Source organism: Arcicella sp. (genome assembly GCF_964672035.1).
The window spans coordinates 1-114,666 of sequence record NZ_CBABQS010000004.1; the positions used below are offsets into that span (position 1 = coordinate 1).

Annotated in this window: 101 protein-coding genes, 1 tRNA gene and 1 pseudogene; 44 read left to right on the forward strand and 59 right to left on the reverse strand. The window is 35.3% G+C overall.

Features of this window, described 5'->3' with window-relative positions; all coding sequences use genetic code 11:
• On the forward strand, positions 1–960 hold a 960-nt coding region (locus tag AC1W31_RS01765), incomplete at its 5' end, for a WD40/YVTN/BNR-like repeat-containing protein (protein WP_481732676.1).
• A gap of 60 nt (positions 961–1,020) precedes the next feature.
• Here AC1W31_RS01765 and leuB read toward each other — a convergent pair.
• The 5 genes from leuB to leuC form a co-directional block, all read right to left on the reverse strand.
• Positions 1,021–2,094 carry a 3-isopropylmalate dehydrogenase gene (gene leuB / locus AC1W31_RS01770; protein ID WP_481732677.1) on the reverse strand — a complete coding sequence of 358 codons (1,074 nt, stop codon included), beginning with the start codon at positions 2,092–2,094 and terminating at the stop codon, positions 1,021–1,023.
• An 8-nt stretch (positions 2,095–2,102) separates the two neighbouring features.
• Positions 2,103–3,614, reverse strand: a complete 1,512-nt coding sequence (locus tag AC1W31_RS01775; protein WP_481732678.1) for an alpha-isopropylmalate synthase regulatory domain-containing protein — start codon at positions 3,612–3,614, stop codon at positions 2,103–2,105.
• Positions 3,615–3,754: 140 nt separating this feature from the next.
• Positions 3,755–4,351 carry a 3-isopropylmalate dehydratase small subunit gene (gene leuD / locus AC1W31_RS01780; protein WP_481732679.1) on the reverse strand — a complete coding sequence of 199 codons (597 nt, stop codon included), beginning with the start codon at positions 4,349–4,351 and terminating at the stop codon, positions 3,755–3,757.
• An 11-nt stretch (positions 4,352–4,362) separates the two neighbouring features.
• Positions 4,363–4,884 carry a BUD32 family EKC/KEOPS complex subunit gene (locus AC1W31_RS01785; protein WP_481732680.1) on the reverse strand — a complete coding sequence of 174 codons (522 nt, stop codon included), beginning with the start codon at positions 4,882–4,884 and terminating at the stop codon, positions 4,363–4,365.
• Positions 4,885–4,897: 13 nt separating this feature from the next.
• Positions 4,898–6,295, reverse strand: a complete 1,398-nt coding sequence (gene leuC / locus AC1W31_RS01790) for a 3-isopropylmalate dehydratase large subunit (protein ID WP_481732681.1) — start codon at positions 6,293–6,295, stop codon at positions 4,898–4,900.
• A 294-nt stretch (positions 6,296–6,589) separates the two neighbouring features.
• Between leuC and AC1W31_RS01795 the strand changes: the two genes are divergently transcribed.
• Complete coding sequence (locus tag AC1W31_RS01795) at positions 6,590–7,666, forward strand: alpha/beta hydrolase (RefSeq protein WP_481732682.1); 1,077 nt, start codon at positions 6,590–6,592, stop codon at positions 7,664–7,666.
• Positions 7,667–7,817: 151 nt separating this feature from the next.
• On the forward strand, positions 7,818–9,317 hold the full coding sequence (crtD, locus tag AC1W31_RS01800; RefSeq protein ID WP_481732683.1) for a 1-hydroxycarotenoid 3,4-desaturase CrtD: 1,500 nt from the start codon (positions 7,818–7,820) through the stop codon (positions 9,315–9,317).
• A 123-nt stretch (positions 9,318–9,440) separates the two neighbouring features.
• Here the strand turns inward: crtD and AC1W31_RS01805 are convergent, their stop codons facing one another.
• From AC1W31_RS01805 to AC1W31_RS01830, 6 genes are all read right to left on the reverse strand, one after another.
• A complete protein-coding gene (locus tag AC1W31_RS01805) occupies positions 9,441–11,549 on the reverse strand; it encodes an outer membrane protein assembly factor BamB family protein (RefSeq protein WP_481732684.1) in 2,109 nt (702 codons plus the stop codon).
• Positions 11,550–11,699: 150 nt separating this feature from the next.
• The gene (locus AC1W31_RS01810; RefSeq protein WP_481732685.1) at positions 11,700–12,626 is read right to left on the reverse strand and encodes a sulfite exporter TauE/SafE family protein; all 927 of its coding nucleotides are present in this window, start codon (positions 12,624–12,626) and stop codon (positions 11,700–11,702) included.
• A gap of 144 nt (positions 12,627–12,770) precedes the next feature.
• Positions 12,771–15,416, reverse strand: a complete 2,646-nt coding sequence (locus AC1W31_RS01815) for a peptidase associated/transthyretin-like domain-containing protein (RefSeq protein ID WP_481732686.1) — start codon at positions 15,414–15,416, stop codon at positions 12,771–12,773.
• Between the two features lie 8 nt (positions 15,417–15,424).
• Positions 15,425–16,231, reverse strand: a complete 807-nt coding sequence (locus tag AC1W31_RS01820; RefSeq protein WP_481732687.1) for a GLPGLI family protein — start codon at positions 16,229–16,231, stop codon at positions 15,425–15,427.
• Between the two features lie 89 nt (positions 16,232–16,320).
• Entirely contained in the window at positions 16,321–16,581 is a 261-nt protein-coding gene (locus tag AC1W31_RS01825) for a hypothetical protein (protein ID WP_481732688.1), read from the reverse strand.
• Between the two features lie 172 nt (positions 16,582–16,753).
• Positions 16,754–17,386, reverse strand: coding sequence for a response regulator (locus tag AC1W31_RS01830; protein ID WP_481732689.1), 633 nt, complete (start codon positions 17,384–17,386; stop codon positions 16,754–16,756).
• A gap of 310 nt (positions 17,387–17,696) precedes the next feature.
• On the opposite strand from AC1W31_RS01830, the gene AC1W31_RS01835 reads away from it, so the two are divergent.
• Both AC1W31_RS01835 and AC1W31_RS01840 read left to right on the forward strand, forming a co-directional pair.
• Positions 17,697–20,642, forward strand: a complete 2,946-nt coding sequence (locus tag AC1W31_RS01835; protein WP_481732690.1) for a M16 family metallopeptidase — start codon at positions 17,697–17,699, stop codon at positions 20,640–20,642.
• A 306-nt stretch (positions 20,643–20,948) separates the two neighbouring features.
• Positions 20,949–21,527 carry an NAD(P)H-dependent oxidoreductase gene (locus tag AC1W31_RS01840; RefSeq protein ID WP_481732691.1) on the forward strand — a complete coding sequence of 193 codons (579 nt, stop codon included), beginning with the start codon at positions 20,949–20,951 and terminating at the stop codon, positions 21,525–21,527.
• A 69-nt stretch (positions 21,528–21,596) separates the two neighbouring features.
• On the opposite strand, the gene AC1W31_RS01845 is transcribed toward AC1W31_RS01840, so the two are convergent.
• The 10 genes from AC1W31_RS01845 to AC1W31_RS01890 form a co-directional block, all read right to left on the reverse strand.
• Positions 21,597–22,301 (reverse strand): sulfite oxidase-like oxidoreductase, encoded by a 705-nt coding sequence (locus AC1W31_RS01845; RefSeq protein WP_481732692.1) that lies wholly within the window; start codon positions 22,299–22,301, stop codon positions 21,597–21,599.
• A 21-nt stretch (positions 22,302–22,322) separates the two neighbouring features.
• Positions 22,323–23,126 carry a DUF1835 domain-containing protein gene (locus AC1W31_RS01850; protein ID WP_481732693.1) on the reverse strand — a complete coding sequence of 268 codons (804 nt, stop codon included), beginning with the start codon at positions 23,124–23,126 and terminating at the stop codon, positions 22,323–22,325.
• Between the two features lie 11 nt (positions 23,127–23,137).
• Positions 23,138–23,506, reverse strand: a complete 369-nt coding sequence (locus tag AC1W31_RS01855; protein ID WP_481732694.1) for a VOC family protein — start codon at positions 23,504–23,506, stop codon at positions 23,138–23,140.
• Positions 23,507–23,624: 118 nt separating this feature from the next.
• Complete coding sequence (locus AC1W31_RS01860) at positions 23,625–24,617, reverse strand: aspartate-semialdehyde dehydrogenase (protein WP_481732695.1); 993 nt, start codon at positions 24,615–24,617, stop codon at positions 23,625–23,627.
• A 39-nt stretch (positions 24,618–24,656) separates the two neighbouring features.
• On the reverse strand, positions 24,657–25,064 hold the full coding sequence (locus tag AC1W31_RS01865) for a hypothetical protein (RefSeq protein WP_481732696.1): 408 nt from the start codon (positions 25,062–25,064) through the stop codon (positions 24,657–24,659).
• 205 nt (positions 25,065–25,269) lie between these two features.
• On the reverse strand, positions 25,270–25,863 hold the full coding sequence (locus AC1W31_RS01870; protein WP_481732697.1) for a 5-formyltetrahydrofolate cyclo-ligase: 594 nt from the start codon (positions 25,861–25,863) through the stop codon (positions 25,270–25,272).
• Positions 25,864–25,885: 22 nt separating this feature from the next.
• The gene (locus AC1W31_RS01875) at positions 25,886–27,268 is read right to left on the reverse strand and encodes a sensor histidine kinase (protein ID WP_481732698.1); all 1,383 of its coding nucleotides are present in this window, start codon (positions 27,266–27,268) and stop codon (positions 25,886–25,888) included.
• Positions 27,265–27,411 carry a hypothetical protein gene (locus AC1W31_RS01880; RefSeq protein WP_481732699.1) on the reverse strand — a complete coding sequence of 49 codons (147 nt, stop codon included), beginning with the start codon at positions 27,409–27,411 and terminating at the stop codon, positions 27,265–27,267. Before AC1W31_RS01880 ends, AC1W31_RS01875 begins: the two co-directional genes overlap by 4 nt.
• A gap of 53 nt (positions 27,412–27,464) precedes the next feature.
• Complete coding sequence (locus AC1W31_RS01885) at positions 27,465–28,820, reverse strand: sigma-54-dependent transcriptional regulator (protein WP_481732700.1); 1,356 nt, start codon at positions 28,818–28,820, stop codon at positions 27,465–27,467.
• A gap of 73 nt (positions 28,821–28,893) precedes the next feature.
• Positions 28,894–31,833, reverse strand: coding sequence for a DEAD/DEAH box helicase (locus AC1W31_RS01890; protein ID WP_481732701.1), 2,940 nt, complete (start codon positions 31,831–31,833; stop codon positions 28,894–28,896).
• Between the two features lie 405 nt (positions 31,834–32,238).
• Between AC1W31_RS01890 and AC1W31_RS01895 the strand changes: the two genes are divergently transcribed.
• The 3 genes from AC1W31_RS01895 (at position 32,239) to AC1W31_RS01905 (ending at position 33,025) form a co-directional block, all read left to right on the forward strand.
• Entirely contained in the window at positions 32,239–32,463 is a 225-nt protein-coding gene (locus AC1W31_RS01895; RefSeq protein ID WP_481732702.1) for a hypothetical protein, read from the forward strand.
• A gap of 118 nt (positions 32,464–32,581) precedes the next feature.
• Positions 32,582–32,731 (forward strand): hypothetical protein, encoded by a 150-nt coding sequence (locus AC1W31_RS01900; protein ID WP_481732703.1) that lies wholly within the window; start codon positions 32,582–32,584, stop codon positions 32,729–32,731.
• Positions 32,732–32,737: 6 nt separating this feature from the next.
• Positions 32,738–33,025, forward strand: a complete 288-nt coding sequence (locus AC1W31_RS01905) for a hypothetical protein (protein ID WP_481732704.1) — start codon at positions 32,738–32,740, stop codon at positions 33,023–33,025.
• 127 nt (positions 33,026–33,152) lie between these two features.
• Here the strand turns inward: AC1W31_RS01905 and AC1W31_RS01910 are convergent, their stop codons facing one another.
• Positions 33,153–35,096 carry a KUP/HAK/KT family potassium transporter gene (locus AC1W31_RS01910; RefSeq protein ID WP_481732705.1) on the reverse strand — a complete coding sequence of 648 codons (1,944 nt, stop codon included), beginning with the start codon at positions 35,094–35,096 and terminating at the stop codon, positions 33,153–33,155.
• Between the two features lie 155 nt (positions 35,097–35,251).
• Positions 35,252–36,466, reverse strand: coding sequence for an NADH-quinone oxidoreductase subunit D (locus AC1W31_RS01915; RefSeq protein ID WP_481732706.1), 1,215 nt, complete (start codon positions 36,464–36,466; stop codon positions 35,252–35,254).
• Positions 36,467–36,511: 45 nt separating this feature from the next.
• Between AC1W31_RS01915 and AC1W31_RS01920 the strand changes: the two genes are divergently transcribed.
• Positions 36,512–38,398 (forward strand): ABC-F family ATP-binding cassette domain-containing protein, encoded by a 1,887-nt coding sequence (locus AC1W31_RS01920; RefSeq protein WP_481732707.1) that lies wholly within the window; start codon positions 36,512–36,514, stop codon positions 38,396–38,398.
• Between the two features lie 103 nt (positions 38,399–38,501).
• Here AC1W31_RS01920 and AC1W31_RS01925 read toward each other — a convergent pair whose 3' ends face one another.
• The gene (locus AC1W31_RS01925; protein ID WP_481732708.1) at positions 38,502–38,936 is read right to left on the reverse strand and encodes a Dabb family protein; all 435 of its coding nucleotides are present in this window, start codon (positions 38,934–38,936) and stop codon (positions 38,502–38,504) included.
• A gap of 30 nt (positions 38,937–38,966) precedes the next feature.
• Positions 38,967–41,117: a ComEC/Rec2 family competence protein gene (locus tag AC1W31_RS01930; protein WP_481732709.1), complete on the reverse strand. Its 2,151-nt coding sequence runs from the start codon at positions 41,115–41,117 to the stop codon at positions 38,967–38,969.
• A gap of 91 nt (positions 41,118–41,208) precedes the next feature.
• Between AC1W31_RS01930 and AC1W31_RS01935 the strand changes: the two genes are divergently transcribed.
• The 3 genes and pseudogenes from AC1W31_RS01935 to AC1W31_RS01945 all read left to right on the forward strand — a co-directional run.
• Complete coding sequence (locus AC1W31_RS01935) at positions 41,209–45,123, forward strand: DEAD/DEAH box helicase (protein ID WP_481732710.1); 3,915 nt, start codon at positions 41,209–41,211, stop codon at positions 45,121–45,123.
• 366 nt (positions 45,124–45,489) lie between these two features.
• Complete coding sequence (lon, locus tag AC1W31_RS01940; protein WP_481732711.1) at positions 45,490–47,976, forward strand: endopeptidase La; 2,487 nt, start codon at positions 45,490–45,492, stop codon at positions 47,974–47,976.
• A gap of 174 nt (positions 47,977–48,150) precedes the next feature.
• Positions 48,151–48,294, forward strand: a pseudogene (locus tag AC1W31_RS01945) (transposase); the annotation flags it as partial.
• A gap of 207 nt (positions 48,295–48,501) precedes the next feature.
• Here AC1W31_RS01945 and AC1W31_RS01950 read toward each other — a convergent pair.
• From AC1W31_RS01950 to AC1W31_RS01960, 3 genes are all read right to left on the reverse strand, one after another.
• Complete coding sequence (locus tag AC1W31_RS01950) at positions 48,502–49,563, reverse strand: NAD-dependent epimerase/dehydratase family protein (protein WP_481732712.1); 1,062 nt, start codon at positions 49,561–49,563, stop codon at positions 48,502–48,504.
• A 141-nt stretch (positions 49,564–49,704) separates the two neighbouring features.
• On the reverse strand, positions 49,705–50,214 hold the full coding sequence (locus AC1W31_RS01955) for a CvpA family protein (RefSeq protein WP_481732713.1): 510 nt from the start codon (positions 50,212–50,214) through the stop codon (positions 49,705–49,707).
• An 88-nt stretch (positions 50,215–50,302) separates the two neighbouring features.
• Positions 50,303–50,755, reverse strand: a complete 453-nt coding sequence (locus AC1W31_RS01960) for a GatB/YqeY domain-containing protein (protein ID WP_481732714.1) — start codon at positions 50,753–50,755, stop codon at positions 50,303–50,305.
• Positions 50,756–50,943: 188 nt separating this feature from the next.
• On the opposite strand from AC1W31_RS01960, the gene AC1W31_RS01965 reads away from it, so the two are divergent.
• Both AC1W31_RS01965 and pbpC read left to right on the forward strand, forming a co-directional pair.
• Complete coding sequence (locus tag AC1W31_RS01965; protein ID WP_481732715.1) at positions 50,944–51,666, forward strand: pyridoxine 5'-phosphate synthase; 723 nt, start codon at positions 50,944–50,946, stop codon at positions 51,664–51,666.
• Positions 51,667–51,685: 19 nt separating this feature from the next.
• Entirely contained in the window at positions 51,686–54,034 is a 2,349-nt protein-coding gene (gene pbpC / locus AC1W31_RS01970) for a penicillin-binding protein 1C (protein WP_481732716.1), read from the forward strand.
• 12 nt (positions 54,035–54,046) lie between these two features.
• Here the strand turns inward: pbpC and AC1W31_RS01975 are convergent, their stop codons facing one another.
• The 9 genes from AC1W31_RS01975 to tgt form a co-directional block, all read right to left on the reverse strand.
• Complete coding sequence (locus tag AC1W31_RS01975; RefSeq protein ID WP_481732717.1) at positions 54,047–56,176, reverse strand: bi-domain-containing oxidoreductase; 2,130 nt, start codon at positions 56,174–56,176, stop codon at positions 54,047–54,049.
• A gap of 153 nt (positions 56,177–56,329) precedes the next feature.
• A complete protein-coding gene (gene wecB, locus AC1W31_RS01980; protein ID WP_481732718.1) occupies positions 56,330–57,433 on the reverse strand; it encodes a non-hydrolyzing UDP-N-acetylglucosamine 2-epimerase in 1,104 nt (367 codons plus the stop codon).
• A gap of 6 nt (positions 57,434–57,439) precedes the next feature.
• Complete coding sequence (locus AC1W31_RS01985) at positions 57,440–59,269, reverse strand: glycosyltransferase (protein ID WP_481732719.1); 1,830 nt, start codon at positions 59,267–59,269, stop codon at positions 57,440–57,442.
• Complete coding sequence (locus AC1W31_RS01990; protein WP_481732720.1) at positions 59,262–60,404, reverse strand: glycosyltransferase; 1,143 nt, start codon at positions 60,402–60,404, stop codon at positions 59,262–59,264. Before AC1W31_RS01990 ends, AC1W31_RS01985 begins: the two co-directional genes overlap by 8 nt.
• Complete coding sequence (locus AC1W31_RS01995) at positions 60,401–61,693, reverse strand: oligosaccharide repeat unit polymerase (protein WP_481732721.1); 1,293 nt, start codon at positions 61,691–61,693, stop codon at positions 60,401–60,403. The genes AC1W31_RS01990 and AC1W31_RS01995 overlap by 4 nt, the downstream gene beginning before the upstream one ends.
• A gap of 91 nt (positions 61,694–61,784) precedes the next feature.
• Positions 61,785–63,089 carry an oligosaccharide flippase family protein gene (locus tag AC1W31_RS02000; protein ID WP_481732722.1) on the reverse strand — a complete coding sequence of 435 codons (1,305 nt, stop codon included), beginning with the start codon at positions 63,087–63,089 and terminating at the stop codon, positions 61,785–61,787.
• Between the two features lie 12 nt (positions 63,090–63,101).
• Positions 63,102–64,187 (reverse strand): Wzz/FepE/Etk N-terminal domain-containing protein, encoded by a 1,086-nt coding sequence (locus tag AC1W31_RS02005; protein ID WP_481732723.1) that lies wholly within the window; start codon positions 64,185–64,187, stop codon positions 63,102–63,104.
• Positions 64,188–64,197: 10 nt separating this feature from the next.
• Entirely contained in the window at positions 64,198–66,627 is a 2,430-nt protein-coding gene (locus tag AC1W31_RS02010) for an SLBB domain-containing protein (RefSeq protein WP_481732724.1), read from the reverse strand.
• Between the two features lie 92 nt (positions 66,628–66,719).
• Entirely contained in the window at positions 66,720–67,853 is a 1,134-nt protein-coding gene (tgt, locus tag AC1W31_RS02015; protein ID WP_481732725.1) for a tRNA guanosine(34) transglycosylase Tgt, read from the reverse strand.
• Positions 67,854–68,085: 232 nt separating this feature from the next.
• Between tgt and AC1W31_RS02020 the strand changes: the two genes are divergently transcribed.
• The 16 genes from AC1W31_RS02020 to AC1W31_RS02095 all read left to right on the forward strand — a co-directional run bounded on the left by AC1W31_RS02020 (position 68,086) and on the right by AC1W31_RS02095 (position 84,232).
• Complete coding sequence (locus AC1W31_RS02020; protein ID WP_481732726.1) at positions 68,086–69,207, forward strand: glycosyltransferase; 1,122 nt, start codon at positions 68,086–68,088, stop codon at positions 69,205–69,207.
• Between the two features lie 56 nt (positions 69,208–69,263).
• Positions 69,264–69,896, forward strand: coding sequence for a 16S rRNA (guanine(527)-N(7))-methyltransferase RsmG (gene rsmG, locus AC1W31_RS02025; RefSeq protein WP_481732727.1), 633 nt, complete (start codon positions 69,264–69,266; stop codon positions 69,894–69,896).
• A gap of 119 nt (positions 69,897–70,015) precedes the next feature.
• Positions 70,016–70,089, forward strand: a tRNA-Asn gene (locus AC1W31_RS02030).
• 177 nt (positions 70,090–70,266) lie between these two features.
• Positions 70,267–71,493, forward strand: a complete 1,227-nt coding sequence (locus AC1W31_RS02035) for a site-specific integrase (protein ID WP_481732728.1) — start codon at positions 70,267–70,269, stop codon at positions 71,491–71,493.
• Positions 71,490–72,395, forward strand: a complete 906-nt coding sequence (locus AC1W31_RS02040; protein ID WP_481732729.1) for a hypothetical protein — start codon at positions 71,490–71,492, stop codon at positions 72,393–72,395. The genes AC1W31_RS02035 and AC1W31_RS02040 overlap by 4 nt, the downstream gene beginning before the upstream one ends.
• Positions 72,396–72,478: 83 nt before the next feature.
• Positions 72,479–72,784, forward strand: coding sequence for a helix-turn-helix domain-containing protein (locus tag AC1W31_RS02045; protein ID WP_481732730.1), 306 nt, complete (start codon positions 72,479–72,481; stop codon positions 72,782–72,784).
• Between the two features lie 131 nt (positions 72,785–72,915).
• On the forward strand, positions 72,916–75,594 hold the full coding sequence (locus AC1W31_RS02050) for a BT4734/BF3469 family protein (RefSeq protein WP_481732731.1): 2,679 nt from the start codon (positions 72,916–72,918) through the stop codon (positions 75,592–75,594).
• Between the two features lie 256 nt (positions 75,595–75,850).
• Entirely contained in the window at positions 75,851–76,192 is a 342-nt protein-coding gene (locus tag AC1W31_RS02055) for a hypothetical protein (RefSeq protein WP_481732732.1), read from the forward strand.
• Positions 76,192–76,902, forward strand: coding sequence for a nucleotide-binding protein (locus AC1W31_RS02060; RefSeq protein WP_481732733.1), 711 nt, complete (start codon positions 76,192–76,194; stop codon positions 76,900–76,902). The genes AC1W31_RS02055 and AC1W31_RS02060 overlap by 1 nt, the downstream gene beginning before the upstream one ends.
• On the forward strand, positions 76,886–77,398 hold the full coding sequence (locus tag AC1W31_RS02065; RefSeq protein WP_481732734.1) for a hypothetical protein: 513 nt from the start codon (positions 76,886–76,888) through the stop codon (positions 77,396–77,398). Before AC1W31_RS02060 ends, AC1W31_RS02065 begins: the two co-directional genes overlap by 17 nt.
• A gap of 205 nt (positions 77,399–77,603) precedes the next feature.
• Entirely contained in the window at positions 77,604–78,167 is a 564-nt protein-coding gene (locus AC1W31_RS02070; RefSeq protein WP_481732735.1) for a hypothetical protein, read from the forward strand.
• Positions 78,164–79,141, forward strand: a complete 978-nt coding sequence (locus AC1W31_RS02075; RefSeq protein ID WP_481732736.1) for a relaxase/mobilization nuclease domain-containing protein — start codon at positions 78,164–78,166, stop codon at positions 79,139–79,141. The genes AC1W31_RS02070 and AC1W31_RS02075 overlap by 4 nt, the downstream gene beginning before the upstream one ends.
• 228 nt (positions 79,142–79,369) lie before the next feature.
• Positions 79,370–80,317 carry a hypothetical protein gene (locus tag AC1W31_RS02080; RefSeq protein ID WP_481732737.1) on the forward strand — a complete coding sequence of 316 codons (948 nt, stop codon included), beginning with the start codon at positions 79,370–79,372 and terminating at the stop codon, positions 80,315–80,317.
• 3 nt (positions 80,318–80,320) lie between these two features.
• A complete protein-coding gene (locus AC1W31_RS02085; protein ID WP_481732738.1) occupies positions 80,321–82,453 on the forward strand; it encodes a protein kinase domain-containing protein in 2,133 nt (710 codons plus the stop codon).
• Positions 82,454–82,706: 253 nt separating this feature from the next.
• The gene (locus AC1W31_RS02090) at positions 82,707–83,306 is read left to right on the forward strand and encodes a hypothetical protein (protein ID WP_481732739.1); all 600 of its coding nucleotides are present in this window, start codon (positions 82,707–82,709) and stop codon (positions 83,304–83,306) included.
• A 236-nt stretch (positions 83,307–83,542) separates the two neighbouring features.
• Positions 83,543–84,232 (forward strand): hypothetical protein, encoded by a 690-nt coding sequence (locus tag AC1W31_RS02095; RefSeq protein ID WP_481732740.1) that lies wholly within the window; start codon positions 83,543–83,545, stop codon positions 84,230–84,232.
• A gap of 82 nt (positions 84,233–84,314) precedes the next feature.
• Here AC1W31_RS02095 and AC1W31_RS02100 read toward each other — a convergent pair whose 3' ends face one another.
• Positions 84,315–84,527 carry a hypothetical protein gene (locus AC1W31_RS02100; protein WP_481732741.1) on the reverse strand — a complete coding sequence of 71 codons (213 nt, stop codon included), beginning with the start codon at positions 84,525–84,527 and terminating at the stop codon, positions 84,315–84,317.
• Between the two features lie 147 nt (positions 84,528–84,674).
• Here AC1W31_RS02100 and AC1W31_RS02105 point away from each other — a divergent pair, with 147 nt between their 5' ends.
• From AC1W31_RS02105 to AC1W31_RS02135, 7 genes are all read left to right on the forward strand, one after another.
• On the forward strand, positions 84,675–85,322 hold the full coding sequence (locus tag AC1W31_RS02105) for a hypothetical protein (protein WP_481732742.1): 648 nt from the start codon (positions 84,675–84,677) through the stop codon (positions 85,320–85,322).
• Between the two features lie 5 nt (positions 85,323–85,327).
• Positions 85,328–86,029 carry a hypothetical protein gene (locus AC1W31_RS02110; RefSeq protein ID WP_481732743.1) on the forward strand — a complete coding sequence of 234 codons (702 nt, stop codon included), beginning with the start codon at positions 85,328–85,330 and terminating at the stop codon, positions 86,027–86,029.
• A gap of 2 nt (positions 86,030–86,031) precedes the next feature.
• The gene (locus tag AC1W31_RS02115; RefSeq protein WP_481732744.1) at positions 86,032–87,192 is read left to right on the forward strand and encodes a phospholipase D-like domain-containing protein; all 1,161 of its coding nucleotides are present in this window, start codon (positions 86,032–86,034) and stop codon (positions 87,190–87,192) included.
• Positions 87,193–87,333: 141 nt separating this feature from the next.
• Positions 87,334–87,642, forward strand: coding sequence for a hypothetical protein (locus AC1W31_RS02120; protein WP_481732745.1), 309 nt, complete (start codon positions 87,334–87,336; stop codon positions 87,640–87,642).
• 75 nt (positions 87,643–87,717) lie between these two features.
• A complete protein-coding gene (locus AC1W31_RS02125; protein WP_481732746.1) occupies positions 87,718–88,050 on the forward strand; it encodes a type II toxin-antitoxin system RelE/ParE family toxin in 333 nt (110 codons plus the stop codon).
• Between the two features lie 70 nt (positions 88,051–88,120).
• The gene (locus AC1W31_RS02130; RefSeq protein ID WP_481732747.1) at positions 88,121–89,218 is read left to right on the forward strand and encodes a HigA family addiction module antitoxin; all 1,098 of its coding nucleotides are present in this window, start codon (positions 88,121–88,123) and stop codon (positions 89,216–89,218) included.
• A gap of 42 nt (positions 89,219–89,260) precedes the next feature.
• Positions 89,261–90,310: an endonuclease/exonuclease/phosphatase family protein gene (locus AC1W31_RS02135; protein WP_481732748.1), complete on the forward strand. Its 1,050-nt coding sequence runs from the start codon at positions 89,261–89,263 to the stop codon at positions 90,308–90,310.
• Positions 90,311–90,463: 153 nt separating this feature from the next.
• On the opposite strand, the gene AC1W31_RS02140 is transcribed toward AC1W31_RS02135, so the two are convergent.
• Complete coding sequence (locus AC1W31_RS02140; protein WP_481732749.1) at positions 90,464–90,706, reverse strand: hypothetical protein; 243 nt, start codon at positions 90,704–90,706, stop codon at positions 90,464–90,466.
• Between the two features lie 348 nt (positions 90,707–91,054).
• Here AC1W31_RS02140 and AC1W31_RS02145 point away from each other — a divergent pair, with 348 nt between their 5' ends.
• Together AC1W31_RS02145 and AC1W31_RS02150 are read left to right on the forward strand one after the other, a co-directional pair.
• Complete coding sequence (locus AC1W31_RS02145) at positions 91,055–91,663, forward strand: DUF6088 family protein (protein WP_481732750.1); 609 nt, start codon at positions 91,055–91,057, stop codon at positions 91,661–91,663.
• Positions 91,664–92,674 (forward strand): nucleotidyl transferase AbiEii/AbiGii toxin family protein, encoded by a 1,011-nt coding sequence (locus AC1W31_RS02150; RefSeq protein WP_481732751.1) that lies wholly within the window; start codon positions 91,664–91,666, stop codon positions 92,672–92,674.
• A 264-nt stretch (positions 92,675–92,938) separates the two neighbouring features.
• On the opposite strand, the gene AC1W31_RS02155 is transcribed toward AC1W31_RS02150, so the two are convergent.
• Positions 92,939–93,202, reverse strand: coding sequence for a hypothetical protein (locus tag AC1W31_RS02155; RefSeq protein ID WP_481732752.1), 264 nt, complete (start codon positions 93,200–93,202; stop codon positions 92,939–92,941).
• 215 nt (positions 93,203–93,417) lie between these two features.
• On the opposite strand from AC1W31_RS02155, the gene AC1W31_RS02160 reads away from it, so the two are divergent.
• A complete protein-coding gene (locus AC1W31_RS02160) occupies positions 93,418–93,561 on the forward strand; it encodes a hypothetical protein (RefSeq protein WP_481732753.1) in 144 nt (47 codons plus the stop codon).
• Here the strand turns inward: AC1W31_RS02160 and AC1W31_RS02165 are convergent.
• From AC1W31_RS02165 to AC1W31_RS02225, 13 genes are all read right to left on the reverse strand, one after another.
• Entirely contained in the window at positions 93,547–94,170 is a 624-nt protein-coding gene (locus tag AC1W31_RS02165; RefSeq protein ID WP_481732754.1) for a hypothetical protein, read from the reverse strand. The two genes, AC1W31_RS02160 and AC1W31_RS02165, sit on opposite strands and share 15 nt — an antisense overlap.
• A gap of 117 nt (positions 94,171–94,287) precedes the next feature.
• Positions 94,288–94,758, reverse strand: a complete 471-nt coding sequence (locus AC1W31_RS02170) for a hypothetical protein (RefSeq protein ID WP_481732755.1) — start codon at positions 94,756–94,758, stop codon at positions 94,288–94,290.
• 12 nt (positions 94,759–94,770) lie between these two features.
• A complete protein-coding gene (locus AC1W31_RS02175; RefSeq protein ID WP_481732756.1) occupies positions 94,771–95,433 on the reverse strand; it encodes a hypothetical protein in 663 nt (220 codons plus the stop codon).
• 27 nt (positions 95,434–95,460) lie between these two features.
• On the reverse strand, positions 95,461–96,096 hold the full coding sequence (locus AC1W31_RS02180; protein ID WP_481732757.1) for a hypothetical protein: 636 nt from the start codon (positions 96,094–96,096) through the stop codon (positions 95,461–95,463).
• A 217-nt stretch (positions 96,097–96,313) separates the two neighbouring features.
• On the reverse strand, positions 96,314–96,964 hold the full coding sequence (locus tag AC1W31_RS02185; protein WP_481732758.1) for a hypothetical protein: 651 nt from the start codon (positions 96,962–96,964) through the stop codon (positions 96,314–96,316).
• 78 nt (positions 96,965–97,042) lie between these two features.
• Positions 97,043–97,333 (reverse strand): hypothetical protein, encoded by a 291-nt coding sequence (locus tag AC1W31_RS02190; RefSeq protein ID WP_481732759.1) that lies wholly within the window; start codon positions 97,331–97,333, stop codon positions 97,043–97,045.
• Positions 97,334–97,703: 370 nt separating this feature from the next.
• Positions 97,704–100,520, reverse strand: a complete 2,817-nt coding sequence (locus AC1W31_RS02195) for a hypothetical protein (protein WP_481732760.1) — start codon at positions 100,518–100,520, stop codon at positions 97,704–97,706.
• Between the two features lie 110 nt (positions 100,521–100,630).
• On the reverse strand, positions 100,631–100,819 hold the full coding sequence (locus tag AC1W31_RS02200) for a hypothetical protein (protein ID WP_481732761.1): 189 nt from the start codon (positions 100,817–100,819) through the stop codon (positions 100,631–100,633).
• Between the two features lie 71 nt (positions 100,820–100,890).
• Positions 100,891–101,253 (reverse strand): hypothetical protein, encoded by a 363-nt coding sequence (locus tag AC1W31_RS02205; protein WP_481732762.1) that lies wholly within the window; start codon positions 101,251–101,253, stop codon positions 100,891–100,893.
• A gap of 48 nt (positions 101,254–101,301) precedes the next feature.
• Positions 101,302–101,499, reverse strand: a complete 198-nt coding sequence (locus tag AC1W31_RS02210; protein WP_481732763.1) for a hypothetical protein — start codon at positions 101,497–101,499, stop codon at positions 101,302–101,304.
• Positions 101,500–101,549: 50 nt separating this feature from the next.
• A complete protein-coding gene (locus AC1W31_RS02215; RefSeq protein WP_481732764.1) occupies positions 101,550–101,777 on the reverse strand; it encodes a hypothetical protein in 228 nt (75 codons plus the stop codon).
• A 29-nt stretch (positions 101,778–101,806) separates the two neighbouring features.
• Complete coding sequence (locus AC1W31_RS02220; protein ID WP_481732765.1) at positions 101,807–103,030, reverse strand: tyrosine-type recombinase/integrase; 1,224 nt, start codon at positions 103,028–103,030, stop codon at positions 101,807–101,809.
• Positions 103,031–103,195: 165 nt separating this feature from the next.
• The gene (locus AC1W31_RS02225; protein ID WP_481732766.1) at positions 103,196–103,435 is read right to left on the reverse strand and encodes a hypothetical protein; all 240 of its coding nucleotides are present in this window, start codon (positions 103,433–103,435) and stop codon (positions 103,196–103,198) included.
• Positions 103,436–103,552: 117 nt separating this feature from the next.
• Here AC1W31_RS02225 and AC1W31_RS02230 point away from each other — a divergent pair, with 117 nt between their 5' ends.
• The 3 genes from AC1W31_RS02230 to AC1W31_RS02240 all read left to right on the forward strand — a co-directional run bounded on the left by AC1W31_RS02230 (position 103,553) and on the right by AC1W31_RS02240 (position 107,637).
• Complete coding sequence (locus AC1W31_RS02230; protein ID WP_481732767.1) at positions 103,553–104,260, forward strand: helix-turn-helix domain-containing protein; 708 nt, start codon at positions 103,553–103,555, stop codon at positions 104,258–104,260.
• Positions 104,257–104,409 carry a hypothetical protein gene (locus AC1W31_RS02235; protein WP_481732768.1) on the forward strand — a complete coding sequence of 51 codons (153 nt, stop codon included), beginning with the start codon at positions 104,257–104,259 and terminating at the stop codon, positions 104,407–104,409. Before AC1W31_RS02230 ends, AC1W31_RS02235 begins: the two co-directional genes overlap by 4 nt.
• Positions 104,410–104,691: 282 nt before the next feature.
• Entirely contained in the window at positions 104,692–107,637 is a 2,946-nt protein-coding gene (locus AC1W31_RS02240) for an alpha/beta fold hydrolase (protein WP_481732769.1), read from the forward strand.
• A 1,081-nt stretch (positions 107,638–108,718) separates the two neighbouring features.
• Here the strand turns inward: AC1W31_RS02240 and AC1W31_RS02245 are convergent.
• The 6 genes from AC1W31_RS02245 to AC1W31_RS02270 all read right to left on the reverse strand — a co-directional run bounded on the left by AC1W31_RS02245 (position 108,719) and on the right by AC1W31_RS02270 (position 113,543).
• On the reverse strand, positions 108,719–109,609 hold the full coding sequence (locus AC1W31_RS02245; RefSeq protein WP_481732770.1) for a toprim domain-containing protein: 891 nt from the start codon (positions 109,607–109,609) through the stop codon (positions 108,719–108,721).
• Between the two features lie 379 nt (positions 109,610–109,988).
• Positions 109,989–111,323 (reverse strand): VapE domain-containing protein, encoded by a 1,335-nt coding sequence (locus tag AC1W31_RS02250; protein WP_481732771.1) that lies wholly within the window; start codon positions 111,321–111,323, stop codon positions 109,989–109,991.
• 98 nt (positions 111,324–111,421) lie between these two features.
• Positions 111,422–111,598, reverse strand: coding sequence for a hypothetical protein (locus AC1W31_RS02255; RefSeq protein ID WP_481732772.1), 177 nt, complete (start codon positions 111,596–111,598; stop codon positions 111,422–111,424).
• Between the two features lie 46 nt (positions 111,599–111,644).
• The gene (locus AC1W31_RS02260; RefSeq protein ID WP_481732773.1) at positions 111,645–111,842 is read right to left on the reverse strand and encodes a hypothetical protein; all 198 of its coding nucleotides are present in this window, start codon (positions 111,840–111,842) and stop codon (positions 111,645–111,647) included.
• Positions 111,843–111,891: 49 nt separating this feature from the next.
• Entirely contained in the window at positions 111,892–113,127 is a 1,236-nt protein-coding gene (locus AC1W31_RS02265) for a site-specific integrase (protein WP_481732774.1), read from the reverse strand.
• Positions 113,128–113,300: 173 nt separating this feature from the next.
• Entirely contained in the window at positions 113,301–113,543 is a 243-nt protein-coding gene (locus AC1W31_RS02270) for a hypothetical protein (protein WP_481732775.1), read from the reverse strand.
• Positions 113,544–113,681: 138 nt separating this feature from the next.
• Between AC1W31_RS02270 and AC1W31_RS02275 the strand changes: the two genes are divergently transcribed.
• Positions 113,682–114,338 (forward strand): helix-turn-helix domain-containing protein, encoded by a 657-nt coding sequence (locus tag AC1W31_RS02275; RefSeq protein ID WP_481732776.1) that lies wholly within the window; start codon positions 113,682–113,684, stop codon positions 114,336–114,338.
• The last annotated feature ends 328 nt before the right edge of the window (positions 114,339–114,666 follow it).

Consider the following 114,666-nt stretch of genomic DNA (forward strand, 5'->3'; position numbering starts at 1 on the left):
GGCTACACGTGGACGAAGATTTCGGACGGTTTACCTCAAAATTTTTGGGTGAGTCGAGTGAATGCTTCTAATCACAACGAAGGAACTGTTTATGTATCGTTGAATGGGTATAGAGACGACCATTTTGTGGCTTACGTGTATCGTTCGGATGACTACGGACAGACGTGGCAGAAATTAGGCGAAGATCTTCCAACTGAAGCCGTAAATGTGGTAAAAGAAGATCCTAAAAATCCAAATTTGCTTTATGTCGGCACGGATCACAGTTTGTATATTTCCTTGAACAAAGGAAAATCATTCATGCGTATGTCGGGTGATATGCCCGCTACGCCCGTACATGATTTAATTGTCCATCCACGTGATAATGAGTTAGTTGTGGGTACGCATGGACGTTCGATTTACATTGCTGACGTGAGTTTAATTCAACAATTAGCGGATTCTTTGGTGGATAAAAATTTGCATTTATTCACGATGAAACCGATTAATTTAAATCCACGTTGGGGTAGAGTTGATGCGTCAAAAAAATATAACGAACCTGAAAAAAGAGAATACTTAATTCCTTATTTCACCAAAGCTTCGGGCAAAACGAAGGTGAGTATTTCAACTGATAAAGGCTTGATTATGAAAGAATTAACGGACGATAATGAAGCAGGAATTAACTATGCCATTTGGGATTATACCATCAGTCCAGCGGTGGTAAAAGATTACGAAAAACATTTAAACGATACCAAGAAAAAAGACGATAAAGTCATTGTTTTAGAAGAAAGCGAAGACAAGCAATTTTACATTAAAGCGGGTAAATACAAAGTAGTTTTCGAGACAAATGGTACAAAATTAGAGCAATCTTTTGAAATAAAAACCCCCGAAAGACGCTCACGAAGAATGGCAGTTCCATCGGCAATTTCTTCACCTGGGGAATTTGAGGAATGGTATGAAGAGAGTGGGTTTGAAGGGAAGAAGTAAAAACCAAAAATGGCTGATGAAATAAAATTTATCAGCCATTTTTGTATAAAATTCAAAGAATTACAAACGCTTCAAAATCTCTTCACCAATTGCATCTGTTCCCAAAATCATCTCTTTTGGGGTATCTTTCGTAGCAATATCTCCCGTACGGAAACCTGCTTTCAAGACTGAATCAATAGCGGCAATTACTGCTTCTGATTCTTCTTTCATGCCAAAAGCGATGTCTAATAACAAGGCTGCTGACAATACTGATGCCATTGGATTTGCAATGCCTTTTCCAGCAATATCATGTCCAGAACCGTGTATTGGCTCATAAACGCCCGTTCCATCACCGATAGAAGCGGATGCTAACATTCCCATCGAACCTGCAATTTGACTTGCTTCATCCGTAAGAATATCACCAAAAAGATTCCCTGTAACCACTACATCAAATTGTTTTGGGTCTTTGATTAACATCATCGCACATGAATCCACAAACTGATGCGTAACTTGTACTTCTGGATAATCTTTGGCTACTTCCAAAACAGTTTCTCTCCATAAACGGCTCGATTCCAATACGTTAGCTTTATCAACCGACATCAATTTTTTCCCACGAGTCATGGCTGCATCGAAGGCTTTGCGGGCAATACGTTCTACTTCGTATTTGCTATAAATCATCGTATCATAAGCCGTATTTCCATCTTCGATTCTTTCTCTTTTTCCGAAATAAACATCGCCCGTTAATTCACGGAAGAAAAGTATATCTGCACCTTTCAAAATTTCTGGCTTGATAGAAGAAGCTTCTAACAATTCGTCAAATAATTTGATTGGGCGAAGATTGGCGTATAAACCCAATTCTTTACGCATTTTCAAGAGTCCTTGTTCTGGACGTACTTTGGCGTGTGGGTCGTTGTCGTATTTGATATGCCCAACCGCTCCAAAAAGGATAGCATCCGAAGCACGCATTTTTACGAGTGTTTCTTCTGGAAGAGGGTCGCCCGTTGCTTCGATGGCAACATGACCGATAAGCGCTTCGTCATACGTAAATTCATGACCGAATTTCTCAGCGATTTTCTCTAAAACTTTTTTACCAACGGCAGTAACTTCTTGCCCAATTCCGTCCCCTGGGACTACTAATATGTGTTTTTTTGACATTATTTTAATTATAATAAATTCAACATTTTTTGCGTTGCTTGAATGGCCGAAACCGTTTGGTCAGAATCTAATCCTCTGGTTTTTAAATCTTTACCGTTTAATTTCCAAGTAATGATCGTCTCACAAAGGGCATCCGTTTTTCCTCCTGGTGGAATTCTTACGGCATAATCGGTCAATTGTGGTAATTCAATTCCTTTTTTGAGGTAAATCTTTTTCAGCGCATTCATAAAAGCATCATACTGACCATCACCTTGAGCGCTTTCTTCAAAAATTTCTTTGCCAATTTGTACTTGTAAAGTGGTAGAAGGTTTTAAATTTTTAGAATGAGTCAACACATAATTTACCACAACAACTTTTTCCTCGATGGTGTTACTATCCAAAACATCCGAAATAATGTATGGCAAATCTTCACGAGTTACGGATTCTTTTCTATCGCCTAATTCGATGATTCTTTGCGTAACTTTTTTCAAATCTGCATCTGCTAATTTGATGCCTAATTCTTGCAAATTCTTCTCAATATTGGCTTTCCCCGACATTTTTCCCAACGCATATTGGCGTAATCTGCCAAAACGTTCAGGCATCAAATCGTTGAAATAAAGATTTTTTTTACTGTCGCCATCTGCATGAATTCCTGCCGTTTGCGTGAACACATTTTCACCAACTACAGGCTTATTCACTGGGATTCTAAAACCTGAAAAAGTCTCTACTAATTTACTGACCGAATACAAAGATTTCTCCACGACCGTTGTAGTTACTTCGGGCATAAAATCATTCATGACCGCAATGGTACTTGCCAAAGGAGCATTTCCTGCCCGTTCTCCCATACCATTTACGGTTAGGTGAAGCCCGTGTACGCCCGCTTTGATTGCCTCCATAACATTGGCGACGCTCAGATCATAATCGTTATGCGCATGAAAATCGAAGTGCGTTTCGGGGTAGCGTTTTACAATTTTATCCAAAAACTCAAAGGTTTCTCGGGGAGTCAAAACGCCCAAAGTATCAGGCAAAAGCACCCTTTCAATGGGCTGCTTGGTCAGAAAATCCAAGTATTGGAAAACGTATTCGGGTGAATTTCGCATTCCGTTACTCCAGTCTTCCAAATAAACATTGCATTTTATGCCCTTTGAAATAGCTAAACTGATGACTTTTTCGATTTCGGAAAAATGCTGTTCTGCCGTTTTTTTGAGTTGGTGAGTTAAGTGATTTAATGAACCTTTGGTCAATAAATTCATCACTTTTGCTCCTGCTTCAAGCATCCAATTTATCGAAGTTTCTCCGTCCACAAAAGTTAAGACTTCAATTTTCTCTAAGCAATCGTGTTCCGAAGCCCATTTCGTAATTTTCTTAACTGCCTCAAATTCACCGTCAGAAACCCTTGCAGAAGCAATTTCTATCCTATCGACTATCACTTCTTTCAAAAGCAGTTGAGCAATAGTCAATTTTTCAGAAGCCGAGAAAGACACACCGCTGGTTTGTTCACCATCACGGAGGGTCGTGTCCATTATTTCTATATGTCGCATATTTTAGCTGTGAGCCGTGAGCCGTGAGCTATGAGCTATGAGCCGTGAGCTATGAGCAGTCAGTTGTAAGATTTATTTTCCTTATAACTCAAAACCCGAAACTTACTGCTCATAGCTCATAGCTTATAGCTCATAACCTCTTAATAAAGACTTTTCTCTGCAAATATTACAATTTCACCTTTCATGCTTTGAAGATAATCAATATCATCGAAGCCATTAATCATGTTATTTTTCTTATACCCGTTAATGTCGAAAGATTCTTTTTCGCCCGTTGCTGCAATTGTAACCGTTTGTTCTGGAAGATTTACTTCAATAATTGCTTTAGCATCCGCTTCAATTGCCAAGAAGATTTTATCCAAAAATTCTGGCGAAACCGTTACGGGTAAAATGCCGATATTCAAGGAGTTACCTTTGAAAATATCCGCAAAGAAGCTTGAAATTACACAACGGAAACCGTAATCATAAATCGCCCAAGCGGCGTGTTCACGGCTTGAACCCGAACCGAAGTTACGACCACCCACAAGGATTGCTCCGCTGTAAGTTGGGTTGTTCAATACGAAATCTTGTTTAGGAGAATTGTCGTTATTATAACGCCAATCTCTGAATAAATTATCGCCAAAACCCTCACGTGTTGTTGCTTTCAAGAAGCGTGCAGGGATAATTTGGTCGGTGTCCACGTTCTCGATAGGCATCGGAACAGCGGTGGACGAAAGTATGGTGAATTTATCGTATGCCATTTTTTGTTGTTTTATCTATTCAAAAAATACGTTTTAAATAGTGCTAATTCTTTTAGTTCGTTTTCTATGTATGCTTGAAAAAACTTTTCTCCTACTTGGTGTTGTAAAATAGATACACCCGCATCAATCAGTCTAATTCCTTGTTGCGTTAGCATGATGTTATCAAATTTATCTCCCGAAATATTAGAAGGACGTTTCAAATCATTATGAACGAACCCTTTTTGATGTAACTCCTTTAATTGGTTTTCAAAAACATCAAACCAAATTTCTCGCATCTCAACTTCATACGCTCGATAATCCAATGGAATAATGCGTTCCATTACCAGCATATTGGCATCAATCGCTTCATTATATTCCAATCGTTCAAACTTTACCAATAAATCATTTATGGCATTGGCAAATTTCATTTTCTCCGCTTCTGAACCAATATCAGAACGAGTATCATTGGTAAAGAGCTTACCAACCTCCGTATCTGACAATACAATGACGGTATTATTTGCTCCGTAAGACAATTTTCGAGGATATGTTGCCATGATTAATTACGGATTATAAAAACTGTCTCGGGTCAGTAACTACTCCCGTCACCGCCGCAGCCGCTGCAACCAATGGAGAAGCCAAAAGCGTTCTTGCTCCTGGACCTTGACGACCTTCAAAATTTCTGTTTGAGGTTGAAACGGCATATTTTCCCGCAGGAACTTTGTCGTCATTCATCGCCAAACAAGCCGAACAACCTGGCTGACGAAGTTCAAAACCTGACTCTATCAAAATATCCAGAATACCTTCTTCTTTAATCTGAGATTCTACGATGTGTGAACCTGGCACCAACCAAGCCGTTACGTTGTCCGCTTTTTTACGCCCTTTCACAATAGATGCAAAAGCACGGAAATCTTCGATTCGGCCATTGGTACAACTTCCCAAGAAAACATAATCAATTTTCTTTCCGATGATTTGCTCATTTTCAGCAAAACCCATGTAACCTAATGATTTTTTGTAACTCGCTTCACCATCAATTACATCGCCTGACATAGGAATATTCTGTGAAATTCCCGTGCCTAAACCTGGGTTTGTTCCGTAGGTAATTTGTGGTTCGATATCGGCTGCATTGTAAGTATATTCTTTATCAAATATAGCGCCTTCGTCCGTTTTAAGCGTTTTCCAGTACGCCAAAGCTCTGTCCCAAACTTCACCTTTTGGCGTTTGCTCACGTCCTTCTAAGTAATTAAAAGTGGTTTCATCTGGGGCAATCATTCCACCTCTGGCACCCATTTCGATTGACATATTACAAACCGTCATGCGTCCTTCCATCGACATATTCTCGAACACATCACCCGCATATTCTACGAAATAACCCGTTGCACCTGCCGCAGAAAGTTGAGCAATGATGTATAAAGTGACGTCTTTTGGCAATACCCCTTTACCCAATTGTCCATTCACGTTCACACGCATTTTCATGGGTTTTGGTTGCATAATGCACTGCGAAGAAAGCACCATTTCCACCTCAGAAGTACCAATTCCGAAGGCAATTGCTCCGAATGCTCCGTGCGTAGAAGTGTGCGAATCACCGCATACAATGGTCATACCTGGAAGCGTAATACCATTTTCTGGCCCAACTACGTGAACAATACCGTTTTTGGCGTGTCCCAATCCCCAGTGCGAAATACCGTGTTTGGTGGTATTGGTTTCCAATTGCTGCAATTGATTGGCAGAAAGTGGATCTTGAACGGGTAAATGTTGATTAATAGTGGGCGTATTGTGGTCGGCAGTGGCGAAAGTACGCTTGGCATACATCACATCAATCCCACGACTTTCAAGACCCAAGAAAGCAACAGGACTTGTTACTTCGTGGATAAAGTGGCGGTCAATCAGAAAAACATCTGGACCATCTTCGATTTTACGAACAACGTGTGCATCCCACACTTTGTCGAATAAGGTTTGTTTACTCATATTTTTTGTTTTTTTATTCTATTTGTTATTTTACCACAACCACTGAAGCATCGTAAAATGTCAGTTTCTCTTTGGCATAGTTTTTGGAATTAAATACGTAAGTATTTTACTCTACAAAATTGCAAATTATTTTTCACCTTAATATACCGCCAAACGCCCAAACAATAGCGTTTTTAGTCCAAATGTATTCTCAAGCCTAAAACCTTATGACTCAAAAATGAGTTTTAACGAAAACAGGTTATATACAAAAGAATATTCCGTAAATTTGCAGACTTTAATAACCACTTCACATGAATGAGTAAGAATATATTGTATTTTGAATTAACCACGCCAGTTGAAGATGATAGGCCTGTTTATTTGTCGGGTAATTTCAACGCTTGGTTGCCAGAAAGAGAGGAACTTCGATTAAGTAAGATAGAAGAGGGAAAATACGCTTTAAAATTACCTGATACTATAAAACTGCCCGATACATTTGAGTATAAATACACCAAAGGAGGCTGGAATCAAGTAGAATTAGATGAATTCGGCAATGGGATTCCCAACCGCATCGCCAAAATCAAAAATGGTGTTTATCAAGATTTTGTGCCGCATTGGCGATTAGATGGTGAAAATCTTTCTGAAAATCTTATGCCCGAAATTCGTTTGATTTCTGATGAATTTGAAATGCCTCAACTGGGCAAAAAGCGAGCTGTTTATATTCTTTTGCCTCATAATTACGAAACTTCCACCAAAAATTATCCCGTTATTTATCTGCAAGATGCCCAAAATCTATTTGGCAATGGTTCTGAATTTGGCAATTGGGGCATTGATAAACAATTAGCCGTTTTGTCGGCTCGTGAACATGGGGATGTGATTGTGGTGGCTATTTCACACGGGGGCGAAGAGCGTTTTCAAGAATATTCACCGTATAATAATCCAAAATTAGGCAAAGGGCAAGGTCGTAAATACGCTCAGTTTTTGGCGAAGACTTTGAAACCTTACATTGATAAAAATTTCAGAACAAAACCAGAACGTGAATTCACGGGCATTGGTGGAAGTTCTTTGGGCGGCTTAATCAGTATTTATGCGGGTTTGATGTTTCCAGAAGCGTTTGGTCGCTTGATGATTTTTTCTCCGTCGTTATGGATTTCTCCTAATATTTACTTCGATGCCATTGATTTTCTCTCGCATTTACCCACACGTATCTACGTATATGCAGGCGGAAAGGAGAGTAATTTAATGATTCCAAATGTTGAAAAATTAAAACAAACCTTTGAACGTCAAGGCGTTAAAAAAACAATCATTAATCTGTCCCTCGACCCAGATGGTAAACACAGCGAAGACCAATGGGGCAAAGAATTTCCGAAGGCAATGGAGTGGTTGTTTTATTAACAGCCTTGAGCCATGAGGTTTTGATACTTTTGATTTTAAGGAAGGCTTCTCTTAAAGCGAAGCCTTCCTTTTTAGTAAAACAATAATTCCAAAGACCAAGTTACTATTTTATAGAATCAGCGTAAAAAACTCAAAGTTTATAGCTAATAAAATGAAAAAAGTCGCCATCATCGGGGCAGGTATTGCGGGTATTGCTTCTGCCATTCGTTTGGCTCATAAAGGTCTTGATGTTTCGGTATTCGAGGCGAATGCTTATGCGGGTGGAAAATTGAGCAGTTTTGAAATGAATGGCTACCGTTTTGATGCTGGACCCTCTTTATTTACCCTTCCCAAATTAGTAACTGAATTATTTGAATTAGTGGGCAAAAAACCTGCTGATTTCTTTGAATATGAACAATTAGACGAAGTTTGTCGTTATTTTTGGGAAGATCAAACACGACTGACCGCTTGGGCTGAACCTCAAAAATTTGCCGAAGAAGTAGAAAAAATCACGGGCGAACCTGCCGAAAAAATCACCCAATTCCTTAAAGATTCAGCCTTTAAATATGAGGTTTTGGATGGATTATTCCTCCAAGATTCTCTACATAAATTATCCACTTGGACTTCCAAAAAGGCTTTGAAAGGATATTTAAATCTGCCAAAATTAGGTATTTTTGGAACAATGAACGAAGCGAACCAAAGACTATTCAAGAATCCTAAAATCGTACAACTTTTCAATCGCTACGCAACTTATAACGGCTCTGATCCTTACCAAACGCCTGCAACTTTAAATATTATTCCTCATTTGGAGTATAATATTGGTGCCTTTTTTCCAAAAAAAGGCATGGTATCTATTACAAATTCTTTGGTGAAATTAGCTGAAAGTTTAGGTATTACATTTTATTTTGAGACGAAGGTTGAGGAGATTGTTGTGGAAAATGGAAAGGTAAAAGGGGTAAAGTTAAGAAGTAATGAAGACAATAGTAATGGAGAAAATACGCTCGACCTCATACCTTGCGAAGCCGTAGTTTCAAATATGGATGTTACCCATACTTACCGAAAACTTTTACCCAATGAAAAACACCCAAATTTTCTCTTAAATCAGCCTAAATCAAGCTCTGGGGTTATTTTTTATTGGGGAATTAAAAAGCAGTTTCCTGAATTAGACTTGCATAATATTCTGTTTAGCAATAATTATCCAGAAGAATTTAGGACGATGTTCGAGCAAAAAACCATTTATAAAGACCCAACGATTTACATCAATATTACCTCAAAACACAAAACTGATGATGCTCCAGAAGACTGTGAAAATTGGTTTGTACTCATAAACGCCCCTGCCAACGAAGGACAAAATTGGGATGAAATCATTGCCCAAACCAAAGAAAATGTGTTGAAAAAAGTCAGTAGAATTTTAGGACAAAACATAGCCGAATTGATTGAATGTGAGGAAATTCTCGACCCTCGAACGATTGAATCCAAAACTTCCTCGGCTCAAGGTGCATTATACGGAAATTCGTCTAATAATCGTTTTGCCGCATTTTTGAGACATGCTAATTTTTCATCCAAAATTAAGCATTTGTATTTCGTAGGCGGTAGCGTTCACCCAGGCGGAGGAATTCCTTTGGCGCTTTCTTCGGCAAAGATTATGAATGATAATTTTAAGGAATTGTAAATTATAAGATTAGACCACAGATAAACCCGCAATAGAATTGGGATTGAGCGGATTTACACGGATGAAAATTTAAAAAAAATCCGTGTAAATCCGTATAATCCCTTAAATCCGTGATCTAATCATTTAAGGCAAAGCAAAAGCTACATATTGATTTCCCTTTTTAGTCCCTAATTTAGTGCCTCCGCAAGCAACAACGACGTATTGTTTTCCATTAATTTGATAGGTTGAAGGCGTAGCAAATCCTGCGGCGGGAAGCGTTGTTTCCCATAAAATTTTACCCGTCTTTTTATCAAAAACTCTAAATTTCCCATCTTTTGTGGCGGCAATGAATAATAGTCCACTTGCCGTTACAACGGCACCACCATAATTTTCAGTACCCGTATTATTGATGCCTTTTGCCTTCAATGATTGTTCTTCACCAAAAGGAACTTTCCAGAGAAATTCGCCCGTATTTAAGTCGATGGCATTGAGTGTTCCCCACGGTGGAGCAATAGCGGGTAAGCCTTTGCTATCCAAAAATTTGTTGTATCCTGTGCTTGCGTAGGGTAAACTGGGTACTTTCGTTTTTATCTCCCCTCCTACTTCTTTCTTTTCTTCTCCCAATAAAAAACTCAAAAGCGCTTGTTTTTCATTGGCGTTTAAGGTCGTAAAACCTGGCATCATTCCCTTACCGTTCGTGATAATTTGAGTTATATAGGCTTTATCTCGCCTCGTGCCAATGTCAACCAAAGATGGATATCCACTTTTAGCATTTCCTTTTCTATCATTTCCGTGACAAACCGTACAAGTGGTTGTATAAACTTTTTCACCTAGAGGCAAATGTGCAAGTGCATCTTCCTTGGGCGTATCTTTCATTGTCAGAATCCAAGCCATTTCATTGCAATTGACATACATAATTCCTTCCTTGTCCACGGCTGCTCCGCCCCATTCTGGCCCACCATCGAAACCTGGTAATATTACCGTTCCTTGTTTACTTGGTGGGGCAAATAATCCTTTTTTGTACGTCTTTAATTGAGCGATTAATTCTTCCCGATTTTCTGCATAAGGACTGATATCTTTTTCAGTAAGTTGAAAGGCTTGACGTGCCATCGGAGCGGGTTTGGTTGGTACTGGTTGTGTTGCCCACGATTGCTCTCCTGCAAGCATTGATTTGGGAGCTGCAACTTCATTAATGGGAAAGATAGGCTTTCCCGTAACTCTATCAAAAACAAACACGTATCCTTGCTTTGTTACTTGTGCCACCGCATCAATTAGTTTTCCATTTCGTTTAATCGTTACTAAATTTGGGGGTGCCGGATGATCTCTATCCCAAATGTCGTGATGTGTTGTTTGATAATGCCAAAGTCGTTTTCCCGTACGAGCATCTAAGGCTAAAAGGCAGTCCGAAAACAGGTTTTTACCCTTCCGATTTCCACCATAAAAATCATAAGCCGCCGAACCCGTTGGAGCGAATAAAATACCTCTTTTTCTATCAATTGCCATACCTGCCCAGTTATTGACTGCTCCGATTCCGTCATTTTTGTAGGCATTTTTCGGAAAAGTTTCGTAACCAAATTCGTTTGGATAAGGAATTGTATGAAAAGTCCACGCTAACTTTCCCGTCTTCACATTGAACGCTCGAATATCCCCGGGTGCAGCATCCGCTCCTTCCGAAAGTCGGAGGGGCATAATGATTAAATCTTCGTAAATTGTGCCTGGCGTATTGGAAATAATGAATTTATTTTTCGCAATATCAGGCAATCCTGTATGCAAATCAACTTTTCCTCCATCTCCAAAACTTTCAATCAGTTTTCCTGTTTTGGCATTTAGAGCGTATAAAAATGGACCAACGGTGTATAAAATTCGCTTATCGTTTCCCTCAGCCCAAAATGCAACGCCCCGACTTGTACTGTGCCAAGTGTTCAGTGGGTCGCCAAAACACCAAATTTCTTTTCCCGTGCTGGCATCCAGAGCAAATGCTCTCACTGCGGAAGTTACCCCGTATAATATTCCTTCAACAATAATTGGATTTACCTGCATTTGACCCGTATCTGGAGCGGCATACGACCAAGCAATTTTGAGGCTTTTAACGTTTTCTGGCGTTATTTGGGTTAGACTTGAATAGTGATTACGGTCCGGGCCACCTAAATATTCTGCCCAATCTTCCGAAGTATTTTCATGGTTAGATATCAATTGAAAAGCGGAAAATATAATCGCTGATATTAGCAAAAAAGGAAGTAATAGACGTTTCATAAATTATGAATTGGGAATTTATTTTTAAACATGACAAGTTAAGCGTTTGTTGTTTATTTACTAACCTTTACTTTCCTTTTTATGCCTACTACTAAACAATAAAAGGTCAGCAATAATGCTAACCTTTTATTAAAATCACCACAAAAAAAATTACTTTAGTAGTCCTAAAATAATAGGAATCAATGTTTTAAGACTGAGTGCGATTATCAAAATACCAACCACAATTGTCATCGTTTTTCTTGGCACTTTATTCACAAAAAATGCGGCAAATGGGGCGGCAACTACTCCCCCAACGATTAATCCCGCAATGACTTGCCATCCATTAATTCCTTGAAAAAGTAAGAAAGTAATTCCACTCGCAAATGAGACGGCAAACTCTGCGGCATTAACCGAACCGATGGTATATCTTGGGTCACGTCCACGTCCGATGAGGGTAGAAGTTACGATGGGTCCCCAACCTCCGCCACCAACGGCATCCATGAATCCCCCAAAAATGGCTAAAACACCTAAGTTTTTGGTTTTCTTTTTAACGTTATTATTTCGTAATCCTTTAATAATAATCATCACGGCTAATACAATCATGTAAGCCGCAATGAAAGGTTTGATGACTTTTCCATCAATCACATCCGCCAAAAGATAAGCTCCTATTACTGAGCCAATTACGCCTGGAACGAGCAAATAAGTAACCAATCTTTTATTAATATTTTTGAATTTATAATGAGATATTGCCGATGCTCCCGTCGTGAACATTTCCGCTACGTGAACCCCTGTACTACTGATAGCGGGAGGAACACCCACTGAAATCAAAAAAGAGGTTGAAGTTGCTCCGTAGCCCATTCCCAAAGTACCATCCACTAATTGTGCAAAAACACCAATGGTTAAATAGATAAAAAAGTCTTGATTAATGCCTGCCACTAATTTTTCAACTGAAAATAAGGCGTAGTAATTATAAACCAAAATACTGGCAAGGCCTACCAATAAGATTACAGGAATACCAAACCAAAGCCATTTGGATGAGTAAATACTATTTTTATTTGAACTCACAGGGATTGCTTGTGAAGGAGATTCTACGTTCATTCTAATAATTAAATTGATGTTAATATGTTGATTGGAGGGTAAATTTTCTACAAATGTAATAGTTCTGTTTAGTCTATCAAATAAATAGACTAAATTATTTTTAATAATTTGAGTAAGTTGCCAAAATGCTAAGGAGAGGGAAATTTAAAAAGTAAAATTCAATTTTGCCAAAAACTGTCTTGGGCGAAGTCTAAAATCAGTGGAAAGAAAACTATTATCCGAAAAACTTAAAGTCCGAAAAGTTTTTTCATCGGTTAAATTTTGCAGAAATAAACTTAAATCAATATTGCTATTTTTGAAATGGTAATTTGTAGAACAATCCATTAGTAAATATCGCTGAGTCTGATTTTGCCCGTCTTCAATTTGATATTTATTTACTTCAATTCCGAAAGTCAAGTTTTTGGAAGGAAGGAAATCAATCTTCGTTTTTAAGTCTATTTGCTGAAAATTATTTTGAGAATTTTGCGTTTCCGTTTTTACTGAATTAGATGAATTCATGGCGTTGACATCAAATTGTAATCTAAGCCATTTTCGTGGATTTGAATTGATATTGAATGAGGTAATATTACTCTTAATTTCAATTTTTGCAGACTGATTATTGGCAAATAACCGTACGGATTGTCTTATTTCATAACTATTATTAATGGTGAATTTAGTTTTTATACTGTGCAAATACTTACTAACCTGTAAGAAACCATTTATATTTTGAGTGATATTATCAGAGGCAATCTTAACTTGTTTAATATAAATCCCATCATATGTTTGTTGTCTTAAAATATTGCTCTGAGATTCTCCCAAGCCAACAACAGCATCTAAAAACCAGAAATGAATCATGTCTTTAAAGTTCAGCCTTAAACTTGCAGCATGTCGTTTATTATCAGGAATTTGTCCTGAATTTCTTTCAATATTACGGTAATTTGTCAATAAAAAAGCGTTACTAAAGTCATCAATTTCAGCGATATTGTACTTGAAATTATACTTGAAAGTGGTACTCCATTTGGCAGAAAAAATATAAGTCATTGAAAGGTTTGGTTCAATAACAAAACGATTTTTATGGAGATTTAACCAGTTTATGAAGCTCACAGGTAGATGGAAATCAAGTTTAAAACTTTCCTTATTGACTTCATAATCAGTTTCACCAAAAGCTCGCCAATAGGATAGATTTTGATTATTTGAAAGTAAAGAAGAATCTCCAATGAGTTTTGTAGAAGGGAATCCAAATAAATTAGAAAACAGACTTTGGCTTGAACTTTCAGCCCCTACTTTGGTATTTAATTTCAATTTTTTACTGGCAAAAAAATTGACATAAAAACTAAAAAAAGACTTTTTCATTCTTAAATCTTGGAGGGTGTTTTGTTTAGATATTTGGTTATTGGTAAATACATCTAAATTTTGTGGTGAATTTAAGTAGTAGCCCAAAGCCTTAAATTCAATTAAATTATCTGAAATGGTTTTCTTTTGGATTTTTATTTCGTCCGAAATCCATTGCGTATCATATTGATTTTGTTGGTTTACATTTTGCGTTTTGCCAACTTCGTAATTCTCAATGACTCCATTAGTGTTTTTCCAGCCCATTTTTACAAATAATTTATTGCTAAAATAATATTTGGGTTGATTCGCTACGATTGATAAAGTACTCTCTAATTGATTCAGATTCTTGGCGTTATCCTGTTTTTCTGTGACTGCAAGCGTATCTTTTCCAAGAAAGTATAGACTTTCAAGTGAGCCTTGATTTGTTTGTTTATCTTTTAAATATTCAATATTTAGGACTACATCATATTTTTTTTGGAGTGTCCAAAGATTTTTAGAAGTGAAGAGATGGCTTTGATTGAAGTTTAAATATTTTTGATTGATGGAAGGTTTACTAAGTTCAATAATGGATAAAAGTGGACGTGAAACTTTTAGAAATAGGTACTGCGGACTTACATCAATCAAGTCCTCAATCGTGAGTGATTGCGTTGATGAAAGTAAATCTATCCCAACATTATTACTTTTAAGAATGCTGAAAGATTGATTATTCTTAGCAATTCTGATGGCGTTTAGGGAGTTATCATACTGTACATTTTCATTACTAAATCCTCCACCAATCTGGGCAGTTTTTATCCATTTCGCACGGACAGATTCCTTGAAAACAACGTTTAAACCAGCTTTATAAGAATAAACAATATCTTTCAGAACGTTGATTGGTTGATGATTTTCGAGAATTTCTACTCGTTCAATATCTTGCCAACGGAAATTATCATTGGCGATTTTGTATTTTCCCTCAAATAAATCTTTCCCTTCTGTATAGTATTTATTGATTGGTTCGCCATTGTATTTTATCGTCCCATTTTCGCTAAGTTCAACGCCTGGCAGTTTTTTGAGAACATCCCCTAAATTTCGGTCTGTATTATTACCAAATTGTTTAATATCATAGGAAATCGTATCGTGACTGATACGCACGGGAGGAGTTTTTACAATCACTTCTTTGAGTTCGATTGCTTGCGGAGTAAGGATAAAATCTTGAATTAAATCCGTTTTTTTAATAATTCTTTCCTCCATAGCAAACCCCATTGAAGCCACCACAAGTTTAATGGTATCAGACAAAAAAGGTTTACTGAACTGGAATTGTCCTTTTGAATCCGTGATTGCAAAGGACTGAATTATACTTTCTTGAAGCTTGTACGCCCTAATACTTACCCCTTGAAGGGAACGCTGTTGGGAATCAGTAATTCGACCCGTCAGAAATTGAGAAAAACCCGAAAAGTGTAATAATGTTGATAAAAACGCTACAATTCCTATTTTATTCATCCAACCTATTATTTTTCAGTAAGTTCCATTGGGTTGTAAGTACGTTTGGGTAGGCTTGTTGGAGGAGTATCAAGTGTAAAACTACTTCTTCCATTATTCAGAAACGGCATTGGGTCTTCCAAGAAGAGCTTATTTGCTTTTAGGAATTCTTCTCTGGTTACTTTCTGACCTTTACCATCGGATAGTTCTAAGTCTAAATTCACTTTTTCAATACCTTTACACTCAAAGATAAAATATCCTTTACTTTCTGTTACTTTCAAAATAAGGCCTGGTAAACCAGTAAACTTCCAAGGTCCTTCACTAACATTAATTTCGGGAGTGAACCATACTTCATAATTACGCCCTCTGAATTGACAAATTGCTTTTTGGCACGAATAATTGAGAATACGCATCGTATCTGATTGAATCTTCCAATCAATTGTAGGAATGGACTCTTGTACGGTGTAACTAAACATACCCAAGTTTTCAGTTGCAGTGAGTTGTTTAGAAGTGTAGTTTTTAAATATTATATTTTGTTTGCCTCTCTTATTTTTAGGGGTAATTAAATTCCTCATATCAAGAGCACCTGTTTGTTTAATTTGCTCCATCATAGCATTTTTAGTCTCAAGCAATGAAATACTGTAAAATTTACTCATACTCTTTCCAATTTCAAGACCCATGACATCATAATTCTTTTTCAATAAATCGGTGGAGTCTGTCATCGAAGTTTCATCATATTTAACCAATAAATATGCCTTATCTTTTGGAGATTGAGAAAAAATATTTATACTAAAAAAGAATGCGAACAATAACTGAAATAAATATTGATTTTTCATGTCTTATTTTATTAAATTATTATAGTGCAAAATTATGTTAAAATTGAGGAGTTGAAAATACACCCCTTAATTTAGAATAATTTAGAATTTTAACAAAAAGCTGCCTCAGCTGTTAAAGCGCCTTCAAGCATTTCTAAAAATGAACCACAAAGTATTCCTTTAGCACCACATGTCGTGATGTAAATCACACAGAAGCTACTTTGCTTCTTTTCTTTAAGTGATTTTTGAACAATCACATATTGCTTTTTTGCAACAACTTGTTTTGCTTTTGATAAAACATTAGATTTTGCCATTGCCCCACAAGACAATAAAATAGTACAAACAACGCTTAAAATCAACTTCTTTTTCATACTTTCATTAAGTCTTAATTGTGAAAAGATTAAGACTCACAAACCCCATCAGGTCTTCAAACTGCGGTGGGGTTTACTTATTTCAAAGGTATGAAGTTTTATTTCAATTTGTCAATCAGTACACATACTGAAATTTTCTAAGTACAACTACAGAAATTTCAACGTATATACTTTATTTTATTATTTCCTTCAAATATTTCGCAATATCAACAAGCCTATATTTGTGAGATAATTGTAGTTTTTTACGAATAGAAAGCCTGTGAGATTCTACCGTTCTCAGAGATATAAAGGCTAATGCTCCAATTTCTTTTATAGTATTCCCCTCAGCGATTAATTGTAAAATTTTCTTTTCAGTCTCACTCAGAGTGAAATAGCTCTTTAAGGCAATTTCCAAATTCTCAGTTGGTAAGTCTTCAATATTTTGTTTACTCAAGTTTGCATAGAAAAAAGCCTTTTGGGTTGCTTTTTCAAAACGAACTAATGACACAGGTTTATGAAGATAATCCGTTACACAATGTGCTAAGGCTTCGATAATTTTGTCTGTATAACCCGAAACAAAAATAACCTGAGTCGAAACGGAGTTACAAATACCTTCATAAAGCCCAATCCCCGACAACCGAGGCATGCTGATATCCGTAATCAATAAATCCGTGGGCGTTTTTAGAAGGTAGGTTAATGCTTCCATTGGTTTATCAAAAGTAGCTTTAAGCACTAAGTAGGGAATTTGATTTACGTAGGTAGCTAATAAATCTAAATTGGTTATTTCATCATCCACGAGTACACAGGTGAGCGTTTTAGGGGGCATTATCTTTTGGTTTAATAGTGTATTTTAAAGTTTAATAGCGATTTTACTTTATAATATTATCCATAAATAAAGTCAATTCCAAGTATAACTATATAATTTTAAGATAATAGCAGAAAATGGCGAATAGAACAGTAAATTATTGATAATCAGATATTTACATCTTAATAAAATCAGTAATAGGCAAATTTTAAAGCTAAATTCTATGAAATATAACATTTCAACTAATTCTACCGTTTATGAAAATGTAATAGCGTATTTATCCAATAATTACGTAATTGCAACATAACTCAACTTAAATCTACCTTTCACCATGAATCTAATTCGCTTAAATCTCTTGGCAATTGCCCTTTTGGCCTTTTCCACAACTTTTGCTCAAAAATCTTATGAATGGAAAACTGCCACGTCGGGCGGATATACCTATAAGTATGTGAGCAACGACCCTATGAAAGCTCGTTTTTATACCCTCGCCAATGGCTTGACGGTGATTCTGAGCGAAAATCATAAAGAACCAAGAATTGCTGCCTTAATTCCAACTCGGGCGGGTTCAAATACTGACCCTCGCACCAATACTGGACTTGCTCATTATCTGGAACACATGCTTTTTAAAGGCACTGATAAATTCGGTTCACTGGACTGGTCTAAAGAAAAACCTCTGCTCGACCAAGTAAATGCCCTTTACGAAAAATACAACAAAACCACTGATTCGGCTCAACGCAAGACGATTTACAAAGAAATTGACGCAAAATCTGGGGAAGCGGCCAAGTTTGCCATTGCCAACGAATACGACAAAATGATGGCTTCGATGGGCGGACAAGGCACAAATGCTTTTACGTCTTACGAACAAACCGTTTATACCGAAGATATTCCTGCCAATGCCATCGACCGTTTCTTAAAATTACAGGCTGAACGTTTCCGTAGCCCTGTTTTACGTATTTTTCATACGGAATTAGAAGCAGTTTACGAAGAAAAAAATCGTGGTTTGGATAATGATGGACGTAAGGTTTATGAAAGCCGAAATGCGGCGCTTTTTCCAACGCATAATTACGGACAACAAACGACTATTGGTACGATTGAACATTTAAAGAACCCTTCATTGGTTGAAATTCGTAACTATTTCAATAAATATTACGTACCCAACAACATGGCAATTATCATGGCGGGCGATTTTAATTCGGATAATTTGATTAAGAAAATCGAGGCTTCATTTAAATATATGACCACGAAACCAGTACCTGAATACAAACCTGCTCCAGAAGTACCTTTAACGGGCGTAATTACTCGTGAAGTTTTTGGACCAACACCCGATAATATCTCTATTGCGTGGCGTTGGAATGGTGCGATGGATGCGAGAGAAAAAATTGTGGGTACGATTGTGGATGAATTAATGTCGAACTCGAAAGCGGGTTTAATTGACCTTAATTTGGTGAAAGCTCAAAAAGTACTTCGGGCAGGTTCAAATCCTGAATGGAACAAGGATTACAGTATTTGGTCAATGACGGGAACACCCAAAAAAGACCAAAGTCTTGATGATGTTAAAAACCTATTAATGGGCGAGTTAGATAAATTAAAGTCGGGAAATTTTGACGAAACGATTATCAAAGCAATTGCCGCAAACTATAAATTAACGGCTATTCAAGGATTAGAAAATAATACTTCTCGGGCGTATGGATTATTGGAAAGTTTCATTACTTCGAAAGCAACCAATTGGAATGATGAGGCTTCTATTAACGATGCTTTGAGCAAAGTTACGAAGCAAGAAGTGATGGCTTTTGCCAAAAAATACTGTGGAGATGGTTATGTGGTTGTGTATAAAAGAAAAGGCCCAGACCCAAGTATTTTGAAAGTTGATAAACCGACAATTACACCCGTAGAAGTAAATCGTGAAGCACAATCCGCATTTTTGAAGGATGTTAATACAACGCCAATGGCAAATATTGAACCCAAATGGTTGGATTTCTCAAAGGATTTGAAGAAAGGAAAAATCGGTAATTTGGATGCACTCTATGTTCAAAATACGGATAATGATTTATTCAGAATGGCTTACCGTTTTGATATGGGTTCTTGGAATAGCAAAATCCTTCCAATTGCGCTTCAATACCTTCAATTTGTGGGAACCGACAAAATGAATGCTGAGCAAATTAGTACGGAATTCTATCGTTTGGCGAGTAATTTCAACCAATCTTATACTGACCATCACATCACATTAGGATTGTCAGGATTGAATGAAAATTTTGCAAAAACGGTTGCGCTTTTTGAAGATTTATTGACAAAATGTAAAAAAGATGATGCTGCTCTTGAATTATTGAAAGGACGTATTTTGAAACAAAGAAATGATGCAAAATTAAATAAAGCGGCCATTTTGCAAGGTTTGTCGGCTTATGCTGCTTTCGGGCCGAAAAACCCACGAAATACGTTGCAATTTACCGATGCTGAACTTAAAGCTTTGACAGCAGATGAATTGATTTCATTTCTTCAAAATTTAGTTTCGTACAAACATATCATTTCTTACTACGGCCCACAAACAATGGAGAATTTGGCAAAAATTGTCGGAGATATTCATAAAACGCCCACAAATTCTAATTCAGATTTGCCGCTTGTTGCAAACTTTGAGACTAAAACTCCTACGAAACCAGAAGTTTTATTTACGGATTACGACATGGTACAAGCGGAAGTAAACTGGGTTCGTCCAACGATTCAGTTCAATAATGCAGAAACGCCCATCGTGGAATTGTACAATAACTATTTTGGGGGTGGAATGTCATCAATTGTATTCCAAACCATTCGTGAATCAAAAGCTTTGGCGTATTCAACGTATGCGTATTATATGACGCCAAACTTGAAAAATGAGACTTACCGAATGATTGCCTACGTGGGAACTCAAGCCGATAAAATCCATGAATCAATTGCGGGGATGAATGAATTATTGAATACTTTTCCAGTATCTGAGAAGAATCTTGAAACGGCCAAAGCGAGTATGAAAAAGAATTATCAAACCGAAAGAATCACGCAAGATAATATCATTAATACGTATTTAGCCAATCAAGATAAAGGCATTTCAACCGATGAACGTCAAGTAATTTATCAAGCACTCGATAAAATGTCAACGGACGATTTAAAGAAATTTCAGGATACACAATTAGCCAATAAACCTTACAGTTTGTGCATTGTGGCTTCGGAGAAAAAGGTAAATTTAGAAGACCTTAAAAAATACGGAGAGGTTAAGAAATTGAGTTTGGAGGAGGTATTTGGGTATTAGTTATTATGTTATTGGTTTTGAAGGAAGGCTTAGCTATGAGCGAAGCCTTCCTTTTTTTGTGATTGAGTTTAGACTAAAACCATACCTTTTATAAAGTTTTATCGGGAACTCAAATTCTATACTTCGCTACTTTGTGTATTTTAAGGAGTTATTTCCAGATAATAAGTCTTCTTTCGGAAATAACTATTCATTTTTGGGTTTTATTTCCAAATGAAAATATTATTCCAACAAATTATCATTGAACAAAATCAATAAAGCTATCGTTAGGTATCTAATATTAACAAGAAAAAACAGTAAAAATATAATATGAACATTGCCATTATTGCCACATCCCCAAGAAAAAACAGCAATTCATTACGCTTTTCAAATTATCTCCAAAAATTAGCACAAACTTCTGGTTATGAATATGTTACGGTGGTGGATTTTCATCACTTCGATATTCCATCGGTTGGTCGTGGAACGATAAACAAAGAAGCTTTAACTGATTTTCAACGTGAATTACTTTCCGCTTGGACAGCAGCAGATTTAGTATTTTTCATCACGCCAGAATATAATTTTACCGTAAATGGAGACTTGCTAAATGCTCTCCATCAATTAGGTTCAAAGGATTTTGCACACCTTTTTCACGATAAAGTATTCGCTTTGGCGGGGGTTTCAGCTGGAAGAGGTGGAAAAACACCGTGTTTAGAATTGACAACGGTGATTAATAAAATCATCAATTTTAGCCATCAATATTCGGTAGTTTCTCCACGCATATTTGAGTCGCACGAAACGCACAAAAATTTGGATGACAATGCAGATTCGACAGGAAATAAAATCTACGAAGATGGTGTGAAAGCCTTTTTGGATTATTCTTTAGATGTTACTAAGCGTTGGGTAAAATAGTTATTAGTTACTGGTTATTAGTTATTAGGTCATTTACCCAATAATTGATAACCAGTAACTAATAACCAATCAACTATATCTATCATTTCGCCAAGGATAAGCCGTATTTGAGTAGCCTCTTTCTTCCCAAAATCCCAACTTATTTTTGGGCATAAATTCAATTCTCTTAATCCATTTTGAGCCTTTCCAAGCGTATAATTGTGGGGTAATCATCCGTAAAGGGCCACCATGTTCAACTGCCAATGGCTGACCATCAACGGTATGTCCTAACAAAACATCGGGTTTCAGTGCTTCTTCCAACGAAACATTTGTCGTGTACGTATCATATCCGTAACACATAATGTGCGTAGCCGTTTCTTTGGGTTGCACTAATGCCGCCAAATCAATCAGTCTGACACCTTTCCAAATCATATCCAATTTAGACCAAGTGGTGACGCAATGAAAATCAGAAGTATCTTCCGTTTGAGGCAATGCCATAAATTCGTCCCACGTCAGCATGACTGGATTTTCAACTTCTCCATCAATAATCAAACGCCATTTATCCAAAGGAATTTTAGGTTGATAACCCAAATCAAGCACGGGCCATTTTGTTGTAAGTGTCTGACCAACAGGCGTATTTGGCATTCCGTGACGATTAATAACACCTTTACCTTGCGGTTTTTCATCCGCCATTGAAGGCGTAGATTTCATCTTTTCTTCAAACCGATTTTTCAATTTCATCCGTGCTTCGATGATGCGGTCGAGTTTATTATTTTCTGTTTCTTCGTTTTCCATAATTGTATGATTTATACTTTTTTAACAAAAAATTGCCTTAACAAGTTTGTCAGTTTGACCCACCTCTTTTTCTAACGAATTGATTTGCCTTTCATAAATACTTTTAACCTGCAAATCGCCAAAACCATAAATTCCTGCCCTTTCCGAAAACTCCCGAAAAACTTCTTGAAATTCAATTGACTTAGATTTTAGGATATCTTTTACCAATTGTTCTGGTTTGCCGAGCGAATTATTTTTCGGGAAACGGTCTATTTGTGCCTGACAAACTTCTTCTAAATATTCAAAACAGTTCGAAGATATTTTGGATATTTCTTTTAATTGCTCGAAGTCATTTTTCTGATAAGCTTTCCACAAATGAATTCCTAAATCAATATCTTTTTGCTGAAATTGAATTTTTGAAGAATAGGCTTTTTTGAGTTTTGCAGAAGTAGCATTACCAAAGCCTTTCCAAATATCTCCATTTTCTGAAATCGAAAAAACCCTAAACACCTTCAAATTGGCTTTTTGGGGCAGTATTGATAACACAAACCACATATTTACTTGACAAAACAAATCATTTTCAAACCAAAGACAAACCTCTGAATTTTCGGGTAAATTAGACAGTTTTTCAAATTCTTTAACCGTTCTTTCAACATAATCTTCAATAGTAGCATCGTAGGATTCCACGATAAATTTTGCCCTTATTTTCCAAAAATCATTCAAATTATTTGAGTCTACATTACCATCAATCAGGCATTCTCTACAAATGATAAAATCTGGATTGGTAGTAGTTTGCCTTAATTGTTCAGCCAAACAATCACCGTTTAAAACATGATAAATTGCCATTTTTATGGATTTTATTTATTAAAAAATTCGCCAAAATGCCAGAGAATTCCAGAAGGGTCGTGCAAAAAACATTCTTTTCCCCAATCATTCGTTTTGATGGGAACCAGTCTTACGCCTTCGTATTTTGAAGGTAAATTTAAAGCCAAAAGTTCTTGGTAATACCTTTCAACGCTATCTACTTCCATAAAAATCATGGAATTATCAATCCAATCTTTTATGTAGTAGTCTTGCAGATAAAATCCAATTGCTTCCGTTTTGAAATAAGAGAAATTAGGTTCTAAAACGACTTCTTGGAATCCTAAATCTTGGTAAAAATTACGGGATAATTCAAACTCTTTGGCTCCGATAAATGGTCTGATTGATAGGGCTTTATGTTTCATTATTTTGTTAATTAAGGATCAAAAATAGGTTTTATTTTTTATAAAAAACTAAGAGGTACAAAAAAAGAGACAAAGCAAAAGCCTTGTCTCCAACATTTAATCAAACCTTATTATACCACTAAATAAGACCGTTTTTGGCTAAAGCCTCGCAAATTTGAACGGCATTTGTAGCCGCTCCTTTACGCAAATTATCAGCGACAATCCACATATTTACGGTATTTGGTTGCGTTAAATCACGACGAATACGTCCGACAAAAACCTCATCCTTTCCATGTGCATTGATTGGCATTGGATAGATAGCATTTTTAGGGTCATCTTGCAAGATTATCCCTTCTTCTGCTGCTAAAATGCTCTTCATTTCTTCTACGTCAAAATCATTTTCAAACTCAATATTTACCGACTCTGAGTGTCCACCAATGGTTGGAATTCTAACCGTTGTGGCTGTTACTTGAATCGAATCATCCATCATGATTTTCTTGGTTTCGTTCACCATTTTCATTTCTTCTTTGGTGTAACCATTATCTAAAAATACATCAATGTGAGGCAAAACGTTCAAGTCAATCTTGTGTGGATATACCGCAGGAACGTCTGTACGACCTTCACGCTCGGCAAAAAGTTGGTCAACTGCCGCTTTCCCCGTTCCCGTAACCGATTGGTACGTAGAAACAACCACACGTTTTACTTTATATTTTTTATGCAAAGGATTCAAAACCACCACCATCTGAATGGTTGAACAATTAGGATTAGCAATAATTTTATCCTCGGCGGTTAACGTATGCGCATTGATTTCTGGAACGACCAATTTCTTAGTTTCGTCCATTCTCCAAGCCGATGAATTATCAACAACTGTGATACCCGCTGCCGCAAATTTTGGGGCTAATTCCAATGATGTTCCACCGCCTGCCGAGAAAATCGCCACGTCTGGTTTCATCGTTATAGCATCATCAAAACCTACAACGGTATACTGTTTGCCCTTAAACTCAACCTGTTTACCCACTGAACGCTCAGAGGCAACTGGTATAAGTTCTGTTACGGGGAAATTACGTTCCGCCAATACTTTAAGGATTTCACTACCGACCAAACCTGTGGCTCCGACTACTGCTACTTTCATTTTAACTGATTGATTATTAATTGATTATATAAAAATTATTCAAAAACTATGCGAAATTTCTACGCCTAAAATCGCCTGATTGTCAAAAGATTTATCAAAAACCAAGCCGATTTTATTTTCAGAAACCACTTCATTATACCTTCTTATGGCCTTCCCTAAATGCACATTTGACTTAATATTCAAATACCCCGAAATCAAAACTGTACTGCCAAAAATTCCCCAATACGTGCCACTCGATACTTTTTCACGGTTAAAAATGGTATAAAGTGAAAATCCCGTCGAAATTAAACTCACAATTTGAACCGCTTTTCGTTGCTTTTTAAAGGTCAAATATTCAAAATTTACTTCTGTATCTCGTAGCTGTAACAAAGGTATCTGTAAACCCAAAGGGTTTTCAATCGTTTGTCGGTCGTAGATAAATTTTGTACCCCAAATATTTTGTTTCACTTCTATTGGAAACAAAACTTTTCTATCAATCTGAGCGAATGATTTGGAATAAAAACCAATTAAAAAAATGAATAATATCCTGATTTTCACGATACTTAGATTACTGAAAAAGTCCGCAAAATTAGCCTATAAAATTGGAAGAGAAAAGGTTTTTTAAGTTATGAATTATGAGCTATGAGTTATGAAATATCTAAGTATTTGATTTTTAGGCATTTAAATTATATTGAAATCTGTAAATTTTATTCGGGGTAATGCAAAAATCCATTTTTATGTCAAATTCATTGGTATCTTCAATCAATTCAATGGCTTCTTCTGAACACACCCCAATTTTCAATATTTCTGGTTTGCATTCTTGCAGAAAACGGTCATAAAAGCCTTTTCCATAACCCACTCGATTGCCATTTTTATCAAAAATTAACAATGGAATTATCACTAAATCTATTTGTTCTGGCAAAATTTTGACTTGATTTTTACCCGAAGATTCTAAAATTCCCCAAGAGTTTTTAACTAATTTTTTTTCATCAAAATGGTAATTTTCTAAGGTAGAATTTTTCGAAATAATTTTTGGAATGATAATATTTATTTTGGGTAAATTTTCTTGTATATATTTGATAATCAGCCAAGTGTTAATTTCGTTGTGTTTAAGGATTGGCAAGAAAACATGAAGGTTTTTTACTTTTGAAAGGTCAAAATTGTCAAAAAATAAATCCTTAATTTGTTGACTTTTGATAGTAATTTCTTCGGAAGAAATTGCCTTACGTTTGGAGAGGTAATGTTTGCGGAGTTGAGATTTTTTCATGAATATTTAATTTAGCAATTTCTCAAAATCCCAATCGGAAAGAAGTTCCTTGTTTTTCAACGGAATTTACGGTCATTGTACCTTTGTGCAAAGCCATAATTTGCTTCGATAAACTTAAACCAATTCCTGAACCGTTGGGCTTGGAGGTAAAAAAAGGTACGAAAATTTTATCCATCAATTCATCTGACATTCCCACACCATTATCTCGAACTTCAATGATGGTTTGTTGTTGATTATTTTGAAATACTGAAAGTGTAATTTTAGGATTTTCCTGATTCTTCACCGCATCTATTGCGTTGATTATCAAGTTAATAAGTACTTGTTCAATCAAAACCATATCGCCTTCAATCATCAATTCAAAGTCTTTAATGATGACATCAAATTCAATATTTTGCTGCTCAATTTGGTTTTCTAATAGTATTTCAACGCCTTCAAATAAATCCCGAATATAGAATTTCGAGAACGATGTCATGGAAACTTTGGCTAATTGTCGATAAGTATCCGCAAATTTCAAGAGGTTTTCACTGCGTTTACGAATCGTGGAAATACCCAAAGAAATATCATCAAATTCATCGTCATTTTCTTTTTCTCCGTTCTTAATTTTTCCTCCAATCTCCCTTCCTCCATTCCTCCGTTCAATTCCTTTCCTCCGTGCGATAGCACTCTCCATCGTCTCCGCCAAAGAGGCAATTGGGGCAACTGAGTTCATGATTTCGTGCGTCATTACCCGCAAAAGTTTCTGATAGGCTTGCGCTTCGGTGTCTTCAATCGCTTCATTTACGTTCTGAAAAGCAATTAAATTTGTCTCAATATCTTCGTTTAAAAAAGTAGTCTTGGCTAATAAAACCTGTTTATGATTAATCTTCACTAACTGACTATCTCCATTTTCAAGACTCATTATGGCTTGATATACAGACATATCCCTTTTTTCGAGTGAAGAAATATTTCTCAAATATGGCACATTCATCATCCGTTTGAAAGCCTCATTTATCCAGCCAACGTTTCCTTCTTGGTCGTAGGAAAGAATGCCAGTATCAACCAATTCTAAGATTTTTTGGAGATATTGATATTGTTCCTCCCGTTCAGAAGAAAGCTGTTTGAAAGTGGCATTAATTTGGTTGAAAGCCCTGCGAAGTTGTCTCACGGAAACGGGGGCATTTTTTTCGGTAAATTGTAAGGAAAAGTCTCGATATTGAACGGCTTCGATAAATTGAGAAAGTTCGGTATTGGTTTTATTGATAAACTGAATGAAGTTGAGTATCTGAAAAACAATCATTAAACCCACAAAAATCAACAAAGTGTAGCGATTACTGACAATACAAAAAGCCGCCGCCGTGATGCTGGCAAGCAACAAAATGACCCGAATGGTCAGACTGATTTCGTAGCGTATTTTCAATAAAATCATGATTTTGGTAAACGGTTTTTAATTTTTTGCATGACTTCTTTGTAGGGTTTAACACGATTAGCCTTAACATCCGCTAATCCTCGGTCAATGGATTTTTTATCTTCCTCTGATAAATCATCCCAAAAATCTTTGCTTTTATTCATTGTAAAAAATAGAATATGAGTTGATGAGTGTTTACGAGTGATGTTACTGTAGCTCAAATATCATACTTTCCCAACCTGCGATAAAGCGCCGTTCGAGTCAATCCTAACTCACGGGCGGCTTTTGTAATGTTTCCATCATGGCGTTCAATGGCTTTCAAAATGGTAGATTTTTCTATTTCATCAATCCGTAAAGTTGTATTTTCTTGCGGCATCGTCACGGGCGTTTCGATGGATGAATTTAAGTCCAAATCTCTCGCCGTAATCACCTGATTGTCAGCCATAATAACTGCTCTTTCGATGCTGTGTTGGAGTTCTCTAATATTGCCAGGGAAAGCATATTGACGAAGTTTTACTTTCGCTTTTTCGTCAATTTCAACTAAATTTTTATGGTATTTTTCGCCGTAACTTTTCATAAAATATTCCGCCAAAAGCACTACATCATTTCCCCGCATACGCAAAGGCGGGAGCGTGATTTCGATGGTATTCAAACGGTAAATTAAGTCTTTACGATACTGATTTTGCGAAGCCATTTCTTTGATGGGTGCGTTGGTTGCCGAGATAAGGCGAATATCAATCGAAATGGGAGCATTTGTGCCTAATCTGGTCACTTCTCGATTCTGCAAAACGGTCAATAGTTTGGCTTGTTGTGGAAGTGAAATATTCCCAATTTCATCCAAAAAAAGCGTTCCTTCATTGGCAGACTCAAAGCGTCCTGCACGATCTTCACGAGCATCGGTAAATGCTCCTTTTTTATGTCCGAAGAGTTCAGATTCAAATAAACTTTCAGTCAAAGAGCCTAAATCAGCGGATACAAAGGGTTTTTGATGACGTAATGATTTTTGATGAATCAGTTTAGCCACTTCGGTTTTACCCGTTCCGTTTTCTCCTAAAATCAGAATATTAGCATCGGTAGGCGCAATTTTTTCAATTTTATACAGCACATCTTGCATCGCTTCGGAGTTCCCCAGAAGTGAGCTTTGAACTTTGAATGATGAACTTTTTGAATCCTTTTTACTCATAGCTGACTGCTCACAGCTCACAGCTATTGTTTCCAAAAGCCTCTCATTTCGCCAAGGTTTCAACACAAAATCATTTGCTCCTTCCTTTACCGAACGCACTGCCAAATCAATATCTCCGTACGCTGTAATCATAATCACGGCAACATTTTTGTTGATTTCCCTGATTTTACGAAGCCAAAAAATACCCTCATTTCCTGTATTTAAAGAACTTTTATAATTCATATCCAACAAAATCAAATCAAATTGATTTTGGGCTAAAAGCGATAAAATTTTCTCAGGATTTTTCTCAGTAACGATTTCTTTCACCTCTGGTCGAAGGAGCATTTTTACCGCCACCAATACGTCTTGGTCATCATCAACGGCTAATATTTTGGCATTTTTTAGAAGCATTTTCAAAGGTTAGTAGGAATGTAATTTCAAATATAACAAAGATGCAGTTGGAAGCCTAAAAGTTGCATGGATTCTACGACAGCAAAGCCAAAACATCATCTTTCGATAACGATTTCACAAAGCTTTCTTCCGTCGTAATTAACTCATTGGCAAGGCGTTTTTTACTTTGTTGCAAGGCCAAAATCTTTTCTTCAACTGTATTTTTGGTAATAAATTTGTACGTAAAAACAGTGTTAACTTGCCCAATTCTATGCGCTCTGTCAACCGCTTGGGCTTCAATGGCGGGATTCCACCAAGGATCCAAGATAAAGACGTAATCGGCCGCTGTGAGGTTTAGTCCCAATCCACCAGCCTTCAATGAAATCAAGAAAATTTGGATGTTTGGATTATTTTGGAATAATTCTACCTGTGCCTGACGGTCGCTGGTACTGCCATCCAAATACGCATACGAGCGAGATTGTTTGTCTAAATGTTCTCTAAAAAGACTGAGGTGCTTTACAAATTGACTGAAAATCAACACTTTATGTCCTTCTTCTAAAATGGTATCTAATTTCTGAATAACATCATCTAATTTTCCAGAATCTCCTTCATATTCTTGGTCGGTGAGTCGGGGATGATTGGCTAATTGTCGCAATTTCGTCAAACCCTGCAAAACCATCATTTGCGATTTGGAAATTCCCTCTTTTTCGATGTGATTCAGAATCATATTTCGGTAATACGCCTTCGCTTCTTCATACTCAACTTCCTGTAATTCAGTCATTTGAGCGTAATGAATGGCCTCAATTTTTGGCGGCAATTCGGTGGCAACCTGCGACTTATGCCGCCTAAGCATGAATGGTTTTATGATAGAATAAAGCCTTTTCAGCTTCATTCCATCCGCCTTTTTTTCAATCGGAATTTGAAACTCATTTCTGAAAGAATGTTGACTTCCCAAAATGCCAGGATTAATAAACGTCATTTGCGACCATAAATCCATCGTGCTGTTTTCCAAAGGAGTTCCCGTAAGCACCAAACGATGCCGAGAATTCAGTTGCATTACGGCATTGGTGATGTTGGAAGATGGATTTTTTATTGCTTGAGATTCATCCAAAATCACGTAATTGAAACGATGATTTTTCAGTAAATCAATATCAATCCGAACGATGCCATACGAAGTCAAAACAACATCGTAATGATTAAATTGTTCGGTATTTTTATCTCGATTTGTGCCTGTGTAAGTAAGAATTTTGAGGTTTGGGGTAAATTTTTGAGCCTCTTTTTCCCAATTATAAATCAGTGAAGTTGGCATAATCAATAGGCTGGGAGAAAGCACTTTTTGCTCTTTTTGCGAAGCCAATAAGGTGAGCGTTTGCACTGTTTTTCCAAGTCCCATATCATCGGCAAGGCAACCCCCAAAATTGTATTCATTCAAGAAACGCATCCAGTCATAACCCGCCTTTTGGTAAGGTCTTAATTTACCTTTGAAACCTTTGGGAATATTGTACGTTTGAATTTCCTCAAAATCACGTAGTTTCTCTAATTTTCTACTCAAAACTGCCGTTGCTAAGGAATCACTTTGCAAATCTTGAACCAAAGAAACATGATACTTTTTTAGGATAAATTGCTCATTATCAATATCTTGTTCAATAAAATTAAAGAGTTCTGAATATTGAGAAAACCAAATTTCGGGAATGACGGCAATTTCGCCGTTATCCAATAAAAATTCTCTTTTGCCTTGTAAAATCAAGTTTCTAATCTTCAAAAATGGAATTTCATATTCGCCAAAAAGCACTTTTGCGTGAATATCAAACCAATCATTTCCTTCCACAATATTCACCTCAATGGTGGAATATCCCAAGAAATATTTTTTGCCATTATTAGTGGTATTTTGCAATACTTTAAAACCTGCTTCTGATAAATTTTCGTAGTTTTTTTGTAACCACATAAAGGCTTCTGGTTTAGATAAAATCGATTTTCCCTGCTTCAATTTTAGGCCTAATTCATTCAAAGTCAACAATTTCTCTTTTTCTTGTTTTAAATCTCTACGGACTTTGTGAAAGACATATTCATCGCCCGATTTTTCCATGCTTACGTTGGCAGAAGCTGAAAAATCATCAAATGGAAAGGCATATTTCCCGTATTGAAAAGAAAGACTTAAGGTTAATTCTGCATCGTCTTTTTCTTTGCTATTATTTTTGTCTGGCGAATCAAAAAGCGTTGTTTGTATGGCTTTTTGCTCAGAAAAATTGAGGATTGGTACGCACGAAAATGTCTCTGAACGAATCTCGAAACCTTTGGCGTAAACATCAAACATGGTAATAATGGATGTTACGAATTTACGGTAGTAATCCTCCTCAATTTTCTTGGGAATAACGATAAATTTTTTATGAAGAAACGGGCGTAACTTCTTGCCATCCACATCTTTGGCGAAGTGATATAATTTATTGTCGAGAATCATCCAAGCAGGTTCATCACAGACAATAAAAGCATTTTTATACTGAAAATCTACCTTTTCACCTTCGTATCGTATTCTTGGAAAATAATGAGTGTTTTCTTCATTTCGCATAAAATGAAAAAGCACCGTTGCTTTCTCTGGCAGAACATCAATTTTTTGCCAAATCGGGCTACCATCACCACCCATAATGTATAATTGCTTACCCAAAAGCATTGGCAACATTTCAGCTTTTATTTTATCAACATAATTCGTAATGAGTTCCTGAGTGGCTTTTTCGCCTTTTTGGGGATCGTAAACTTTCAAGAAAAAATCAGTAAAAGTACGCTTTTTTGTACCGACAAATTTCTTATAAATATGCTCTTGTTGGATGGAATCAATCAGTTTTACAAGGTACAAATCGCTTTCGTCGAGTCCGTGTTTAAATTCCTTTATATTTTTAACCGATACGTTTTGATTAAGTAAAGTGAGTTCATTTTTAGCATCTAATTGCACGACAAAAGCCTCAAAAAGATAGCCTAAATACTCATGATTTAGGATTGAGTAGATAATTTGGAAAGGTTCGGAAGTATAAACTTTCATCGGTATTATTTCGTAAGATGTGGTTTGGTTTGTGATTGAAGGGAAGGCAACCCACTACAATTGCGTTTTTTTCAATTTAATCAATCTCAAATCTAAAAAAATAAAACGATAATGGCAAGAGTGGTGGCATGTAGATTAGACTTGTTGTTCGCCTAAATGCCGTTGACAACGAAAATTTATAAAAAATACGCATTATTACTCGAATGTAATGAAAGATTCAATATTCTGTAAAATCAGTAAATAGAATCTTATTCCAATCACTCTTTAACCTTAATTTTCCGTTAATTTTGATGCTTCCGAAATCAATACCGATGAATTGGCTCGTTCAAAACAATACGGTCAGGCGGTTACAAAAGCCGTTTTTTATTTTTCGTTAACGGATGCGGTGGGAAGCAAAGGATATTTTTGAACAATCAACCCACTGATTATGTAACGCCAACGGAGGCTGGAAAATGGCAACCCTCTTTTCCAGATTATGGCAAGCCATTATTGCCATATTGGGGAAAATCAAGGAGTTTTGCCATTACTGAGTCTAAAAACTATCTCCTCCTCCTATTACATATAGTACCAGCCCATCTTCTGCATTTTTCTTTCAGGGTATTGAAGTTCCCCAATCAACGACGCCCTTGACTTATGATCAAAAATGGATTGGCGAATTTTGGAATGATGATATTTATAAATTAACCTTTGAACCAGCGACTCGTTAGATTGCCATTTCTCAACAAGTAATCAGAAAGGAAAAAATTCGTTGGAAAAAGCCATTTATACGTACGCAAAAGTGACAATGGGTTTGAGCGATACGGGTTTAGCTTGCTGGAATTCAAAATATATTTATAATGTTGAACGTCCCGTTACTTATATCCGTAGAGAAATAAATTCAGCTTGGGTAAATCCATAGGTAAAAGTGAAGGGTTTAACACCTTCTTTTCCAGCTTATCCATCGGGTCATTCAACCTTCGTGGCCGTGGCAACGGAAGTATTGAATGATATTTACGGAAAAACGTACGCTATGACCGATAAATATCACGAAGGAAGACCGGAATTTAACGAACACTCCGTAGCTTCAAAAGTTTTGATGCGATGGCAGAAGAAAATGCTTATTCACGCATTCCTCTGGGTGTTCATTATCGAATGGATTACTCTGAAGGCTTGCGATTGGGTTATCAAACTGGTAAAGCCGTTAATCGTTTAGCTTGGGAAAAGTAGATTTTCTGGTATTTGATGGTAAAAGCAGTATTGACATCTTGAGATTTAAGATGTTAAAAAAGCCGTTTAGATTGCTCTAAACGGCTTTTTTGTGTTATATAATTGACGATAAATTACTCAATTCGTTTCAATTTTACATTTTCCATCGGGCGAATAACCAACGGAACTTTCTCAACTTTCACGGCTGAAGTATCAAGCCCAAACCATTTATCTTCCGACGGTGTAAAGTCTTTAATGAAGAAGTAGGCTTTCATGATTGTTCCTTCAAAAATTGACAATTTATTATCGAAAGAAAGAAAACGCTCTAAAACCACAAAACGGAAATCACCGATTACATTTTGTTTATTTAATGATTCATAACGAGAAGTGATATCTACTTCGCCTTTTTGAACCATATCTTCTACTACTTTTCGGAAATATAGATTTATCTTTTGATCAACTTTGAAACCCAATTTAAAATTTACCTTAATCACATCGTCGGGTTCAATCACGCTCACTTTATATTCCATCGCATAAGGATCATCCATGGTATCGACGTGGACAAACCAATAAATATCCGCTCGTTTTGGACGTTTTTGGAAAATTGAATAGATAATTTTATTTTCTATTTCACTCAAACGTGCCGCATTAGACATAAAAACTAAGTGCGTTGCATATTTTGGAATACTCATATCCTGACTCAATTCTTTTAAAGGCTCGATATAATCCGCCAATTTCACGTATTCAGTCAAACGCATTTTAATGATATTGGCTCTGTACCATATCACCATCAAACCAATAATCACAAAAGCAATAAATAGAGATACATAACCACCATGCACAAATTTACGAAGATTTGCCACTAAAAATGCGCCTTCAATGCCAACGTAAACAATGATAAAAGCGATTACCCACCACATATCAATCTTTTTAATGTGAAGATAATAAGCAAATAATGAAGTAGTCATCAACATCGTGAGCGTAATTGCTAAACCATACGCCGCTTCCATATTGGCGGATTCTCTAAACCACAAAACAATGCCGATACACCCCAACCAAAGAAAAATATTCATACTCGGAACATACAATTGTCCCTTTTGGTCGGATGGATAATGCAAACGTACTTTTGGCCAAAAATTCAAACGAATAGCTTCTGAAACTAAGGTGAACGAACCCGAAATCAAAGCCTGACTGGCAATTACTGCGGCTGCCGTAGCAATGACAATTCCATAAATCAGGAACCATTCTGGCATCAATTCAAAGATAGGTTTACGTCCGTTCAAAAGTTCGCCATTATGAGATAATAACCATGCCCCTTGTCCAAAATATTGAAGTAACAAACAGATTTTCACGAATATCCAACTGATTCTGATGTTTCCACGACCACAATGTCCTAAATCTGAATAAAGCGCTTCCGCCCCCGTTGTACATAAGAAAACGGCTCCCAAAATCCAGAAACCTTCATCACCACCGTGTGGATTTACCAGTAATTCGTATCCATAATAAGGAGAGACAGCCTTTAGAATCGTCCAATCCTGTGAAATCCAGATGGTTCCTAAAATCGCCAACATCCCAAACCAAATAAGCATTACAGGCCCAAAAGCACGTCCAACCACTTTTGTTCCAAACATTTGGAATAAAAATAATCCAGTAATAATCGCAATTACAATGGGAACAGTTTGAAGGTCTGGGTATAGTTTCAGTAATCCTTCCACTGCGGAGGCAACTGAAATGGGTGGCGTGATTACACCATCGGCTAAAAGGGTTGCCGCTCCAATAATCGCTGGAATGGTAAGCCATTTTGCGTGCCTACGTACCAGCGCAAAAAGGGCTAAAATACCTCCTTCACCACGGTTATCGGCTCGAAGAATCAAGATAACATATTTGAGTGTTGTTTGGAGAGTGAGCGTCCAGAAGATACAAGATAAACCTCCCAAAACTGTGCGTTCATCAATAGGCTCTTTGTCGATGATTGACTGCATAACGTACAACGGAGAAGTTCCGATGTCGCCATAAATAATTCCCATCGCTACCAGCAGACCCGCTGCGGTGGCTTTGTCCATGCTTTTGTGTTCCATAAAAGGACTCGAAGTGTAATGTCAAGAGTAGTTAATAAAATTCCTTGAAATATTACAATTATTTAGGGTTAATAAATTTTTATCTGACAATATTACGATTTCTTTACTATCAAAAGCAAATATAATATTTCTAATGATTTATTTGGGGTAAAAAATCATCTATCAACCTCTCCCATTACCAAATCCATCGACCCAATAATCGCTACTAAATCCGCCAACATGGCTCCACGGCTGATTTCTGGAATAATCGACAAATTATGCAATGAACACGCACGAGCTTTTAAGCGTACAGGAATATCTGAACGCCCATCCGTGCGAAAAAAGAAACCTAATTCCCCTTTTGGATTTTCGGCACGAGCGTAAAAATCCATGGCTTGCGGACGAATTTTCTTCGGAACTAAGGCTTGCGGGTCAAAATTAGTGGTACGTTTATGATCATTTTTTAGTTGAATAAGACATTGCTCAATAATTTTAATGGATTCATCGCATTCTTGCACCCGCACATAATTTCTATCCCAACAATCGCCCACCGTTCCCATTTCACCTTTCCCAACAGGAATATCAAAATCCATTTCTGGATAAACCGAATAACCATCCACTTTCCGAAGGTCAAGTTTCAACCCCGAACCTCTCAAAACGGGACCCGTACAACCGTAATTTATCGCTAAATCCATCGGTAAAACGCCCACATTTGCCGTGCGTTGCACAAAGATTTTATTCTCAATGATCAACTCACGCAATTCTATCATTTTGGGCTTTAGGTAATTGATAAATTCCGTACAACGTTCTTCAAAACCTACGGGCAAATCATAAAATAAACCACCCACCCAAATATAATTATAGAGCATTCTCGCTCCACAAACCCACTCCAAAAGTCGTTGAATATGTTCACGGTCACGCATAATCCACAAAAATGCCGTATATGCCCCAATATCAAGTCCATACGTGCCAATTGCCACAAAATGCGAAGCCAAGCGGTTCATTTCTGCCACTAAAACACGGATATATTCAATCCGTTTGGGAAGTTTTCCCGTCAAATCCAACATTTTTTCCACGCCCATTACGTAAGCGTGTTCCGAGTTCATTGATGCCAAATAGTCCATTCTATCCACGTACGGAATGATTTGGTTGAATGGCAAAGATTCAGCGTGTTTCTCGAAACAACGATGAAGATACCCCAAATGTGGGATAACATCCACGACCAATTCACCGTCAGAAATTACTTCCATCCGTAAAACTCCGTGCGTAGAAGGGTGCTGTGGTCCCAAAGACAAAATCATTTCCTCCGACCGCAAGTTTTCCAAAACGTACTTGTTTGGGTCAGAAAGTTTGAAATTTTCGGGTTTATATTGATATTGGATTTTGTTCATGTTGTAAAATTACGGATTTTCATAACCTTGCCTTACCTTTGCACCATGAATTATTTATCAGCAGAGAACATCTCTAAGAATTATAACGAGCGTTGGTTATTTAAAGGAATCAACTTTGGTATCCTCAAAGGCGATAAGGTTGCCTTGGTCGGGCAAAATGGTACGGGCAAAACTACTTTGATGAACATTTTGGCGGGTATTATTCCTGCCGATGAAGGAACGGTTTCTATCCGCAAAGGAATTTCGGTGGGCTATCTTTTTCAAAGTCCTTCTTTTGATGAGAATTTGACGGTAATGGATACGCTTTTTATGGGCGAATCTCCTGCAAATCAAGCTATTAAGCTTTACGAAAAGTCGCAATTGCATCCTGAAGACATGGATTTATTGTCGAACGCCCTCGAATTGATGGACAAATATCAGGCTTGGGATTATGAAAGTCGGGTGAAACAAATTCTTGGAAAATTAGGCATTCATGACATCGAACGTAAGGTTTCTGAACTTTCGGGCGGGCAACGTAAGCGTGTAGCGATGGCGAAAGTTTTGATTGAAGAACCCGATTTTATGATTTTTGATGAGCCTACCAACCATCTTGATTTAGAAACAATTGAATGGCTCGAACAAACACTTTCTGCCCAAAATATCACGGTGCTTTTAGTAACCCACGATAGATACTTTTTGGATAGAGTTTGTAATAATATTGTTGAATTAGAGAACGGAAATATCCATACTTACAAAGGAAATTACGGGTACTTTTTGGAGAAAAAAGCCGAACGTGAAGCCTCCGAAGCTTCCAGTATCGACAAAGCAAAAAATACGCTCCGTACTGAATTAGAATGGATGCGGAGACAACCAAAAGCCCGTGGAACGAAGGCTCAGTACCGTATTGATGCTTTTCACGAATTGAAAGACAAGGCTTCACAGACCAAAGACGAATCGAAAGTGTTGTTGAATGTCAAGATGAGTCGTCAAGGAAGTAAGATTTTAGAAATTGATGATTTGAGTAAATCTTTTGGAAATCAGAAGATTGTTGATCATTTTTCTTACGTATTTCAAAGAGGCGACCGAATTGGGATTATTGGTAAAAACGGTATTGGGAAATCCACCTTTTTGAACATGATTACCCAAAATCTAAAACCAGATTCGGGTAAAATCACTTCGGGCGAAACCGTTGTTTATGGATATTACACGCAGGGCGATTTGGAGTTCAATCTAACCGACCGAGTAATTGACGTGATCAAAGAAATTGCCGAAGTTGTAACCGTTGGAACGGGCGAAACTATCTCGGCAAGTGCGTTTTTGACCCACTTTAAATTCGACCCAAAAGTACAATACGGGATGGTCGAAAAGTTATCAGGTGGAGAAAAAAGACGTTTACAATTGATGAAAGTCTTAATCCAAAATCCCAATTTTTTGATTCTCGATGAACCTACCAATGATCTTGATATTCAGACCCTTAACATCTTGGAAGACTTCTTGATGGCATTCGGTGGCTGTATTATTTTGGTATCTCACGATCGTTATTTCATGGATAAATTGGTAGAACACCTTTTTGTTTTTGAAGGCGATGGCGTTATTCGTGATTTCCCAGGAAACTATACCGATTATCGAGAATGGGTTGATTCGCCAGAAGCAGCAGCGGATAATAGACAGATAGCAGAAGAAAGCAAAAAATCGGGAGGAAATAATCTTTCTACAACGGTTGAAAAGCCTCAGACAATTAAAAAGAAATTATCTTTCAAGGAGCAAAAAGAATACGACGATTTAGGAAAAGCGATTGAGCATTTGGAAGCTAAAAAAGAAGCATTAACCGAGCAATTAAATGGCGGTGGCTCGTATGAAGATTTGGCAAATTGGGCAAAAGAAATCGAAAAACTTACCAATGAATTAGACGAAAAAGAATTGCGTTGGTTAGAAATTTCGGAGAATATGTAGATTCAAAATAGACCACGGACTGTACAGATGTCACTGATTTACACAGATTTTTTAACTTTTATCCGTGCAAATCAGTCTAATCTGTACACTCCGTGGTCTAATTTTATTTAATTAAAGCAGAATCATAGACTACTACTTTCGACCAAAGATTTTTGTGATCTTCAATAAATTTTTTGTGCAAAGGATTTACCAAATATTTCTCTTCATCCACTTTATTAGCGAAGATTAATAGTACTGAAAATGAGTACGAAGCATCCGTTACAGATTTATCAAACTCGTTAATTGACGGCGAGCCAATGTGAGCCATTTTGATTTCCTTAATTTTTCCTAAGCCTCGCAATCCAGCCAATAATTTATCATGGTCTTGCTTATTTTTTGGGTCTTTCAACCAAAAGAAAACGTGGTGAACAAATGAGATTGGAGCGTCAACCGTAATACTGGCTTCTGCCTCCGAACTTGCGAATGTTGTCATAACTGTACCTGCCACCAAAGCAGCCGTTGATTTTTCTAAGAATTCTCTTCTTGATGAATTTTCCATAGTATTGTTTTTATCTAAAATTAAGAATAATTACTCTATTTTCAACGCTCCACTCCTACTCAAATCATAATATTTTAAGCCCAATTCTTCCGCTTGCGTAGATAACTTATCTGCATACCAACGTGTATAAGAACCATCAATGATTAAATTTTCAAATTGTACTTTTCCAATAATTTGATTTAGGTCTTTAACTGATTTATTAGCTAAAATCAAATAGTCAAATGATGCGTTTTTTACCTCCAAATCCTTGTGCTTCATATTTTTGCCAATCCACAAAAATGTCTTCTCTTTCCACGCAATCACAGCAATAGAATCATGACTCACAACCTTGACCATATTATTTAAAGAATTATATTTTTGTAATAAATCAACCTTTAAAGTATCTCTAATACCGAAGCTTGACCAATAATTATTTACTCGAAATCCAATATCCTTTCTACTTACCAAAAAAGCTTTATCAGCCAATATAGTAGCATTTTTACCTTCAATAAAAGTTAAAGTAGAATGCTTAGGTGTGGATAAAATTGTTGATAATTCTTGATTTTTTCGTTGAATATTTCCAAGAACGCTCAAAACAATTAAGTTACCCACAATTCCACAATTTATCCACACCCAGATGTATTTACGAGTTTTCCATAAAGCAACAAATCCAAAAATTAAGCCGTATAATAGCCCCATTTCGTAGGTAGAAATCCAGAGAAATTTAGTAATTGATAATGGTAATTGCTCAAAGAAAAGCACCGTTTCATTCAACCATAAAATTGTATATTTCAAACCTTGGCCAAAAAAATTGATAATTGTAATTTGGTTGAAAAGAAGTAACAATTCAGCTAAAATCACAAATCCTAAGCCGTACATTAGCACAATAGAAGACAATAAAATCACGATGGGATTGGCTAAAATAAAGTAATTTGGAAATTGGTGAAAGTAATAAATCGTAATTGGGAAGGTAGCAATTTGAGCCGCAACGGCAACAGTGGTAACTTTCCAAGTTCTATCGCCCGACCAATGTAACCAACTTTTATTCTTATCAATTGGCAATAGCGGATTAAGTTTTGGTTGAAAATGAATCATTCCGAAAACTGCCAAATAGGATAATTGAAAACCAACATTAAATAAAAAATTCGGATTATAGAGCAAAAGCACAAAAGCCGACAAAGCGGTGGTATTATATCCATCTTTATTTTTATTAAATGTTTCAGCAATCAGGAAAATTGAAAACATGATGGATGAACGCAAAACGGGCGAAGACAAACCCGTGACAAAAGCATAAAACCACAGAACCGAAAAAATCAGACAAAAAAAACTAATTTTTCCCGATTTACCTTTTCGTTTCATGCGTCCAAAAATCCACAACAAAACAGCATAAATTACCCCAACGTGCAAACCCGAAACAGAAAGTACATGAATTGCTCCAGCAGCAGAATATGCTTGCATCAAATCGTTGGATAAATCATCTCGCTGTCCAAGTATCATTGCATTGGCAACTCCATACTGATTTTTTCCTTCTACGAAAGTCGTGAGAATTGAATCTGCACGAGCATTTATTTGCAAAGCAAAATTCATTAAAATGTCAGGCGGTTTATTTCCTATTTTTTCAAGATTTTCGGAACGTAAATATTGTTGATGTTCAATATTTTGCCGACGCATATAATTTTGATAATTAAACTCTTCTGGATTTTTGGGTAAAGCAATTTCTTGCGGATTTCCTTTCACAAAAAAAATATCTCCGTATTTAGGTTTCTCAATAGTTTTATTATCAAAATAAAGTAAGATTTTTCCAGAAGTGGATAAAATCGAATTATTTGATATAATTGACCGAATTACTCCAACGGTTTTCCAAGAATTTTCTTTTTCTTCAACCAAGTTATCCACAGTTACTTCAAAATATTCAAATTCACCAATATGGTGTGAATAATGGTGGGAGCTATTATTTTCTGTTCGCAAAAAAGAAAGAAAATAACCCGTAAAAATTAAAATCGTTCCACCAATAATTCCAGTTAATAATGGGTTTTTAATTCTTTGTCGAAAAACAAAAAGAAAGGAATAAATAAATAAAAGCCCAATGCCTATTCCCACAAAAAGTGGAAGATTTGAATACGGTAAAAAATTGTACAGAAAAATTCCACTAATCAATAAAATGGTATAGCGAACGAATGGAAAAGGTGAGAAGTGATTCATTTTCGTCTAATTTGTAGTTTATTTATACAAATTAGCGAATTATTAGTAGAATTAAAAACGGAGAATTGAGAAATTTTAAAAGTAGTCATTTATGACAAATTATACTATTTATCAACCTTTTCCTTTTTCTCCTCCTTTATCAGTGTCAAATTTCGTACCTTTGCGGATTAGCGAAATTTTAAAATCAGCACCAAGCGATATGTCATTAGTTGTTATTGAAAGATTAAAAAAATATCTTAAATCAAATGCTCTTCCTCAGAGCATCTCGAAAGGGAAAGCCATTTTTGCGAGTGGAGGAATCACAACTGAGAATTTCTCAAATGTTGAGAAAGGATTAGCGACCTTTAAAGCCAAAAGTGGTTCAAGTTCAAAGAGTTATGCAGTTACCATAAAAAATTGGAACACGCCAATTATTAATACAAATTGTTCGTGCGATTACGATTGGGGCGGAATTTGCAAACACCGAGTTGCTTCTTTATTAGTGTTGGAAAATGAACTTTCGAGATATACCTCTCTGAATCCGAGTGTTAGTGCGGCCCCAAAGAAAAAAACCTATCCTACATCTCAACACATTATAAGAATTAGTTCTTTTGATGATTGGACTTTGAAAAATTTGGTTTCTCTCGATGATTGGAAAAACCGAAGCACCATCAAAAAAGCCACAATTTTAAAGGCTTTAAATGGTGAAGCTGAGGTTGAAGTTCATTATAAAAATGAGGTTTTTAACACAAAATTTACCAAATTACAGTTTAACGGTGAAATTTCCACACATTGCTCATGTTCACAAGACCTGGAAAATCAGGCTTGTATTCATAAATTAGGAGCATTAATTGTCATTCGAGATACCTACGGAGCCAATAGTCCTTTCGATAAAATGCGAGATTATACGGCCGAAAAAAATAAACTTCTCGCAGAATTTGGCTTCACATTGGAAGATGATTTGAGAGGAAAATTTGATTTCAAACTTAAAACAGACGGAGCAGTTCAGTTAGTAAAACTTGATGTGAGTATCCAAAAAGTAAGTCAATTTCAAAATTGGCGAGCCTTGAATAATCGAATTTTCAGAACGCCCGAAACAACTTTTTCGGTCGGAATTGAAGATGGTTCGAAAGAACAACGTCATATTTTGTACGTAATTAGATGTAAAGGTGAAGAATTTGTGAACGATATTGCCGTGGATACGTACTCATACAAGCCAAGTCCAAATGGCAAAATGACCTATATCCGCACGTTAAAAGAAAGTGATATCGACAATCTTCCAAAAATGGAAGATTCTGATAATCAGATAATTAGCTTAATAAACAGCATTAAAGACGATGGGTTAAAGAATTTTGGCAAGAAAAAAGATTTGCACCTCCCTTACTTTTACGACTACTTGAATCGGGATGAACTTTCTGCTATTGATGCGCCAATTATTGAGGAATATATCAACAAAAAGCTCAATAAAATTTTTAGCTTATTAGCTGATAAACAGGTATTTACGAGCAGGACTTCGTATGTAGGAAGTCAAACCGATATTGAAGAAGCCCAAATTTCAACGGAACAAATTTTGCCATTTTTCGTGCTGAAAGAGGAAGATGATTTTGTGGTTTTGGAAGGTTTTACGAAACTTCACGGTAAAAAAATAAAATTGGCATCGGTTACCAATCCTGGTAGTTATTGGACTCGTACTTTTGGAAAAAATATTTACAAATTAGCCAATCCAGAAGTTGCCAATTTATTGAGTTATTTGCCAAAAAATGGTATCATTAAAGTTCGCAAATCTAACTTTTCAGGATTCTTTCAAGAGTTTGTTTTACCCCTTGCCGAGAAGTTTACGATAGACCTTCAAATTTCACAAGAAATTGAAAATCAAACACTTACCTTCAAAGAAGCTAAAGTTTATTTGAAAGAAGACGAGTCAAATTTGATGTTAATTCCTGTGTATGAGTATTATACGCAAGAAAGAGAGGAACAACAAGTTGTTGAATTCTCGCACGACCAAAAAATCAATAAAATCAATTACGATTCTGATAAAATCACGATTCAAGAAAGGAATCCTGATGCTGAAAAATATCATTACGATATTATTCGTGAACAAAATACCGATTTTAATAGTCAAGAACAATATCCATTCTTTTATTTACCTTTCAACGATGTTTTGAAAGAAGGTTGGCTCTTCAAATTCTTTGAAGCCATGAAAGAACAAAATGTAACTATTTTGGGATTCAAGGAATTAAAGAAATTCAAATATAACCCAAACAAAGCGGTATTCACGGTTACAACGGGTTCTGGAATCGACTGGTTTGATATGCACATTGAAGTACAATTTGGAGACCAATTTGTAGGAATAAAAGAAATTCAGAAGGCCGTTTTAAAGAAACAAAATTACGTTGAATTGAGTGATGGTTCATTAGGAATGTTACCCGAAGAATGGTTGAAAAAGTACGAAAATATCTTAAAATTTGGGCGAGTAAAAGGCGAAGAATTACAGATTTCTAAACTTCATTTCTCTTTAATTGATGAATTAGGAAAAGATATTAACAATTTTGAACTTGAACAAGAATTATTTGAAAAGAAAAGTAAGTTGTTGAATTTCAAGGAGATGGCAGAAATTCCATTGCCAACTAACATTCAAGCCAAACTGCGTGATTATCAAGTTGAAGGGTTCAAGTGGTTAAATTTCTTGGACGAATTTTCGTGGGGTGGTATTCTTGCCGATGATATGGGATTGGGTAAAACATTACAAATGTTAACCTTCCTACAAGAACAACAAAATCGTAATAAGCACAGTGTTCATTTGGTGGTTTTACCAACGACTTTGATTTTCAACTGGCAGGCAGAAGCAGCAAAATTTTGCCCAGATTTGAAATTATACGTCCATCGTGGTGGTACTCGTCAGAAGGTAAATGAGCATTGGAAAGACTATGATATTATCCTAACAACCTACGGAATGGTGCGTTCAGATGTTGAACTATTCCGTGAATTTGATTTTAATTATATCGTTCTTGATGAGTCGCAGGCCATTAAAAATCCTGACTCATTAATTTCAAAAGCTGCCAGATTATTGAATTCTCGTAACCGTTTAGTGATGACGGGGACACCAGTGGAAAACAACACGTTCGATTTATATTCACAAATGGAATTTTTGAACCCTGGATTATTAGGAAGCGCCGAATTTTTCAAGACTGAATTTGCTACGCCAATTGACAAGATGCAAGACAAAGAAAAGGCGGCTCAGTTGCGTAAAATTGTGTATCCATTCATGCTTAAACGGACAAAAGAGGAAGTGGCAAAAGACCTTCCAGACAAAACGGAAAGTATTATTTACTGTGAAATGGATGTAAAACAACGCAAAGTTTATGATACTTTTAGGGAAATGTACCGTCAGAAATTGGTCGATAAAATGGCAATTGACGGAAGAGCAAAATCATCATTTTTGATTTTAGAAGCACTTTTAAAACTTCGCCAGATTTGTGATAGTCCTGCTTTATTGAATGATGAGATAGAATACGACCAGAATTCGGCTAAATTAGAAGAAATTGTTCGTGAAATTGAGGAGAATGCAGGAAATCATAAAATCTTAATTTTCAGTCAGTTCTTGAAAATGTTAGATTTAATTAAAGGGCATTTAGAAAAACATAAAATCAAATATGAATATTTAGATGGCAAAACCACCGACCGTGCCGACCGTGTAAATCACTTCCAAGAAGATGATTCTTGTCGAGTATTTTTAATGAGTTTGAAAGCGGGTGGCGTTGGAATCAACTTAACTGAGGCAGATTATGTTTACTTAGTTGACCCTTGGTGGAATCCAGCCGTTGAGCAACAAGCCATTGATAGAACGCACAGAATTGGGCAGAAGAAAAAGGTTTTTGCTTACAGAATGATTTGTAAAGATACTATTGAAGAAAAGATTTTGTTGCTTCAAGACAAAAAACGTGATATTGCCAAAGACGTTATTAGTACGGAAGATGGATTCTTGAAAAAATTGTCTCAGAATGATATTATTGATTTGTTTTCGTAGGAAATAATAGCAGAAACGATTAGACCACGGATTTGGCGAATTGAGCTGATTTACACAGATTTTTATTTTTTTATCCGTGTAAATCCGTTCAATTCGCCAAATCTGTGGTCTAATCGTTTGTAGTGCGTGCAATCTTATACTCTGCCAATTTGTCAATCGGCATACGATTTGACCATTTAATAAATCATTTTGATGAATATGAATTTTAACATTAATTTTATATGTTATGTCATAGTGGCAGAAAATTCTGTTTTAAGTACAGGAATTAACCGATGATAATTTCAGAGAATAAACCCCTCGTTACTAATTACATAGCCAAACCTCAAAACAGCATTCACCAATAACCAATAATTTTATATCAACATTATGAGTTATAATAGAACATTTTTAAATAACCTCAGACTTACCGAAATCACTGATTTTGATAACATAGAACTCATCCCAATCGGAGGAGAAGACATTGATGATGATAAATTAGGAGTACTTTCTGATGAATTACCTATTTTGCCAGTTCGTAATATGGTTTTGTTTCCCGGGATGGTCATTCCGATTACCGTTGGACGACAAAAATCAATTCGTTTAGTTAAAAAAGCGTATAAAGGCAACCGTACTTTAGGCGTAATTACGCAGGCAAATCCCAATAAAGAAGACCCTACGGGCGAAGATTTGTTTAAAGTTGGTACGGTAGCGCATATTCTCAAAATGATTGCTTTGCCGGGTGGAAACACCACCATTATTGTGCAGGGTCGCAAGCGTTTTGAGGTGGAAAGTTATACAAAAACGGATCCAAATCTCACCGCAAAAGTGGCTTATTGGGATGATAATTTACCAAAAAAATTGAACAAGGAAAACAAAGCCTTGATTCAGTCTTTGCGTGAAATGGCTTCTAAAATCTTATTTCTGAATCCGGAAATTCCCCGTGAAGCCCAAATTGCCCTTGATAACATCGAATCAGCCGATTTTTTGATTCATTTCTTATCGGCAAATGTCAATGCAGAAGGTAATGAAAAACAACAATTATTAGAAATTAGAGACGGTCTGGAACAAGCTCGTCGTTTGTTGGAGCTGATGATGAATGACATTGATTTATTGGAAATAAAACGTGAAATTCAGAGCAAAGCCAGTAGCGATATTGACCAACAACAACGGGATTATTATCTTCGCCAACAGATAAAAGTGTTACAGGAAGAATTGGGCGTGGAAAGTCCAGAGGTGGAGATTGACAAAATTAGAGCCAAAGGAGCTAACAAAAAATGGAGTAAAGAAGTAGGAGACCATTTCAATAAAGAATTAGCTAAATTGCAACGTACCAATTCAATGTCGGCAGAATACCCGATGTTGATGAATTATGTTGAATTATTAACCGATTTGCCATGGAATGAGACAACCAAAGATAATTTCGACCTCAAGAAAGCCCAAAAAATTCTTGACAATGACCATTCAGGTTTAGAAAAAGTCAAAGAAAGAATCATCGAATATTTGGCCGTTTTGAAAATGAAAGGCAATATGAAAGCCCCAATTTTATGTCTTTATGGCCCTCCTGGTGTAGGTAAAACTTCCCTCGGAAAGTCAGTTGCCAAGGCATTGGGTCGTAAGTATGTTCGTATGGCTTTGGGTGGTTTGCACGATGAATCTGAAATCAGAGGGCATCGCAAAACATATATTGGAGCCATGCCGGGAAAATTGATTCAAAATATCAAAAAGGCGGGTTCGGCAAATCCTGTTTTTATCTTAGATGAAATTGATAAAGTAGGCTCAGACCACCGTGGCGACCCATCATCAGCACTTTTGGAAGTCCTTGATCCTGAGCAAAATAGTTCATTTATGGATAATTATTTGGAAGTTGAATATGACCTCTCAAAAATATTATTCATTGCCACGGCCAACTCATTGGATACCATTCATCCTGCCCTCCGTGACCGTATGGAAATTATTGACATTAGCGGTTATACGATTGAGGAAAAAGTACAAATTGCTAAAAAACACCTTGTTCCGAAGCAAAAAGCGGAACATGGTTTAGATAATAAAACGCTTAGTATTACCGATGCTGCTTTGCAAAAATTGGTGGAAGGATATACTCGTGAGTCAGGCGTGCGTAAATTGGAGCAACAGATTGGAAAATTGGTTCGTAAAATTACAAAATCTATTGCGATGGAGGAAGAATATCCAAAAACGATTAAGCCCGAAGAAGTTGTAAAACTATTAGGTCAAGAGATTTTTGATAAAGATTTATACGAAACAAATGATGCCGCAGGCGTAGTTACAGGCTTGGCTTGGACACCCGTTGGCGGCGATATACTTTTTATTGAATCCATTCTCAATCGTGGAAAAGGAGGCATTACACTCTCTGGACAATTGGGGGATGTGATGAAGGAGTCGGCAATGGCGGCGCTTTCGTATCTACGGGCGCATGCGGAAGACTACGACATTGACTATCGTATTTTTGAAAATTATAACCTTCACGTACACGTACCCGCAGGAGCGGTGCCAAAAGATGGGCCTTCAGCGGGAATAACGATGACGACTTCCATTGCTTCGGCACTAACCCAACGCAAAGTGAAACCTCATTTAGCGATGACGGGTGAAGTAACTTTACGGGGAAAAGTATTGCCAGTGGGAGGGATAAAAGAAAAGATTTTAGCGGCTAAACGTGCGGGTATTAAAGAAATTATCCTTTGTTATAAAAACCGCAAAGATATCGAAGAAATCACGCCATCGTATATCTCTGACCTAACTTTCCATTACGTGGACTATGTAGATGAAGTTTTAGAAATTGCGTTGATGAAGGAAAAAGTTTCTAAACCGATTAAGTTTATTTTTCCCGAGGAGAAGAAAGAGGCTATCTTAAATTAAGGTTTTCAAAATGGTTCAAGCACAAAAGTTCTGGTTGACTATTATGAATGACATGAAGCAAATGGATGTTGAAGACGTACTATTTGCTTCTGTAAATGGTTTACCCCGAAGCATTTACAGAAGCTATCGAATCGGAATTTTCCCACACCCAGGTGCAACTTTTATAGTAATATATCAGCTTATTTTGATTACTCCCCCTTGATTCGGAAAATGATTTATACCACTAATACGGTTGAGTCTTATCATCGAAATATCCGCAAAATGACAAAAACAAAGGCGGCTTTTACTTCAGATAATGCCTTGTTAAAACTGGCTTTTTAGCCAACTAAAACATGGAAAAAATCTTGAATAAAACCGCCTTTCAATGGAAATCAATTTTATCAGAATTACCGGTTACTTTTGGAGATAGAATTCAAATCCAAAAACTGGAAATTTGATTTAACACAGTTTAGTGAAGACTCTCTGAGTGAACGAAACTTTTCTCATTACGAAAAAAACTTGCCGACTTTCAACTCATTGGCTTTCTTACTTCAAAACATAAGCCAAAGATTCTTCATTTTCCGTAATCCAATCGGTGATTTCTTGCACAATTTGTTTCATCGAAATCTCAGGTTTCCAGCCCGTCAAAGCCGTAACTTTTGAATTATCAGTGATGTACAAAGGAATATCCGCCGCACGATTTTCTGGAACTTGACTTATTGAAATGGTTTTACCAGTAACTTCTTGACAAATCTGAGTCAATTCTTGCAACGAAGCACTTACTTCTACGCCACCCCCAACATTCAGGATTTCGCCGTTAACCTTATCAATATTATGTAATTGAAAATCAATGAGCTTATATAAATCTTTTACGTGAAGCATATCACGGGTTTGTCTGCCCGAACCGCCGTAACCGATATACGCCAATTTCTGTTCCCAGAAGTGTTTTGCTACCCAAAGTACCATCACACCTTGGTCGATTTTACCCATTTGCCAAGGACCAGTCAGTACACCACAACGATTGATGACGGTTTTCATGCCGTAAAATTCGTTGTATTCATGAATCATTAATTCGGATGCTAATTTGGTTGCTCCGTATAATGACCTTGCACCGTCTAATGGAAAATCTTCGGCAATTCCTTTTGAAGAAACACCTCTGATTGGTTGATTATCCATTAAAGTAAAGCGAGTTTCTTGTTCTTCGTAATTCAGTTTTTCAATCGCTTTGATGGGATAAATACGGCTCGTTGAAAGGAAAATAAAGTTTGCACCGCATTTTTTGGTATAGTTCAAACAATTGATTGTTCCGACTAAATTGGTATTAATCAAATAGTCGGGTGTTCCGTCTAATCCTGCTAAAACCGAAGGTTCAGCTGATGCTTCAATGACAAAATCTACCTTTGGAAGGGAATCAAAATCTTCTTTATTACGAATATCTCCATGAACAAAAACAGCCCCAGCTTTCGCCAAACGAGGTAAATTGAGTTCAGAACCTTTACGTTTGAGGTTATCCAAACAGATAACTTCGTAAGTTGGATAATTACTTTTAATGTTGATGGCAAGTGCCGAACCGACAAAACCCGCCCCGCCTGTTAGTAGTATTTTCATTTATTATTGTTTTCTATGTTCTTATACGATTGATTATCAATTTTAAGAATATAAATATGATGGACTCATAATTTATAAAGAACTGCCTCTATAATTTCCCATCCTTCATCTTTGCCAATGCGCTGATGAGATTGCCCCCATTTACCCTCGCCATTTATCAATTTGCTTCGGAACAACGTCAATGGCTTTTTCAATAATTTTGGGAGCGAGTGGTTTTACTAAGGGATATAGATACGTATTTTTGGTTTCTTTTTCTGGAAATTTTATACCGATAGAACTGGTTAGCCAGATAAAAATGCTAATGCCAAAAGCCCATGTCAATGCTCCTATAATTGCGCCTGCGAGCGAGTCAAAACTGCCCAAAACGGTATATTTGATGGATTTTCGTAGAGTCCAACCTAATTTATTAATGAGAAATACAATCGGGAAAAATACCGCTCCAAAGCCAATGTAAGGCACTAATTTCTCCGTCATACGATTATTCACGTAAGGCGAAATCCAATCACCCGCATAACCCAAGGCTCGAAAACCAATAATAACCGAAATCACAAAAGCGGCTATCGAAATGACTTCAATAATGATGCCCCGTTGATAGCCGATGTATGCTCCCCAAAGCGTGGGAAGAAGTATGAGAATGTCAATTAATTGCATTATAGCTGTAAGCGATGAGCTTTGAGCCTTGAGCCTTAAGAAAAATTTTCAACTTTTATTCTCATAGCTCAAAGCTCACGGCTCAAAGCTAATTCAAAAGTGCTTTTACCATCGCAGAAACAACTTTTCCATCCGCTAAACCTGCTAATTCTTTAGTGGCAACGCCCATCATTTTACCAATGTCTGACGGAGCAGATGCACCTACCCGAGTTTTTATTTCCTCTAATTTTGCTCTTAGTTCATCTTCCGATAATTGTTTCGGTAAAAACGCTTCGATGATTGTCAATTCCGCTTGTTCAACTCTTGCCAAATCTTCACGTCCTTGGGAAGTAAATATTTCCAAAGAATCCCTGCGTTGTTTGGCGGCTTTGGTCAAAAGTTTCATTTCAATATCTGCTGAAAGGTCGCCAACAGTATGAGTGCCTGAAGTTTCTTCCAATAGAATTAATGATTTAATAGCACGGAGCGTTCTGAGACGGTCTTGGTCTTTGGCACGCATGGCATCTTTAATGCCGTTGTCGATATTAGTTTTTAATGACATATTAAAAAAGTTCTGTATTTTATGTACTGAGTTCTCAGTTTACCTTAACTTTGAACTATTCGGAGAACATTAGTTTCGTTTTCAATGTTCAATTCACAAAAGTAATAAAATCGTTATTGGTTATTGAGTATTGGTTGTTAGTATTTTCACTAAGACCTAAACCCTAACCACTAACACCTAATAATAAAATGACTAAATTAAGCGTAAATATCAACAAAATAGCCACTCTTCGTAATTCGAGAGGAGGCCACAATCCAAATGTAGTAAAAGTGGCGTTGGACTGTGAGCGTTTCGGTGCGGAAGGAATTACCGTACATCCCCGTCCCGACGAACGCCATATTCGTTATCGTGACGTTTATGATTTGAAAGAAGTTATTACGACTGAATTTAACATTGAAGGAAATCCAACGGAGGCAAAATTTATTGAATTAGTCCTTGCCAATCGTCCGACCCAAGTAACGTTTGTACCCGATGCTTTAGGGGCGCTTACTTCCAATGCAGGTTGGGATACCATAAAACACAAAAGCTTTTTGCAAGATTTGATTGCTCAATTTCAAGAAGCAGGAATCAGAACATCAATCTTCGTGGATGCCGACCCACGCATGGTAGAAGGAGCGAAAGAAACAGGAACGGACAGGATAGAATTATACACCGAACCTTACGCCGAAAACTATCTCAAAAACCGTGAATTAGCGATTAAAGACTTTATTGTAGCGGCTCAAAAAGCCAATGAATTAGATTTAGGAATCAATGCAGGACACGATTTGAGTTTGGATAATTTGCGTTATTTTAAACAAAATATTCCTAACCTCTTAGAAGTTTCCATCGGTCACGCCTTAATTTGTGATGCTTTGTATTTAGGTTTGGAGAATGCGGTTCAGTTGTATCTGCGGGAGACAAAAGCGGAGTAGGTTAATAAATATCAACCAAATGAATTTCAACCATTTAAAACAAAACACAATATCATTCCTAAAAAGAATTTTCCAATATAAAGCCGTAAGAATTATTTCTTACGGCTTATTGCTTTTCGTTGCCTTAGACTTCATTTTCCCCTTCAAAGTCCAACCTAATTATTCCACTTTAATTACTGATTCGGAAGGAAAAGTACTTCATGCTTTTTTGAATAATCAGGATAAATGGCGAATGAAAACGGAGCTTTCAGAGATTACGCCAACGCTCGAAAAAGCCATTGTTTATAAGGAAGACCGTTGGTTTCGTTGGCATTTTGGGGTAAATCCTTTTGCGATTATGCGGGCGGGTGTGCGTAATGTATTTACGGGCAGACGAACCTCTGGGGCGAGTACCATCACGATGCAAGTTATTCGATTATTGAAGCCCCAAAGTCGGACGTATTTCAATAAAATTATCGAAATTCTGCGTGCTTTTCAATTGGAAGTGCATTACTCCAAAGATGAAATCCTCCAACTTTATCTAAATCTGGTGCCTTACGGCTCAAATATCGAAGGCATAAAATCTGCTTCCATTTTGTACTTTCAGAAGTCGCCCGATGTATTAAGTTTAGCGGAGGTGATGGCTTTGGCAATTATTCCAAATCGTCCATCAAGTTTGCGTTTGGGAATTAATAATGATTTTATTCTGAAGGAAAGGAATCGTTGGTTGAATGAATTTAAAGAACTGGAAGTATTTCATGATCAGGACATTGACGATGCTCTGAGCGAACCTTTAAACGTTCAAAGACACGAGGCACCCAAGCTTGCACCGCATCTTTCTTTACGATTAAAAAATGAGTATCCGACCGAGGCAAATATTCATTCTTCCTTGATTCGGAATAAGCAATTGACGATTGAGAAAATTGTACAAAACTACGTGAGTCGGCTTTATGCCATGAATATTCATAACGCTGCGGTGATGGTAATAAATAACCAAACGCACCAAGTGGAGGCATATGTGGGTTCGGCAGATTTTAATAATCCCGTGGACGGCGGACAAGTGGATGGCGTGCGAGCGATTCGTTCACCAGGAAGTACGTTGAAACCACTTTTATACGCAACGGCTTTTGACAAGGGAATTATCACGCCAAAAACAACCATTAATGACGTTCCAACGAATTTTGGCGGTTTTGAACCTGAGAATTTTGATAAATTATTTCACGGAAAAATTACGATTGAATACGCTTTAGCAAATTCACTGAATATTCCTGCCGTTAAAATCTTAAAGGAAATTTCTACGCCCGTTTTGGTGGATAAACTCAAAAAAGCAGATTTTCAAGCGGTAAAAAAGAATTCATCCAAATTAGGATTATCCTTAGTTTTGGGTGGCTGTGGCGTGACTTTGGAAGAGTTGACCAATTTGTTTTCGAGTTTTACGAATGAAGGCCAATTTCAGAAATCAAAATATATCAAATCTGAGAACCAATCCGAAATCGTAAATCGTCAATCCGAAATCATTTCCCCTGAATCCACCTACCTAATCAATCAAATCTTAACGCAAATTACTCGTCCAGATTTACCCAACAACTATGCCTATACGTACCGAATGCCCAAAATTGCTTGGAAAACGGGCACATCTTTCGGTAAAAAAGATGCGTGGAGCATTGGCTACAATGCCAAATATACAGTTGGGATTTGGGTGGGGAATTTCTCTGGCGAAGGCGTTCCGGAACTTTCGGGAGCCAATATTGCCACGCCACTTTTATTCGATATTTTCAATACAATTGATTATAATTCTTCCTCAAAATGGTTCAAATCGCCCGAAAATATGGCGATGAGAAAGGTCTGTGCAGAAAGTGGAGATGTTCCTAATGAATTTTGTGTCAATCAAATAACGGATTATTATATTCCGAGTATTTCAAAAATGACTTTATGTACGCACGCCAAGTATGTGTATGTAAGTACGGATGAGCGAATGAGTTATTGCTCGCATTGTTTGCCTGATAACGGGGCGGTCAAGAAAGTTTATCCAAACTTCGCACCCGAGTTAGTAAGTTGGTTTGAAACTAAGCATATTCTTTACGCCAATATTCCTCCGCATAATCCAACATGTGAAAGAATATTCCAAGAAAATGCGCCACAAATAGTCTATCCTGTGGATGGTTTGGAATATATTTTGGATAAAAACGATACGCAAAAATTAATGCTAAACGCTCAAGTCAGAAATGATGTGAAGGAAATTTATTGGTATATCAACGATAAATTACTGCAAAAATCAACGCCAAATACGCCCATTTTTTTTGAGCCAAGGGCAGGGAAAATTAAGATTTCTTGCAGTGATGACAAAGGAAGGAATACGGATATTTTTGTAAAGATTCGATGGGAATAATAGGACTTCGATTTAAGGAATATTAACCCAAGCCCCCAATTTCAGAGATTTTATTGCACAAATACTGGCTCGTGAAGTATTGATAATTTCTTCAAAAGGAATAATAGCTTCTCCGCCGTTTTTGAGTCTTTCCAAAAATAATCGGAATTGTTCGTAATGTCCTTTGTCTTGACTTTTAAATATTCCAGATATTCCAGTGGATTTTAGACCGTAATATTTCGATTTACGAAAATTATCAACCACCATCGTTTTTCCTTGTGAATAAACTTCAATTCTTTCTTTGGAATAACGCTTATTTCCATTGGCAAAATAATTGATTACGCCCGTTGAGCCATTTTGATATTTCAATAAAATAGTCGCATTATCTGTATTCTCTTGGGGATTTTTACCCATTGGATTCATAACCACCGATTCCACTAAACTGCCTGATAGATAAGTAATTAAGTCGATAAAATGGCAGGCTTCTCCGATGATTCTTCCACCACCAATACTCATGTCTTGCGTCCAATGATTTGCTGGAATTTCACCCACATTTATCGTTGCAACTACATTAATTGGGATAGTTGAATGTCCTAATTTTTGTTTAATATCTTGAACAAAAGGTGAAAATCTACGATTAAATCCAACTGTTAAAGTCTTACCACATTGCTCGTAAACGTCAATAATTTCATTAATTTCGTCCAGACAAAGTGCCAGCGGTTTTTCCACAAAAACGTGTTTTCCTGCTTGCAAGGCTGCGATACACATACGAGCGTGAGCATTGTGTCGAGTTGTGATTATTATAGCATCAACTTCCAAATCATTCAAAATGTCATCATTATTTGTGGTAGAATATTGAACATCAAACTTTTTGGCCAATAACGTTCCCGATAAACCCGAGGAGGACGATAAATATTTGATACTGGCTTTGAGTTTGGATAAAACAGGAAGGACAGTTGCTTTGGTAAAATTTCCTGACCCGATGATGCCTAAAACAGCATTTGAGTTATAGATATCGTGATTTTTGAGGGTAATTTTAGTTTGTGTTACGTCAATAGTTTCACGATATTTTAGAATAGAAGCAATGGATTTTGACTTCCCAATATTTTCATAAACTTGCTTATAATCTTGAAAATTAACTACTTCCGTAATTAAAGGTTGCACTTTAAGCCGACTTATTGAGATAAATTTTAATACCGTTTCAAAATTTCGATTCAACGTCCAGCGTACCGAATCAATCGGATAATCTTGTCCATTTTGCTCATAATTAGCATCGTATCGCCCTGGCCCATACGAACATGAAACTTGAAAAGTCAATTCTTTTTCGTAGAAATCAGTACGGTTAATATTCAGTCCAACAACGCCCACCAACACAATTCTGCCCCGTTTTCGAGACATTTTTGCTGCTTCCGAAATCACTGCGTTTGATTTGGTTGAAGCTGTAATAATAACCGCATCAACGCCCATATTTTGGGTAATTTCTTGGGCAATTTTTACAGAATCATTATCTTCTGAAACTTTGAACGCTTTTACACCTTTTGTGTTCGCTAAATCAACTTTCGATTGGTCAGAATCGAATGCAATTACTTCACATCCATTAGCCTGCAATAATTCTATAGTTAATTGACCGGTGAGTCCAAGGCCAATTACAGCGACAGTTTCTCCTAAAGTTGGATTTGCTAAGCGAATTCCTTGCAAAGCGATTGCTCCAACAACTGTAAAAGCAGCTTCATCATCAGAAACATTATCTGGAATTAGAGCGACTAAGTTTTTTGGTACACAAACCACTTCTGCATGAGCACCATTTGACGCTACACGGTCACCAATTTTGAATTCGGTTATTCCTTCGCCAATCGCTACGACTTCGCCTACGTTACAATATCCCAAAGGAATTGGTTCAGATAATTTTCTAAAAACAGCCTCAACGGTTGGTTTGAACCCATCGGTTTTGATTTTATCAAAAACCTGTTTCACTTTTTCGGGTTGTTGTCGGGCTTTTTCAATAAAATTAGCTTTCCCGAATTCTACCAGCATTTTTTCAGTACCCAGCGATACTAAACTACGAGACGTTTTAATCAACACACAACCTTTTCGTACCTGCGGAACAGGTATTTCTTCTAAAATTGTTTCGCCAGTTTGTAGGTGTTGAATAAGTTGTTTCATGGATTAATCAGTTAGTAAATAATGGAACGCAGATGACGTAGATGCTTCGCAACGCAGATTTGAAAGGATTTTTTAATAGAATACATTTAGTATTTTTTAATCTGCAAAAATCTGCGTTGCCGAAGGCATCTGTGTCATCTGCGTGCCAAATGATTATTTCGTAATTTTCGATACCAAAATCTCTGCAATTCTTTCCGCTGTTTTTCCGTCCCAAAGTGGTGGAATTTGTCCTTGTTTGGTCTTTCCTTCCAAAATTTCGACTAATTTTTCGTGAACTGTTTGTGGATTTAAGTCGGCTAAAAGCTGATTTGTTCCAATTTCCACCGTGATTGGTCGTTCCGTAGAATCTCTAAAAGTCAAACAGGGCACTTTCAAAAACGTCGTTTCTTCTTGAATTCCACCCGAATCTGTAATAATCACCGAAGCATTTTGCATCAACTGTAAAAATTCCAAATATCCCTGTGGCTCTGTCAAAATGAGGTTTTTTATAGCACTTAATGGTTCATAAAGTCCAAATTTCTTTAAATTATTTGCCGTTCTTGGGTGAATGGGCAAAACAACTTTTTTGTATTTTGCGGTATCTTCAATAATTGATAAAATCGCTTTTAGTCCTTCCTCGGTGTCCACATTGGCGGGACGGTGCATGGTCATGACCACAAATTCATCTTTCGATAAACCCAATTCCTCCAAAACTGTCGTTTGTTGTGCTTTTTCGAGATAATGTACCAACGAATCAATCATTACATTTCCCACAAAAAATACTTTTTCATCGGATACGCCTTCTCGTTTGAGATTATCCACGCCCGATTTTTCAGTAATGAAAAGATAATCAGAAACGCTATCGGTCAAAATTCTATTTAGTTCTTCGGGCATCGAGCGGTCACCACTTCGCAAACCCGCCTCTACGTGAGCAACGGGAATGTGCAATTTAATAGCCACTAACGCACAAGCAAGTGTAGCATTTACATCGCCTACCACCAACACTAAATCGGGCTGTTCCGTTAAAATAACCTTTTCAAAAGCAAGCATTGTATTGGCCGTAACTTCGGTATGCGAACCACCACCGATACCCAAAAAGTAATGCGGTTTTGGCATTTGAAGCTGTTCAAAAAAGACATCGCTCATTTTAGCATCAAAATGCTGCCCCGTATGGACAATTTTAGAATCAATTTCTGGATGATTCTCGAAAGCACGGTGAAGTGGAGCGACCTTCATAAAATTAGGTCTGGCACCGACTATATTTAAGATTTTTATCATATCAATTTATTGTAATTTATAGACTCCCACAAACATGGTATTGGTATTTTTTTCATTCACACCAAGCATTCTTAAGAGCCTTGAAAAAATAGTAGTATTGGGATAATATGTAAATTCTTGCAACTCAAAACCATAATTTTTTAATCGTTTTGAAAAGTCTTTTTCGGTTAAAATATGCTGAATGTACTGATAATAAGGCGGTCTTTGGGTGATTTTAAAAATATATTTCTCAATTTTTCGGTACCAACTATCTTTATTGGGCATTGAAATTATAAGGATACCTTTTGGATTTAATAATTTTTTAAATTGATTAATAACAGCCTCATAATCAGCAATATATTCTAATACACTCGAACACAAAATAGCATCTTTTTTGCCAAAATTTTCAATATTTTCGAGGGGTAAAACTGCTTGAATAAAAGAGATTTTTAAGTCATTTATGCGTTGATAATGATTACAAAGTTCAATCATTTTTCCCGAGCCATCAACACCTACGACAATACATTTTTCAAGGGCTAAATAAATACTGAAAATCCCCGAACCACAACCCGCATCTAAAACCGTCATTCCAGATTTGATATATCGCTCAAAAAGTGTCGTCCAAACTTGATAACGCTCTTGAAATTGAGGTGATTGTACATATTTTCCATCAAATTCTACGGCAGTTTCAGAATGAAAATCTATGGAATTTTTGTGTTCAAAAGTATAGCTTTCAATTTCATTTATTAAGGTTCTCAAATGCTTTTCCTTCGTGAAATTTTGGAGATAATTTTGATGCGCATTCTTAGTAATTCTTTGAAATTCGGTAGGATATTGTATCAAATTACGAATTTCAAAAGCTATTTCTTTGGGATTATTAAATCTTACATAAACTCCTGATTGGTAAATAGTTATCAAGTCTGAAATACCACGATAATCGGTCGTTAGCACTACGCAACTATACGCCATTGCCTCAATAATTGAGATGGGTTGCCCTTCGTTGATATAGTTTGTGGGTAAGACAAAAAAATGGGCTTCTTTTAGTAATTCCTGCTTCTTTTCCAGCCCAACGATTCCATGGTAATTGACATGATTTTCTAAGTTATTCTTGGCAATAAACGCATAGAAATAATCTTTTGCTTCGGATAAGGTGGCAAACCTTTTTGCATCGTCATAATGAATAAATTCTCCACAAAAATTGGCTTCAATATTATAGCCATTCTCGTTTACCAAAATAGAAGTTGCTTCCAAAACATCTAAATAACCTTTAGATTCGATGAGATTTGAGAGAAAAATAATTTTTATGGGCGAGTCTTCTGAAATGGGTAATTCTTTGTGATTTGTTTGGGTTTTATCAAAATTCCAAGCTAATCCATTTTGAACAATTTTTATTTTTTTCTTTAATTTTGGGTTAAAATCAAACATTTTTGTCAAACTTTCCGACAAAACCAAGATAGAATCTACGCTTGTTAGCATTCTATTAATTTGCTTTTGAATGAATGGTTTTTGAGCTTGATAAAATCCATCGTAATTTCCTCCGTGTATGTGCACGATGACTTTATTGCCAAAAATTTTTGAAATAATTGCAATCAAAAAATCTCTCAAAAATCCTTCTTTTGACTGTGAAATGGTATGATAAACTACGTATTTTCTGAAAAGTAACTTCGCAATCAGCCGAAATAATATGCCAAAGAAGTTAAATATTTTGGCAAGTGTAACCGAAATATGCGTGTTTCTTTGACCAGAAATAATCAAGACTTCTGCATCCAATTCATTTGCAAGTGCTTGAAAAGCAATTGATTGTCCATTAATGGGTGGCGGAAGTATGCCGATAAGTAAAATTCTTCTTTTATTCATTTAGCCAAGGGGCGGTTGGTTTTAAATGCTGTGGTTCTAAACAATGATTCAGGCAAAAACTCAAATACTTACTGACGATTGGAATACTAATTTTCTCTCCTATTTTACCCGCATAATTTTTCATTAAATCCCTTTCTACGAGCGATAGTTGCAAGAAAAACTGTATATTTTCTATGAGAGAGTTTAAATTATTTCCCTCAAAAATAAGTCCATTTTTCTGATGTTTTATTAATTCTTTTGCGCCGCATTTATCAGAAATAAGTACAGGAATATGGCTTTGTAAAGCTTCATTTACTACCATTCCCCAACCATCAAAAATAGAGGGAAGGATTAATAAATCTGCCTTTTCGATGTAATCAGTAATTTTTTCGGAGTCGATAATTCCTATTAAGGTTACCATATTTTTTAGTTGATTTTTATTAATAAACTCCTGCAAAATAGGTGCTAATTTTCCCGTTCCAATGATGGTAAGGTGAAATTTAGTGTTTGTTTCAGCAACGATTTTTATGGCTTCCAATAATAGAATAACTCCTTTTCTTTCAATGAGTTGCCCTACGAAAATTAAAGATACAATAGAACTGTCAGCGGTTAGTTTCTCATTATTATTTACCGTTCTAAAATAGCCAAATCGATATATATTATCAATTTTTGCGCCCAATAATTCAAAATATTCTACGGCAAAAACTGAAATTGCTAAAAATCCTTTGGCTCTGATTATCAGGAGTTTAGCTAATGGTTTTACGATAAAACTTAAGATGACTTTTTTAATAAAACTTCTTTCTTCGGCTGGTACGGGAGCTTCAGAATAGATTAAAAAATTAACTCTAAAAATATTTAAAAGAATTATTACGAATAAAAATGATTTTTCTGCCCAAATTCCATTGACAATATGCGTGGCTTTTCGATTCTTGAATACGTAGGAAATCAAAGCCAAATTAGATAAATCAGTCCCAATCGTCTTGGATTTGTAGTGCTGAATATTTCCAAAATTCCATCCTTGCTTTATTCGATTTTCATCATGTGAATGGGCATATATGACTTCAAATTTATCATAATTTTTAGCCAGTTCATTAAATAAGTCATTCTGATAATAACTTGGGATATTCATCCATATATGTAGTCTATGTTTATTCAAGCACGTTTTTGTTTAAGGATGCTGAAAAAATAAATGCAAAATCCTGGTATATTATAGGCCGAAAGGAAGATAATAATTGATATTAATCCATCACGATAAACTTGAACAATGATGGCGGCAAAATATAGGTAAAGGTAGAGATTTGCAGATTGTGGATGCGTATTGATAATTCTAAAATACCAACGAGCAGCATATTTGGCAAATAAGAATGGAACAAAAATAATTCCTAAATATCCAAAATTAGCGTACGCTTCGCCATAAATTGTTGGGATTGAGCCTAATTCTTTCAAGTTTCGAGAAGGCGTTGAAATATCTGTCATCCATTGCACCACCGAGGGTTTTGCTTGCCAAAGAGGGCGTGGAATTGGTACTAAAAATAAGGTAAGATAAGTTGCTCCGTAGTAATATACGCCATGTTGGTCAATTAAAGTGAGGGTGGAAGCGTACATATCCAAGAAAGAAAAATCAGCATTTGCTCCGATGTCTAAACTTTCTCGATATTCAGAAGCAAATTCTACTAATTCTTCCGTTGAAGCTCCCTGCTGAATCAGTTTTCCAACGTATTTCATCGGTAAGAAAACCATAATTCCTACTAAAATAATGATTACAAAACGAGTAGAAAGCCATTTTTTTTGTTGCCGATGTAAATAAAGAAAAAGTAAAAATATACATGGAACTAAAACTCGATATCGGAGTTCTCCTTGAAGGCCAAGAATAAATAGACAAATTAGGATAATTATCAAATAAGATTTACGGAACCCATACTTGAAAACAATAACTAAGTAGCTTAATACTAACCAATTCTGAGCATTTATGATGTAAGTTGAATGTTCCCAGCCCCCAAAATTAAATTGCGATTTTCCGATACCTGGGATATATAATTGAGAAAAAATACCCCAAATACCCAATGGAATGGTGATGAAAAGCACTATTTTTAACACACTTTCATCTAACAATATGCTTGATTTCAAAGGGTTGGGAAATGGTTTTCTTTTAGCTTCCAATAACCACGCAATAGTCATAGAAATGAAGCCCAAATCGGCCAACAAAGAAGCTCTAAAAATTTCGTAACTTTCTATTTCGGTAAAATAATCAAATTGTTCTGCTAAGAAAAACGCCGCCCCGTTGGTTAAGAAAATTAAGCGAGAAGTGAAAGTAAAAACGTGAAAAACCAAATAGGTTGTTGCTGGATGATAGAGTGAAATTCTGCCATAACGAAATAGCAACCACGAACTGGTTAATAATACCGTAAAGTCCAGGCAAGAAGCAAAAAATAGATTTTCTCTCATTATTCGTGGTTAAAGTTTAAGCACTTTAGGGTAGATATTTAAAACCTTGGGAAGGTTATTCTTCTAAATGCCAATCCAAAGCATAAAGTTTTCATTTGAAATATTGAGTGGTATTCTTCAACCAATTTAAGTATTCTTTAAATTCACTTTGAGAAATATAGATCATTTTTTTGTATTTAATTCCTTTATTGTTGGTAAAAAAAATCAACCCTAAGAACTGACTAAAATAGGAAAAAGAAATGGCAATTGGAATACTAATTAATCCATAAATTTTTATCAGTAAAATGCTGAAGATCAAAGAAATAATCATTCCAATTATTTCCACATAACTTACGATTTCTGGGAAACCCATACCCAAGATTCCTCCTCCTAAAACTGTTTTTGCATTAATAAAAAAATGGCCGATTACTAAAATTTGACCTATTAAAATTGATTCTGAGTAAGCTTTTCCAAAGACAAAAGGAATAAGAATTGGTAAACTCCAAGCGAAAATTACGTGAAAAAAAACACTAAATATCCAGTATTTTTTAAAGAAATTAAGTGTCTCTATAATCTTTTCTAGGAGTAATTCTTTGCCTGTCACTGAAGGTAACATAATCGTTTTGACCGCATCCGCAAAAATGCCAGTAAACCCCGAAACACTTATTGCGATGGTGTAAATTCCTAAATCTCGACTACTCAAAATTCCTCCAATCAAAAACTGGTCGATTCGAGAATTAGCTAATTGAGAAATATCCCCAAACCAGACCTTTATGCTATACCTAAGCATTTGTCGAATCAGTTTATAATCAATTTTGAATAAAAACGGATTTAAGAGTATTTTGTAAAGGAACAATACTGCAATAATTAAATTACAAAACTGAATCGTTAATTGTAAATAAACAAGATTTTCGATGGTTAAAGTTTGTTGAAATCTGAACCAAATAATACCTGTACAATAACCAATTGGGACGATACATTTTAGGGAATTAGTAATCTTGAAATTTGATGCTCCTTGTAAAATATAAGTAGCATACATTCCAAATAAGCCCATTGGAATGGTAAAAAGGTATAAATGCCCAAGATTAACAATTGCTAAACCATAATTGTGAAGGTAAAGACTGATAATAAAATAGCCAATGAAAAGCCCTAAAATACTCTGAATAATCGCCATGATAACAAGGTTACTCCAAATTCTATTTTTATCAGATGAAGGCTGAGCGGTGAAGTAGATTGTGGTAGAAGACAATCCAAAATTGACGAAGTCTTGAAGAATGATTGGGATGAGAATAATAGCGGCAAAAACACCCCGTTGACTTGGCCCTAACCAACGGGCTAAAATAATAAAGCCAACCAATCCGAGTATAATTATCAGAAGGTTGGCTCCAAGATTTTGTATAATATTTTTAAATTTCACGTAGAATTTATTTTATCCAAATATTCCTAATGACTTATAATTTCTTGCTAATACATAAAAAATACTCATAATTAATCCTAAAAATGCGAATCCAATTACCATTACTGAGCGTTTAGGTTCACTCTTTTTCACAGGAATTTGAGCGGGTTCGAGCACTTTAAAAATTGGGGTTTCTCGATGAACTTTAATTTTTGCTTCTTCCAATTGCTTCGAAAGTTCTGAATAAAGATTGTACGATAAATCTACTTCATATTGCATTTTTTTGCCTTCGTCTTTGGCAATATTTAAAAACAAACTTTTATTACGGTCTTGATAACTTGAATAAGAGTAAAGTGCATTATCGTATCTTCTTTTGGCTTCATTGAGACGATTTTCCAAAAATTTTATGTCCTGTAATGTCTTTTCAGTACGGTATTTTACCACATAATTAGTCAAGTAATCTTGCGCATAACGAACAATCGTAGCAGCAATAACGGGGTCTTGCATTTTTACGGCAATGCTGATTACGCCCGTTTTTTTATCCAATGTTGCCCCAATTCGTTTCTGCAAATCCTTAATAAGTAAGTCTTGCTTTTTATTAAGTCTAATGGTTTCAAAAGGAATATTTTTGGGATTGATGACTGGCATATCTTTTTCTTCCTCAACATCTGATTCCCCAAAAATTCGAGTGGATAATTCTTTCTTCGTATTTTCTTCCAAAAAATCCGACATTTTCAACGAGCGTTTGTACTTACTTGCAAATACTTTCATACTCATTACGTCCATTAAGAATGGAGTACTTTGCAAAATATTGGGATATAAATCTGGGCGAACGGCTTCGGTTGAACTTAAACTACTTAAATCTACACCCGCCAAGCCAGCTAATGATTTAAATTTGCTTAATCCCCCAGCAGCATCTTTTGATTCTAATTCAGGCAGGATTTGGACTTGTGAAGAGTATTCGTTCGGAATATTAATGGCAATAAAAATTCCCAAAGCCGCTGAAACAATCGTAACAATCAGAATTGTCCATTTATTTATTTTGATGACCTTGAATATTTTAGCAATATCAATGGTCATTTCTGCGTCCGTATTTTCTTGTATTTTCTTCGTTTCCAATGGATTAATATTATTTGTTCAAGGCATTAAGAATATTGATAATCACAAGTGAAAGTGAAGAAACTGCTCCAACAATTGCGATTCTTTCACCAGTGGATAATTTATTTGCGTTATCATCACGAACAGCAGGGACAATGATTTCTGAACCTTGCTCTACTTTGGGATAGGTAGTAAAGAACAAAAATGTTTTAGTTTGATCGGAAAATCCATTTGCATATCTTACAAATACTCTACGTTTAGCTGCTTTATCCGTAAATCCTCCCGCTTGTGAAATGTAATCTTTAAGGTTTTGGTTTGGCCGATAAGCTACTGAAATAGGATTCAATAACTCCCCCGATAATTTTACCGTTTGAAGTTCACGAGGAATAAATAGACGGTCACCGTCGAGCAATAAAATATTTTCTGTAACAGAAGGATTCTGAATAATAACAGACAAGTCAATCGCAATTTTTGTTGAATCTCTGCTAAATGTGGCTCCTTTAGGAAAAGCATCATTTTTAAGTCCACCGGCCAATTTAATTAAATCTGTGATTCTCTGAGCCTTATCTTTTATGGTATAGGCGCCTGGATAATTTATTTCTCCTTCTATATAAACTGATTTTTGACTTTCATATCTGGGAGATTTATGAACGTATATTTTATCAAAAGGTTGCAACATTACTCTGGCATCTTCTGGCGTGATTTTTAGATTTTTATCGATTATAAATTCTTCAATTCTTACATTTTGTTCTTTATCCAAACCAGTAGTATCGTCTTTTACTCTACGAGATAATTCAATTTTAGCATTGCTGGCACCATCCGTAAAACCATTGGCTAAAACAATAACATCCGCAATCGTTAATCCTTCTACGTAATCAAATTTCCCAGCTTTATTTACTTCGCCTTCAATCATTACGATTCTTTTTTCTCTTAAAGATTTTATATTTCTAATCGTAATAACGTCTTCTCTTTTTAAAGGAATATCAGCAATTTCTCCTCTCATTAGTTTTCCTAAATCAAAAGCAATAACGGTTAAATCATTATCTTCTTTTTGACGACTAATATTTGCACGATTCATGAAAGCATCTTCTTTCAATCCTTCGGCTTTTTTGATAAGTTCTTTTACGGTATTTACACCTGACTCAATGGCAAAATCTCCCTCTCTAAAAACAGAACCTCTAATAGTTACTCTATTTTCAAATCTTTCCAGAATTTCTCCAACCGTATATTTATCACCTCTTTGGGGTATGAAAGTAGCCACCTCATCCTGCGAAATATTCATTAATTTTTGTTCTCTGGCAGTATTTCTTTTCAAACCGATGGTGTAGGTATAGGCTCTATCAGTAAATCCACCAGCAAAACGCAAAACGTCTTTTAAATTTTCAGTCTTTTCAACTTCAAAAATCATGGGGCGTTTTACTTCGCCTGATACTTCAATCCGAGTTTCATATTCGGCAATTCTGATAACATCTTGGTCTTGCAATCTAATATTATCCTTTTGGTCGGCACGCAATAAAAAATCGTATAAATCTAAGATTTTGACAACTTTATTATCTCTAATTACTCGAATATTACGGAATGAACCATTTTCAGATGGGCCTCCTGCGGCATAAAGAGCATTAAAAACAGTTGATAAAGACGAAACTGTATAAGTACCGGGTTTCGTTACTTCGCCTGTAATAGTTACTTTTATACTCCGAATATTTCCCAAAGTAATTTGCGCTGAAACGCCACTTCCTGGCACATTAATTCCTTGATATAATTGTCTCAAACGCCCAACAATTCTTTCTGATGCCGCTTCAATCGAAAGTCCATTGACATAAATTGGGCTAAGGTTCAATATTCTGATTGTTCCTTCGGTGCTTACTTTTACTTTATAATTATCCAACGCATTTCCGAATATATCAATATTCAATTCATCATCAGGGCCTAATTGATAATTCTTTGGGGTGGCAATACGCAAATCTGGTTCAAAAGATAAGCCACCCGCTGCAAACATGGACATCCCAAAAACTTTTGGTTTTATAATATCTTTCTCAACAGAATCTTTCGGCATTCCATCTTTATCCTTTTCATTATCTTCTTTTTTATTGTCTGGATTATTTTTATCTACTTTATTATTTCCAGCTTGTACCGCATTCGTCTTCCGAGTGCCATTTTCAGACTCATTCGTGTTTTTCTTAGCGTTATCATTCGTCAATTTATTGAGTCGATCACGCATTTTGGCAACATCAGCAGGTGAATAACCTTGCATTAAGGCAGCTTTTTCAATTTGAGCTTCGTTCATGCCACTTGCTTGAGCTTTTTGCAAAAACTCTTTAATCTGATCGTCAGATAAATCCTCAATTTTAGGCTTTTGAGCGTAGAGACTCAATGAAATCAACGACAAAAATATAAGCAAGGTCAGTCGTGAGAATGATAAGAAATATCTTGTAGGAATACTTTTTAGAATGCGGGTCATTATAAGTATTAATTTTCTAAATGATTTTATGAATAATTTTAAGCAAAAGTAAGTATAAATCTTGATTTTTTTATAGCAAAACTATCAAACGGTTAGAGTCTTTGCATCAGTTTTACAACCATTTTGTCTTTCCAAACCTTAAATGTACCCGCTTGAATTTGTTCTCTTGCTTGCCCTACTAACCATAAATAAAAGGCTAAATTATGAACACTACAAATCATAGCACCAAGCATTTCATCCGCTTTGAGTAAATGTCTAACGTATGCTTTTGTGTAAAATTTACTGGCGTAACAGTCTAATCCTGAATCTATTGCTGAAAAATCAGCCTTCCATTTTTCATTTTTCATATTGATTGTTCCCTCAGTGGTGAATAACATTCCGTTACGAGCATTGCGGGTGGGCATTACGCAGTCGAACATATCAATCCCTAAAGCAATTCCTTCTAAGATATTAGCGGGAGTGCCAACGCCCATCAAATAGCGTGGTTTATCTTTCGGTAAAATGTCCGTTATAATGTCCGTCATTTCATACATCATTTCAGCGGGTTCGCCAACTGATAAACCACCGATAGCATTTCCTTCACGCTCAAAACTGGCGATTACTTCGGCAGATTTTACCCGTAAATCTTTATAAACACTGCCTTGAACAATAGGGAAAAGTGTTTGACTATATCCGTATTTTGGTTCAGTTTTATCAAAATGTTCACAACAACGTTTTAGCCAACGGTGAGTCATTTCCATAGATTCTCGGGCGTACCCGTATTCGCATGGATAGGGTGTGCATTCGTCAAAAGCCATGATAATATCCGCTCCAATAGTTCGCTGAATATCCATAACACCCTCGGGTGTGAAGAAATGCGTTGAGCCATCAATGTGCGATTTGAACGTTACACCTTCTTCTTTAATCTTACGCCCAGTTCCTGCCAATGAATAGACTTGATAACCACCCGAATCGGTGAGAATCGGTTTATCCCAACCATTAAATTTATGAAGTCCACCCGCTTTTTCAATTATGTTTAATTGCGGGCGAAGGTATAAATGGTAGGTATTCCCCAAGATAATTTGGGCTTTTATGTCTTCTTTAAGTTCTCGTTGGTGAACGGCTTTAACTGTTCCCGCAGTGCCTACAGGCATAAAAATAGGCGTTTGGATTTGTCCATGGTCAGTTGTGATTACCCCAGTACGTGCTTTTGAATTAGGGTCGGTAGTTTGTATATCGAAAGTCATATTTTAGCTTTGAGTTGTGCGCAAACAGCTTTTAGCAATGAGCTTAACTACGCAATTTTATGATTTTTAATTATTTACTATACACCGCTCATTGCTCACGGCTGATTTCTAATAGTTTTTTACCCACAAAATTACAACATATTCATAAAAACTATACGCTATTGACTGTTCTCTATTACTTAATGAACTATCTTTGCACTCCAATTTCACTAACTCCTTGATATAGACTACTTTGGTAACACTTTTACTCATCATCTTTATTGTATCCGTTGCATTTCAACTGTATTTTATTTTTTTCGTTTTTAGCAAAATAAATCAGTACGATTCTCCCGAAAATGAAACTCGCAAGCCAGAAGGCGTGTCCGTGATTGTATGTGCGTGGAACGAATTAGAAAACCTAAAATCATTAATTCCTTTACTCAATAGTCAGGTATATCCAACCTTTGAAATTATCATCGTGGATGACCGTTCTTATGATGGTACTTTTGATTATTTATTAACAGAATGTTCTGAATATCAAAAAATCAGATTCTTACGAATAGAAGAAACGCCTTACCATTTGTCTTCCAAAAAATACGCACTAACGCTTGGAATCAAGTCGGCAAAGTACAATAATCTTCTGCTTACTGATGCTGATTGTCGCCCACAAAGCAACAACTGGATTGCGGGAATGGCGCAGTGTTTGACGCCTGATAAAGAAATTGTTTTGGGATTTTCACCGTATTTTAAAGAGAAAGGATTTTTGAATAATCTTATTCGTTACGAGACATTCAATACTGTTGTTCAATACTTTTCTTTTGCCCTTATCGGAGTGCCATACATGGGCGTTGGACGAAATTTAATGTATCGAAAATCCTTATTTCTGAAAAATAAAGGCTTTGCAAAACATACCAATATTGTGGGAGGCGATGATGATTTATTTATGAATGATGTTGCTAATGCAGACAACACAGCAGTTTGTTTAAACCCAGAAACCTTCATGTATTCTTTCCCAAAAACCACTTGGCAAACGTGGTACAGACAAAAAAGAAGACACCTTTCGGTTAGTAAACACTACAAATTTCAACATAAAATTAACTTAGGAGGATTGGCTGCAAGTCAGATTTTAACGTGGCTTTGTTACTTGATTTTAATACCAATATTTTTTCATAAACCATTGATTTTCTGGATATTAATCGTTTTTTTATTTCGATTAATTAGCCAATGGATTGTGTTTTCAAAAGTCAATGAACGATTAGATAATACACTCGAAATCATTACATTACCCTTTTGGGATGGTATCTTCGCACTATATTTCCTGATAATGGGAATTAATAATTTTATACCAAGAAGACAAAAAATGAGATGGCGGTAGTGAAGTATATATTATGGACAGACTTGTCCGATAGAATGTAAAATAAAAACAAAAAAATGAACGATTCAACAATAATAGAAAAATACTTTCCAAGACTTACTGACAAGCAAAAACAACAATTTGCTCAGTTAGGCGAATTATATGCCACCTGGAATGCCCAAATAAATGTCATTTCGAGAGCAGATATTGATAATCTGTACGAAAAACATATTCTTCACTCATTAGCCATCGCCAAAGTTGTTGATTTTAAAGACTTTACAGAAATTTTGGATGTAGGCACAGGCGGAGGGTTTCCAGGCATTCCTCTGGCAATTTTGTATCCAAACTGCCAATTTTTGTTAGTGGATAGTATCGGTAAAAAAATAAAGGTTGTCAATGAAATTGCCACCGCTTTAGGTTTAGAGAACATAAAAGCTGAACAAATGCGAGCTGAGTTGGTAGAAGGAGAATTTGATTTTGTGGTTAGTAGAGCAGTAACGAGATTATTACCTTTTTATACTTGGGTAAAGGGTAAAATTAATATTAATAACTACAACAAATACAAAAATGGGATTTTGTACTTGAAAGGAGGCGATCTGAAAGAAGAATTAAAAGAGTTAGGCAAGAAAAGTAGAGTCTTTGAACTATCAGATTATTTCACCGAAGAGTTTTTTGAGACAAAAATGGTAGTCCACGTACCCATGACCTAAATTATTTTTAAACTTAAAAATCTGATTATCAAGCCGTTTGAATATTCTTTCATTTTTTTTCAAAGAATCCCTTGTAGAATACGTCATAATTCGTAATTTTGCATCACGATTAACAACAATCCTTCTTAGCTCAGCTGGTTAGAGCACATGACTGTTAATCATGGGGTCCCTGGTTCGAGCCCAGGAGAGGGAGCTTGCAATATGAGTCCAGACGACTCAAAACGAATTAAAACCTTGAAAGTCAATACTTTCGAGGTTTTTTTCTTTATTCATAGTCTTGCTATTTCGTCCTGATTCGTCTTGATTCGTTCGACTTGTTGTATCAAATGTTATGTTGATTTTTGACTTTTATTTTAAATAAACTGTCATTATGAGCTTAACATTAACTGTAAAACCAGTAATCAATTATAGAAATAAAACCTCAAAGTCAGGGTTATATTTTATTTACGTTAGAATTACCATTGAGCGAAAGTCAAGATTCGTCAAGCTTGGCAAAGCCCCTAAGATTTCAAAAAATGATTGGAATAAAAATAATCGTGGTGCTTATGGAAATTATGTGAAAAATACACATCCACTATCTTTTGAGATTAATCAAGAAATTCAAGAGCTTTTGGATAAGATTATGAAAATTGTGAAGAGGAACTATGGAAATAGTCTTTCTTTTACCGAACTCTTCAAAGAATTAAAAAGAAAAGGGGATGGTAATATTTTCAATGATTATGCACGAGAGTATATCAAGAATCCTCATCAGAAATTAGATGATTCAACATTAGAAAAGTACAAAATATTCTTAATGCACCTTGATAATTTTAATCCAAAAATTAGATTTTCAGAGCTTAATAGTAAAATGGTTAGTGGCTTTCAAAGGTATCTTCAAATCACAAAAAACTTAGGAGGAGCAACTGTTAAATCCTATTTTGATAAATTCAAAGTCGTTGTTGGTCAAGCTGAAAGGGAAATGTACTTGACAATAGAGCAAACACGTTTTTTGTTTGCAGATGTGAAAATAAAAGTAGAAAAAGCTAACAGAGTTTTTCTTGAAATAAATGAAATTCAAATGCTAATTAATTTAATATTCCCAATTAGCGAGTTAGAAATGGAACGAGACAGAGATATGTTTCTATTTCAGATTTATACAGGATACTATTATAATGATTTACAGGTTTTCAAGAAAGAGCATGTTGTAAATCATCCTGATTTTGGGGATATTATTGTTGGAGAAAGAGACAAAAATGGGGAGACTGCAATTATTCCACTTTTTAAGTTTCCCAAAGCTCAACAAATAATTGAGAAATATCGTACAAGCAACAACGAAACAAAATTTATGTTTGATGATAACTTATTTATTGAACCTCAGAAGTATAATTTTAAGTTGAAAAAAATTGCTAAAAGAGCAGGTATTACAAAGGACATATCAAATAAGGTTGCAAGACATACAAATGCACAACTTTGGGTAAGATTTGGAGCGAAACGCCCTGTTTTATCGAAAATGCTTGGTCATACAAATGAAGCTACTTCCAATAATTATTATGAAGTGGATGTTTTAGATGTTATCGAAGGAACAAAAAATATTGATTTTACAGTATTAGGGATATGATAAACTCAAATATTAAAACAAAACAAAATAAAATAACCATCAAATACTTTTTGAGAAAAGAGCGTTCTCCTATTGTATTTTCTTTGAGCGACACCCAACAAGACGAATACTATCAATTATACATAGATTTTGTTTTCAAAAGAAAAACAAATCGTTGTAAAAGTGCTTATATGGCATTTATGATGCAAGATTCATTAACTTATCAAAATGCACAAGATAAGTTTATAAACCACTTTATAGGTTATAATGTATATGGAGTAAACGATAAGGCATTTACTGATGAAGTAAAAAGAAATCTCAATACAGTTGAATTTTTAAAGCCTACAAATCATCATATTTTCCAAGATTTTTTAATTTATGAGAGACATCATGCAATATCACTATTTTCAATTTTAAGAGAAATTGATGACAAGAATTTCATTCTTACCAATTTAGGTGATGGTTACAGATATAGTATTCTTTTTGTAAATGATTTGTTAGAAGAAATAATTAAAAAATATATAGTAGAAAAGTTTTACGTAACATCACCTAATTTTCCTAAAATTTTAAATTTTCAAGAAAACTTAAGTGATTTACTAACACAAATAAATCAGATTCTGTCAATTACAAATTCCCAATTTTTGAATGAGTTCGAAGAATTTGATTATTTCCGATATTTTGTTCTCAAGTTTAATGCATTTTGTAATAATTCTATTTTATTCACTCATAAAATGTCCTCTGGTAAAGGAGTTACTCTACCAGTATGGATAGCCGAATTTCTTTCTAATACTTTCTATAAATCCTTAGAACAGGAAATATTAAGTTATTCAGATAATGAAAAGGCTTATCTAAAAGAGATTTTAAATTTGTTCGAACAACAGATTATTGTAGAGAAAACTAAAATAATGTCATTCTTTCAATAAATTTTTTAATATAAATGTTTAACCTATTGGATAAACATTTATATTTGTGAAAAATTACTCAGAATTAAACAAAACGACTCACGATGAATCAAACACAAACAAATCAAGTACCACAAATGGTCGTGATACCCTTTGAACAGTTTTTTGATAAAATGAAGGGCATGTTAGATGATTACTTTCAACAATTTAGCGAAAAATCAAAAGAAGTAGATACCCATTTGCCAACACATCTTTCAGCCAGAGAATTCATGGACTTAACAAAAATGAGCAGGTCGAGAATGGATAGGCTTATTAGTAAAAATCTAATTAAGAGTTTGAAGAAAGGTAGGACACTTTATATACCAGCAAGCGAAGTAGAGCGATTCTTCACTGACCCAACCATTAAATAAAAACCGTCAAAATGCTCTAACATCTTGACGGTCTAATATCCTTTGCTTGTTCCTAAGAAAGCAATAAAAATCTGGTGCAAATATAACCAGGTTTACGGAATTCCTATTGCCTTACCTAAAAAATCTGGTAGATGTCAAACAATAATTTTAGTTTTTTCAAAGGCGGTATAACGTCTTTGAAACCAACATCTTCAATATTTATTGAAGATGCTTATGCTCTTATAAAATCTGAAACATACAGGCAGAATGTTGAAATAATCCGTAATTCGGATGATAAAGCAATAGTGAATGCTCAAAAGAAGAAACTGGACTATTTTACGTTCTCAGGCATTTTTGAACAACGTAAGGCAGATGGATTAATTTCCCATAGTAGCCTGATTTGTTTGGACTATGATGATATAGAAAACCTTGAAAAATTCATGTCAAACGTATATACCAATACGTTTACGTTAATGTCGTTTCTAAGCCCTTCTGGAAAGGGTATTAAATTGATTGTCCGTACTAATGAATCTGACCATAAAGTAGCTTGGAATACACTGAATGCCTATTTTAAGGAGATTATAGGTATTGAGGCGGACAAGTCTGGGATAGATGTTTGTAGGGCTTGTTTTGTCAGTTATGACCCTAATATTTACTACAATCCTAACGCTAAAATATTCGATGTTTTACCTAAAAAAATAGAGAAAGAATCATCAAAGAATGAAGTCAAAATTCCTGATTCTGAATCAGTTAGAGCAAAAAAGTTAGTGGAAAGAATCACTAATGGCAGAAGTGATATTACGGGAGATTATGACACATGGCTAAAATTGGGTTTTGCCTTGGCAACTTTTGGAGAAATCGGGCGTGAGATGTACCATTCTATCAGTCAATTTCATAACGATTATGATTCAAAAGAAACAGATAATAAGTTTGATAACTGTCTTAAAACCAATCGTTTTGATAACCCAGCATTCTTCTTTGCCCGTGCAAAAGAATGTGGATTTACTGTTGTCAAAAATGAGTATTCTCAGTCGTCAAACACGGTTATTCAAACAGAAGATGTATTGTCTAACACCCATGTGACCTATGACTTGCAAGACTTTCAAATTGCAGTTGCAACGGGTAAGGCTAAAATGATAGTGGCTGAGGGATTCTTGATATTCATAAAATATCAAACTACTGACGAGAACAATAATCACACGTGGATTTTGGAAATTAGACTACCAGCGGCAGCCCCTTGCTACATTGAAGTTAGCCATGACGACTTCTTTGAACCTAAAAATTTAGAGAAAATATTAGGAGCAATGCGTTTGTCAATGAATATCAATTACCAGCAGTTGCAACAGTTGAGGCGATTTCTATTTACTTGTACAACTTTTTCGTCCGCTGTTAAAGTTCTTCGTTATGGATTACACCCTGAGACAGAATTATACTTCTTTGCCAATTGTGCTATTTCAAAGGAGGGTAAAATATTGCACCCAGATAAGTTTGGTATCATCAAATACAAGGATAAATATTTGTCACTACCACAAATTAATAAAGGGTTCGATTCTCCTTTTACTTTCATTGATAACAAAGTAACATTTAACGAATGGTATAGGAGTTTTTCAAAGGCTCAAAGCGAAGAAATGACTTTTCTTTCGGCATCATTCTTACTGTTTTCACTCTTTCGAGATACTGGAATTGAAGCAAATTCTTTCTCTCCAATTCTATTTGTTACTGGATTGCCTGGCACCGCAAAAAGTACCTTATTCTATCACATGAATTATGTGTTTGGTGCTGATGGTAAGGCTATGACAATAAACTTGAAAGGTAAAAATACAGAAGCTGCATTCGTAGCTAAAATCGAACAGAGGCACAATGGCTATCAGTTTGGTGATGAGTATTTTCCTAATCATCCGCTAACTTCATTGTTTCAAGCCAGCTACGATAATAAGGCATATTCTAAAATGAATATGAATTCAAAAAGCTACTTGGACACTACGGATTTAGTGCCAAAATGTACCATTGGTTTTGCCTCAAACTTCTTACCAGCACTACCCGCAGACGAGCCGTTTTTTAGTCGTTTAGTGGTATTGGTAAATAATAACCGCAAGCGAACTGAGGAGCAGAAAGAAGCCTACCGAGAACTCCTAATAATGCAAGAAGGTGGGATTACAAACATCGTCCGTGAGATTTGGCAATATCGTGATTTAATCAAGAAGGATTTTAAGAAAGTCTATAATTTGCTCAGAATGAGTTTGGAAGACCATTTGAAAAAGCACAAAATAGGTAATCCAAGGTACATCTACAATGTAGCACAAATACTGACTGTACCCTTTATTTTATCGGTTCAAGGTAAAATAGTAATGTGTGAATCAACAGACCAAGCATCAATTCTGAATGATTTTATTGAAAGAAGTGTGAAATCAATCTTGACTTCTGAAAAATTGGTTCAAGAGAAATCATCATTGCAGGAGTTCTTCGATATTGTTCAAGAAATGTTTGATCGAGGACTGATTATAGAGGGGGTTCATCACAAGTTTGATGGACAAGATATTGTGATAAATCTTCAAAGACTTTATCAAAAATATACTGTTGAATTTAAGCGACAAAACCGATTTGAGGTACTTCCGCCAAGTATGCAAACGCTTCAAGATGAGATTTTAGCTTTTGAAGGTTTAGACTCTCAGAGTGAAGAAATAAGGCAAAACTTCTTTAAAAAGCAAAGATTCTCACAAGAATCAGAACCTAACAAAACTGATTATGCTCGTAACTCGTTCAAAATCAAATACTTAAAACTGAAAGATGAATTGGGAATAGATTTTATAAATATAAAAAACACTTCGTGAAAATAAAAAAAATAGTGCCACAATGCCACAAATACTATTTTCTAACTATAACTATCTAATTATCAATTACTTATATCTTTAAAAAGTGTGGCATTTTTGTGGCAAAGTGTGGCATTTGGTACTTTGTGGCACTTGTGGCATTGGAGTGCCACAAAATTAAAAACATAAAATACTGATTATCAATTAGTTAAACCCCTTGTGGCACTTTTTGTGCTGTGGCACGCCACACAAGTATAAAAAGAAAAAATCATTCAAAATGAACATAGAATTTTTGATAGAAATGTATCGCAAGAAAGACAAGAAACGCAAACGTGCTTTGTGGGAGCTTTTTGATACTACAATCAAATTACCAGCTTCATTAGCGTTCATTGCTGATACAATAAATAAAGAATTACAGGTTGATAATCTCGTATCTGAATCCGACATAAAGTATTGTAGATTTTATTTTATGGATAAAGTAAAATCCAATATTGCAGCGAAAGACAAGCCTAAGATTTCTAATAGTCCAAAATCAAATACATCACTCAGTGATATTGATTGGACTGACCCAGATGAAATAAATAATCCCAAAACCGTTAAATCCAAATTTTCAAAATAATGAAACAATTACATTTTATAGTACAAGCAAAAGGTGGCGTAGGTAAAAGTATGCTAACCTATTTATTGGGACTCGCTAAGGACGCTGATAAAAATCAATCTCTTTTTGTCGATGTGGATAGTTCCACGCAAACATCTACCAGACAGCTTAAATTTTTGGGAGAGAACCGTATGGAAACCCTCTCATTATTGAATGACAAAGAAGTTTTGGTAAGAGATAATCTTGTGTCTTATCTTGAAAGTATTGTAAATCTACCTTTCAATAATGTCTTTTTTGATTTTGGAGCTCCCGAAAGTGAACAAGTCCCAGCCTTAATTGACAGAGATTTGCCGCTAAAAGAATTTATGGAAGAATTGGGGTTTAATGCTCATTTTCATTTGGTCATCGGAGGTGGTGGTGCTTATAAATCGTCGGTGGACTACATGAAGAAAATTTTGAAATCGTTGAATGGCGATTTTGATGTAACGATTTGGAAGAGCATTACAACTTTTAATAACTTTCAAAATTTAGCCGAAGAGTTGTCTGAAAATTGCAAAAAAATGAATCTACCACTAAGGCAATTTGCAGATTTTGACCCAAGTTCAAATTTGGGAAGTCAAATTTTAGACGGTGTAAGAAAAGGCTATTCATTGAGTGATTATCAAACAGGGGCGAGATTAAGATTGAAGAAAGAATTAACCGAAAATTTCAAAGATGAGATCCAAAATTAGTCAAGATGAACTCAATAAAATTAAGGCTGAATTACTGGTTAGACACAACTACCAAGCGGATGAATTTAGTATCGTTTTGGTGGACACAATCCAAGATAATTTCGCAAAAGTAGTTGAGAGTCTAAATGCTTCGACAGAAGTGACAAGGGAAATTGTACAGGCTATTCAAAAACAGATTAAGCCTGTACAATTGACTACCAAAGGGCAAGCGTTCTGGCTTTATTTTGTGCCAACTTTTGCCTTTACAATTTTCGCAGGAATTTTACTATGGGTAGGGTACGTTTATTACGATTTTGGGCAGAGATTTAAGTATTACAAATACGCTGATGAGATTGAACAATTGCTTGAAAAATCTGAGATTCAATCTGATAAATTGGACAATAAATATATTGTTTTGAAACCAGCAATTACCTTAAAAAATGCGAAGGTTGGGAAGCACTATTTTTATTCCCCAATTGTAAAATCAATAATAGTACCCATTTCAAAGGCTGATTAAACATGATTTAGGCTATTTTATAACCAATTAGACTATTTTCAAACTGATTGAAACCAATTCAAACCAATTAGGCTTTTTTCGACTTTTTTCAAATTCCACTATATTTTCAATGCGGAAGTAGGGGCAAGTTATGTTTTGGTGTACCCCAAAACCCTTGCCATTTACAATGGAGTTTATTCGCCTTTGGCTCATATTTTTTAAAGCAATGGAAAACTTAAATTCAGAAGAAAAAATCAATAAAATTGGTCGCCCTTTGCTGCCAGAATCTGAGAAAAAGGTGCAGTTTAAATTCAAGATTTCGCCTACTGAAAAAGCAAAACTGAGAAAGGAGAATTTACGAGTAAAGCCCAATACTCCTTTCTCAGTTTTCATTCGAGAAAAACTTTTGGGAGAAGAAAGTATCATATTTTCAATGGCTGAAATTGATGCAGAAACCCGTAAACTTTTGATTGATTCAAGTCGTTTGGCGAGTGCTTTTATTCTTATGGCAAAGAGTAAGGATGTACCCTATTTACAATCAAATGATTTCAAAAAAGACTCTGAGAATATTCGTTTGGCAGTTCAAGGAATTTATAAAAAGATTACGGAATTGACTAAATCTGGAATGTACTTAATTAAGATTAAAGACGTTTCAGACCGATTGAAAACCATCGTTGAAGACCTTAATTCAGAGGAAAAATTGGGTGAAAATATGGCTATCAAAAGGATTGGCGAAGAGCAAGAACAATTAGAAAAATTGTATCAAGAAATTATCAAAAAGCAAAAATGATTGGAAAGAAAGTTGGACGAAGTAGTGGCTTTAAAGGTCGCATCGAATATTGTATTAATGATAAGCAGGAAAGCATCAGAGGTGAGTTAGTGGGTATCTCCGACTCCTTACAAATGGCGATGAATAGCGAGACAGAAATCAATATTTCAATGGCAAATGAGATGATGCAATCACAAGCTAATTTAAACAGTAGAGTGAAAAAACCGTGCTGGCATCAAATCTTTTCATTCCCACATAATGAACGCCCAAGCAACGAAATCTTAGCAGCAATCAGTGAAGAATTTGCTGAAGAGTTTGGTTTCAATCAGTGGTTATCTGTCAAGCATGACGATAAGAAACACTTACACATTCACTTCATCGGAAACATCGTTGATGAAAATGGTAAAGTTTCAGTAAAAGACAGTAATGACCATTACAGAATTGTTGATTTTGCTCATAAAATGGAGGAAAAATATCATCTGACTCCCACAGAGGGAATCCGAGAAGATAAAAAGGATAGCTTGAAAAACGACCATGCTCAAAAAATTAAGAAATTTATTGATTTAGGAATTCAAAATCCCAAGGTCAAAAATCTTGAAGATTTACAAAAGAGCTTAACTAAGGTAGGCATAAAATCTTTCACTGGGCGAGGAATAACGTTTGTCGATAAATCCACAGGGGTAAAAACCAAAGGCAGCGATTTAGGACGTGATTACTCCAAACAAAAGATTGAAGAACGAATCCAAGAACAAGTCCAAATTCGACAGCTCGAAAGTGAACATATCCCTAAAAAATCAGAAGATGAGTTGAAAGAAGAAAATCAAGGGAATATTTTGAAGGAAAAAGAGCAATTTGAAAAAGCTACCACGTTGAAAATCAAGACTCCTCAAAGTGGTCATGCAAATGTAAATGATGCTGAATTAGTAAAAGATATACGCTCGAAAGAAGAGAAGAAGAAAGACCAGCAAAGGCGAATGGGTGGAATGAGTCTATAATTTATTCTGACAGAGCCTCGAACACAAATTATGTATATTTTCTACTTCTAATCCTTCAAAATATTCTTTGATAGGGTTTACGAGTGCGACAAACTTGAAAATTTTATCCATAGATTCGTTAGAGCCTTTACTTTACATATCTCAAATACTTTTCCCTAATAACCAATATTCAAATCCACACTAAATCCCCTATCTTGCAAAGAAATTATAATACCCAAATTTTTTCAAATGCAATCACTTCAAAAAACTACCTCTCAATCGCTATCCCAAATTGGAGAAAACATCCTAATTGAAACGCAAACGACTGATTATGAAACTCGTATCAATAGAGACAGACCTGCTTGCTTTGTGTTTTTAATTGACCAAAGTGGTAGTATGAAGGACAATTGGGGTGGCGATACTTCAAAATCAAAAGCTGAAATGGTGGCTTTGTACGTTAATAATGCCATCAATGAGCTTATCAACGCTTGCCAAAAAACCGAAGCTGAACCACGCCACTATTTTGATATTTCGGTGATTGGTTATGGTCAAAAATCAAAAGAAGCTCAAATTTTATGGGAAGGTAATCTCGCTGGTAAAACCTTTGTTTCGCCCGCAGAATTGAAACAAAATCCTACAGGCAATAATGGTGAAATTGAAGTAGTTAGGCGGACTTTCAAGGGCGAAACCAAAGTGAAAATACCCGTAGTTTACTGGTTTTCGCCCGTGGCAGCATCGCTTACGCCCATGGGGAGTGCTTTTGATAAATGCACCGAAATCTTGAATGATTGGACGAGCCAACACGCCAACAGTTTTCCGCCCATTGTTATCAATATTACCGATGGCGAGCAAACGGATTGCCAACCTGACCAATTATTAGAAAAAGCCTACCAATTACGCCAAACCAAAACTCATTACGGCAAAACACTTTTATTTAACGTTCATATTTCTGCCTCAACGGAGCAATCGGTTGTTTTTCCAGAAAGTATGGACGAATTACCGCAAAATAAACAGTCTCGTTTGCTTTATGATATGAGTAGTATGTTGCCGCTGGCGTTTAAACAACGGATTGCTACGGAGGTGAAAAAGACGGATTTAAGAGAAAGTACCGAATACGTGGCAATGACTTTTCAAGCCTCGGTGAGTGATATGATTAAGTGCTTAGACATTGGCACAAAAACCATTAAAACCAATTAATAGATGCTCCCTACTACCCAAGAATACAAAATATCGCTCATGATTGGGCAGGACTCTTTCCGTACTTTGGAAAGCGTGGAAGTGATACCCAACCCCAATTATCCCGATGAACCTTGGTACTCTACGGGTGGTTTGGCGATTGTTTTTAAGCTAAAACTCCAAGACAAACTCTATGCCCTCAAATGTTTTTATACCGAAGCCAACGAACGCCAAGAACGTTTGGGACTCATTGCGGCATACCTCAAACAAAACCCTTCTCCGTATTTTGTGGATTTTACTTACCTCGAAGATGAACTTTGGGTAGAAACCGACAACGACGAAGGACAAGGCTACCCCGTGGTTTTGATGGAATGGGTTGAGGGCAAAACCTTAGATAATTATTTGGAACAAATTTGTACCCAAAACAATACGCCCGCCCTCAAAAACCTCTATTTTCAGTTTTGTAATTTGGCTTGGTGGCTGCAACAACAACCCATTGCCCACGGGGATATAAAGCACGATAATTTGATTGTTACGCCCGATGGAAAACTAAAACTGATTGACTACGATGGCGTATTTGTACCCGCCTTGCGTGGACGAAAAGCCAACGAAATGGGTAGCCCTTGTTACCAGCACCCCAAAAGAGATGCTTATTTTTTTGATAAAAACTTGGATGATTTCAGTTTGTTGGTTCTGCAAATAACGCTTTTAGCTTTACAGCACCAACCCAAACTTTTTAATGAACACTACAACGGTGACGGCATTATTTTGAAAGATACCGACTACCAAAACTTTGCCCAAAGCTCGATAAAGACCATTTTGTGGCAATTACCCGAAGTAAAAATACCGCTATTGTTAAGCCAATTACAGGGAAATCTAAATAATTTAAGTACGATTGATTTAATGCCTTTGTTGCAGGATGTGGCTTGGATTAATTGGTTGGTTGATGGGCAGAGGGATGGGAAATTGGAGTTTGAGAGGGAGAGATTGAAGGAGCTGGTTTTGAGTGATGAGCGGTGGAGAAAATTGTTTGTTTATCAAGTTTCACGTAAATATTCTTTGAATGAAAAATTGATTGACAAATATAAAGATAAATGGGATTGGGATTATTTAAGTTCAAACATATCCTTATCTTGTTCTATTGAATTAATAGAGAAATATGAAGATAAGTGGGATTGGGGTTATTTAAGTCAAAATAAATCTTTACTTTGGTCAGAAAAATTGATTAAAAATTACTATAATAAATGGGATCACACCAATTTAAGTCGAAATGAAGCATTACCATGGTCAATCAAGTTTATTCAGAATTATGTAGAGAATAGTACTGAATGGAGTTGGTATTCTCTAAGTCAAAATGAAGGTTTACCTTGGTCATTGGAATTAGTAGAAATGTATGAAAATAAATGGGATTGGGAAATGTTAGGCGGAAACAAATCTTTGCCTTGGTCAATTGAACTAATTGAAAAGTATATAAACAAATGGGATTGGGGGTATTTATGTCGTAATGAAGGGATAAATTGGACTATTAATTTAATTGAGATGTATGAGTCCAAAATAAGCCGTCATGGAAAGAAGCGGACTGGATGGGGTGGGTTAAGTAGTAATGATACTTTGTCTTGGTCACTTGAATTAATTCTTAAATATGAAAATAAATGGAGTTGGGGTCCTGACGGGTATCTTTTAGGATTTGGTGGATTCAGTACAAATGTTTCTCTACCATGGTCAGTAGATTTAATTCAGAAATACATCAATAAATGGAATTGGTTTTCTTTAAGCAAAAACCCATCCTTACCTTGGTGTTTAGATTTAATTAAAACATTTGAAATACATTGGAAATGGTCATGTTTAAGTGAAAACGTATCATTACCTTGGTCTTTTGAATTAATTGAAGAATATGAAAGTAAATGGAATTGGGAAAAATTAAGTGACAATAATGCTTTACCATGGTCTTTTGAGTTAATAGAAAAATATGAAAATAAATGGGACTGGGAAAAATTATGTTGGAATAAATCTTTACCATGGTCTATCGAATTAACTAAAAAATATATGGGTAAATTTGATTGGTATCATTTAAGATGGAATAATGCTATATATGAAAGAGTATTTCAACCTTTATTAAATGATGAGTTTATAGATGAGGTAATGGCTGAAATATGAGGTGGTTACTAATCAGAAATAGTTATGCCATATAACCGAAATTTGTTAAAATTTTGAAATGCGAATTTTGTTTTTGAAAATTTAGGGAAATAAAATAACAAGTATGGCAAATAAAATAGAACTTATTACCCTTCAAAACTATGTACTTGAAGTAGAACCTAACAAAGTTTTGTAAGATAGACAGCTTAGTTGGAGTCCAATAAACGACACTTGACTCTGACACAAAAATAAATCCACAAAATCCATTTATAAAATGAAAAATTTATTAGTAATAAGAGTATCATCGGATATTGAAGACGTTTCAATTAGTCAAATATATTCTTACGCAAGTCACTATAATATCAATGTGGAACACAAAGATGTAAAATCACTGGATGAAATTGAGAAAGCATTGAATTTGGGCATTAAATATGATTACTTGTACTTTGCAGGTCACGGCGACGAAACTTGCTTTACAGACAACGACCTGTTTATGACATCTTGGGTTGAGATTGGACAAGTTATTTGTAGGTCCTCATGTTTGGCAGAAAGAGCAATAGTTATGTTATACTGTTGTAAAGGCGGAATTAATACAGTTGCTTACCAATTATTTGCTGAATGCCCAAACATAGTGTATGTATGCGGAGCAAAACAGAATGTAATAAGTATAGACTTGATAATAGGTTTTAATGTCTTTATGTACAACGTAGAAAGAAGAAAAATTGATCCTGTTCTATCTGCAAATAAAGCAACTCTTGCAACAGAAATAAGGTTCGAGTGTTTTGATAGAGTCGATGTAGAGGCAAATCCATTATATTTTCATAAATACTGTAAGAACTGTCTTACCTCTGTTATAGCACATCCTGCGATATAAATAAGCGTATCTCCGTCCCGTGGATAGTATCCTTACCATCCATCGTGCGTTAGCAACTCGCTATTTAATTTTATCATAATTTATTGATAATCAAACACTTGCGTTTCTGACGCAAGATGAATGATAGGGTAAGAATCTATTGGGACGGAGTGGTTCTACAAGTCAATGAAGGTAAACTATCTGGTGAGAAAATCAGGCATAGAAACAAGATAGTGTTTTTTGGAAAATCGCAAATAATGAAAAGGCAATCAGCAAGTAATAGCAACAAGAAAAATTTACATTATATGGAAAGTTATCTATATCCAAAGGAAAAGCTTATTTCACTACTCTTAGAAAGAGAAACTCTTAAAGAAGGTGATGTTACTAAAATGGTAGTACCCGCTTTTTTAGCGAAAAAAATAGTTTCATTAATGTTAATAAAATGTGATTTAAATCATGTTGTACTATGTGCAAATGAAATTATTAAATTGGGAGAAACAGAAGTAAATAATAAATTAGTTGAAAAAAGTTTGTTTCATTCTTTGGTAGTTACGTATGCAAAATGTTTTAACTCAAATGAGGGAGGTTATGGTAGTTTAAATAAAAAAGACCTTTTTGATGAAAGTAATGAGGGAATTTTAGAAATTCATGAAAATATAATACAACTAAGAAATGAATTTATTGCTCATCGAGATGATACTGAAAATGAACAAGCCACAGTTTTTATTAATCTTCCCAAAGCAACAGATGAGTTTTATCTTACTATTTCAGCAGCAGTTCTTCAATGTCCTTCAAATGAGAATATTAGGAATTATTTACCTCTTTTTAATTTTTTGATGAGTAAAGTGGATGAAAAAATTAAAAAACAAGCTGATAAAGTAACACCTGCCTTTTTTAGGATGATAAATGAAATAGGAAATAAATATCTGCCAAAATTCGTCCTATGACTCTTTGGACTTTATTTCCTTAGTCGGTAGAACACTCTCCTACGTGGGACGGAGTGGTTCTACCAAATAAGGAATGAATTATTTAGAAGTATGGCTCAACCTTAAAACGAGCAAAAGGGTTACGCTCCCAAATTGCTGTTTTATAATTTTCAGCGTCTTCTCTTGAAGTAAACCCGTCCTTGCAAGTCTCTAATACTTTTTCGGGGGTAGTCATAGTAGTAAATAATGCTTCCGATGTTGTTGCTCCTGTACTTTTAAAAGGTTCATACTTAACAACTCTAAATTTTTGTACCATTGTTTTTGATTTTGTTTTTAACTTTTGTTTTTATAATAATGCTTGAATTTAGACTCAAAAAATATTACAAAAAAAATGTTCTTGGATTTTTATAGCATTAAACGATGTTCTCCTAAACTTTCTTAACTCAAATTATAAAAATCAAATATGAAATCAGAAGATAGAATAATAGCATTTATTGACATTTTAGGTTTCAAAGAACTCATAGAGTGTGCTGAGAAAACTAATGACTATACGAAAATTTCAAATGTAATTACTAAGTCCTCAAAGATATTTAGCGTATTAAATGCTACACAAGATTTTCAATTCACCCAATTTTCAGACTCTTTTGTACTAAGTTGTAAAAGTTTTAAAATGGATGATTCAATGTTTTTTATGATTCATCTACAAGAACTAATTAATCTATTTTTATCAGAAAATATACTTCTTCGAGGTGGCGTAACTATTGGTAAAGTAATACATACCAAAAAACTATTAATGGGAGTTGGAATGAATAGAGCTTATGAGCTTGAAAGCAAGTTCGCTAAATATCCAAGAGTGATTATCGAAAAAGATTTATTTGATTATTGGGAAACTTGCTTAAACGAATATAATGTCGAAAATATGTTTGAGGTTTCGGAAGATGATGATGGATTTTATTTTATGGATTATATAAATAAGAGTAATTTATCTCCTAAGTTTGATATGCTACTTAATAAATCCTACGAACTTTTGAATTCCAATAATCCAAGTTTAATTGAGAAAGGCGTTTGGTTAATTAAAAAACTTGAAAAGCATTTAAAAAATTCTGTTTAAAATTGATGATTTATCTTGCCCAAACCATTTCCAAAACCCACAATAGCCCATCACCCCTCCCAAACGAAGACCGTATTTGGGTAGAGCATCCTCATGTATGGGCATTGGCGGATGGTGCGGGCGGTACGGGTATTTTGTGTGGCGAGTGGGCGGAATTTCTACTAAAACATCTACCAGATGCTCCCATTCACACTTTTGAGAAATTTATTACTTGGTTAGAACCACTAACGGAGGCATTTGTCCAACAATATGAGCCATTAATGCAACAAGACGTTTTCCAACTCAAACGCTTTTATCAAGAAGGCAGTGCCAGTACCTTAGTGGCAGTTTGGCAAACAGAAAATGAATTTCATTGGCTTACTTTTGGAGATAGTCACGTGTTTTTTTATGCCAATAATCGTTTGGAAAGTTACCCTTTTCAAAGACCCGAACAACTTTCAGGAGGTACGCATTTACTCAATTGGTCGGTATTTCCCAACGAATTAGGCTTTCGGTCGGGTACAATTCCCAAAGATAAAGTTGTCTGTTTATTGGCAACCGATGCCATCAGCAAGCATATTTTAGAACATTATCAAAGCAATCCGAAGGGATTTAAAGTCTTTTTAAAAACCATTTCCAAAGCCCTCAAAAGCGAAGAAACCTTTTGGCAATACATCAAAAATAATCCAGACATCGAAGAAGACGATTATAGCCTCATTATCCTGTAACCATGAAAGCACATTTTAAAGGACTAAAACCACTCGTACTTGAACAAATTCAAACGGCACAATCAAGTATTCAGATTGCGGTAGCGTGGTTTACAGACCAAGACATTCTGAACTTACTCGTTTTCAAACGTCAGGCAGGCGTGCGGGTAATACTTGTACTTTCCAATGATTCCAAGAATTTTGATGAATCCTATTCCTTAGATTTTGATGGTTTCAAACAGATAGGCGGCAAACTCATTGTGGCGGATAAGGCTTTTATGCACCACAAATTTTGCATCATTGATAAGACTATTTTGCTAACAGGCTCGGCAAATTATACCTACAACGGATTCCATAAAAACAGCGAATCCATCATGCTGACCGACAATCAAGAGGCTATTGATGATTTTTTAAGACAATTTGAATTACTCACAAGCACACTCAATGAAGACGAAGGCGTGATTTTGTCGCCTTTGGTACAATCACTTCAAAATCAAATCAAATTGTCCAATGCTCAAATTAGTTGGTTAGAAATAGAGTTAGCAGAAGTTGAGAAACATATCCAATTGTACGAAGCCTCCTACCGAGTTCGATTTCAAACTATCATCGGTGAAATATTGTGGCTACAAAAAGTCATTCTCGAACGCAAAGCTAAATTAACGGAAAAGCCAGAAAGTAAACGCCAAGAACAAGAAGCCCAACAACGTTGGGAGTCGTTTCATGCAACTATTGAAGAAGATAATCAGACGATTGAGCAAGGAAATGATACAACTTTACAAGAAACGCTGAAACAATTATACCGAGAAGCTGTAAAACTTTGTCATCCAGATAGTCCATTGGTGAAGGAAGAATTCAAAGAAAAAGCACACCAAGTTTTCATAAAACTAAAAGCCGCCTACGACCAAAATAACCTGGAAGCTCTCCAAGAAATTTTGAACGAACTCAAATTAGGTATCGCCTTTGGAAACATGGACTTCACAGGCGTAGGAATGGACGAATTACAAGTATTTATTGAGCAATTAGTCAATAAAGTTCAGCAATTGGCAAGCCAATTATCAACCCTACAAAACGACCCACGTTATGTACTTCAAACGGGAGATTTAATTACCCTTGAAAACTATTTTGCTAAGGAAGAAATGGGTTTGATTGAGAGGAAACGGGTTTTGGAGGCTGAGAGTTTTTAGAAATTTGATAATTTATGATATTGATGTTTAGAAATTGTAAAATATTGGGATATTGGTAGAGAAATGGGTGGTGGATAATTTCATCGTAGATTGTGTGTGCAGTACAGACGTTTTGAATTGATTGAAGATTGAAAATTAAATATGGAAACGAATTTTGAATTGATTAATGCCATCAGAGAAATGGAAAAATCAAGAAAATTATTAGCCAAACAATACCTTAAAAGTTTTCAATCCGATGTCACTTTCATCATTGAAACTCAAAGTCATGACCAAAACAGGATAGAGCATTTATTGGATAATCTGTTAGATTATTGTTTTGATTCTGACATATTATTAGAGTTCAAAAGATTATTGAGATACTATTTATTAATTGACCCAAAGTGTGTGGTATCCTATATGAAATTTTATCGAAATAAGTATAATATTGATTATCAAGTAGATATGAATTAATAGCAAAAAATGTTTATCAAAAAATAAATTATAAAAAATTTACACTTAGTGTTAATTAAAACCCTAATTTTGCAAATGAATATTACCTTCTCCAAAAATAAACTCCAAAAACTTGCCAATGATGACCGTCTATCCAAAAAAGAATTAGGAGAGTTAAGAGCTACAAAACTTAAACTTAGACTTTCGCAGCTTGCCAGTGCCGATACCTTAGAGGATGTTCGACATTTAGCAGGACATTATCATGAACTCAAAAATGACAGAAAAGGTCAATGGGCTTGCGATCTTGACCAACCTTATCGTCTTATTTTTGAACCCCATGAAGTCCCAATTCCAACCAATGAAGATGGACAATATATTTGGATAGAAATTGTTGGAGTAGAAATTATAGAGATTGTAAATTATCACTGAGTTGCATTATAATTCCTTTGACTCCCCAAACTGTTACTTTGAAATCCTTTACAAACACCACCGCAAAACCATGTCAAAGCCAAATCAATACTTCCCTCAGTCAGTGGCTCACGCTGGCGAAACATTAGAAGAAAAACTAAACGAATTAAAAATGGGTCCCAAAGAATTTGCCGTTAGAACAGGGAAACCAGAAAAAACAATAACGGCAATATTAAAAGGAGAAAGTGCCATTACACCCGACATGGCAGTATTATTTGAAAGCGTTTTAAAAATTCCTGCCCGTTTTTGGCTCAATACACAACAAAAATATGATGAATATATAGCCAGAGAAAAACGTAAATCTGTTCTTGCAGAAGAAGTAGAATGGGCAAAAAAATTTCCTTTAAAAGATTTATCTAAATTAGGGTTGATTACTTTCACACACACAGATAGAGTAGCTCAAAAAAATGAATTGCTCCAATTTTTTGGTGTAGCTTCACCAAAGGCTTGGGAAAATTATTACTTAGACCAGCAATTAAAATCGGCTTTTAGAATTTCATTATCACATACAAAAGAGCCATACGCCATTTCAGCATGGTTAAGAATTGGAGAATTATTAGCAAAAAAATTAGAAGCACCAGTATATTCAGAAAAGGCTTTTAAAGCTATTTTGCCTGAATTAAAGGAAATTATGAGAATACAACCTGATGATTTTGCTGAACAGTTGCAAGATAAATGTTTGTCGGTAGGTGTAAAAGTTGTATTTGTTCCTTGTTTGTCAAAAGCTCCAAATCATGGGGCAACTCGTTGGATTGGAGATACACCAATTATACAATTATCGGGGCGACAAAAGCAAAATGACATTTTTTGGTTTACATTTTTCCATGAAGTAGGTCATATTCTATTACATGGGAAAAACGATATTTTCATTGAGTCAATTGACTATTCTGAGACAGATAAAATCAAAGAACTTGAAGCTGATAACTACGCAATAAAATTGACCTTTTCGGAAGCGGAAGAGAAGATAGTATTGGATAATTTTCCACTTACGGAGCAAAAAGCGACTGTATTTGCTGAAAGATTTGGAACTCATCCTGCCATGATTGTTGGTCGGTTTCAGCATAAAAAAATGATTCCTTATTATTTTGGAAAACACTTTTTTGTTCCGATTGATTTGAAAGATTGTTAAACATTATAATAAGCCCAAGACTATTCATAAATCCTAATCGTCATGCCATTTTACAAAGATTTAGTTTTGTCAAGTAAGGTTGAAACAGCCATTGATAAACTTAAAAAAGAAGAACGTATTCGCATCATTCAAGGTATTATTTCGTTACGAGAAGGATTAGCAAAAGAGATTCCCACGAGAACTCAAAATGATAGCCTTTTACTTGCTACGTGGAATATTAGAGAATTTGCTCCCAAAAATAAAGGAGGAGCAAGATTAATAGATACCTATTTTTATATTGCTGAAATTATCAGTGCTTATGATTTGGTGGCAGTACAAGAGGTTCGTGATGATTTGGCAGCTCTTCAACAAGTAATGCGTATTTTGGGAAGTGATTGGCAATGTATTTTTACGGATGTTTCCGATACTAAAAATGGTGGAAATTCAGAGCGAATGGCTTTTATTTTCGATACTCGTAAAGTCAAATTGAGTGGATTGAGCGGCGAAATTGTTTTACGTCCAGACAAAATACAGTTTGCAAGAACTCCTTTTATGTGTGGTTTTAAATCAGGTTGGACAGATTTTGTACTTGCTACTGTACATATTTATTACGGAGACAGTGTTCCAGAAGACCCAAGACGTTTACAAGAAATTAAAGATTTAGCGGAATTTATTAAAACTCGGAGTGAAAAGGATTCGTCATTTACGAAAAATTGGATTGCTTTGGGAGATTTTAATATCTTCAAAAAGACAGATGCAACCATGAAAGCTCTTGACGATGCTGGATTTAAAGTGCCAACAGCATTGGCGAAAGACAACATTCCTGGCAGTAATGTTACCAAAGACAAATACTATGACCAAATAGCTTTCAAGGTCGATGAAGAAAGATTTAAAGCAAGAGAAAAAGCGGGAATTTTTGATTTTTATCAGTACGTTTTCAAAGATTCAGATGAAGCAACTTATAAGCCATATATGCCCCAAGAAAGTAAATATAAAATGTGGCGAACCTTCCAAATGTCAGACCATTTACCAATGTGGGTAGAAATAAAGATAGATTATTCAACAGAATATCTGAAGGGAAAATTGAAAGATACTTTTGGGGTTGTAGTGTAAGGAATATCACAAGATATAAGCTGAATATCATTTTGTTGATTTTTGTCGCAAATATTTATCATTTTTACGACAAAGTGGGGTCTATGAGCCTTAATACAGACAAAAGCCCTCATTGAAGAAGCAATAATCCTCTCTTCAATGAGGGCTTTTTACTTACTCAAACAAGCACTCCATCGTTACCACATTTTCAATCTCTGAGTCATTGTAGGAAGTATTATCAATGCCAAAAGTTGTGATAAGCGTATTGAAAACGCTATGCTTTGTTCCACTTAATTCTCTAAACCTACTTCGTTTTTCTCGGAGGCTATTTGACAGTTTTTCATTTAATTTGATTGGGGCATTATAAAACTTGACTTCGCATAAATTAACAGCGTTTTCTGCCCGACTTATGAGCATATCTATCTGAAAATCAATTGATTGGTTATTTTCTGGAAAAATTTAATTTGGCGGAATCTATGTTTATTTGCATAGATTCCGCCAAATTAAACCTAACAGCTTTGAAATAGAAATAGACTATTTTACTAAAACAGGCTTGAACGTATTGTTTAAATTCCTCCAAAATTCAACCTTAATTTATCAATCTTATCGTCAAATTGCCGAACAAACAGGTACTTCAATTGGGAATATACCCGAAATATTGGAAATATTGAACTTTCTTTCCAACCCACACAATTCAATTAATATAAATATATTTATTTTGTCACAAATATTTACTATTTTTGTGACAAAATAAACGAATTAATCATGGAATTTTCAATTGAAAATAGAGTCCTTGAAAAGATAAAAAAAGCGAAAAGAGGTACTCTGTTATTTGGTCAAAATTTTGTTTCCGAAGGGAGCAATGATGCTGTTCGTAAATCATTGGAGCGATTAGTCAAAAAAGATGAAATTGAACGAGTAGCAACTGGAATTTACATACGTCCAGAAATAGATCCAATCGTTGGTAAAGTCCCTCCAAGTATAGAAAGCATTGTTAAAGCCATTGCCAAACGTGATAAAGCCAGAGTTGTTCCTACGGGAGTAACGGCATTAAATAAACTTGGTCTTTCAACGCAAGTACCAATGAAGTTTGTGTATTTAACGGATGGTTCTTCAAGAAATATTAAAATTGATGGTCGGAGTATTTTGTTTAAAAGAACCTCTCCTAAAAATGTTGCAACTATCGGTGAAATCAGCACCTTAGTAATTCAGGCTCTTCGGGTTATTGGAAAAGATAAAGTGAGTACAGAAGAGATTGAGAAGATACAATCTTTACTGAAATTGGAGAAAAAAGCACGTTTAGAACACGATATTCGTCTTGCTCCTGAGTGGATTAGAGAAATTATGAAACCGACATTACAATTTTCAAAATAAATGGATTATACTCCGCAGCAAGAATGGGTACGTTTGCCCAAAATAAGAAAAACAAATATCCTTTTAGCACTCAGTAAGACCTTAAAATTACCTACTTATGCCATTGAAAAAGATTGGTGGGTTGTTCAAACTTTACGCCTTATTTTTGAGACGGATTGTGCAGATAGTTTGGTTTTCAAAGGCGGCACGTCATTGAGCAAAGCATGGGGATTGATTAATAGGTTTTCGGAAGATATTGATTTAGCTCTTGATAGAAAATTCTTGGGTTTTGAAGGTGATTTGAGCAATCAACAAATTAAAAAACTTCGCAAAGCCTCTTTTGCTTACATCACCGATAAGTTCTACCCAACGCTGAAAACCAAATTTGAGGAAACGGGCTTGACTAATGTAGAAATCAACATAACCGAAACGACTGATAGCGACCAAGACCCAAGAATTATTGAAATATTTTATCCCAGCGTTTTTGATAATATGGGATATATTAGACCTAAAGTCATCATTGAAGTTGGTAGTAGATCATTGCGAGAACCCTTTTCAGTTCGCTCGTTTCGTTCATTTGTTGGTGAAAATTATCCTGATCAACCTTTTGCGGATTCATCCATTTTAATCACAACGGTTAATCCTGAGAGAACATTTTTGGAGAAGGTATTTCTACTTCACGAAGAATTCCAGAAACCAATAGATAAAATTCGTGTAGAAAGATTAACTCGACATCTGTACGATATTGAGCGTTTGATGGACACTGAATTTGCAGAAAAAGCACTTACTGATTCTAAACTTTATCAAGACATAGTTGCCCATCGGAGATTATTTACACCCATCCGAGGCATTGATTACGATAATCATATTCCACAAAAAATCAACCCCATTCCACCCTCCGAAATCATAGAAGAATGGCAAAAAGATTATGAAATCATGCAAGGTTCAATGATTTATGGACAGAGTTTATCATTCTCAGAATTAATAAAACGCATTGAGGAATTGAAAAAGAGATTTAAAAGGATTGGATAAGGTGGTATTAAAGGCTCAAAACAACTACAAACCCATTTTGTAATTGTTATACCATTTGTTTTACCACTATCTCATAACTAATTGATTATCAGAGAGGTATTTTCCCCAGGAGAGGGAGCGATTAACACAAAAAACCCCTCATACGCAATGTATGAGGGGTTTTTCTTTGGAACACCTTTCCAAACTGTTCCAAGCGTTTTGGAACAGTTGAAAATAACTCATTTAGCATCACCGTATTTCGCTCCAATACCTCCCATTTACCTTTTATTTCCTAATGGATTTTCCCCATTTCCTTTTTTTACCGTCTATTTCCCTTAAATCCCGTAATACACCCGTAACGGATAAAATACAATTCGTAACGAGTGTATTACGCATATTTGCATTTTGTAATACGTCTGTAACGGATAGAATGCAAGTCGTAACGAGTGTAATACGGTTTGTAATACACTCGTTACAGATATTTGAAGTTTGTAACACATCTGTAACGGATAAAGTGAAAGTTGTAACGGCTGTATTACGCTTTGTCATACACTCGTAACGGATGAAAGCAAAGTTGTAACGGCTGTATGACAAAGCGTAATACACTCGTTACAATTATGCAGTAGTTTGTCATACAACCGTTACGGGTTAGAATCAAGTCGTTACGGGTTTTGTATTCTGCCCGAAATAATGCCGATGTAAGGCGAAATAAACCCGAAATTGGGTTAATGGTGAGTTTTCCTCACCATTGAATAAACCTGCAAATGTTTGTATTTAGCCACTGTCTTTCTCATATTCTGACGGCAAAAGGAAAAGAGATTTTTGAGTTTTGGGCAAAGAAAAACCCCATCAATTCTGACGGGGTTCTGCCTGTGAAAGTATGTATGTTAGCCTTAATCTTTGAATAAATGTGTGCAGTATTTGTATGATAATGCCCTGACTAATTCAAACTTAGTGTCAATGATAAATGTCTCATTTTCTCCGTCATTTTCAACCATTAGTTTTCTGCCTTTCACCTCTGCGAAGGCTTTATTTAAGTATTCGTTTTCGTAGCGACCAACCTTTGCCGTTAGATTGAATATGTCTTTTTCTTGCTCCGCTACTTTCGCTCGTAAAGTTTCTAACTCATTGAGTGCCTTTTTATCCAAGATAGATGCTTGGGTGCTAAGGAAATTATTTTTACTTTTCAATATTTCTACATCTGCCTGATGCTTAGATGATTGTAACTTAAATTCTTCAATTTTATCATTGGCGGTTTTTAGTTGGCTTTCAAATTCGGCTTTGGCTTTTCTTTTTTCCTCAAAAAGTGCATTCATCGAAAACTCATGGGCAGTGTTATTTTGCTCGTGAGAACGCTTCACCCCTTCAAACGCTTGTATTCTATTAAGATTAGTGAGGTAACAATTAATGGAACGATTAATAAAATTTGTTCTATTAAAATTAGGATTGATTGCTTCTCTTTCATTAAGAATTTCTAAGTTCTCTTCTGTTGGTCTGAACGAAATTGGGTTTGCCATTTTACTAAAAAATTAAGGTTTGAAAGTTGCCTACGAAAAATAATAAAAAAGCTACAAGCCAATGGCAAGTAGCTTAGTGAGTTGGTTTTTAAAATATTTTACTATGAAAACAGGATTCTACCCTGATATTTTTTGCAATGACATTTCTGGTATTGCGTTGAGTGCTTTTACCTCTTGGTGTTCACTTATCCTCGGATAATTTTCAACCTCTGGGACGTATTGGTAATACTGACTTTGTTGGACAACATCTGACTTTTTAGTAATCCACAACCTATACACTAAATATAAAATTCCCATGAAAACAATGGCAATAACAACGTAGCCGATGGTCTTAGTTTTTTCTAAACTGTTAGCATCTTTGTTTTGACTTGCAATAACATTGTATTGGGCAATTTTAACGTCAAGTGCCTTTTCAGCTAACTTAGTTTTTTCAATATCTCCCTGTGCTTCAATGGCTCGTACTCCTTCTCTTGCCTTATCAACTTCTGTCTGGGCAATTTTAACTTTATCTCCGCTGGTAAAAATTGAGCCTACCGTTTCCGCAACCGAACCGAGGGCAGCGAGTGCCGCTACTATTGGAAATGCCATTTCGTGTTTTGTTTAGGGTTGGACTGTATAAAACTTATTTTGCGGAACGTAATTACGCATATTTGGGTCATTTGAAGGTACGTATTGATTATTCATCACTACGTTATTTGCCTTCTTTCGAGTAACTAAATACCAAATTCCACCTAAAAGCAAAAGTATCACACCACCAATCAATATCTTCTTTCCTAATTTCGCATTTGCGGACGTATTCGTGTTGTCCGTTTGGGAAACGGCATTTTTACCGATTGGGTCATTCAAGGCAGAATCAACGATTGCCTTTGTTTCTTTGTCCTTTTTAGCTTTGGACGTATCTCCGCTGACATCATCAGTGTTGATAAAGACTTTGAGCGTTTTTGTTCCGTCCCAGTGATTTGAGCCATCAAGGTTATAAAAGGTAAACGGCATCCGCATTGGATAAAAGGTTGCTCCGTTTTTCTCAACCAATTCTCCCGTAATTGTTCCTGCAATGGTATCAACTACGGACGGTGGAATGTCTTGCCCTTCGTGTGGAGTATCAAACGCATACTGAAAAGTATATCCGTGTCCACCATCATCAACCCCTTCCAAAAATTCTTCTGTTAGAAATTCTACGGGGTCGTTTAAATCGGTTCTCCAAAAAGCCTTAGCACCACTTTTGTTCCAAAAAACGGTTGTACCTATTTTAAGATTAGCCAATGTCTTTATTTTTAAGTGATTTATGAATTAATCTTCGTCCTCTTCGTCTTCGTCAATGTCGGTTTCAAAACCTTTCAAGTGCAAAGCATATTGCGTGAGCAATGCGTTTACTAAATCGGCTTTCGTCAAGATTTCAAACTCTTTTTCAGACGTATCTCCGTGGAGTTTCAATTTAAGACCCATTACTTTATAAAAGCAATCATCTAATAAATCAGTCTCGTATGCTTCCAAACTGCCACTAAGTCTTTTAATATCAGAACGATTTTCTGTAATAAATGTGGACATTTCAGTAATTCTTTCCTTCGCTTTTTCGAGTTCAGACGATGTAAATTCAAGTTCCTCGGTATCAGGAACAAAATTAATTTTCTCCTTATTCAAAAAATCAACCTTGCTTTTGTAATCCTGCAACATGATTTGAAGATTACTTTTATCGTCCTTCAACGATTCAATTTCCTCCTGATACCCTTCGATTTCTTCCGATTGGGATTTAATCGTGTTTTCGTGCTTATCAATGACTGGACGGTGTTTTGATGAATTATTTTCAATAAAATGATTCATCAATTCATTCTCATTCATGCCGTTATTCTCTGCGTTAATTCTAAGAATCCTACGGTTTGCTTCGGTAGGTCTAAAAGTGATTAGACTGTCTTGTGTAATGTCCATTTTCTTGAAATTTATGGTAAATTGAAATGCTAACGTTTAATACGTTAGACGACTTCACAAACTTACTAATGATAAATTTAACGGAATGGAATGAGCGTTTTTGGCGGAAACGGTGGAATCATTTTATTGATTTACTGTAAATTGAACCATAAAACACAAAAAATCCATAAACTAAAAGTTCATGGATTTCTAAGAGACTAAATGATACCAACAGATACTATATTTTAATAAAATCCATTTTAGGGATAGTATATTTATTATTTTCGTTCTCAACGCCACTAAGCGTTTGAGGTGATTGTTGCGGTGATGCAGGTTCAGATTTTAGAATTAAATATGCACCTATAATTAGAATAAACAACCCTGCCAAACCACTAAAAAATACCGTTGGCGTAAACCCAAGAATGTTGGACGAAGCCGTATCGTTTTGTTTTGATACAGATGCTCCTCTGATGCCAGTATTTTTTGGTGAAACATCCCAACCCTCAGCTATTGGAGTTGCGGAGTCCTCAACTGTTTTCTTGGTCTGATTAGCGTTTGGGTGTTCGTCTTTATAAATATCTGGATATGCAAAGTTTGGATTGGCTTTAAACTCCAATGAATCAGCACTTTCGGGTAGCGAAAACGTTGAATCAACCATACTGCCGAAGCCATCATCGTATCTGGAATTAAAGATGATGAACTTTTCTTTTAGGATTGAATTTGTATCTATCAAAACAAAATCCTCAATCGTTCCTAATTCTTGCCCTGCTAAGAAGTGGAGTTGAACGGAACTGTAATCGTTTGGTTTCTCGTATGCTGATACAGTTCTTTTGGCGATTAATATATCACCTTTTTCCGCTCCCTTTATTGTCTTTTTGCCGATTGCCATAGCCTTAAAAATTTGAATGAAAAATAAAAAACGCTGACATTATTGGTCAGCGTTCAAAATTACGTAGGATTACTTTCACTAAGCGGAATCGGTGGAATTGACGGATTTATTTTTAGAATCCTGTCCATTAGACAAGGCAGAAACTATAAATTCTGCGGTATAAAAACCCTTATGGTGTTCAATAAAATGATTGGTTTGTACTTGCCTTCCCACTACATGAACTTGATTTTTATCATTTATATCCGCTATCAAATCGTAGGCTTTGGTTGTGCCACAATTTTTGATTTTCTTAATATCATCTTTTCTAAGCCAAATGGGTAAACCCTGTATCGTTTGTTTTTCTGGTAATTCTGTTTTTTGCGTTTTCATTTTCTTGCTTTTATTTTTTAATATTTTTTTTCAAAATTGATAAATTATTAGATATTCATTTTTTAACTCCAACATTCCAACAACTTCAACAAACTCCAACAACTCCAACAAACTTTCCAACACATTATTTTTTTGTAATTAATTGATTTTTAAATAGTTATAGCTAAATTTATTAATGTTGGAGTTGTTGGAGTTGATTTTTGAGTTTTTATAGTTTCTATTTTATAATTAAAAATATTTTATATAAATACTTGATTGTCAATTACTTATATAAAATATTTTAAAAATTATTTTTCAAGCAACTCTATTGATTTTGTTGGAAACTGTTTTTTTTCTGTTGGAGTTTGTTGGAGTTGTTGGAAACTGAACCCTAAAATTGTTGATTTGGGGGTTTTATTGTCCTAATGGCATGGTCTAAGTCAATGTTACACGCTTCATAATTAAAGACTAACATTGAAGAGTTCTTTTTACCAATACGTCCACTTTTTCGATATTCAACAAACCCATGCCATTTAGCAAGTTTTTCTTTTAATGTTGTTGCACTCAATCCTGACTTTTTGTACATATTCAAGTGTGTTTGAATGTACTGTTGATGGATATATTGATAGAAAATTTTAATTTCTCCATTCTCAACCTCGTAGTCAATTTCATGGTATATAAGAGGTTTACGAGCCATGACAGAAAATATATCCCAAAATGTTTGAATCTCTCCTTGAATATTTCTCCTATCATTATGAACCCTAATTTTTTCTATCAAAAACCCCTGCAATTCTTCATGTTTAATAGGTATGGGCATCAATGGTGAAATGATTTGATGAACTGTCAAAATCATTGAATAACTCTGTATCATGCGTTCTGTTGGAGTTATATTCTTTTCCCGAACCAACTTATTAAAACTGCGAGCTTCATTGGCAAAAGTTTCTCTAAAATTGCAAGAAACAGATTCTCTATGCTGTAATATTTCCCCTAAAATAACGGTCAATCCTTTATTATTTAGAGATTTTAATTTTTGAAAATCCTCTCGTTCTTGGTCTGAAAACTCATTTTTGAAGAAATCTAAAACGATTAATCTTTGTACCAATGGGTCGTTAGTTGGATATTCGTTTCCACTCATTATTACTCCTGAATTGACAGGAATACTATCTGTTCCGTATGAAGTTGTTATGTTAGCACGTTTGTATCCTAATCGCTCATAAATTCCTGACAACGACTTTATTGTAGCATCATCCAAACTATTTATAAATTCTTCCATAAAAACCACGCTATTGACATATTGAGCCATCACCCTCATTTTGCCTTTATCGGTATTAGCTTTCTCTGATAACTTCAAGGCTGTTTGAGGTATTCCAAATAGCATCTGAAAAAAAACAACCATTTGGGACTTTCCTGTACCGCCCTCACCATATAAGAACATCATTGGAAAGTTTCCCATACATTGAAAAATAATATCTGAGAATATACAGGCTATTCCGAAGAGCATCACAACGCTTCCTTCTTTGCCAAATACTTTTGCGTAAAGGTCTGCCCACTCTGTAAATGTTACGTCTGAATGTTTAAAATGGAATCTTCTTTCGTCCACAAATTGATTTTCGTCCTGTGGGTTATGGTAGGGAATAAAATAATTTTTATCGTTCAACGTAACCACTCCATCACTATCAACGGCATGGAAAATGTGATTAAAAATACCATTTGAAAAAGCAAAAAAATCGTCCTTATGGTAGCCTAACGTTTCGAGTTGTACGCACGATTTTTCTTCTGCATACCACTTTGCTTTAAGTTTGTCCAACTCTTTGCCTGTTGCGTAGAATCTAAAATTCCCCTGACCTTCCGTAAAATCTTTAAATGATGTCAAAGAGGACATTTGTTTAGTTTCAACGTCAGTAGAAACCTTCTTATTCATATCATTGACTAATTCAACCACTCTTTTATTACTTTTCCCTGTTTTGATATGGTATTTAATTTCAAGCGTAAAGTTTGAAATTGGGGCAAAGGCAATATTGAAATTCACCGAATCCAATGTTGCTAACATATACCCAGATTTGGTTGAAACTACGCCATAATCCATTGAATCATTAACCCATTGCTCCATTAGTTTTTTTCGTTCATCTACTTCCAATTTATCACGCTCAATAAGCATTTTTTCAGATAGCATTGGCTTATATTTGCCCGTTTTTTCTCGTTGTGCTTGAACGTATTGTCCCTCGTGAATAATGAAACGTCCGCCATGATATACCACATCCTTTACTCCGAAAAACTCGTTATAAATTCCATGAAAAGTTGGAAAACTGTCAAGACCAAAAAACTTCTTAATTTTCTTTTCAGACGATTCGCCAACATTTATTCCATCAAAAAATTTGTTTGATTTATCCAACTTTTGCAAGTCGTAAATTACCTGATTAGCCTTTTTACCTTCCAATATTAAAAGGTCGTCCAAACCCTTACCTTTTTTCAAAAATTCAGTTTTGATATGAGAAAAATGTATTCTTTTTAGTGGGCTATCTTGATTGATTAAGACCTCGCAAGCATGAGTAAAATTTTTAACCGTATTGTAAAATGAATATGGTCGCTCGGTGATTTCTTTATCATGCTCCCACTTGACTGTTCGTGTGTCTGCATCCAGCAACAACACAACGGTTTTAACCTTGCATTGCTCCATTAATCTCACAATATCATAATGTAATTCTTTGCTTCCGTCTTCTTTGGTAAACTTGAATGAATCCTTACCACCAATACCAATTATATCTAAACCATGCAATGAGCCTTTAAATGCCTTGAACTCCCCTTCAACAATATATAGGACAGGTATTTTTTCTTTTTTGGTAAACTTCTCAACTGTTTTAGGAGGAAAATAGGGGAGCGTTCCCGTGCCTTTTGGTTGAGAATATTTGCCACCATCTTTTTGTGGGATTTTGAGACGTGTACGATAAAACGTTTTTTCGGGATTGTCCTTTGTGTCGGCAGAATATGTATAAAGTCCACCGTCAAGATTGGGGTACAATATTCTGATATTGTCGTTTGAATCTTTTGAGAAGATTTCTTTAATTTTAGGGGTTGTTGAATCATCATCCTCAAAAACACTCATTCGGTAGTCTTCGGGCGTGATTCCTAACTCGGTCATTCTATTTTCAAAGTAAGATTTTTCACTTACAACTTCTTGATTATCAGAAGTTTTTGGTACTTTTGCCATTGGAATTTTGTATTTAAAAGTTCTGGGCGTTTTCGTTTCTTCGGACGGATTACCAGTTTAACAAATTGAAACAACCTCAAAAGATGCTAACTTTTGAGGTTGTTTTACTTTTATTCAGTCTGCAATCTCATTTGTTTGAGTATTTCCATTAAGGTTAAATAATCATCAAATAAGGTTGCATTTTCGAGTTTATCAACGTTCTCGCTCATTTCACTAAGATTGTATCCACGATACAATGTATTAAGGCTTTTTTCAATACTTGAAGACAAAGTTTCTATTGTTATTGTTGCGGTATTCATTTTGTTAGTTATTTGTTTTTGAATAATTAAATGTGGATTTTTTTAAAATATTTAGTCGTTTTGTACCGTGGCTAAAATTTGCCTTTTAGCTTGATAATTTCAAAATCATTCTCAAAATTTGCTAAATCAGATAGAAGTAAATTACACGTTGAGATAATGATTTTAGGAAAAATAGTTGATGTATCTTTCTCGTTTTTGGATAAACAAATCCCCTCTCTGATGTAATTTTGAATCCTTACCATTTCATTGATAGAGACAACTCCCTCAATGACAATGGTTGTAGTTTCTGGTTTGACTAACCTTTTGAGTTCTATATCTGATTTTGTTGGATAAATCCAAACTATCTGATTTTTAGGGACTTGACTTACTAAATTTTTTATTTTAGTAGTTTTTCCACTGCCTTGACTGCCGATTACTATAATGCCTTTTTTCATTATTTTGATTTGTTTAAAATTTTAGTTAAAATACTGTTAATTAGATACTTAGCTTAAATTAATTACATCAACACCTCCAACTGGGTGCATTTTAGCGATGTCTTTAATTTCTTTTTTTGTCAATTGTCCTGCAAATTTTTTGCGTAATTTCCGTTCTTGCTTTCGTCTAATGTTGCGGTCTGAAAGAAAAGCATCATTGGCAGTAATGCCCGTTAGCTTCATAAATGAATTTATGTCAATTTCCATTTTGTTGTAATTAATTGAGAATCAATGAATTATGTACTGATGTGTCAAGACTACTTTCTCTCAATGAAAATCATAGCCATCTTGTATTCGCAATCTTCATCTACTTCACCATAGGCAATGTTAGGTTCTAATTTTACGATGAGAGAAAATTCGTTATTATCGTTTCGTTCAACGATTATGTCTGAGACTTTGAAGAGTTTTGTGTCTGCTCCTGCTTTCTCAATGATTGCGGTGATAACATCGCTATCTGCCTTGAATGTTGATTTAATTTGTATCATATAAGTATTTGAAAATGAGTTAATTAACTTTAAAATCTACCTTCCTTCAAAATAGTCTCTTTTTTGATTTCTGCGTAAAAATCAAGTAGAGTTTCGAGACGGCTATGCCCCGTCATTTTTCGGAGAATTTCCGCTCTGACACCTGCATTCAAACAGTTGGTTGCAAAACTTTTGCGTGAATAATTGAATGATAGTTTACGGTTCACACCTGCGATAACTTCAACTTGCTTTAAAAGGCGGTTCACCCATGTATTTGAAGGCATATTTTGAAATAATGATTCGCTATTGGGGTCAGATTCAGCTAAAAATTTATTGATTAAAGTATTTGCTTTCTCGTTTACAGGAACTAAGAATGGTTCACCATAACCGTTAATTTCCTTAAATCTTTCGCCTTCCAAGTACGGCAAACCGTCTTTATCTTTCTTAATCCAAGTTTTCTTAAACTGATAGAAGTTGTGCCATTCAAAACCTGTATGACAAGCTAAAACGAACCAATCTCTAATTCTTGCCAGTTCCTCAACGTGGATTTCAGCGTTTTCAATTTTCTCTAATTCATCCACTGATAAATACTTAGTGATGTCCTTTTTTTGCCTTTGAAATTGCTTTTCGTTCAAAACGTACTGAAAAGGATGAGAAACTACCCAACCTGATTTAACCGCAAATTTTAACGCTCTATCCAGAAACCCAACAGTTCTACGGCTATGCTCCCTACTAACTGACATTGTATTGATTACATGATAAAAGAGTTTCTCGGCATGAATTGGCTTTATGTCCGCTATTTGAACTGTTTTAAGTCCAAATTCAACTTTTAGCCATTCCTCAATATATCGCTTACAATACTCATTTTTTTCTTTTGTCTTTTTATCCAACTTGGACTTTTCACCGTAATAATATTCGTAATATTTAGCCAAAACAACGAGGAGCGAGGGAGTAATACGACCATGATTAATACCAAACATTTCACTTTTTAACCAATCAAGCGTTGGCTCTTGTCCTTCGATGATTGAACGCCTAAACCCTGTTTCAAACCTCTGGGCATAGGTTAATATTTGTTTCGTAATTTCTGCCTGACCGTTCACTATTCCTGTTTTCATGTCCACATCATAGCCTTTTGGAATTTTAATATTTAGCGATACTTTCGTATCTTTTCCAAAGGACATAAATCTAATGTAGGCTTTTTGGGAACGGTTGAAAAAAGTAAACTCTACCATTTTCAATAAATGATTAGCAATTGGACTTTTGTTTTTTTCCATTATATTTGTAAGTCTTAATTTTCAACGATTGGACAATTCAGCCTTAAATTTTGTGTCGCAAACTTAGAATTTATGGCTATAAATTAGCTTTTAGCATCTTTACTGATGCAAAGGGAAATCCCTGCCTATCTCGGCGGGGATTTATTGTTTTTTAAGGTTTTCATTTTATTGTATAGTTAATATATCTGATACCGTTACTCCAAAAAAAGTAGCAATACTCGGCAATTCATCTACTTGTAATGGCTTTTTTGCTTCACCAGAAATTAACAATCCCAATCTTTTTCGATTCATACCCAACTGTAAATAAGTTGTGGAATTAGGTTTAAATGCACAACCTATACGTTTTTCGTATTGTCTGACAATAGGAACTAAACGCTTTTCTCTAAAACTGTTTTCGATTTTCATTAATTATATCTTTTTTGATGCAAAAATATATATAAAAAGTATATATTGCAAATATGAAGCGTATTATTATCTAAATAACATTGTTTATAAATACGATAAACATTTGTATTTTTGTGCATGAACTATATTGAAAATATAAAACGGATAAGAAATGATAAAAGAGTAAGCCAAACTGATATGGCTGAAAAGTTAGGCATAGCCCAAAATAATTATGGAAGAATTGAAAGAGGACTTACTGAATTAACAGTTGAAAGAATTTACAAAATTGCTGAAATTTTGGAAGTGACTGTACTTGACATTCTTGGTGAAGTAAGTGATTCAGTTAAAAATCCAGACATTGATGCTTTAAAAAAAGAGAATAAAGAGTTGAAGAATAAAATTATAGACTTAGAGGATGATAAAAAGCTATTAAAAAAGGAGTTGTTTCAAATTCAGAATCAATTTGAAGATGTGTACATTAGTAATGCGTTTTCAACTATTTTACCCTATGTATTCAAAGAGTTTCTGGAAGTTTTAAACATAAAGAATAGTAAGGGATATACTAATGATTTATACACCCTATTCGAGAAACTAATTTCTTTTGATAGAGATAGTCATAATTCCATCTACATAGACAATTCTTGGGATGTAGAAGATTGTTATATTGGTAAACTAATTGACCATGATAGGCTTTTAACAAAAATATTGAAAGGCTTTTTTGAGGAATCCATAATCTCCAAAAATTTAGTATTATTCCAAAAGGAATTTACCAACTTTTCTGACAAATACATTCAAAATGAATATGATATATTTCAAGAAGAAGCTGAACATTTAGACCCCCAATGAGCCAACAAGAATTGCAAAAGCTAATCCAAGATTTACAGGTTTTGCCCAAAGAGTGTGAATGGGTGAAGTTTAAGGTGAACAACTCCGAACCGCATACGATAGGCGAAAATATTTCTGTCTTAATTAATTCTTATGTGATTGTCATGTGATGGTTATGTAATTGTGCTACATAACACGCATAATGCCAGGAATTAAAATATTTATAAACATCTAAAAATCAGATATTTATAAATATTTTAATTCCTATTTTTATATGATGCTTATGTGATACTTTGGCATCAACCTTATATTTATAATGCTATTTTGCTTAAAAATTGGGCAAAAACAGCAATATAAATATTTTAAGAAAAAATAAAAATTAGGTAATTCTACGCTAAAAGAATGATTTATAATTTACTACTTTTGCACCTCACTTATAATAAGAATTAATCATGAAAAAACCGCTACTAACAATTTTTCTCCTTTCTCTCTCTTTATTATCATTTTCTCAAAGAACATTACCATACCCGATAATATTTATTCACGGATTAGGAGGTAGTTGGACATCTTGGAATGAGTTTTCTATCTATCTAAATGATTATGGGTACAATGTCCCTTCTTATGGTAGTTCAACTAATAATTTGAGATTCAGACTAAATGATGATGATAACAATAGTACCTCCAACTATATCTATGATTATAGAGATGTTACTTATGAGCCTGATTTAAGGAACTGCGATGGTTACATTGTGGATTTCGACTTTGGGACTAATGGCAACCAATCAGCTATTTTCAAACAAGGTTTAGCAATACGAGATGCAATTAAACACGTAAGAAAAGTAACGGGGGCGGATAAAGTTGTTTTGATGGGTCATAGTATGGGAGGATTAGCGGCAAGAGACTATCTACAAGACCAAACAAAATGGCAATCCGACGGTCAGCATCACGTAGCAAAATTAGTAACTGTTGGTACTCCACACGGAGGAAGTAATGGCTCATCAGCTAATGGTTCATCATTATTTGGTTCTAAAATTAACGAACTCTCAGAAGCTGTCAGAGATTTAAGATACTCTTATACAACGGGTTATGATGGAGCATATCTTTTGGGAGAATATGAAAGTTCTTCAAGAATTAGAGGACGTATAAATAATTATGTTAATGTCGATGTTAATTGTAACGGTAGATTAGGAGATTACATTACTGGTAAAAATGAACCAGCTTCAAAGATTCCCATTGACTTAGCCTATTCATGTGTCCGTGGAAGAGGAAAAACTACTTATGTAGGTCTTTATGGTTTATCCTCATATACTCCTGATGGAGACCAAATTGTAGAAAGTTACAGAGCCAATTTGAATAACTATTTTCCTTTGGGTGCTTCTGTTTTTGATATTTATACAAGTTCCACTTATGGCATACTTGATAGTTTTCATTCAAATCTTCAAAATGACTTTCCTATCGAAATGATGAAAGCCCTTGATGAACCAGATTATCAACCACACCAATATAAAATTGAACTGGGTAAAGTTTATAGTGGTTTTTTTACATCTCAATCGAATGGAAGTACAAGCGATGTCGATGCTTATACTTATTATGTTCCTCAAAAGGGTAAAATAACGCTCAGTGCTAATATCAATTCAAATGCAAACGGTCAAGTTATTATCCAATCACCTAATTCAGAAATATTGCGGGTTAATGGTTCTTCAATTAGCAATAGTGTCGATGCTCCTTCTGGTGGAACTTATAGAATAATTTTTAGTGGAAATTCTGGAAATGGTTGGCGTAGCTATAATTATAGCCTATCATTTTGCAGTTACTTGGACACTCCAAATATCACATCAAGCAATGCCACAACTTTTTGCGAGGGAAACTCTACAACCCTTTCAGTACCAAGCGGTTTTGAATCGTATCAATGGTATAAAGATGGTGTAAGGGTTGGTTCAAATTCAACGCAATTACAGGTTTCACAAGTTGGAACATATACGTTAGATGCTTACAAATGTGGTAATACAAACAAAACGAGTAATTCTGTGAAGATTACCGTAAACCCAAATCCTGCAAAACCTGACTTACAAACAGAAGAAAAGCCATTACTTTTTACGCTGAAAACTGCTTCTACTGAAAACATTAATTGGTTGCTGAATGGTACAGCAATTAGCAAAGCAACATCAACCAATTATGTTCCACAAAAAGGTGGGATTTATAGTGTTTTGGCTTTCAGAGGGAATTGTCTTTCACAATCAGACCAAATTGCCATTCCTGATGCTCCTACGCTTACAGCCTTAACAAATACTACTTTTTGCGATGGCGATAGTTTGAGAATTAAGGCTAATATCAATGTGGACACCTATCGTTGGTACAAAGATTCTACCAAATTATCGAATGTCAAAAGTGAGTTAGTTGTAAAACAGTCAGGAATGTATAGAGCCGTGCTACAATCTGGAAAAGGATTAAGCATACCGTCCGTAGCCGTTACCGTGAAAACAAAACCTACGCCTGTAAAACCATTGATTGTAAATGATATTAAGCCAGAGCAATTTACTTTGACTTCAAATAGTTTGGTCAATAATCAATGGTATTACAACAATGTAGCTATCAACTCCTCTAATCAACAAAGTCATGTACCCGAGCAAATAGGCAATTATCTTGTCAGAGTAACCAATGACGGATGTTTTAGTAATTCAGAAGCCATAAGGATATTTATTGATAAACCTGTAATTGAATTAACGAACAAAAATCCTGCGTGTGATAGTCTTTTGGTGAGAACTTTAAAAGGCTTTGGGGCATACCGTTGGACTATTGGAGGGCAAGCACTCAATACGTCAAATAATGAAATTGTTGTAAAAAAATCAAGTAACGTTAGCCTAAATGTAGGTAGGGGAAAAATTAGTAGTCCACAATCGGATATTGTAGGAATCGTTGTCAATCCAACTCCAACAAAACCAACAATTACGCTAACGGATGATTTGGAAATACCTTCGTTAGAATCAAGTTATTTGTTAGGAAATCAATGGTATCTTTCAGGCACAATCATTGATAAAGCAACCGACCAATTTTTGAGAAATTTGATTTATGGAGAGTATAAAGTTTCAGTTAATCAATTAGGTTGTACTAATGTTTCTGAACCTTTCAAGATAGCTTTATTGGACGATTTTACGTTCACAGAAAAGACGAAAGTATATCCAAATCCAAGTTCGGGCGAGTTCAAAATAGAAGTACCATTCTCAAATATTACAAATATTTCCGTTTACGGTATCAATGGAATAGAGTATGCCAGTAGCGTTGTCAATAATTTCAATAGAGGAAAAGAAATGAGCGTTTCATTACCTTCTGGTGCGTACCTAATAAAGATTGTTGCTGATGGAAAAGAGGTTGTAAAGAAATTTATGATTAACCGTTAATTAGAGGTATTGTCGGAACACTTCTCGGAACAGTAAAAACACTTCTTGGAACAGTAAATATTGCCGTTACGAGATGTTATGCTATATTTGTGAAAATGATAGCCGTCTCAATTCTCTATCATCTTTGGGACATTGACAAGATTTTAACCGTTTAAGTGCTGATTGTCAGATACTTGTATAATTGCTTCGCACGGTACAGGAGGGAGCGATTAATACTAAAAACCCTTCATACGTCACGTATGAGGGGTTTTTCTTTGGAACATTCTGGAACAATTGTAAATTAGCTTGGAACACCTCATAAATTCTCCATTTTTCCCCTTTAAAATCTTCGATTGTTTCATTCAATTAACGTATTACAAAACTTCTACTAAAACATTCCGATTCTATGTCGGTGTTAAGTGTGTTTGAAATAGAGCCAACTCGTTATTAATCTGTGCCCCATGATTCTGAATCCGTGCTAATTCCTTTTAACAGTATTGCTATTTTTTAACCATTATGATTCTTCATAAAAGAATTAAGGCAATATCACTCATTCGCTACGAATGGTTATAGACTAACATTCGCTATGAATGGCTCGTCATCCGCTACGAATAGACTAACATTCGCTACGAATGGCTCTTCATCCGCTACGAATAGACTAACATTCGCTACGCATAACTCTGCATCCTCAATAAACTTTATTTACTACTTCTATCAGATAACCACAATAGATTCTTATTTAGTCATAATAACTTCACTTGAAGTCGTTATGAATTTTCATGACTATTTTGGTTGAAAAGCAATTATTGGAAAATTATTTTGCACTGAAAATATGATTATTATATGCTCAAAAAATAATTATGATTTGCAAAATAGTCGAAAGTCACCTTTCCTTCTATTACCCGCTATTACCTTCTGAACAACAATAAATTTCCTTTATTTTAAAAGCGCTTACCTTAAATACAAAAACCATAAGTCAAGGACTTATGGTTTTTGTATTTAAGGTAATAGTAATATATGATTTACTTTAAAGAGTTTTCGCTTTTTATGTTCTATTGAAACGAACAACATTACTTGATTTGATTTCTTTAAATTCTTGTTTTCATTTTCTTGCTTTTAGATAGTCGTTAAAATCGTTAAATGGTCTATAAAGGTCTGATTGGTCTATCACTTCTAATCTTGTTGCTCTTAACTTTTCGAGTGCCTTACGTCCCGCCTCGTCATTATCCAAATAGGCAAATACTTTCTGATGCTCCATGATTAAAGGCATTGCTTGTTGGAGGTTACTGACTGAATTGAGAATAATGGTCGAATGTATCGGTGGACGTTTAAAGCACTCCACCGCTGATAGAAAGTCAAACATTCCTTCAAAGATTAAAACGCATTTACTGTTAGGTATGATAATGGTTTTAATGCTTGCTTTACCCAAATTAATTGGATTTTTCATTTTCTCATTTCTGACAACATACCCACCATTATTCGTCTGATACCCAACTCCGAAAAAACTCCCTTTGGCATTATTGTAATGTATCTCACGGAGGAATGTAAACGCCGTTTGGAAACTAATTTTACGGCTCTCTGCATAACGAATTAATGCTTGATGCTGCAAGTCCCCGATGGAAGTTATTTCATACCCTGCACCGCTTATGAAACTGTTTGTAGGAGAGGGACAGCAAGAAAAAAAAGGAAGATTCCCCGAACTGTTTTTTTCTTTGCCGTCCATTGCTTCAATCAAATCACAGGCATCTGGAAAGCTAATTTTATGGTACTTCATTACCAAGTCAATCACTCCACCTTTGTCCGAATCGTTACCGTAGTCATAAAATACATTCTTAGTAGGATTTACGCTGAAAGATGGTTTACTATCTTGACGGAACGGTGAACTATATATGAAGTCCTGACCAGTTTTTGAAACTGGATTGATACCCTCGCAACGGAGGAAATCAGTTATAGGATATTGCTTTAATTTGCTTATTTGTTCGTTAGTTTTCATTTGAATTTATTATTAAAATGCAATTTCATTTCAATTAATGTTATTTTTATTATCTGTAACCTCTGAAAAATTGATTTTTTCTTACTCTCTTACTCGAATCATTACAATTAACTAAAAATCAGATACTTACAATAATATTTCCGAGTAAGATACTTTCCTTTCATCTTACTCAGTTACTCGAAATTTTAGCTTTTTTCGAGTAACTTACCATTTTAAAAACTATATAAGTTACTCGAAATTAATTTTATAAAATGTTGATGTACAGTATAATATAAATATTTCGAGTAACTTAAATAAAAGTATCTTACTCGAAAAAAATATACTTAACTTACTGATTTACAGTTATTTATAAATTTTCGAGTAACTAAGTAAGTAATGTTTACAATCTTTTGACATAATAGCCTTTTTCTGTGAATGAACGAGAACTATTATATTTACCCGTATATGGGAATTGTAATATTTTTAAGGCTTTGCCAATCTGTACTGCATTGATTTTTAAAGGAGTATTTTTCATCAATTCTTCTTGTATTTCAGTTGCAGTAAAAAATACAGAATCTGGATTGTTTTCACTACTTGAAATAAAGTATTTTTGAATAATCTCCATCTCGGTACTAAGTCGCATAAAGTTTTGATTTATTTTTTCCTGCATCTCAATTTCTGCTTTATTCATAATGCAGTCGAAATCACCTGACATTAATAAATGATAGGCTTGCGACCAAACTAAATCTATTTCTACATTCGCTTGATAACCTTTGTCTTTTCCGTTGTCGTGGATAATGTCCTTCACGACAAAAGGCAACCATCTAACGTTACCTGTTTCATCCGTCAAGAACTCGTATTGATTGGTACTCGCAACAAAATTTGCCCTTCTATAATTGGTTGTTTCGTTCTTAGCAAACAGCGGTCTAAACTTGACTGTACTTTCCGTAAGAATAGTTTTAAACTCATTATTTAGGTCTTTTTTCTCAAAAGTCGCCAATTCATCCAAGTTGATTATAAAGTTTTGACACAAGGAGATTTTACCATCCTTACTACCCCCAAAATCGAAACTTTTACGGTAGTATTTTGATAGTTTAGACGGGACGAGAAATTCTAAAAATGAGGTTTTCCCATCATTTTGTTTACCTACAAGCGTCAAACATTGCTTGTTGAAGGGAATCTTTAAAGTAGCCTGAGCAACCATTCTAACGAGATGTTTTTTGAACATGGATTGCCACCAAACTTTATCTTCTATAACCACAAATTCAGATAGTTTCTGGATATAATCTGGTTGGGATTTATCCCATTTTGGGAGATTTCCAAAATACTCCTGTAAGGGGTCATATTTCTCTACTTTGGTTGAAATTAATACAGCTAATTGTGTGGTAAATTTATTGAACCCATACACAAAAAGGTCATAGGTTAAGTTGTCTTCACTAAACAGTCCATACTCTTTATCCTCTTTTAATTTGCCTTCTAATTCATTAGAAACTATGTTTATTCGTAAGTCATATTTCTTAAATATGTATTCCTCTAACAAGACAATTACAGGCTTTTTATTTTCTGGTTTTGCGTCGTCTTTTTTAGGTTTTACTTTCTTGTCTTGGACTTCTTTTTTTTCAACCTTCACCTTTGGGGGTTTAACACTACTTCTTGGAGTTTTTGGCTTTGGGTCTTGCAAATTATTTTCCCCCTTAACCGATTGATTATCAGATTTTTTTTGTAGTTTTGACATATCTATATTGATTAAAATGTTACGAAATCAGTGTTTCGCTTCGGACGATAATTGATTTTAAAAGCCCCTCAAAAATGCCAATTTTGAGGGGCTTCTTTTTACTCCTTTGCCTCTGACATCGTTTTGATTAAGTCAGATATTATTAGGTAATCATCAAACAGTTCAGCACGTTTAAGCCTTTCGTCATTTTCACCTATTCCAGAGAGGTTGTAGTCTTGAAATAGGCGATTTAAAGATGATTGTAATGTGTTCGATAACATTGCGATATTTGCCATTTTTTTGTTGTTTAAAGTTTTAGTTAAAATACTGTTGATTAAATACTTAGCTTAAGTTAATTACTTCAACGCCTCCAACTGGATGTATTTTAGCGATGGTCTTAATTTCTGCTTTTGTCAATTGTCCTGTCAATTTTCTGCGTAATTTTCGCTCCTGCCTTCGTCTGATGTTTCGCTCAGAAACAAAAGCATCATTGGCAGTGATGCCAGTTAGCTTCATAAATGTATTTATATGAATTTCCATTTTATTGTAATTATTTGATAATCAATGAATTGTGCTTAAATTAAACAAACTAAAATCTGCCTTCTCTAAGCACCGTACTTTTGTCTATCTTGGCATAATGTAAAAGGGTAGTTTCCAATTTGGCGTGGCCCATCATTTGTTTTATGATTTCTGCCCGAACTCCTTTATTTATGGCAATTGTAGCAAAGGTCTTGCGTCCCCAGTTGAATGAGATTGGACGGCTTACACCTGCCAATCCTGCTACTTCCTTTAACATTCGGTTCACGTGTGCATTCGTAGGCATTTGAGTAAAAATTAACTTATTGCCGTCAGGTGAATACGCTCCAAATGCTTTTAATAAATAATCTGCCTTTTTATTCAGCGGGACAATGAATCTTTGAGGATTTTCTGTTTTTCCCTTGCTCCTAATCCCATCTAAATATGGTTTACCATCTGTATCAATTTTACACCAAGACTTTTCGGCATTTACAAAAGTGAACCAATCCATACCCGTTAAACAGCCTAAAACGAACCATTTACGAAAAGTATCTAATTCTTGATTATGTATTTCAGCGTTGATAATTAATGACAATTCACTCTCTGTCAAGAACTTAGTTATCTCTTTCGTTTGGCGTTGAAATTTCTTTTCGGTCAAAACGTATTGAAAAGGATTATTTGCTATCCACCCCGATTGTACGGCAAACTTTAATGCACGGTCTAAAAACCCGACCGACCTCCTTGCGTGTTCTTTTGAAACTTGTTTTGATTGCATCACATAATTCAAAAGTTTCTCGGCATGGATTTGTCTAATTTCTTCCAACTCCACATTTTTAGAAGGAAATTCAACCTGCAACCATTCTTTACAGTATCGTTTAGTATAGCCATTCTTCTCTTTTGTTTTGCCGTCCCAAGCAGTTTTTTCTCCGTATTGATGTTCAAAATATTTATTCATCACCACCTTTAAAGTAGGTGTTGGTTCATATTGTGCAACGCCAAATATTTCCGCTTTCAACCAATTTATTGACGGCTCTTTGCCAGCGAGAAAAGATTTTTTAAACCCTGCCTTTAATCTTTCGGTAAGGGTTAAAATCATACTGGTAGCTTCTGGGTTTCCATCTACAATCCCTGTTTTAGCATCAATCGTTTGCCCTATTTTCACCTTAACATTTAAGGCGATTTTGATGTCTTTTCCTCCAATAATGCACCGTGCGGAAACTCTATCATTTCGAGTTGAAAAGTTTATAACTGGAATTTTAAGTAGTCTTTGACCGCTTGCTTTTTCCTGATTATTCTGTATATTTGTCATATCTATTTTGCTTTTTTCGGGTTGAGTAGTTATCCGTAAATCTCATGTGTCCAAACGAAAAGATTTAAGGAATAAAGTTGTTTTAAGCATAATTAGGGCGAAATACCCCGAAATATGCCCGTAAGAAATCCTCATCTGTCTAACAGGTGGGGATTTATTGTTTTTTAGGATTTTCATTGTGAAAGGTTAGTTTTCATTCCTTCGATTAATTCCATTGGAGTAACTCCAAGACTACTCGCAATTGCTCCTAATTGACTAAGGTCTGGTTGCTTTTCATTTCTTATAATCTTATGGAATAAATGTTTATTGATTCCAATAATCTTAAAATATTGATGTGACGGCTTGAATTTTAAGCCCTTAGATTCATTAGATTCTATGACCTGTTGAACCCGATTTGTTAGTGTTTGTGCTTCCATTTTTTAAATAATTGATATTTTCAATTAAATTATTCGCAAATATCAATTATATAATTCATAAAAACAAACTTTATAATTCATAAAAACGATTTTTGTAGATAATAAAATTTGTTTTATCAAATAAACTATCTTTGTCACATGGAAAAAGTATATATAAATCTCAAAATGATGAGAGTTAAATCTAAGTTTAGCATGGCAGAAATGGCAGAAAAACTTAATATAAATCAATCAAGCTATTTTCAGTTGGAGAAGGGAGAAACTAAACTAACAATTGAAAGGATTTACGAGATAGCAGGTATTTTTAAAGTATCTGTACTTGATTTGCTTGGAGAAGAAAGTAAATCTTCTGACAATCCAGAAGTTGAAAAATTAAAGAAAGAAATTGCAGATTTAAAATTCAATATGAGAGATTTAGAGGACTACAATAGGCTTTTGAAAAACGAGGTTGAAGAATACGAATCGTTGATTTTTGACAACAATATGGAAATATCGGGAGAGAAATTATTTGTGTCAGTATTTATTATTGGGGAATTCAAAAATTTAATGAGACTTTTTTTGGAAAAAGCCAAAGACAGCGAAAATGGAGATACAGACTACACAGCAAGTAGAATTAATGATGCTTTTAATCAATTATTGAGTTCAGACGAAGTACTCCCTCTGGTAAATTTGATTTACAATAACCTTAAATTACTTAAAAGTGCTATTACCCAAGAAGACGGGCATTTTGATGTCGCACTTTTTAGAAAAGAATATCATGAATTGTTGAAAAATTACAGGAGTGAAAGCAAAACCTAATTCAGGTCGTTTTGGATTATAGGTAGATTCTTATGTGATTGTCATTTGATTATTTCATCCTTTAGCGACGAATGGAGATTCTAAAAATAATGTAACTATTTGATTTTTAGATATTTGTATTATATTAATTTGTTATTTTAATTAATACTCATGTGATAGATTTGGAAAATAACAGGAAAGCAACAGAAAATGACTGAATTTTTAATCTAATCTTAGTATAATTTTAGTTAAAATATAGGTTCGGTGGCGATGTTTTTACAAGAAAATATGAACAAATTTAGCCTATCGCTCAAAACAAAAAGCCTCCATACTTGTGTATGAAGGCTTT

Coding starts and splice junctions, on each gene's coding strand:
- leuB (WP_481732677.1), bottom strand. CDS start 2,094: ATGTCAAAAAAACACATATTAGTAGTCCCAGGGGACGGAATTGGGCAA.
- AC1W31_RS01775 (WP_481732678.1), bottom strand. CDS start 3,614: ATGCGACATATAGAAATAATGGACACGACCCTCCGTGATGGTGAACAA.
- leuD (WP_481732679.1), bottom strand. CDS start 4,351: ATGGCATACGATAAATTCACCATACTTTCGTCCACCGCTGTTCCGATG.
- AC1W31_RS01785 (WP_481732680.1), bottom strand. CDS start 4,884: ATGGCAACATATCCTCGAAAATTGTCTTACGGAGCAAATAATACCGTC.
- leuC (WP_481732681.1), bottom strand. CDS start 6,295: ATGAGTAAACAAACCTTATTCGACAAAGTGTGGGATGCACACGTTGTT.
- AC1W31_RS01795 (WP_481732682.1), top strand. CDS start 6,590: ATGAGTAAGAATATATTGTATTTTGAATTAACCACGCCAGTTGAAGAT.
- crtD (WP_481732683.1), top strand. CDS start 7,818: ATGAAAAAAGTCGCCATCATCGGGGCAGGTATTGCGGGTATTGCTTCT.
- AC1W31_RS01805 (WP_481732684.1), bottom strand. CDS start 11,549: ATGAAACGTCTATTACTTCCTTTTTTGCTAATATCAGCGATTATATTT.
- AC1W31_RS01810 (WP_481732685.1), bottom strand. CDS start 12,626: ATGAACGTAGAATCTCCTTCACAAGCAATCCCTGTGAGTTCAAATAAA.
- AC1W31_RS01815 (WP_481732686.1), bottom strand. CDS start 15,416: ATGAATAAAATAGGAATTGTAGCGTTTTTATCAACATTATTACACTTT.
- AC1W31_RS01820 (WP_481732687.1), bottom strand. CDS start 16,231: ATGAAAAATCAATATTTATTTCAGTTATTGTTCGCATTCTTTTTTAGT.
- AC1W31_RS01825 (WP_481732688.1), bottom strand. CDS start 16,581: ATGAAAAAGAAGTTGATTTTAAGCGTTGTTTGTACTATTTTATTGTCT.
- AC1W31_RS01830 (WP_481732689.1), bottom strand. CDS start 17,386: ATGCCCCCTAAAACGCTCACCTGTGTACTCGTGGATGATGAAATAACC.
- AC1W31_RS01835 (WP_481732690.1), top strand. CDS start 17,697: ATGAATCTAATTCGCTTAAATCTCTTGGCAATTGCCCTTTTGGCCTTT.
- AC1W31_RS01840 (WP_481732691.1), top strand. CDS start 20,949: ATGAACATTGCCATTATTGCCACATCCCCAAGAAAAAACAGCAATTCA.
- AC1W31_RS01845 (WP_481732692.1), bottom strand. CDS start 22,301: ATGGAAAACGAAGAAACAGAAAATAATAAACTCGACCGCATCATCGAA.
- AC1W31_RS01850 (WP_481732693.1), bottom strand. CDS start 23,126: ATGGCAATTTATCATGTTTTAAACGGTGATTGTTTGGCTGAACAATTA.
- AC1W31_RS01855 (WP_481732694.1), bottom strand. CDS start 23,506: ATGAAACATAAAGCCCTATCAATCAGACCATTTATCGGAGCCAAAGAG.
- AC1W31_RS01860 (WP_481732695.1), bottom strand. CDS start 24,617: ATGAAAGTAGCAGTAGTCGGAGCCACAGGTTTGGTCGGTAGTGAAATC.
- AC1W31_RS01870 (WP_481732697.1), bottom strand. CDS start 25,863: ATGAAAAAATCTCAACTCCGCAAACATTACCTCTCCAAACGTAAGGCA.
- AC1W31_RS01875 (WP_481732698.1), bottom strand. CDS start 27,268: ATGATTTTATTGAAAATACGCTACGAAATCAGTCTGACCATTCGGGTC.
- AC1W31_RS01880 (WP_481732699.1), bottom strand. CDS start 27,411: ATGAATAAAAGCAAAGATTTTTGGGATGATTTATCAGAGGAAGATAAA.
- AC1W31_RS01885 (WP_481732700.1), bottom strand. CDS start 28,820: ATGCTTCTAAAAAATGCCAAAATATTAGCCGTTGATGATGACCAAGAC.
- AC1W31_RS01890 (WP_481732701.1), bottom strand. CDS start 31,833: ATGAAAGTTTATACTTCCGAACCTTTCCAAATTATCTACTCAATCCTA.
- AC1W31_RS01910 (WP_481732705.1), bottom strand. CDS start 35,096: ATGGAACACAAAAGCATGGACAAAGCCACCGCAGCGGGTCTGCTGGTA.
- AC1W31_RS01915 (WP_481732706.1), bottom strand. CDS start 36,466: ATGAACAAAATCCAATATCAATATAAACCCGAAAATTTCAAACTTTCT.
- AC1W31_RS01920 (WP_481732707.1), top strand. CDS start 36,512: ATGAATTATTTATCAGCAGAGAACATCTCTAAGAATTATAACGAGCGT.
- AC1W31_RS01925 (WP_481732708.1), bottom strand. CDS start 38,936: ATGGAAAATTCATCAAGAAGAGAATTCTTAGAAAAATCAACGGCTGCT.
- AC1W31_RS01930 (WP_481732709.1), bottom strand. CDS start 41,117: ATGAATCACTTCTCACCTTTTCCATTCGTTCGCTATACCATTTTATTG.
- AC1W31_RS01935 (WP_481732710.1), top strand. CDS start 41,209: ATGACAAATTATACTATTTATCAACCTTTTCCTTTTTCTCCTCCTTTA.
- lon (WP_481732711.1), top strand. CDS start 45,490: ATGAGTTATAATAGAACATTTTTAAATAACCTCAGACTTACCGAAATC.
- AC1W31_RS01950 (WP_481732712.1), bottom strand. CDS start 49,563: ATGAAAATACTACTAACAGGCGGGGCGGGTTTTGTCGGTTCGGCACTT.
- AC1W31_RS01955 (WP_481732713.1), bottom strand. CDS start 50,214: ATGCAATTAATTGACATTCTCATACTTCTTCCCACGCTTTGGGGAGCA.
- AC1W31_RS01960 (WP_481732714.1), bottom strand. CDS start 50,755: ATGTCATTAAAAACTAATATCGACAACGGCATTAAAGATGCCATGCGT.
- AC1W31_RS01965 (WP_481732715.1), top strand. CDS start 50,944: ATGACTAAATTAAGCGTAAATATCAACAAAATAGCCACTCTTCGTAAT.
- pbpC (WP_481732716.1), top strand. CDS start 51,686: ATGAATTTCAACCATTTAAAACAAAACACAATATCATTCCTAAAAAGA.
- AC1W31_RS01975 (WP_481732717.1), bottom strand. CDS start 56,176: ATGAAACAACTTATTCAACACCTACAAACTGGCGAAACAATTTTAGAA.
- wecB (WP_481732718.1), bottom strand. CDS start 57,433: ATGATAAAAATCTTAAATATAGTCGGTGCCAGACCTAATTTTATGAAG.
- AC1W31_RS01985 (WP_481732719.1), bottom strand. CDS start 59,269: ATGAATAAAAGAAGAATTTTACTTATCGGCATACTTCCGCCACCCATT.
- AC1W31_RS01995 (WP_481732721.1), bottom strand. CDS start 61,693: ATGAGAGAAAATCTATTTTTTGCTTCTTGCCTGGACTTTACGGTATTA.
- AC1W31_RS02010 (WP_481732724.1), bottom strand. CDS start 66,627: ATGACCCGCATTCTAAAAAGTATTCCTACAAGATATTTCTTATCATTC.
- tgt (WP_481732725.1), bottom strand. CDS start 67,853: ATGACTTTCGATATACAAACTACCGACCCTAATTCAAAAGCACGTACT.
- rsmG (WP_481732727.1), top strand. CDS start 69,264: ATGAACGATTCAACAATAATAGAAAAATACTTTCCAAGACTTACTGAC.
- AC1W31_RS02035 (WP_481732728.1), top strand. CDS start 70,267: ATGAGCTTAACATTAACTGTAAAACCAGTAATCAATTATAGAAATAAA.
- AC1W31_RS02040 (WP_481732729.1), top strand. CDS start 71,490: ATGATAAACTCAAATATTAAAACAAAACAAAATAAAATAACCATCAAA.
- AC1W31_RS02045 (WP_481732730.1), top strand. CDS start 72,479: ATGAATCAAACACAAACAAATCAAGTACCACAAATGGTCGTGATACCC.
- AC1W31_RS02050 (WP_481732731.1), top strand. CDS start 72,916: ATGTCAAACAATAATTTTAGTTTTTTCAAAGGCGGTATAACGTCTTTG.
- AC1W31_RS02055 (WP_481732732.1), top strand. CDS start 75,851: ATGAACATAGAATTTTTGATAGAAATGTATCGCAAGAAAGACAAGAAA.
- AC1W31_RS02060 (WP_481732733.1), top strand. CDS start 76,192: ATGAAACAATTACATTTTATAGTACAAGCAAAAGGTGGCGTAGGTAAA.
- AC1W31_RS02065 (WP_481732734.1), top strand. CDS start 76,886: ATGAGATCCAAAATTAGTCAAGATGAACTCAATAAAATTAAGGCTGAA.
- AC1W31_RS02070 (WP_481732735.1), top strand. CDS start 77,604: ATGGAAAACTTAAATTCAGAAGAAAAAATCAATAAAATTGGTCGCCCT.
- AC1W31_RS02075 (WP_481732736.1), top strand. CDS start 78,164: ATGATTGGAAAGAAAGTTGGACGAAGTAGTGGCTTTAAAGGTCGCATC.
- AC1W31_RS02080 (WP_481732737.1), top strand. CDS start 79,370: ATGCAATCACTTCAAAAAACTACCTCTCAATCGCTATCCCAAATTGGA.
- AC1W31_RS02085 (WP_481732738.1), top strand. CDS start 80,321: ATGCTCCCTACTACCCAAGAATACAAAATATCGCTCATGATTGGGCAG.
- AC1W31_RS02090 (WP_481732739.1), top strand. CDS start 82,707: ATGAAAAATTTATTAGTAATAAGAGTATCATCGGATATTGAAGACGTT.
- AC1W31_RS02095 (WP_481732740.1), top strand. CDS start 83,543: ATGAAAAGGCAATCAGCAAGTAATAGCAACAAGAAAAATTTACATTAT.
- AC1W31_RS02100 (WP_481732741.1), bottom strand. CDS start 84,527: ATGGTACAAAAATTTAGAGTTGTTAAGTATGAACCTTTTAAAAGTACA.
- AC1W31_RS02105 (WP_481732742.1), top strand. CDS start 84,675: ATGAAATCAGAAGATAGAATAATAGCATTTATTGACATTTTAGGTTTC.
- AC1W31_RS02110 (WP_481732743.1), top strand. CDS start 85,328: ATGATTTATCTTGCCCAAACCATTTCCAAAACCCACAATAGCCCATCA.
- AC1W31_RS02115 (WP_481732744.1), top strand. CDS start 86,032: ATGAAAGCACATTTTAAAGGACTAAAACCACTCGTACTTGAACAAATT.
- AC1W31_RS02120 (WP_481732745.1), top strand. CDS start 87,334: ATGGAAACGAATTTTGAATTGATTAATGCCATCAGAGAAATGGAAAAA.
- AC1W31_RS02125 (WP_481732746.1), top strand. CDS start 87,718: ATGAATATTACCTTCTCCAAAAATAAACTCCAAAAACTTGCCAATGAT.
- AC1W31_RS02130 (WP_481732747.1), top strand. CDS start 88,121: ATGTCAAAGCCAAATCAATACTTCCCTCAGTCAGTGGCTCACGCTGGC.
- AC1W31_RS02135 (WP_481732748.1), top strand. CDS start 89,261: ATGCCATTTTACAAAGATTTAGTTTTGTCAAGTAAGGTTGAAACAGCC.
- AC1W31_RS02140 (WP_481732749.1), bottom strand. CDS start 90,706: ATGCTCATAAGTCGGGCAGAAAACGCTGTTAATTTATGCGAAGTCAAG.
- AC1W31_RS02145 (WP_481732750.1), top strand. CDS start 91,055: ATGGAATTTTCAATTGAAAATAGAGTCCTTGAAAAGATAAAAAAAGCG.
- AC1W31_RS02150 (WP_481732751.1), top strand. CDS start 91,664: ATGGATTATACTCCGCAGCAAGAATGGGTACGTTTGCCCAAAATAAGA.
- AC1W31_RS02155 (WP_481732752.1), bottom strand. CDS start 93,202: ATGACAAAGCGTAATACAGCCGTTACAACTTTCACTTTATCCGTTACA.
- AC1W31_RS02160 (WP_481732753.1), top strand. CDS start 93,418: ATGTTTGTATTTAGCCACTGTCTTTCTCATATTCTGACGGCAAAAGGA.
- AC1W31_RS02165 (WP_481732754.1), bottom strand. CDS start 94,170: ATGGCAAACCCAATTTCGTTCAGACCAACAGAAGAGAACTTAGAAATT.
- AC1W31_RS02170 (WP_481732755.1), bottom strand. CDS start 94,758: ATGGCATTTCCAATAGTAGCGGCACTCGCTGCCCTCGGTTCGGTTGCG.
- AC1W31_RS02180 (WP_481732757.1), bottom strand. CDS start 96,096: ATGGACATTACACAAGACAGTCTAATCACTTTTAGACCTACCGAAGCA.
- AC1W31_RS02185 (WP_481732758.1), bottom strand. CDS start 96,964: ATGGCAATCGGCAAAAAGACAATAAAGGGAGCGGAAAAAGGTGATATA.
- AC1W31_RS02190 (WP_481732759.1), bottom strand. CDS start 97,333: ATGAAAACGCAAAAAACAGAATTACCAGAAAAACAAACGATACAGGGT.
- AC1W31_RS02195 (WP_481732760.1), bottom strand. CDS start 100,520: ATGGCAAAAGTACCAAAAACTTCTGATAATCAAGAAGTTGTAAGTGAA.
- AC1W31_RS02200 (WP_481732761.1), bottom strand. CDS start 100,819: ATGAATACCGCAACAATAACAATAGAAACTTTGTCTTCAAGTATTGAA.
- AC1W31_RS02205 (WP_481732762.1), bottom strand. CDS start 101,253: ATGAAAAAAGGCATTATAGTAATCGGCAGTCAAGGCAGTGGAAAAACT.
- AC1W31_RS02210 (WP_481732763.1), bottom strand. CDS start 101,499: ATGGAAATTGACATAAATTCATTTATGAAGCTAACGGGCATTACTGCC.
- AC1W31_RS02215 (WP_481732764.1), bottom strand. CDS start 101,777: ATGATACAAATTAAATCAACATTCAAGGCAGATAGCGATGTTATCACC.
- AC1W31_RS02220 (WP_481732765.1), bottom strand. CDS start 103,030: ATGGAAAAAAACAAAAGTCCAATTGCTAATCATTTATTGAAAATGGTA.
- AC1W31_RS02225 (WP_481732766.1), bottom strand. CDS start 103,435: ATGAAAATCGAAAACAGTTTTAGAGAAAAGCGTTTAGTTCCTATTGTC.
- AC1W31_RS02230 (WP_481732767.1), top strand. CDS start 103,553: ATGAACTATATTGAAAATATAAAACGGATAAGAAATGATAAAAGAGTA.
- AC1W31_RS02235 (WP_481732768.1), top strand. CDS start 104,257: ATGAGCCAACAAGAATTGCAAAAGCTAATCCAAGATTTACAGGTTTTG.
- AC1W31_RS02240 (WP_481732769.1), top strand. CDS start 104,692: ATGAAAAAACCGCTACTAACAATTTTTCTCCTTTCTCTCTCTTTATTA.
- AC1W31_RS02245 (WP_481732770.1), bottom strand. CDS start 109,609: ATGAAAACTAACGAACAAATAAGCAAATTAAAGCAATATCCTATAACT.
- AC1W31_RS02250 (WP_481732771.1), bottom strand. CDS start 111,323: ATGTCAAAACTACAAAAAAAATCTGATAATCAATCGGTTAAGGGGGAA.
- AC1W31_RS02255 (WP_481732772.1), bottom strand. CDS start 111,598: ATGGCAAATATCGCAATGTTATCGAACACATTACAATCATCTTTAAAT.
- AC1W31_RS02260 (WP_481732773.1), bottom strand. CDS start 111,842: ATGGAAATTCATATAAATACATTTATGAAGCTAACTGGCATCACTGCC.
- AC1W31_RS02265 (WP_481732774.1), bottom strand. CDS start 113,127: ATGACAAATATACAGAATAATCAGGAAAAAGCAAGCGGTCAAAGACTA.
- AC1W31_RS02270 (WP_481732775.1), bottom strand. CDS start 113,543: ATGGAAGCACAAACACTAACAAATCGGGTTCAACAGGTCATAGAATCT.
- AC1W31_RS02275 (WP_481732776.1), top strand. CDS start 113,682: ATGGAAAAAGTATATATAAATCTCAAAATGATGAGAGTTAAATCTAAG.